Consider the following 115,343-nt stretch of genomic DNA (forward strand, 5'->3'; position numbering starts at 1 on the left):
CTATTTGCTGAGCAGAATCATGTGTACATTGTACCTCTGCGCATCGTTTTTGGAGAGGAATGTTATCGGGAGACAGAAGACATCTCGTCGGAATTGTTCTATGAGAAACTTGAGGGGTCTTCACGTGCAAGCAGTTCACAGCCGCCGATTGGTGAATTTATTGAACTGTATGAGTCGTTGAAAGGCCAGTACGATGAGATCATTACCATTCATTGCTCCACTGCGCTTAGCGGTACGCTGCACACATCAATGCAGGCTGCAGAGATCGCAGGGGTGACGGTTACCGCCATTGATTCCAGAGCAGGCGCGTATCCGCTGCGGGAGATGATTTTGCAAGGACTGGAATGGCAGAAGAAAGGCCATACAGCCGCCGAAATCAAACTTCACATCGAACAGATAATTGATAACATGTCCTTTTACCTCATCCCGGCCAGTCTTCAGCATTTGCACCGCAGTGGGCGGGTGTCGGGGACCCAGCTTATTCTTAGCCAATTGTTGAAAATTCATCTGCTGCTTCGATTCGAAGAGGGCAAAGTGGTTGTGAATGAGAAAATTCGTACGTTTAAACGGGCCAAACAGCGCATGCTGGATGTGCTCAAGGTGGATATGGGGAAAGTGAAGCATGTATGCATCATGCATGCGAACAATCAGGAAGAAGCCGTTACGATCAAACAGCAGATTGCAGATCTGCTTCCCCGCTTGAAGACGGAAATTATGCCTTTTATCCCTGTGGTAGGCATTCATGCAGGGGCGGGAACGATTGGGCTGTGCTGGATACGAAGCGAGACGGTATAAGGTTGTACATGAGACCTGGCAGGAGGTTCACTTTGAAACATGAAGTGGCGATCCTGCCGGGTTTTTCGTATTTCATTGCCAATTGATGCAAACTGTGAGGTAATAAAGGAAACGTTCAAGTTGGAGGGAATATCGTGTCAGGTTATCGCTTGCTGCTTGTTGAAGATGATCGCTCTATTAGTGAAATGGTAGGGCCTTATTTGGAAAAAGAGGGCTATGACGTCTCTTATGCATATGACGGATTAGAGGCGGAACGTCAATTCAGCCAATCACCGTCAGGTTATGACTTGGTCATTCTCGATCTGATGCTGCCACATAAAAATGGGATGGAAGTGCTCCAGACCATCCGTGCCACCAGTCTGGTGCCAGTGCTCATCCTGTCTGCAAAGGACGGAGAGGTGGACAAAGCCCTCGGCCTTGGCTTCGGCGCGGATGATTACTTAAGCAAACCCTTCTCGCTGATCGAGCTGACCGCTCGGATCAAGGCGGCTATTCGTCGTGCCAACTATACCGCACAGCCTGCAGCTTCAACTACTCCGAAGGCACAGCGCATTCACATTGGCGGACTTGTGGTCGATATGGATACGTATGAGGTGGAGCGTGATGGCATATCTGTAAAGCTTACTTCCAAGGAATTTGGCATTCTCAAAATGTTTGTCACCCACCCTGGCAAAGTATTTACCAAGGCTCAAATCTACGCTTCTGTCTGGAATGATCACTATTACGGCGACGAAAATATCATTAATGTTCATATGCGCCGTCTGCGCGAGAAGCTGGAAGTTGACCCGTCCAATCCCCGGTATATCAAAACATTGTGGGGCATCGGTTATAAGCTGGAGGTGGACCCGGCATGACGTTGATCTTGGCCTGTTCTACCGGGATCTTGGCTCTCGTCGTCATTTTGTTGAGCGTAAGGCTGCATAAACGCAGTACCCATCTAACCTACATACATGAGAAATTGACCGCGATTATAGATAAAGGTACGTTTGAGCGGCTGCTTGTCTTCAACAGTGACCCCCAAATCAGCCAGCTCCTTAAGGACATGAATCAGTTACTGGATCATGCACATCGGGCTAAGGCGGGTTATGCCAATCAGGAGAAGGAGATGCGCAACATGCTCTCCAATATCTCACATGATCTGAAGACGCCGCTTACGGTTGTGCTTGGTTATAGTGAAACGCTGCTGCACAGCACTTCCCTAACAGATCAGGAGCGCATGATTATGACTGGCAAAATTCAGGATAAAGCGCAGGAGGTGCTACGTCTGATTCATTCCTTTTTTGATCTGGCAAAGCTGGAGTCGGGGGATATCGAGCTTGTATTGACCAGGGTCAATGTAAGCGAATTGTGTCGCTTGAAGATGATTTCTTTTTATGACATGTTAACGAATCTGGGGCTGCAAGTGGAGCTGTCCATTCCTGAAAGTGATGTCTTCGTGAAAGGCAATGAGGAAGCGCTGGACCGTGTGCTGGATAATCTGATTACTAATGCTATGAAATATGGAGCGGATGGTAAGGTACTTGGCCTTTCACTCGACTATTCAATAGGCGAACAAGTGACTCTTAGCATCTGGGATCGGGGCAAGGGCATTCCTGAACAGGAGCACAGCCGTGTATTTGAACGTATGTATACGCTGGAGGATTCTCGTAATCGTCTCTATCAGGGCAGCGGTCTGGGTCTGACCATTACGAAGCGGCTGGTGGAGCGGATGGGCGGAAGTATTGAGCTGCATAGCGTACCTTTTGTACGAACTGTATTTTCGGTTTCTTTAAAACCTTGTTAGGTGCAATTTGTAACTTTCCCCGTAAGCTTAAGGATTTTGTAAGATTTGATTAATAAAAAAGAAGAATTTTCTCTTTACAATACAGATATAAGAACCCGTCAGGGACGAACGTAAAGGAGAATATCAACATGACCTATATTGCGCGGACGATAGGTGTGACCAAGACGTATGCAGGGACAGAGGTTGTATCAAACGTCAATATGAGTATCAAGCAAGGGGAGATTTACGGGTTTCTTGGTCCGAATGGAGCGGGGAAAACAACAATGATGAAGATGCTCACCAACCTGGTGAAGCCGACTGTAGGCGAGATTGAGTTGTTCGGTGAAAAGCTCACCCCTACTTCTTATGAATTGCTGAAACGAATGGGCAGCATCATTGAATATCCTTTCTTCTACGATAAGTTGTCCGCCAGGGAAAATCTGGAGCTTCATTGTGAATACATGGGATTCTATAACAAAAAGATCATTGATAACATGATGGAGAATGTAGGTCTCAAGGACACAGGCAAGAAGCCAGTTCGCGACTTTTCGCTGGGGATGAAACAGCGTTTAGGCATTGCTCGTGCGCTTATCACAACACCGGAACTGCTTATTCTGGATGAACCGATCAACGGACTCGATCCCTTAGGCATCAAGGAGATGCGTGATTTGTTCAAACGTCTCAGTTCCGAATATCGGATTACCTTGCTAATCTCCAGCCATATCCTTGGGGAAATTGAACAGGTAGCGGACACCGTTGGGGTCATTCGAAATGGGCGTCTGGTTGAAGAAATATCCATGGAGAGCATTCGCGGGAGCCACAGCGAGTATATTGAGCTGCAAACGATGGATTCGCGTAAAGCGACCTATGTAATGGAACATCAGCTGGGGTTGAAAAATTATAAATTGATCGATGACCATACCGTACGCATCTATGATCCAGGCGTTGCTCCATCGGAATTGACAGGCAAGCTGATCGGGCATGGCGTTGAGATTGAATCCATTTTCAAACGGGCACATTCATTGGAAGAACACTTCATGAACCTAATGAAAGGGGATGGGGACGTTGCTTAAACTGATCCAGCTGGAACTGCGCAAACATCGGTTTGCCCGAAATTTCAGAGCGGTAGGAATTGCCAATCTCGTCCTCATCCTGTTTCTCATCATGATTGGATTCACCGATCAGGGGGCAGAAGATTACGCTTTTGCAAATTACGATGTTTCCTTCATGTTAGTAGATACGTTTGCCAGAGCCGTATTCATTATTTTTGGTGGTGCGCTGATAGGGAAACTGATTATCAGTGAGTATCGAAATAAAACAATGAACGTCATGTTTACCTATCCGATCAAGCGCCATAAAATCATTGCAGCCAAACTGATCATCATCTTTGTTTTTACTTTCATGATGATTTTGTTTACCGATGTGCTGATGGGGGCATTGTTAGTTGTGGCAAACCACTTCTATGACTTCATTCCCGACACATTGACGATGCGTGAAGCATTGGTACTGTTGCTGAAGTACACCATTAGTTCCTTGTCCGCTGCGGGCATGGCCCTGATCCCTCTATTCTTTGGGATGCGCAAACATTCGGTCACGGCTACACTGGTATCATCCATTCTGCTTGTTTCTGTAGTATGTTCAGGATTCAACGGGCCAATGTTCTCCATCAATACACTTATTGTGCTTCCGCTGACCCTGGGGGCAATTGGACTGTGGATAGCTTCGCTGTCCATGATTCGTCTGGAGACAAAAGACGTGAACTGATTCCTTTGGAATCCATACTCCGTATGGCTTCACATGGCATTGACATCTGCTCTTACAAGGGATAGGATAATGTCAACTGAAGGACGAAGGAGAATGCAACTACCATGACGATTCCAAAAACATTAACAATCGCTGGTTCGGATACGAGCGGCGGTGCCGGGATTCAAGCAGATTTGAAAACTTTTCAGGAGCTTGGTGTGTATGGCATGACTGTGCTGACCACTGTTGTGGCTATGGAGCCTGACACGTGGGATCACCAGGTCTTTCCTGTGGAATTAAATGTAGTCGAGGCTCAACTGCGCACCGTTCTGGATGGCATCGGTTTTGATGCAATGAAGACGGGGATGCTGGGTTCTGTAGACATCATTGAATTGGTTGCGAAGCACATCCGCCGGAGCGGGCTGCCACAGATCGTTATCGATCCGGTAATGGTCTGCAAAGGTACGGACGAAGTGCTGCAACCTGAAAATACAGAAGCAATGATTGAATTCCTGTTGCCGGGTGCTGATCTGGTTACCCCGAACCTGTTTGAAGCTTCGCAGCTCGCGAAAAGTGGACTGATCCGCTCCAAGGAGCAGATGGAAGCTGCAGCAGCTGTCATTCACGATCATGGGGCGAAACATGTCCTGATCAAGGACAGAGGCGTGATTAACCCGGGCAAAGCGATGGATCTTCTCTATGACGGAACGAACTACGAATGGTTTGAAGCCGATGTTGTTGGCTCCGGATATACACACGGTGCAGGCTGCACCACATCTGCGGCAATTACCGCAGGTTTGGCGCGCGGTCTTACCGTGAAAGAGGCTGTTCGTGAAGGTAAAGCCTTCGTGACCAAAGCGATTGCTGGCGGATTCCCGCTCAACCGCTTTGTTGGCCCGACGTTGCATGTAGCACACCGACTGGAGAACCAACGCTGAGCGGTGCGCACATGTAGTGTGTAATCGCGGAGATATAACGTGGTCTCAGCCGAAAGTAGCTGTCAATGAGCAGGGGATTGCTCGTTGGCGGCTTCTTTTTTGTGCGAAAATGTATGGAATTTAGTAACTTCTGGTATATATTAATCGTATATAAGATGGAGTTCATTCCAGAACATGGCTGGACACACGGACGACACACGGAATCGTTATGTTAACAACAGAAAGCTAAAAGGAGAGTCGGCCATGGTCAGAACAGTGCTTCTGGTGGAAGACGAAAGCCGCATTCGTGAGATTGTGGCCGATTATTTCATAAAAGAACAATGGAACGTCATTGAAGCAGAACATGGGGTGGAGGCACTGGAATTGCTGGAACTGCATGAAGTGGATCTGGTCATTCTGGATGTGCTGATGCCGGAAATGGACGGATGGACCCTCTGTGGGCATATTCGTTCCCAGTCGACCGTACCTATTATAATGCTGACTGCGCGATCGGAAGATGATGACAAGATCCATGGCTTTCAGCTCGGCGTGGATGATTATGTAACGAAGCCATTCAGTCCTCGTGTGCTAGTGGCACGTGCAGAGACATTAATGAAGCGGGTGGAGGGTGCCGTTAGCAAGGAGCAGACCGTGATTCGGTTTGGAGGCGCAACACTCGATCCCTGGGCGCGGCGGCTTGAGAAGGATGGAGTCGAAGTGGAGCTTGCTCCCAAAGAATACGACCTGCTGCTGTATCTAACTCGCAATCAGGGAATTGTGCTGTCCCGCGATGCCATTCTTAACCGGGTGTGGGGATACGACTTTGAGGGCGACTCGCGTGTGGTCGATACCCATATCAAAAAGCTTCGCAGCAAGCTTGGAGATGAAGCCAAGTGTATCCGAACCGTTATCGGTACGGGTTATCGATTCGAGGCCGAGACATGAGACGTAACGGTGTAACGATGAAACTGTTTCTGGTCATGGCTGGATTTCTGCTTCTTCTATATGGAACAACCGTGATTGCCCAACTGGTCTGGTTCCCTGACTTTTACCAGCATCAGAAGATCAGCAGCATTAAGAAGAAATTAACGAAGTTTGAACAACAATACTCCGCTGGACATTGGAATGATGTGCAGTTGGCCAAGGAAACCGGGAAGTTCATGCGGCAGAATCAGTCGCATCTGGTTATCCTGACGAATACAGGCAAGCTGGTTAATGATCCATTTCACATTGTTCTTCTGCAAGAAGATGGCAAGCAGGTAAATATATCGCTGTCGTTGTTTATCAACAGCGAGAACGCAGGATGGCTTGCTTCACACTTGAAGTATGGTCAGCAATTGACCGTTACAGGCTCGGCAAGTGGCATGAATGATCCTATGGTCTATCCGCTCAAGATAAAGGATCAGAGCTCTGTGGTCAGCGGAACAGAAGATTTTCAGGAGTTAACGGAGCCGGTAGAAGAATGGTCAGGTACATTGCAGGACGTTGTTCTTCCCAACCTGGGAACATGGAGCCAGAGACAGGGTTTGCTTGTGCAGGCCTTGGATAGCCGCTTCCCACTATCTACGGAAGACCAGCTCCGTCTCGCCAATGGAAAAATGATTAATGAGGAATGGACCGACAGCTGGAGCGGTGTACGAAATGTGCTTACCATTGCTCCGGTGCACAGCGCCGGCCCCCAGCAGCAGCTCATTTTTTCCCTGACGTCTCTGCAGGAGATGAGGGAGGCGAGTGAAGCTACACAGCTATTTTATGCGTATTTTGGTATTGCAGCATTTGTGCTGATTGTGTTCCTTTCACTGCTTCTGTCCCGAATCGTCACCAAGCCGTTGCTTGCCCTGAACCATGTTGCCAAAAAGATGTCGACCCTTGATTTTACAGTGAAATCGCCCATCCGCCGCAATGACGAGATTGGCAGTCTATCCAACAGTCTCAACGCGCTGTCAACGACACTGGGTCAGACTTTGGAAGAACTAAGGCAGGCGAACAGTCAGATGCGTACCGATATGGAGATGAAGCAGCGAATTGAACAGCGTCAGCGGGAGTTTTTTGCCGATGCATCCCATGAACTCAAGACACCTATCAGCATCATCAAAGGGTACTCCGAAGGGTTGAAAGATGGAGTCAGTGAGAGTAAACGTGAGCGTTACATCGAGATCATTGCCGATGAAGCGGTCAAAATGGAAACGATGGTCGAAGAGATGCTGGATCTGGTACGGCTGGAATCCCAAGCGATTAAGCTGAACACCGATGCGGTGGCTCTTGGAGATATGATTGAAGATATTGCCGGTCGTCTGGGACCACAACTGAAGGAAAAGGAACTGGAGGTTGTACTGGTTTCCACCACAGAGCAGACCGTTGAGGGAGACCGCAGCAAGTTGGAGCAAGTCATCTATAATATGATGATGAATGCTATACGTCATGCTGTTCCTAAGACCGATATTGTGATTGAGATCAGCAGGCCGGAAGGGCAGGTTCGAATCTCCATCGAGAATCAGGGTGAGCAGATTTCGGAAGCGGAGCGCCAGTACATCTGGGAAAGATTCTACCGTGTGGAACGCTCGCGTAATCGCAAAATGGGGGGAACCGGTCTCGGCCTGGCCATCGCGAAGCAGATTCTCGATTTGCATGGATGCAGTTATGGTGTGGAGAACACGCCGGACGGAGTCCGTTTTTATATTATTTTTCCTAATGCTTAGTACGAAGGGGAGTCAAGTTTATGAAATCTTTACCGTCCATTCTAACGTTGGGCAACTTAACTTCAGGCATGCTGGCTGTGATTATGGCTATCCATGGCGAATTTGCACTGGCCGTGACGATGATCTGGGTAGCCATGTTCTTTGATCTGTTTGACGGGTTTGCAGCCCGCAAGCTGCATTGTGAGGGTGAATTCGGGAAGGCGCTGGATTCACTGGCTGACGTTGTGTCCTTCGGGACAGCACCCGTGCTGATCCTGTATTTGAACTCCATGAACGAGGTAAATGCGCTGGGTATGGCACTGACGGCATTATTCCCGGTTTGTGGTGCATTGCGTCTTGCCCGTTACAATTGCCAGAAGACAGCAAGCCATGGCTTTGTGGGCATGCCGATTACGTTTGCAGGTGGTCTTATGTCCTTTTTCGCGCTCTGGAGTCCTTATTTTACTCATGGTGTAGCCTATCTTGTCATTATCGTATTATCCGGTCTAATGGTTAGCCAAATCCGATTCCCGTCTCTAAAACAAGTGCTAGCCCCCCATGAGAAGGATATTGTGGAACCGAAATAAGGAGCGAGTCAGTATGGAATTTGCAAGAGAATTTATTGGTCAATACGGTTATTTCGCAATTTACGGACTGCTGGCTCTTGGCGTGATTGGCATGCCCATTCCGGATGAGGTGATGATGACCTTTGTCGGTTATCTCGCCTCCATCTCGGTGCTGAATTATTCGGTGTCCATCGTTGTCAGTTTTGGTGGAGCGTTTACTGGTGGTCTTCTGAGTTACACCATTGGCAAGAAGGCCGGTCGGCCACTGGTTGAGAAGTATGGTAAATGGGTTGGGGTCAACGCCAAACGGCTGGGCAGGGTGGAGTCCTGGTTTTTGAAATACGGGTACTGGTCTATCATACTGGGCTACTTCATTCCAGGCATTCGTCATCTGATGTGCTGCTTCTCCGGCATCAGCCGCATGGCCATAGGACGATACGTGCTTGTCTCCAGCATTGGCGCGTTTATATGGTGTGTTGTCTTTATATCGATCGGCTTTTACGTAGGTGTGTTAACTTAAAATGGGACAGCCTGTTATGAACAGGCAAGGATAAAGACCTCTTGTATATGGAGCGGTCTTTTTTTGTTTGTGTATTCATTGACTCCATTAAAAACGAAAAGCCCACCGCAATATGCACGGTGAGCTGATTATAAATTTTGTTTACCCGCTTAGATGGGATTCCTCAATCCCTTTTTCAACACGAGTTTCCCCTTTTTTGCGTGCAAAGGTGATTTTGAGCAAAGGTGGCGTAACCAGCGTTGTAACGATAACCATAATGACCACACTGGTGAAATACTCAGCATCGAGCAAGCCGGAAGCAAGTCCGGTAGAAGCGATAATAAGAGCAACCTCCCCCCGGGAGATCATCCCCGAACCAATAGCCAGAGAGGATGTCCGATCGAATCCAGTCAGTCGAGCACCCGCTCCGCCACCCAGAAGCTTGGTTACAATGGCAATGAGACTGATGACGATAATGAACCAGATCTGTGAACCCACGCCGTCAAAAGTTACATTCAAGCCGATGCTTACAAAGAAGACTGGGACAAAAATCCCGTACGCGATCGGCTCAAGCTTGGTTTCGACCTCATGTTTGAAGTTCGTTTGGGAGATGGCGATACCTGCCGCAAAAGCCCCGATAATGCCTGCAACCCCCATCCACTCGGCAAAGTACGAAAAGCCAAAACAAATGATTAATCCGGCCGTAATAACGGTCTCCGTGACCTTCAGCGGTGCCATCCACTTCATGATGCGTGGAACAAGGAACCAGCTGGCAGCGATAATCACTACAAAGAATAGCAGCTTCTTGCCAATAAGCAGCGAGATTGAAGTATCGGTTGCGCCTGTTCCGAGCAAACTCATCATGACTGCGAGGATGACCACAACGAGTACATCATCGACGACAGCTGCTCCAAGAATCGTTGTACCCTCACGAGAGCTGAGCTGATTCATGTCTTTGAGCGTTTGGACCGAGATGCTGACCGAAGTGGCACAGAACAACAGTCCAAAGAATAAAGCGTGTGTCTGCGACATGCCGAAAGCAGCGGCAGCTCCATATCCCCCGATGAATGGTAAAATGATACCACCCACGGCAACAGCAAAGGCTGCCTTCCAATTTTTCTTCAATTGTTCCAGATCCGTTTCGAGTCCGGCAATGAACATAAGCAGCAGTACTCCGATTTCAGCCATGTAATGGATGAAATCACTTTGTTGTACCCAACCGAGCAGAGCGGGGCCAAGAATAACACCAACAATCAATTTGCCCAGAACCGACGGCTGACCAAGTCTTACGGACAAATCACCAGCCAGCTTGGTGAAAATCAAAATAAGTGCAAGAACCAAAATAAATTCCATAGGTGTACTCCTCTCCAGCAGTAGCGTTTATAGGATTACCAGTCCAAGGGCGCATCATTCCAGGCCTCAAGAACAGAAAAAAGGCATAAAACGGCGCTTGTAATAGTGCCGCTTTATGCCTTAAAAAAGACAAGGAGGGCCCTTGGTGACAGGCTCCTCCAGTTCAACGCGTATTTGATTAATTGCATTAATTATACCACAAATACAGGATGGGGTAAACCAGTGAAGGTGTGCTTTTAATGAAATTGGCCTTATGTGGGCATTTTAAGGGTACCTGACGAGGCTTTTTGTTCAGAGTGTTGTCACTTAACAGTCGAGAAATGGCAAGATATAATGAGATAGAACATAGAAGTTAGGATATGAGGAGGATTTTTCATTGGGCAAACAGGACAAAGGGGAACGAAACATTCAATCCAATCAGATTGCCCCGACCAGTAATAAAAATTTTGCAGGTCTTATTATTACCATTTCCATTATCGCCAATGTCATTATTTTATTGTTGTTCTTTGCACCGTCGATCGGATACAAAGGCGATGTGGCCTTTGACATTACCGTGCTGCCGCGGTTTAACGCCGTGTTCAACAGCTTCACCTTCATCTTCCTGCTTGCGGCCTTGATTGCCATTATCAAGCGGAATGTAAAATTGCACAAACGTTTCATTCTTGCTGCATTTTCAACGACCCTGTTATTTCTCGTTACGTATCTGTCGTTCCACTATTTGTCTCCGGAAACGTCCAAATACGGCGGAGAAGGCATCATTCGTTCCATCTATTTCTTCATTCTGATTACACACAGCATACTGGCAGCCATTATTGTTCCGCTTGCTTTGTTCACTCTGGTATGGGGCTGGACGAATCAATTGAAGAAACACCGTAAAATTGCTCGTTGGACGATGCCAATCTGGCTCTACGTGAGTTCAACGGGTGTAGTTGTATATCTGATGATGGCACCTTACTATTGATAATTTCAAAAATCATGGGCATATCCGGCTCGCCTTGCGGGTAATGGTTTCATGGAAGGAGGATTCACGCTTATGTACAGAGTCGTATTGATTCGCCATGGACAGAGTATGTGGAACGTGGAGAACCGTTTTACCGGTTGGACGGATGTGGATCTGACGACCGATGGATACGGAGAAGCGCGTAAAGCGGGAAAAATCCTGAAGGAACAGGGTTTTGATTTTGACTACGCTTATGCTTCGGTACTTAAACGCTCCATTCGAACACTGGATATTGCACTTGATGAGATGGACCGGATGTGGATTCCGATCACGAAGACGTGGAAGCTGAACGAACGTCATTATGGTGCACTGCAAGGACTGAACAAACAGCAGACTGCGCTGAAGTACGGTGAGGAGCAGGTGAAGGAGTGGAGACGCTCCGTTAGCGTATCTCCCCCGGCCCTGGACGAAACAGATGAGCGTTATGTTCAGGATCAAGACAAGTATGAGCGGCTGGGCTGCACCATCCCGCGTACCGAGAATTTGATGGATACATCGAAGCGGGTCCTGGAGTATTGGAATGCAGAGATCAAACCGGTTGTGTCAGCAGGCAAAAGGGTACTGATCTCCGCGCACGGCAATACGCTCCGTTCACTTGTCATGCATCTGGACCAAATGTCAGAAGCAGACGTAATGGCGCTTAATATCCCGACAGGCATTCCGTTGGTCTATGAACTGGATGAAGATCTGCATCCGATCGGGCATTTCTACTTGACTGCCGATGGCTCCACATACAAACATGAGGAAATGACTCACGTCGCACCACCGTCCGATTGATCGGATAATAGTGATCGGAAGATCGTTCTGACCGCGAAGGTTTATACTCGTAACGATTAGTTCAACGTACACAGTATGTTAAGAGATGGCTCCTGAATTCTCATTCTCAGGGGCCATCTTTTTACGCTTTAATAGGCCGTTTTCTAATTTTAGCGTTTAGCGTTCCATCTGACGTTTCGTTTTTCTCCTACAGGGTAATCTCAAGCAAGACACGATGTACATTAATCCTGAAGGAGGAACAACATATGTCTAAAAAAAGTGGAATTATTGTAACAGCTATTGGAGCAGGCGTGACTTACTTGATGAGGAACAAACAAGCAAGGGATAAGCTGTTCAGTACGGTATCAGGACTGATGAAAAATTCAAGTTCATCTTCAAAACCGTCTTATGGAAGCAAAAAAGGTTCACGAGTGATTTAAAATAGATGTTGATATAGGAGTCAATTAGCATGAGAAGCCCGGAGCTGGTATAGTCCCGGGTTTTTGTGTGCGCGCATATGTCATATGCGATTTTTGCCAGCAAGAATGATACAATGGAAACTTGCAGAACGTATGGAAGGGGATGTACAACATATGAAGAAAAATCGTCTGGGTTCATCCGAACTCATGGTTGGTGAAATTGGGTTAGGCTGCATGTCACTTGGAACTGAAGTGAAATCTGCTGTAGCCTTGATTCATGAAGCATTGGATCGTGGCGTTAATCTTCTGGATACCGCTGACCTGTATGATGCAGGATTAAACGAAGAAATCGTGGGCCAGGCCATCCAGGGACGCCGGGATCAGGTCATTGTGGCAACCAAGGTTGGTAATCGTCGCATACCGGGAAAAGAAGGCTGGTCATGGGACCCGTCCAAAGTCTATATCAAACAAGCTGTACGAGACAGCCTGAAACGGCTGCAGACGGATTATATTGATCTATATCAGCTGCATGGCGGCACTCTGGATGATCCAATCGAAGAGACAATTGAAGCTTTTGAGGAACTGAAGCAGGAAGGTCTTATCCGGTATTACGGTATATCCTCCATCCGGCCGAATGTGATTCGTGAATATGTACAAAGGGCTTCCATTGTCAGTGTAATGAATCAATACAGTGTTGCAGATCGCAGGGCCGAAGAGGAAGTATTGCCTTTATTGGAGCAAAAGGGTATTAGTGTTATTGCTCGTGGACCTGTGGCAAGTGGAGTTCTCGCTGATTCTGGTGCTGCCAAGGCAGATAAGGGTTATCTGGATTATTCACCTGAGGAGTTGCACATCATACGCGAAGGCTTGAGCCGTTTGGTTACGAACAATCGCAGCATGGCTCAAACGGCCATTCGTTATGCTTTGGCGCATCCGGCTGTTGCCGCTGTTGTGCCAGGTGCAAGTTCGAGAGAGCAGTTGTTGCATAATATTGCTGCTTCGGAATCCGCATCCCTTACGGCTGCGGAGATTAACGAAATACGGGATCTCAGCCCGGCCAATCTGTACAAGCAGCACCGTTAAACGTTAGCAGCCTATTTTCAATTGTAACTATACGAGGTACAATGAAGGTCAACCATAAAGAAGTGAATAAGGGAGAGAAGAACATATGGAAAGAATTCAAAGTGAACAACAATATCGCGATACAATCAATTCTGACGGCCTGACCGTCATTAAATTTGATACAACCTGGTGTCCGGATTGCAAAAACCTGGATCGCTTTATCGGGGACGTTATCGACCAGCATGCGGATAAAACCTTCTATGCCCTGGATGCAGAAGAGTTCCTGCCGTTTGCTGAAGAGAACGGTGTACGCGGCATTCCAAGCCTGCTCGTATTCCAGAACGGTAAGAAAATTGCACATCTGCACAGCAAATGGGCAAAAACGCCTGCACAAATCTCGGAGTACCTGCAAACTTTGGAGTCCAAGGTATAACCGGAATCAGTTTGTATGAATCGCATTCGTTATACGAAACAAACGCCTCCTATCGGTGATAGGTGGCGTTTTTGCTATTGGGGCAAGGAGAATGCGCTGTTCACAAATGAAATCGAATTGTTGAGAGTTTGTTAAGTACGCCCTCGTATAATGTTCAGGATAAACTAAATATTGGGGTGACAGAGACGGATATGAGCAATACGATTCTTAAAGAAATGCACCAATTAAGCCATGAGGATGAACTGAGATACCTTTTATTGATGAGAGGTGTGAAGCAACTGTTGGAAGAAAGAAAGCGTAATAGAAATCATCTTATCAAAAGAATTGGGCATTTAAAGAAATTAAACAAAATTCAGGCAAGAAAGTGGTCCTGATTTAGTCTAGTACATAAAAATGGCGACCCGTTTCCGAAAGGAACAGGTCGCCATTGGTTTTTTGGTTACATGACTTGAAGATAGGGTTACATCATTAAAATGATAAAGAATACGGCTGCCAGCACGAAGCGATACACTGCAAAGACGGTCAGACTCAGTTTTTTCAAAATGGACAAGAACGTCTTAATTGCAAGCATGGCTACGATAAATGCGGCAATGAATCCAATCGCGAAAATGGGGAAATCGCTGGTATTCAGATGATCGATACTTTTGTATAGATCATATCCAGTGGCTCCAATCATAATCGGCACAGATACCAGGAATGTAAATTCCGCTGCTGCAACCCGGCTTACCCCTGCGAACAGTCCACCGGAGATCGTCGAACCGGAACGGGAGAAGCCTGGCCATAATGCGAGAATCTGAAAAAGACCCACTACAAATGCCTGTTTATACGTAATATCGTCTACATCATGGGTTGTAATGCGCTCGCTGCGGTGGCTCCAACGTTCAGCGACAATCATCAGAATACCACCAATGACAAGACTGTACAGCACCGTTTGTGCTCCAAACAGATGCGCCTTAATCCAGTCCCGGAATACAAGTCCAATGACCACGGCTGGAACCATCGCCAAAAAGATATGTATGAGGTTCAGACGGGAGGTGTAGCTCCTTTTGCCTCCGGTGAAGCGGAACATATCAATGAATTTGTTCCAGTACAGCACAACGACAGCAAGTACAGCTCCGAGTTGCACAACCACCTCAAACGTTTTGACTGACTCGTTGTCCTCCGATAATCCCAGCAAGTGGGCAGTCAGAATCATGTGTCCGGTCGAGGACACGGGCAAAAACTCAGTCAAACCTTCGATGATGCCCATAATAATCGATGATATAAAGTCCAATTCTCTTCCTCCTTGAAATGCAGATGACAGCATACAGGCTGTCCTGCGTGACAATGCCCGCTCATTAGAACAAGGCTATCATCTATTATGATCACAAATGCGCTCAACTTCAACTTATGCTGTAATGAATTGTTTAAAACTATATTGACAAAAACCTAGTTATCCAATAGGATATACATTAACTGACTGACTGATCAATCGGGAGGATGGGCAAATGTCTAAAAACAATCATTTGGAACCCGGAGAAGAACGCCGGGACCAAATTATACGCATAGCGATGGAGCGTTTTGCCACTCAGGGCTACCATCAGACGAAAATTTCCGATATCGTCCGGGAAGCCGGCGTCGCGCAAGGCACTTTTTACTGGCACTTCAAAAGTAAGGAAGCCATTGCCTCGGAGATTGTGGTAACCGGCAGAGAGGAGCTGCTTGAAGCTATCGGGCAAGGCTACCGCAAGGATGCCGGATCGGTTGAGGATATGGTGAGAGCTTCGGAACGGCTGTTTACCGATTTATTCTCCTTTGCAGCGGACAATCGTTATTTTATGGAGTTGCTGCTTAAAGGCATCGTGTCAGAGGATTCGGTACGCCGTCTGGTCGAAGAGACACGGGGTGCGGTTGAGCAGGCGTTTCGCCACAACATGCAACGGGCTATTGAACTGGGAATGCTTCCGGATTCCATGAATGTACCGCTCCGTGCTGCGCTGCTGGTTAGCATGATTGAAGGCATGATTACGCGCTGGCTGTTTGGCTCGGAGGAGCTGCACAGCGAGTTCTCGTCAATGACAGCAACAACGCTGGCTGCGGAGGCGGCAAGCTTTGAGTTTTACGGACTGCTCGGCACATAAAGATGTGCTGGCCCCACAGTTCTATTTTTCAACAACTGGATTAAATATTCACATGATTAAGCCAGCAGCAGGGAATAATGGGTACAACTGCGGTAGAGGAAGACAGGAAACAGAAGTTTCAACAAGACATGACTACATGGATGAGAGGAAGTTAATGACATGAACAAAACATATGGAATGAAATCTCGCAAAGGCTGGACTTTAACGGCTCTGCTGCTAATGACCGTGCTGGTACTCAGCGCTTGTGGCAGTAAAGCTACGGACAATGGAAGCAGCAATGGAGCACAGGCGAACAATGAACTGGAACAGATCAAGTCTGCTGGTACTATGAAAGTCGGAATGATGGGGACCTATCCTCCATACAACTTCCTGAATGACAAGAAAGAAATGGATGGCTTCGATGCCGATATCGCTCGTGAGGTTGCCAAACGCCTTGGGGTTAAGGTTGAATTTGTATCCCAGGAGTTCTCCGGCCTGACACCAAGTCTGCAATCCAAAAAGCTGGATGCCATCGTCAGCCAGATGACGATTACCGATGATCGCAAAAAAGTATTGGATTTCAGTGATCCCTATATTACGAACGACGTGAAAATCATTGTGAAAAAAGATAACAATGACATTACCAAGCTGGAAGATTTCAAAGGAAAAACGATCGGTGTAGGTCTGGGTACGAATGATGAAACGTACTTGCGTAACGAAGTACTGCCTAAAGTCGGCGATTTCACCATCAAGACCTATGACGATGTCATCACATCATTGAAAGATCTGGACGCTGGACGGATCGATGCAACGATCAACAACCTATACGCGCTGAAACCGATTGTAGATGCCAACGGCTTCAACATCAAAGCCGTAGGTGAACCGATTAAGAGTGACCAGGCAGGTATTGCTGTGCGCAAAGACAACCCGGAACTTGTAGCAGCACTGAATGAGGCATTGAAAGGCATGAAGGATGACGGTACGTACAATACCATCTTCAAAAAATGGTTCGGTGAAGAGCCTGCGCAATAATGAACCGGCAGGGCGAAGGGAAGTTTGATCCATGGAACTGGTATTTGAAAATATCCCCTTCTTTCTGAAGGGGGCTTACTATACGCTGTATGTAACTGTGATCTCCATGTTTTTTGCCTTTATCATCGGAGTGCTCGTCGCGATCGCGCGTCTGAAAGGACCGATGTGGCTTAGAATGATCGCAAGGTTTTATGTATCCATCATGCGGGGGACCCCGCTGCTGGTGCAATTATTCGTTATTTATTATGGGCTGGTCGATTATGGCGTAACCTTGGGCTCGCTCACCGCAGCCTGTCTCGGGCTTAGTCTGAATGCTGGTGCATTTCTGTCCGAAACGTTCCGTGGAGCGATCCAGGCAGTACCAAAAGGGCAGACGGAAGCTGCATACGCAACGGGAATGACACCGGCTCAAGCGATGAGACGGATTATCTTCCCCCAAGCGGTGAGAATTGCGATTCCTCCGATGGGCAACACGTTTATCGGGATGCTGAAAGAAACATCACTTGTGGCAGCCCTCGGGGTTACGGAATTGCTTCGCTCGGCACAGCTGCTGGTCGCGCAATATTACGTTAATATGCCGTTTTATCTGGCGATTGGCGTGATCTACTGGATTATGAGTATCGGATTCTCGGCCATTCTGGAACAAGTGGAGCGCCGGCTGGCCCGGGCTTACTGATAGGAGGGGAGAACCGGTGATTACAACAACAGGACTGACGAAGCATTTTGGGAAAAATGAAGTTCTTACAAATATAGATCTGCATGTCGATGAGAAAGATATTGTTGTTCTACTGGGACCCAGTGGATCAGGCAAAAGTACGCTGCTGCGCTGTCTGAACGGTCTGGAAGAGCTCTCTGGCGGCAAGATTGAAGTGAATGGTGTTGTGGTAGACAGTGCCGACTCGCAGCGAATCCAGCGGGCACGGGTACTGGAAATTCGTCGGCAGACCGGTATGGTATTCCAGCAGTTCAATCTGTATCCGCACAAGACGGTGCTCGGCAATGTGATGGAAGGGCTCGTGACTGTGAAAAAAATCAAGCGGGATGAAGCGGCCGAACGCGGCCGGATTCTGCTGGATCGAGTCGGCCTATCGGACAAGCAGGATGCATATCCATCTCGTTTGTCCGGTGGACAGCAGCAGCGCGTAGCGATTGCGCGCGCACTTGCGATGGAGCCTGAAGTGATGCTGTTTGACGAGCCTACCTCAGCCCTTGATCCCGAACTGGTGGGAGAGGTACTTTCTGTTATGAAGGAGCTGGCACAGGAAGGTATGACGATGCTGGTCGTTACGCATGAATTGAAGTTTGCCCGGAATGTGGCGAACAAAATTGTCTTTATGGCGGATGGATCGATTGTGGAAGAAGCAAGTCCACAGGCCTTTTTTGAACACCCGACTCAAGAGCGGACACGTCGTTTCTTGCAGCAAATTACTGAATTCTAAGAAAGAAGGATAAACATCATGAATGTAACAACGGTATGGAAAGGCAAACGCGCATTTACTTCCGAAGGACCTTCTGGCTATGCGGTTGGCATGGATGCCACAGCAGCCTATGGTGGTGACAGCAAGGGTGCTACACCCATGGAATTGTTACTGGCAGGTCTCGGAGGTTGTATGGGGATCGATATCACGATGATTCTGGACGCTTTCCTGGACAAAATTACTGGCATCGAGATTGAAGCACAAGGTACACGCAGTGAAGGTATGCCAAAAGGTTTTACTTCCATTGACCTGATCTTCAAGGTGGACGGCGATATCCCCGATTACCGGATCTGGAAAGCCATTCAAATGGCTGAAGAGAAGTACTGCGCAGTTTCCGCTTCGCTAAGCGCAGATATTCATCCCAAACTGATTCTGAACGGGGTAGACACACCACGTCCATAACGGCACATGGGTAAATGATATATTGAAGAGGCACTTCCAATTAGGGAGTGCCTTTTTTGGCTGTTCTAACATTTCAACCATTAGGAGGTAAGGTCAAGCTGGTTGTTGAGCAAGGTCCCAGATGCCCATGATTTCCGTGATAGCCTGATCAAGCGTTGCATAAGGAACGCCGTCCCGGGCTTGTGTAGAAATACCCTGCATAAAGGTATCAAATACAGTGGTCAGCATCGAGACATTCGTGGAGGCGGGCAGATGCCCGATTTCCACAGCACGCTGGATGCAAGCCTGCAGGCGGTTGCGAGTAAGCTTTCTTTTTTCGGCGGTAATGTCACGGATATGATTGTTTTTGGAAGAACATGTGCTGGCTGACAGCACAATTAAACAACCCGATGGATGCGTGCTGTCTGTTTGCATTTTGGCAGTACTTCTTAGAGTTGTTTCAATCGCTTCTCTTGGAGACAGCGTAAGATCCGAGAAGCTTTCCGTAACGCGTCCAAACGAACCCATATATCGTTCTACCGCTTCTTTATAAAGAGCTTCTTTGGATTCAAAGGCTGCATAGAAGCTGGCTGCTGAAATATCCCCCATAACCGCTCGAAGTTGAAGCAATGAGGTGGCTTCGAATCCTTGTTCCCAAAAGAGCATCATTGCCTGCAACAGGGCTTCATCCCGATCAAAAATGCGTGGACGTCCCGTTCTTGCCATAAGAGATTCCCCCTCGTTTTTCTTAATTATATACTAATCGATCCAAAAGTCGTTGACAAGGTGGGAGAGGGTGGATAATATAAGGAATGATCGATCCATAATTCGGTTATTCGTTATATATTATCTAAAAAGGAGCTGCAACGATGTCCGATAAATCTTCTCAACGTTTCCCATGGTTGGGGCTGCTGGCCTTGGCTATGGCTGGTTTTATAGCTATTATGACTGAAACTCTTCCCGCGGGGTTGCTGCCGCAAATCAAGGAAGGACTGCAGGTCTCTGAGGCAGGGGCAGGGCAGCTTGTTACATTTTATGCAGTAGGTTCTCTGATTGCTGCCATACCTGAGGCTGTGCTGACAAGGGGCTGGCGACGCCGTCCGCTTTTACTTCTGGCGATTATCGGTTTTCTGGTCTTCAACACCATTACTGCCCTCTCTTCAAACTATGTACTTACACTTGTCGCTCGGTTTTTTGCCGGTGTTGCAGCCGGTGTCTCCTGGGGCCTCATTGGTAGTTATGCACTACGGATGGTGCCTGATCATCTCAAGGGCAGGGGCATGGCTGTTGCGATGATCGGTACACCGATTGCCTTATCATTCGGTGTTCCTGCAGGTACGCTGCTGGGTTCCTTTATGGGCTGGCGTTCGGTATTCTGGCTGATGTCGCTGCTGGCGTTTGTACTGATTTTCTGGGTGCTCTGGAAAGTTTCTGATTACCCGGGGCAGTCCGCTGATCAGCGGATTTCTTCGATAAAAGTTCTGCTCACCCCTGGCGTCATTCCCATTCTGGCTGTCGTTCTGGCCTGGATGTTGGCTCATAATATTTTGTACACCTATATCGCCCCTTTCCTCGCCAATGTCGGTCTGGAATCAAAGGTTGGACTTATGTTACTCGTGTTTGGGGTGATGGCATTGGTGGGCATCTGGATTACAGGTATTCTTATTGATCGTTGGTTGCGTATGCTGGTTCTCATCAGTCTTGCGGGCTTTGCTTTGATCTCTCTGGTATTGGGTCTTTGGAGCGAGCATGTTGCCGTTGTCTTTGGTTCAGTTGCGCTGTGGGGTCTGACCTTTGGTGGTGCGGCTACACTGTTGCAGACCGCCCTTGCCCAAGCTGCGGGGGAGCAGGGTGTGGATATCGTTATGCCGATTAATACGACCGTGTGGAATCTCGCTATTGCCATTGGTGGATTGGTGGGAGGTGTGCTTCTGAATCAATGGGGAGCATCGTCCTTTACCTGGGCCATCCTGCTCCTATCACTTGTAGCTCTGATTGTTGCGCTGCGTGCCAAAGGACATGGTTTCCGCTCAGCACGCAGTCGTTAAGCCATCTGTTTTTCTTTTTTCTTGTCAGCAAGTAAAATCTATCTATTTATCTCCTCTCGTCGTTCTCAGGTTCAAGCCTCAGTGCGGCACCAAACCACTGGGATGCGATGGTGAAACAGATCCAGGCACACAGCTCGCTGAGCTGTGCATCAGAAAAATGTTCCCGTAGAACAGGGAAGACGGCAGAGTCCACATTGCCGCCCGTCTGCAAAAATAATTCCGCAAGTCCGGTCGCCATACTAATGGCGGCCTCTTCCGGTTTGGGGTCAGGCTGTCCCTTGGCCCGGCAATACATGCATCCGTTTCGCTGAGCAAGGGTGCGTCTGACTTCTTCTTTCAGCCGAGCTGATAAAAGGCTGTCACCAGCAAGAGCATCGCCTAAAGCATTCCAGTGCTGCATCAGGGAAGGCTGATGGCCGAGCAGACGTTGGAATGGGGTTTTCCCATGAGTTGAAAATGAAATGATGGGCATCGTGGTTTACTCCTTCTGAGGGATATGGAATCTGATACAACCAATTCTATCTAAATCATCCGCTTGACCTCCACTGCAAATGAATTAAATTGTATGCTAATCTAAAACATATGCGCTGAAAAAAGGAGTCTGGGAAGACAAATGAATCTGGATCGAACGGATTATCATATTTTGAGACTGTTACACGACGATGCCCGTCTGTCCATGCGTGAATTGGCCCGGCAGGTAAACCTCTCGCCGTCATCGGTCAGTGAAAGAGTACGCAAGCTGGAAGATACGGGAATAATACGTGGATACCGGGCAGACATTGCTCGCTCCAAGCTGGGCTGTGGGGTTCGATGTATGATCGAGGTGACTTTGCGAAATGGGGAGCATGAACGTTTTGCTAATTATATCCGTCAATTGCCTTGGGCGGAATTTGCTTATCGTGTAGCAGGCAAGGCCTGTTTTATGGTGATGCTGTCAGCACCGGGGATGTCTGAAATCGAATCTTGTATTACCGAGTTGACCCCGTATGCAATGACAGTAACTCATGTTGTTTTTTCACAGGTAGATCTGCCAATGCTTATTTTAGATCCCAATGATCAGCCAGAGATATAGAGCATTTCAGTCCCTTGTCCACTGTTCATATCTGCCCTCTTTTTCCGCGCCCTCTTGCAGGGCTTTTGCTGTTATGTGGTATGATGAATTGGAAGGGCAGGCGTAATATGTACTGACCTTTATATGTAAGCGCTTATAAGCGGGCGGAAGGTGCAGATATGTTTAGAAGGCTCATACGAACATCCAACAATCTTAAATTAAAGCATAAATTGCTCATATCCTATGTACTTGTCGTCATGATTCCGGTACTGATTATTGGACTTGCTGTAACCGGATACTTTCGGAAGCAGGCGCTGGACAATGCCATTGGACAGACGATCAACAACGTGGATAAAGTCAAAAGCCAGACCGCCACACTGCTGCGTGTACCCACAGATATTTCCAACATTCTGATGTTCAACAATGAACTGAAGGAAATTGTGAACAAGCGTTATCAAAGCGTTGTGGAGCTTACCTCAGCTTACCTCGCATACAAAGATTTTCAGGAATATAAGCGTCTGTATCGTGAGGTTGCGGGCATCCGGTTTTACTCGACCAATCCAACGCTGATCAACAATCTGGAGTTCATTCCGGTGGATAAGCAGACCGAGGAGAGCTACTGGTACCAGAAAGCGCTGCAAACGACGAGCATCGGTTGGTTCTACATTCCTGACAAGGGAGATAATCCGGTGCACAAGCTTAGTCTGGTTCGCAAAGTGCCTTTTGCCGAATATCGGACTGAGGGTGTACTGATGATTGAAATCAATCAGGATGAGCTGAATGGATTGTTACGTCAGGAACCGTTCGAGACGTTGATTACGGACGAACAGGGTTATGTGGTTGCTGCCAAGAATACCGAACTTGTGGGCAAGACGCTGAACGAGCTTGATTTTGGTGTAGATCTGCAAAACCAGGCCAAAGGTACACTTGAAGCTGATTTTCAGGGTGAGCCATCCAACATTATCATTGATGAGATCAGTCCTGGATCGAGCATGAATAGGCTGAAAATCATATCCGTTTTTGCCACCAAAAATATCGTCAAGGACGCCAATACCATCAGCATGATCGGTATGCTTTTTATTACGCTTGTGCTGGTTATTGCATTGTTGCTTGTATATATCATTTCATTTCTCACGTCGAACCGATTGTTACGCCTTAGCAAACACCTGAATAAGCTCGCACTGGGTGATCTGAATGTCACCTCCCGCATTGACGGGAATGATGAGATCGGGCAACTGTCGAGGCAGTTCAATTACATGGTGAAGAGCATTAATGAACTGATGACCCAGGTCGTGGAGGCAACGGAACAGAACAATCAATTGGAAATCGCGCAGAAAGAGATTAAACTGAAAATGATGGCCAGCCAGATCAATCCTCATTTTTTGTTTAATGCGCTGGAGTCGATCCGCATGAAAGCCCATATCAAAGGTGAGGCGGAGATTGCCAATATCGTCAGGCTGCTGGGCAAACTGATGCGCAAGAGCCTTGAGATTGGCAGCGGCAAAACGACGTTCAGAGCCGAACTGGAGATGGTACGTTCTTATCTGGAAATCCAGAAATTCCGTTACGGCGACCGACTTGCTTTCCAGATCCATATCGATCCGGAGGTGGAGAAGATGTACATCCCTCCTTTGATCATTCAGCCTCTGGTTGAGAATGCGATTGTGCATGGTTTGGAAAATAAAGAGGGCACAGTCCGTGTGAATATAAATATTCATTTGGTGAAGGATGTTGTCCAGGTGTGTGTGGATGACGATGGGGCAGGCATTACGCCGGAGCGTCTGGCTGAAGTGATGCAGTTCATCTGTGGACCGGAAGAACAGGAGAAGAGCCGGATTGGCATGCGTAACGTACATCAACGTTTAACGTTGACTTACGGCGAGCCATACGGATTACAGATTAAGAGTGTGTATGGGGAAGGAACAGAGGTTTCTTTCACCTTGCCAGCAGGAGGAGACCAGCATGTATAAAGTGTTATTGGTAGATGATGAACCGAGCATACGTGAAGGACTGACAACAATCATTGATTGGGAAAAATACGGCTTTCAGGTGTTTGGTACAGCTGCGAGCGGGCGAGAGGCCATCACCCGCTTCGAAGAACTGGAACCGGACCTGACAATCATCGATATTCGTATGCCCGGCATGACCGGACTGGATGTCATTGAGGAAGTGCGGCAGCACCATCCGGGTTCGCACTTTCTAATTCTGAGCGGGTACGCCGATTTTGATTATGCCAAGAAAGCTATTAGCTTTGGCGTGGATGGGTATCTGCTCAAGCCGGTGGATGAAGAGGAGATTATCAGTGAGCTAGAGCGGATCTCTGTGATGCTGACACGGGAACGGGAGACACTGGCCCGTCATGCTGGTGAGGATACAGCCTACCGGGAGCACCAGATTGAAGCGTTGCTTTTGGATAGCCTGGAAGGTACGGAAACAATGGAAGCAAATGCGCTAGGATTGAATTGGTCGCAGTATCAGGTTGTGCTGCTGGAGATGCATGCCGAACCTGATTTACAGCGTGGCAGTGTGGTGAAACGCAGACTGGCGGAAGCTTTTGACCAGAAAGATCGGGGCATTGTGTTTTCGTTCCATTCCGGACTTGGACTGTTATGTAAAGACCCTATTCTGACTGTACAATCTGCGCAGCGTTTATATGATGAGTTGGAAGGGCTGCTGGGAGAATGGAATATTCATATGTACGCGGCAGCAGGTCAACCTGTAAACTCCACCGCAGACATCGCCCAATCCTATAACCAGGCCAACGGTGTACTGGGCGGACGTTTCCTGTTTGCGGAACAACGTGTGATGTTATGGAACGAAGGCGAAAAGAGCAAAAGTGCTTCAGAACCTGTTATTGCGATGGAGGAAGAAAGTGGTGAACCGGATGAAGCAGAACTGGCGGACAAGCTGTATTATGCGCTCGATATTCGGAGCAGCGAGTCCGTGATGCGTGTGTTGACCGAGATGGAGGAACGCCTGATTCTTCATCATCAGACAGAACAGGCGATTAAAACGGCGTTCTCCCAAGTGTTTTCATTGGCGATTAACAAACTTGCGGCAGCCAATCAGCATATGCAATCCATTATGCAGGAGCATTCCGTTCTCATTACAGAGGTTTATCATCAATTAACGTTGATGGATCTCAAAGTGATGGCCGCTGAACACCTGAACCGGCTTATTCAACGCATGGGTGGAGGCAGCAAGGATACGGTACTGAAACAGATGATTGAATTTATCCGTCGTAATCCGGGCGAAAATCTCAAGCTGGAGGTACTCGCTGAGGTATTTAACTACAATAGCAGTTATCTGGGCAAGCTGTTCAAGAATCATACCGGGGAATATTTCAATGCATTTCTCGATAAGGTTCGAATGGAGAAGGCGAAGGAACTGCTTGATGAAGGCTTAAAGGTACATCAGGTTGCCGCAAGAGTAGGGTATGCCAACGTGGATTACTTCCACGGCAAATTCAAAAAGTATGTAGGGGAATCACCTTCCGCTTACAAACATGCGAGAGAGCTTGCCAGATCACAGTCCAAGGATTCTTCAGGAGAGCCCGAACGGGAGTAGCCCATAGTTCAGAGGGGGTTACTTCATCGTGTGGCATTTCTCCTGTTTTAACATTATTATAAAACGTTTTCGGACTTGTCGTTTATTTAAAGGACCCTTGAGGTCCTTTTTTTAATTTTAGATGAAGTAAACGGTTTCTATAAAACGTTTTCGAAAATTACCATTTTCAAATTAAATTCCCTTTTAATTTCATTAATTAATAATAGACAGCGTCATTATCACTAATTTTATAGATATAATATCGGATTTTATAAGGGTATATCTAATTTTTATATGATTTTCTCTAAAATCCAGATGGTATTTTGAAAACGCTCTATCAGGTATGATTATTTTATAAATCAGAGGAGGGGGAACGGAGATGGAAACGCTAACAGAAAAATCCGCTTCCGCGAAAAAAGGCAGTGACCCCAATCCGTCAACACAAAAACGGCGGAACAGAGTTTGGGACAGTATGAAACAGCAAAAGTATCTCTATCTCATGTCATTGCCATTCGTAGCTTGGGTTTTTGTATTTAACTATCTGCCACTATGGGGATGGACGATGGCTTTTCAAAACTATAAACCGGCCAGATCGTTCGGCGATCAACAGTGGGTTGGTTTTAAACACTTTGCAGAGCTGTTCAGCGATGATCGCTTCTATCTGGTACTTCGAAATACGCTCGCAATGAGCTTGATGGGACTGGTTGTCGGTTTTATCGTGCCGATTTTCTTTGCGATTCTCTTGAATGAGATGAGAGGCATGTTCTTTAAGCGCGCCGTGCAAACGGTATCATATCTGCCTCACTTTGTATCCTGGGTCGTTGTGGCAGGGATTATTACCAAGATGCTCTCCACCGATGGCGGGATTATCAATGATCTTTTGGTAAACCTAAACATTATCGATCAGCCGATCCAGTTCATGGCGAAGGGGAACTTGTTCTGGTACATTGTAACCGCTTCAGATATGTGGAAGGAAACCGGTTGGAATGCGATCATCTATTTGGCGGCCATTACTGGTATTGACCAGGAGCTTTACGAAGCATCCCGTGTAGACGGAGCAAACCGCTGGAGACAGATGTGGCACATTACACTGCCAGGCATACGGACCACGATTTCCGTACTTTTCATCATGTCGATCGGGCATCTGATCAGTATCGGTTTTGAGAAGCAATTTTTGCTGCAAAACAGTCTGGTGCTAGATTACTCTGAAGTCCTTGATCTATACGCGCTCAATTATGGTTTAAATATGGGACGATTCTCGTATGGTACAGCCATAGGCATATTCAACTCCGTTGTCAGTATTATCCTTCTGTTTACAGCGAACGGATTGTTCAAAAAATTCACCAAAGAAAGCATCATGTAGGGAGGGGACGACATTATGGCGAACAAAGCATTCAATGCTACTCGGGGCGATAAGCTGTTCGATATATTCAACATCCTCGCGATGACCCTGGTGCTGATTGTAACACTGTATCCATTCCTGAACGTACTGGCTATCTCACTCAATAACTCGACAGATACCGTACGTGGTGGAATTTACTTGTGGCCTCGTGATTTCACATTGCAGAACTACAAAACGATTTTCCAATACGATGGATTGCTGCAAGGTTTGCAGGTATCCATTCTACGTACCATTGTAGGTACCGTGCTCGGTTTGATCAGTTCCTCAATGATCGCATTTACACTGAGTCGTCCTGACTTTAAGTTGAGAAAGTTTGTTTCTACTGCACTTGCACTCACGATGTATTTCTCCGGTGGTCTGATTCCGGTGTACATCCTGATGCGTGACCTGAACCTGATCGGTACATTCTGGGTGTATGTATTGCCAGGTATGATCAGTGCGTTTAACGTGTTCATTATCCGTTCCTTCATTGATGGCCTGCCGTATGCCTTGCAGGAATCAGCGAAGCTGGATGGTGCGAATGACTTTAAGATCTATTACAAAATCATTTTGCCGCTCTGTAAACCGGTACTTGCAACCATCGCGTTGTTCCTGGCTGTAGGCCAGTGGAATGCCTGGTTCGATACGTACCTGTATAATGGTTCGAAGGCTCATCTGACAACGCTACAGTACGAGCTGATGAAAGTACTGCAAAGTACACAGCAAGGCTCGGGAGCCGGACGTAACGCCAATGACATGGCACAGCAAATGACACAGATTTCACCAGAATCCATCAAAATGGCGATCACGATCGTTGTTACGGTTCCAATCCTGATTGTGTATCCATTCCTGCAAAAGTATTTTGTAGGTGGTATGACACTGGGTGCAGTAAAAGCTTAAGCAAGTTTATACAGGCCGCCACATAGATAGAGCGGCCGTATAATAAAAGAAGCATCAGGATGCCCGAAGCGCAGCCCATTTGGCCTGCGCTTCACCGTATAGGGCTGCGGAGTGGCATTCATGAAGCTATAGACAGGGACAAAAAGTCCCGAATAGACAGACATATGAAACGGGAGGATTACCATTATGGCAAGAAACAAAATGAAGATTGCACTGGCTCCAGTGCTTGCGATGTCTTTGCTCGCAGGTTGCGGTGGAGGAAACAGCGGCGATACGTCGTTTAAGGACACAAGCGGTGATACATCTCCGATTACTTTCGACTTTTTTAGTGTAGATCCAAGTCCGAACTGGAACGGTATGAAGGATGAAGTGGGTAAAGTCCTTACAGAGAAAACAGGAGTAACCCTAAACGGTGAATTTGCCGTCAGTGGTGGTCAGGATAAAGTATCTTTGATGGCAGCAAGCGGAGAGTATCCGGATATCGTGTCACCCAAAGGAGAGCTGAGCAAGCTCGTGGATGCTGGGGCAATGGTCGATCTGACTGATCTGATCGAGCAATATGCTCCCAATCTGAAGAAGCTGTATGGTAATTACATGGACCGGCTGAAATATAGCAACGAAGATCAAGGGATTTATGTACTGCCTACGTATTATGCGGTAGACCAGAAGTATTTTGATGCAGGCGGCGGATTTGGGATTCAGCAGCGTGTATTGAAAGAGCTTGGATACCCTGAAGTGCGTACGCTCCAGGATTACGAAAATGTATTGAAGGCATATAAGGAGAAACATCCAACGATTGACGGACAGCCAACAATTCCGTTATCCCTGGACGCAGATGACTGGAGAATCATGATTACCGTAACGAATCCGGCCTTCTTCGCAACAGGCGCTCCGGATGATGGCGAGTACTATATTGATCCTGAGACCTATGAGGCAAGTCTGCATTACAAACGTCCGGAAGAGAAAGAGTATTTCCGTTGGTTGAACCACATGTATGCGGAAGGACTGCTTGATCAGGATAGCTTCGTACAGAAAACGGATCAATACAAATCCAAAATCGCAAGTGGACGTGTACTGGGCGTCATTGACCAGGATTGGGGTTATTCCGATGCCGAGAATGCATTGAAAGCAGCGGGCAAAGATGAAGCGACCTATTCACACTTCCCGGTAACTCTGTCTAAAGATATCAAGGATCATTCCTTCCAGGACCCTGGTTTTGTATCTGGATGGGGTGTAGGGATTACAACATCGAATCCGGACCCGGTTCGTACCATTAAATTCTTTGATTACCTGGCTTCGGATGAAGGTCAAGTGCTGATGAACTGGGGTATTGAAGGCAAGCAGTACGAAGTGAAAGATGGCAAACGTGTGATTCCTGCTGATGTGCTGGACCAAAAAACGAATAATGCTGCCGTATTCCAGAAAGAAACAGGTATTGGCCTCTATACCAATATGTCTGGTCACTATGGAGATGGTGTTAAAGATTCTACAGATAACTATTACACAACGAATTTCCCTGAACAGATTGTAGCGGCCTATTCCGATGCGGAGAAAGAGACACTCAAAGCATACGGCGCAACAACATGGAAAGATCTGTTCCCAAGTGAAGATGAGTTCCCGGTTAAACCATGGGGAGCAGCGTACAATATGCCGACTCCAGGTGACTCGAATTACAATGTTATTTTCCAAAAAACACAGGATATTATCCGTAAACGGATTCCAGAAGCGATCCTCAGTTCCCCTGAAAAATTTGATTCCATTTATGATGGGATGATTGCCGAGCTGAACAAAGCCGGAGCAGAGGACATGGAAAAACAATACACTGAGCTGGTGCAAAGCCGTGTTCAATTGTGGAGCGGTGAAGAGAGCAAGTAATACGTTTCAGCAGACTATTTTTTCAAAAAAAAGGGCCCGGGAAACTGGGTTCTTTTTTATACCTAAAACGTTTTCCAAAAAACGTTTTCAATTTTGTGAATTCACTATTGACAAGGACTTTTAGAGGGATTATTATTCAAATATGAAAGCACTTTCATTACTGGTTTATCAAGGTATGTACACGAATCTATCCAGTCATAAGGAGTACAGATCTATTGCTCGAAATCTGAGAAGAGAGAGTGTTTTTCACTTCATTTAGAAAACGCTTTTTATGTTATAAAATCAAACGTTTTACAATGAGCCACCCGATCACGGTATGTGCAGGTAAGCCTGTTCTACAATAGATAGCTTCATTTTATCCATAAGGGGGATTACACATGAAGGGCAAAACACCAAAAACATTCGCAATGCTTCTGTTAGCCAGCGCTCTTGCCATTACAGCAGGATGCAGCGGTAGCGGAGGAGGAAATACGGCTTCAGACACTCCAAAGGACACAGGGGATACGACCAGTCCAATCACCTTTACGTTCTTTGGTGCTGACGCAAGTCCAAACTGGAACAACATGAAGGACGCAGTCGGCCAAGAAATTACGAAACAGACAGGTGTTACAATTGAAGCCGAGTATGATGTGAATAATGGTGGCGACCAAAAGATACCTTTGATGGCTGCCAGCGGTGAATACCCTGATATTATCTATCCTAAAGGTAACTTGTCTAAGCTTGTGGATGCAGATGCGATGCTTGACCTGACAGATCTGATTGACAAATACGCACCAAACCTGAAAAAGATCTATGGGGACCAAATGAACCGTCTGAAATATAGTTTGGAAGATCAGTCCATTTACACGATCCCAACGAACATGGGTGTAGATAATGTTGCGTTTGATGCTACAGGCGGATTCGAGATTCAGCAAAAGGTATTGAAAGAACTCGGCTACCCAGAAGTGAAAACACTTGAGGATTACGAGAAAGTTCTGAAAGAATATTATGCTAAACATCCAACCATTGACGGACAGCCAACCATTCCGCTGACGCTGAATGCGGATGACTGGAAGATTATGATTACGGTAACGAATCCAGCCTTCCAGGCAACAGGTGGACCGGATGACGGTGAATATTACATTAACCCTGAAACGTATGAAGCTGTGCTGCACTACAAACGTCCAGAGGAGAAAGAATATTTCCGCTGGTTGAACAAAATGTACAATGAAGGCATTCTGGACAAAGATACTTTTGTGCAGAAGGACGATCAATACAAATCCAAAATCGCAAGCGGTCGGGTACTGGGGCTGATTGACCAGGAATGGAACTATGGTGAAGCTGAGAATGCTTTGAAATCAGTTAACAATGGCGAGAATACGTACGCTCACTTCTCTGTATCCCTCAACAAGGATATTGTGGATCATACGTTCCAACCAACGGGCTTCGATGGATATGGCATCGGAATTTCGAAAACGGCAAAAGACCCTGTACGTATTATCAAATTCATGGATTGGCTCGCTTCGGATGAAGGTCAGGTGCTGAGAAACTGGGGGATTGAAGGCCAACACTACAACGTTGAAAATGGCAAACGTGTCATCCCTGCTGATGTGCAGGACCGCAAAGTCAATGATAACTCGGCGTTTACCAAAGAAACTGGTATCGGAATGTACAACATTTTCAGCGCTAGATATGGCGATGGTGTCAAAGATTCCACAGGTAATTACTACACAACGAACTTCCCTGAGCAGATCCAAGCAGGATATACTGCGGCAGAGAAGGAGACATTGAAAGCCTATGGCATTACAACGTGGAAAGATTTTTATCCTTCTGAAGACGACTTGAAGCTGAAAGATTGGGGCGCAGCATATAACATGCCTGTACCTTCGGATACGGATTATAACGTAACGTTCCAGAAAACACAGGACATTATCCGTAAACGTATTCCTGAAGCCGTCCTTGCCAAACCTGAGAAATTCGACCAAGTGTATGATGGTCTCTTGGCTGAGCTTGATAAAGCAGGTGCTGTAGAGATGGAGAAACAATATACCGTTTGGATCAAGGAACGTGTATCTCTCTGGACAGGTAAAGACGTGAAATAATATTGAAAATAAGGCATGATAAACGATCATTTTCAATGCAAAATAGGTCCCTTGAGAGGGGCCTTTTTTGTTGTTGACGAAAGGGTAAGGATAGCATATAATCTTTAATGTAAGCACTTTCAGTAAGCGTTTTTATATTATTTTACGAAAACGTTTTATGTAAGCTGAGGAAAGTGTTCATGATTTTCGCCTTTGATAAAAAAATAGTACAAATTTAATTTTTGGTAAGCGCATACAGAAATGTGTCTTACAGCGGTATCCTCAGGCCTAAAGCCTGTTATACAGATAAAACCTTCATAATAATAGGGGGACTAGACAATGAGAGGCAAAATGAAAGGCAATACACCCAAGACGTTTGCAATGTTGATGCTCGCAAGTGCAATGCTGGTTACAGCTGGCTGCGGAAATTCGGGAAGCAAAGAAGCCTCGGAGTCCAGTGGAACCGATCCGGTTACTTTTACATTCTTTGGTGCGGATGCGAGTCCAACCTGGAACAAGATGCAGGATGCAGTTGGTAAAGAGATCACCAAGCAAACAGGCGTTACGATTGAAGCTGAGTATGATGTTAACAATGGTGGAGACCAGAAAATTGCACTTATGGCTGCTAGCGGCGAGTTTCCCGATATCGTTTTCCCAAAAGGTAACTTGTCTAAGCTAGTAGATGCAGGGGCAATGCTTGACCTGACGGAACTGATTGAGGAGCATGCTCCAAACCTGAAAAAAATATATGGTGACCAGATGAACCGGCTGAAATACAGTTCGGAGGATCAGGCCATTTATACAATCCCAACGAATATGGGTGTTGATAATGTAGCGTTTGACGCAACAGGCGGATTTGAAATTCAGCAAAAAGTACTGAAAGAGCTCGGATACCCTGAAGTAAAAACACTTGAGGATTACGAGAATGTATTGAAAGAATATGTGAAAAAACACCCAACCATTGACGGACAGCCGACCATTCCATTGACGCTGAATGCAGATGATTGGAAAATTATGATTACCGTAACGAACCCGGCCTTCCAGGCAACTGGAGCACCGGATGATGGAGAATATTATATCGATCCTGAGACCTATGAAGCTACGCTCCATTACAAACGTCCAGAGGAGAAAGAATATTTCCGCTGGTTGAATCATATGTACAATGAAGGACTGCTGGACAAAGATACATTTGTCCAAAAGGATGATCAATATAAATCCAAAATCGCAAGTGGTCGTGTACTTGGTCTGATTGACCAAGAGTGGAATTATCAAGAAGCGGAGAATGCACTCAAATCAGCGGGCAAAGATGACAGCACATATGCTCACTTCTCTGTATCCCTGAACAAGGACATTGTGGACCATACATTCCAGCCAACCGGATTTGACGGATATGGCATCGGGATCACAACTTCTGCCAAAGATCCAGTTCGCATTATCAAATTCATGGACTGGCTCGCTTCGGACGAAGGTCAGGTGCTGAGAAACTGGGGGATTGAGGGCGAACACTACAATGTAGAGGATGGTCAACGGGTGATCCCTGAAGACATCCAGGATCGTAAAACCAATGACAACTCTAACTTCACCAAAGAAACAGGAATCGGTCTGTATAATGTGTTTAGTGCGCGATATGGTGATGGTGTGAAAGATTCCACGGATAACTATTATACAACGAACTTCCCTGAGCAGATCCAGGCTGGTTATACTGCGGCAGAGAAAGAAACGTTGAAAGCATATGGCATTACAACATGGAAAGACTTCTATCCTTCAGAGGATGATTTGAAGCTGAAAGACTGGGGCGCAGCATACAACATGCCAGTACCTTCAGGTACAGATTATGAAGTAACGTTCCGAAAAACACAGGATATCGTGCGCAAACGTATTCCTGAAGCTGTTCTGACTTCAGCTGCGAACTTTGATAAAGTGTACGATGATTTCCTCGCTGAGTTGGACAAAGCCGGCGCAGTTGAGATGGAGAAACAGTACACGGTTTGGGTTAAGGATCGTGTTTCCCTGTGGACAGGTAAGGACGTAAAATAACTTAGTTTTAATGGAATAGGTGGATATACAAAAAAAGGCCCTGAGCAAGGGTCTTTTTTTGCTGACGATGTGATGTTTAACATTGACGCAAATTTCGAAATCAAATATAATTTTCTTACTGTAAGCACTTTCAGATAAACGACGATTTAGCCTTGTGGGGAAGCGATTAGGAACAAGTAAAACAGTATAAGTAGTGGTTATTTAGTTACTTCGAAAACGTTTTAGTAATTATTGAAAATAGCTGATCCAGGAACAGGAGTTATCTATGTCCCCATTTAATGAGAGAACAAAAGAAAACCGTCTGTGGTATCGTCAGCCCGCTAGTCGCTGGGAAGAGGCATTGCCTATCGGTAATGGTCGCCTTGGCGCTATGGTGTACGGCGGAGCAGCGGATGAACAAATCCAGCTAAATGAAGATACATTGTGGTCCGGATTTCCACGTGACACCATCCAGTACAGTAGTCAGCGATACCTGAAGCAGACCCGGGAACTGATCATGTCCGGGCAATACAGCGAAGCTGAACAATTGCTGAATCGCGAAATGCTGGGACGTGATGTGGAAGCTTACCAGCCGATGGGTCACTTTAAGTTGCAGCACACTGAACTGGATGGGATTCCGTACGATGAATTTGAGCGGGAGCTTAATCTCCACACCGGGATTACAACGACGAAGTATTCATATAAAGGGATTCGTTATGTACGTGAGGTGTATGCTAGTGCACCGGATGATCTCATGGTCTGTACCATCACTGCTGATCGTGAGGGATCTGTAAACGTAAGCGTTACGTTGGACAGTCCACATCCTTATAACGTTCAGGCTTCGGGCGATGCACTTACCTTGTTCAGTCGTTGTCCAAGTCATGTTGAATCGAATTATTTCAGGGATCATCCGGAGTCCGTCATTTACGAAGAAGATCGGGGAACGGCTTATGCTGTGCGACTGGCCACAACTGTGACAGGTAAGAATGCCGAAGTATCGGATATGAACGGGAAGCTTCATATTCAGGGAGCAGACCAGGTTATTTTTTATTTGACAGCAGCGACTGCCTTTGAAGGCTATGATGTGACTCCTGTTAAAGATGGTGTGCTTCTGGATCAGGAGTGCAGCGAGGTAATCACTAAAGCGATGGCCCATGGCATGAAGGCTCTTCAAGAGCGGCATGTGATGGATCATGAGGCTTTATTTTCAAGAGTATCTATTCATCTCGGCGTGTCTACCAATGAAGCTTTGCCTACCGATGAACGGCTGCAAGCTTACCAGGCTGGAGCCGATGATCCCGGCCTAGAGGCACTCTATTTTCAGTATGGCAGATATCTGTTAATGGGTAGTTCACGTGAAGGGAGCCAGCCAGCCAATCTGCAGGGAATCTGGAACCATCAGGTGGAGCCGCCCTGGCACAGTGATTACACGATTAACATCAATACCGAGATGAATTACTGGCCGGCAGAAGTATGCAACCTGAGTGAATGCCATGAGCCGCTGTTTGGTTTGTTGAAGGATCTAAGCGATACCGGGAGAAGGACGGCACGCATTTTGTACGGAGCGCGCGGCTGGGCAGCCCATCATAATGTGGATATATGGCGGACATCCACGCCTACAGGCGGAGACGCAAGTTGGGCGTTCTGGCCAATGGGCGGTGTGTGGCTGACTTCACATTTATGGGAGCATTATCTGTTTACCCGTGATCAGCAATTCCTCGCGGAACGTGCGTATCCAATCATGAAGGAAGCGGCACTCTTCTGTCTGGACTGGCTGATGGAGGGACCGGACGGATATTTGGTTACCGCTCCATCAACCTCTCCAGAGAACAAGTTTCTCACCGAGGAAGGTGAAGCTCGCAGCATCTCCATGGCTTCGACGATGGATATGACATTGATTCGTGAGTTGTTCGATCGATGCATTGAGGCAACCAAACAGCTGGATGTGGATCAGCAGCTGGCGAAGGAATGGAGCGAGGCACGCAGCAAGCTCTATCCATTCAAGATCGGAAGCGAAGGGCAGCTGCAGGAATGGTTTAAGGATTTTGCCGAATCCGAACCAGGGCATCGTCACGTCTCCCATCTGTATGGTCTGTATCCGGGGGAGCAGATCAATCGATTGGATACGCCGGAACTTGTGGAAGCAGCACGAGTGTCACTTGAACGTCGCATCACACAAGGTGGCGGGCATACAGGTTGGAGCTGTGCTTGGCTGATCAATCTGTATGCGAGGCTGCTGGATAGCAAGCTGGCACACCAGTTTGTCCGTACGTTGCTGGCTCGATCCACACATCCCAATCTGTTCGATGATCATCCGCCGTTCCAGATCGATGGCAATTTTGGTGGCACTGCCGGTATTGCCGAGATGCTATTACAAAGCCATTTGGGTGAATTACATCTGCTGCCAGCGCTGCCTGAGCACTGGGCCAGTGGCAGTGTAAAGGGACTTCGGGCACGAGGGGCATATACAGTGGCAATCGATTGGACAGACGGTAGACTCACACACGCCGAAATAAAGGCTGATCACGCCGGTTCAATAACCATTCGGAGTGCATGCCCACTCCGTGTGGAAGGAAAAGATCAGGTCAAGGCGCAGCTTACACTTCAGGGTGATTATGTAGTTATTTTAACCATGACCGCAGGACAGATGATCCGCGTGTCATCATGAGACGGAGGAGTAAACGATGACGATTTTTCAATTTCCACAAGATTTCCGCTGGGGAACAGCAACAGCTTCCTATCAGATAGAAGGGGCAGCGCAGGAAGGCGGACGCGGGGTATCCATCTGGGATACGTTTGCCCGCACGCCCGGCAAAGTATTCAATGGAGACAATGGTGATGTGGCTTGTGACAGTTACCACCGTTACGAGGAAGACATCGAGCTGATGAAAAAGCTTGGCATCAACACCTACCGATTCTCGATCGCCTGGCCACGTATTATTCCTGATGGAGATGGCGAGATCAATCGGGAAGGATTGGACTTCTATCATCGATTCGTGGATAAGCTGCTTGAAGCGGGAATCGAACCATTCTGTACGCTGTATCACTGGGACCTGCCTCAGACGTTGGAGGATATCGGAGGTTGGGGCAATCGCAGAACGGTGGATGCATTTGTAAAATATGCTGAAGTCATCTTCAAGGAGTTTTCCGGTAAAATTAACTTTTGGCTGACTTTCAATGAACCATGGTGTATTGCGTTTCTGTCCAACCTGCTTGGTATTCATGCGCCAGGAAATAAGGACCTGCAAACATCCATTAATGTTGCACACGGACTGCTCGTTGCTCACGGTAAAGCTGTTCAATCATTCCGTCGCTTGGGTACAACAGGACAGATTGGTATTGCACCCAATGTATGCTGGGCTGAGCCTTACAGCAAATCTCCTGAAGATCAGGCAGCCTGCGACCGTTCCATTGCACTTAATACCGATTGGTTCCTTGATCCGATCTACAAAGGAGCTTATCCACAATTTATGGTGGACTGGTTCGCAGAAGCTGGCGCGACCGTACCTATTCAGGAAGGCGATATGGAGATCATCTCGCAACCCATTGATTTGCTGGGCATCAACTATTACACCATGGGAATTAATCGTTATAATCCAGAGGCGGGTGTATTGCAATCTGAAGAGGTGGATATGGGACTTACCAAGACTGACATCGGCTGGCCTGTGGAATCACGAGGACTGTATGAGTTCATGCATTATTTGCAAAAATACGGAAATGTGGATGTCTACATCACAGAAAATGGTGCTTGCATCAATGATGATTTGGAAAATGGCAAAATCAATGATGACCGCCGTATTGCCTACTATGAGCAGCATTTGGCTCAAATTCATCGGATTATCAACGACGGCATTAATTTGAAAGGCTACATGGCGTGGTCTTTGATGGATAACTTTGAGTGGGCGGAGGGTTACCGTATGCGCTTTGGTCTTGTGCATGTCGATTACCGTTCGCTGGTCAGAACACCTAAAGAGAGCTTTTATTGGTATCAGAATGTCATCAAAAATAATTGGTTGGAGACACGAATTTAAGGCTGTAATTCAATGTTCAGGGAGAAGTGTCATGTACCTGATCTAAATAAGCAATAACGTTAGTTCAATTGTTAAATGCAGGGACATATATGCTGAATCAGAAAAGACGGTGGCGTCGGAAATCCGATGCCACCATCTTTTTTTGTAATTTAATTTTGGTCAAGACTCACAAGTTCATGAAGGTTTCATAAGGTCTAAGCTGGTTCATGTTATGAGAAGAGCTTTTTTGGGTTATAAGAAGTAAGAAGAAGTGAATTGGTTCTTGTCAACAGTTAAAATATAAATAAAGTGTCCAAATTGCGAAATAAATTTGAACATTTGTTGACTAAAAATCATACTGATGTGGTATATTGGTATAAGGAAAGCACTTACAAAAAGGGAAAAGGAAGTGTTTACTATGGCATCGAAGACAGCAATGGTAAGCCAATTGGAGCGCAAAGATAAAAATATGCGGCGTGCAGTGTTAACGATGACAGTTCTGGCTTGGATTGCCCTCATTACGGGAGTAGTCATGTGCCTGATCAACCTGAATGATTTTAATGATCGCAACCTCGGATTAATGGTGGGTATCGGTTTCTTGGTGGGTAGTGTATTTATTTATGTAATTGCCAAATCGATTGGACTAGTTCATACACGCCGGGAAGACGAAGGCGCCGATTAAATAATCTTGCGTTAATTCGTTCATAATAAGACTGGATGAGCACCCGGAATCCCAGTCAATAAAGCCCTTTGCGGATTCGTTGATCATGTTCAACGGGACTGCAAAGGGTTTTATTTTGTGACTTGAAGTGTAAAGATTACAATGAAGAAATATCAAGTGTGCAAGCGATTTGTGAGAAAAAATTCACACATTTAAGGTGTAAAATCGACAAATTTGTTAACATGAACAAAAAAGTTGCTCATTTCTGATATCTTTAGAAGGAAGAGAGTAGTATACTGTTTTTTCAGTATGAGCGAATTTAAGGAGAGGGGATCAAGATGAACAAGAAACCTAGGTCGCTAATTCGGATAATCATTCCGGTTGTCCTGACGTTGGTTACAATTGCATTGATTGTCTGGCCAATGCTGGCAGGCGGGCAGTACGTTGTTCTGGATCCGAAAGGGCCTATTGGCGCTTCGCAGAGAGATTTGATTGTCATTTCGACAATTCTGTGTGCAGTCGTTATTGTGCCTGTATTGATTTTGTCTGCTGTAATTGTATGGCGTTACCGCGACAAACCGGACAATAAATCTGCATATGAGCCTAACTGGTCTCATAGCACTAAAGCGGAGGCTATCTGGTGGACCGTTCCAATTATCATTATTGGTTTGCTGGCGATTGTAACCATTCGCTACACCTATGATCTGGAACCTTCGAAGCCAATGGCTTCCGAGAAAGCACCGGTGACCATTCAAGTATCTTCACTGGACTGGAAATGGTTGTTTATGTATCCGGAGCAAGGGATTGCAACGGTCAACACGCTGAATATCCCGGCAGACCGGCCCGTAAAATTTGAGCTCACCGCGGATTCACCGATGAACTCGTTCTGGATTCCGCAGCTTGGTGGACAGATTTATACAATGTCGGGTATGGCGATGACCTTGTACTTGCAAGCTGATCATGAAGGTCAATATTGGGGCTCAGGTGCCAACTTTACCGGGGAACACTTCGCCCAAATGCGTTTTGATGTCAATGCTACATCAGAAGAAGATTTCGACAAATGGGTGAATGAAGTGAAGCAACAATCCCAACCGCTGACGCAAGAAATGTATAAAACACTGGCAGAACCGGGAACAAGCAATGTAGCTTATTATTCTTCCTTCCCTGAAGGATTGTTCCAGGACATCGTGACCAAGTATGTTGTTGATGGTCAAAGTGCCCACAGCAAGCACGGTGAAGCTTCAGGTGCCAAAGAAATTACTACGAACGATGTGGACAAGAGTGCTAACTAAAGATTCGAAAGGAGGCCCCCAATGTTAGAGAGACTTAAGGAGTTTGCATCGGAGTTTTTCGTTACCGGTGATCCGCTGATTTATGGTGCGGACGTGGCGATCGGAATTACGATGATTACCATCGTAGCGGTGCTGACTTATTTCAAAAAATGGGGCTGGCTCTGGCGTAACTGGTTAACTACCGTCGATCATAAAAAGATCGGTATTATGTATATTATTGCTTCCATTATCATGCTCTTCCGTGGTGGTGTGGATGCACTGATGATGCGTCTTCAGCTAGCTATGCCTAACATGGATTTCTTACATCCCGAGCATTATAATCAGGTCTTTACGACTCACGGTACGATCATGATTCTATTCATGGCGATGCCATTTATGTTCGGTTTATTTAATGTAATTGTACCGCTTCAAATCGGGGCAAGGGACGTTGCGTTCCCATTCCTGAATGCACTAAGTTTCTGGTTATTTTTCCTGGGAGCAATGCTGTTCAACCTGTCCTTCGTTATCGGTGGTTCACCGGACGCAGGTTGGCTCAGTTATCCGCCTTTATCGGAGCTATCGCATAGCCCGGGGGTGGGACAAAACTTCTATATATGGGGTATTCAGATTTCGGGTATCGGTTCCCTGGCTACCGGGATCAACTTCCTGGTTACCATCATTAAAATGCGTGCGCCAGGCATGAAATGGATGAAAATGCCGATGTTTACATGGTCGGTATTCTCCACTTGTATTATCATTCTGTTTGCATTCCCAATCTTGACTGTGACACTTGCTTTGCTCTTCCTCGACAGGTTTGCGGGGGCGCATTTCTTCACACTTGATCTGGGCGGTAATCCGATGATGTATATCAACTTGATCTGGATGTGGGGTCACCCTGAGGTATATATCGTTGTCTTGCCGGCATTCGGTGTGTTCTCCGAGATTGTAAGTACATTCTCGAAGAAAAAATTGTTTGGTTACAAATCAATGGTATTTGCGATGCTAATCATTAGCTTCCTGTCCTTCTTTACATGGGCGCATCACTTCTTCACGATGGGCTCGGGAGCAGACGTTAATGCATTCTTCGCCGTTACCACGATGTTGATTGCCATACCAACAGGGGTTAAGATATTTAACTGGCTGTTTACAATGTTCCGGGGAAGGATACGCATGGATACCCCGATGCTATGGACAATAGCATTTATACCATGCTTTATCGTCGGGGGGATGACGGGGGTTATGTTGTCCGTTGCACCTGCTGACTTCCAGTTCCACAACAGTTACTTCCTGATTGCCCACTTCCACCAAGTATTGATTGGTGGTGTAGTATTCGGATACTTTGCAGGTCTGTACTACTGGTGGCCTAAAATGTTTGGATTCCAACTGCCTGAAAAACTGGGTAAATGGGCTTTCTGGACTTGGAATATCGGTTTCTATGTCTGCTTCATGCCGCAGTACGCTGTCGGTTTGATGGGTATGACACGTCGTCTGAGCACCTACGGCTGGGATACTGGCTGGTGGGAACTGAACTTTGTATCCACAATCGGGGCATTCCTGATGGGTGTCGGATTCTTGTTCCAGGTTGCACAAATTGCAGACGGCATTCGGAAATACAAAACACTCAAAGCTTCTGGCGACCCTTGGGGTGGTCGTACGCTCGAGTGGTCGATTCCTTCACCTGCTCCTGAATATAACTTCGCCATTACACCGCGCGGAGATGATGTTGATGAGTGGTGGGAAGAGAAAGAACGTCGTGCCAAAGGAATTTATCCACCTGAACAGCCACTTGAGCCGATTCATATGCCTAAGAATTCCGCGATTCCGTTCATCATGTCTATATTCTGGTTCATCGCCGGTTTCGGCTTTGTATTCGGATGGCTGTGGATGGCGATTCTTGGACTCGCTGGCGTAGGAATTTGCATGATCGCTCGTTCATTCTCATACGATACGGATTATTATATTCCGGTTGACGAAATTAAGCGTACCGAAGCGTCGTTAAGGGGGTCGGTATAAATGGCTCAAGCAGCCGCGAAGCACGGTCATGACCATGCACATGATCATGACCATGGTCACCATGACCCGCAAGAATTGAAAATACTCGGATTCTGGTTCTTCCTGATTTCCGACGTTATCCTGTTCTCCGTATTGTTCGCAACCTTTATTGTGTTGCGTGACAATACGGCGGGCGGACCTGTGTTGTCTGAATTGATCAAAATGCCTGGCGTTATTGCCGAAACATTTATCTTGCTCACAAGTTCATTTACAAGTGGACTTGCGGTTCTTGCCATGAATCAGGGCAAGGTGAAGCAATTGATCAGCTGGCTGGCAGTTACTGCTGTTCTGGGTGCGAGCTTTATCGTCCTGGAAGTAACGGAGTTTATTGAGTTGATTCATGAAGGGTTCAGTTATACAACGAGTGCAGCTTCTGGTGCATTCTTCACCCTTGTGGGTACTCACGGACTTCACGTATCGCTCGGTCTGATCTGGATGATCGGATTGATGCTGCAACTGAAAAAACGTGGAATTACCGATGTAACTCGCGGTAAAATCAACGTAATCAGCTTGTACTGGCACTTCTTGGACGTCGTCTGGATTTTCCTCCTGTCGGTCGTCTATCTGATGGGGGTGATGTAGATGGCAGAACATAACTCACATGAATCCCATGGCCACGAGCAGCATGGTTCACTCAAGTCCTATGTCATCGGCTTCATTCTGTCCGTCGTCCTCACAATCATCCCACTTGTGGTGGTTCTGAATGATATGATGGGCAGAACAGCTACACTGGCTGTTGTTTTGGTAACAGCTGCACTTCAGTTCGTGGTTCAGCTCTTCTTCTTCATGCATATCCGTGAATCGGAGAAGCCACGCTGGAATGTAATGGCTCTGATTTTTGGTCTATTGATCATGCTGACCATCGTCATTGGTTCTGTCTGGATCATGTTGAACAATACAGTTGCACATTAAGTTTTATGCGATAGCTTAAGGGATCTCCCGACTTTATTAAAAGGTCGGGAGATCTTTTTTTACCTATTGGATTGCACGGAATGCGGGTAGAATAAGGGAAGGGACAAATGAATTCCAATAAGGCGAGAATATTGTCGAAAAAAGTTCTTGATTTTTTTTCTCGAATCCGTATACTCAGACATATAAGTAATCCGAAACGTTTTGGAGGAAAGCAATTGGCTACAATTAAAGACATATCACAAATGACGGGATTTTCGATAACGACCGTATCCAGAGCTCTGAATGGGTACTCGGACGTCAGCGATAGTACGCGCAAACGGATTAAAGAAGCCGCCGAAACTCTGAATTATAGTCCAAATGGTCTAGCGAGAGGCCTGGTCATGAAGGAAACCAAAACGCTGGGGTTGCTTGTATCAGGCATGACGTACAAAAACATCGATAACAACTTTGTTTTCGAAGTGCTTTGCGGTATTAATGATAGCGCTGCCAATTCGGACTATGATCTGATTTTGTTCAGCACGAATACAGCGAAGCAAAAGATGAAAACGTACACACAGCTGTGCAGGGAACGAAAGGTGGATGGCGTCATTCTACAGGGTGTAAAGACGGATGATCCGTATTTGCAGGAAGTATTGGATAGTGATATTCCTTGTGTATTAATTGATATCCCCATTCACAGTGAGTATGTTGGTTTTGTATCAACGAATCACAAACAAAGTGCACAAACTGCTGTAGAGCACCTTATTGGTTTGGGTCATCAGCAGATCGCCATGGTCAACGGTTACCCGGAGGCTTTTGTTTCCAAGGAGCGCTATGAAGGATATTCCGATGCCATGCGAAATGCAGGATTGAGTTTGAAGCCTGAATGGATCGTAAACGGGAATTTCACGGAAGAAGAAGCACAGCAGCAAGCTTCAGAGTTGTTGAGGGCTTATCCGGAAATTACCGCAATCTTTTGTGCAAGCGACATGATGGCTTTGGGTGTAATGAAAGCTGCGAATGAATTAGGTATTTCTATACCAGATGAATTGTCTGTAGTGGGATTTGACGACATTCCAACAGCCGCTTATTTTCAACCACCACTCACCACCATCGGACAGAACATGTATCAGTTGGGACATGAAGCTGCAAACCTGCTGATGGGCATGCTGAGATCGGAAGACAGCCCCAAATTTATTATTTTGCAAAATGAATTGGTTTTGAGATCCTCGACAGCCCAACCAGGTCGCTGAGTTTAGCTGAGAATACGGTTCACGAGGAATTGCAAAATGAACGAGATGAAGAGAGCACCGAAATGTTTTATGAAATCCGAAACGTTTCGGTATTATTTTCAATCAAATCCAAAACGTTTCGGATACAACATAAGATAGACATAGGGGGAATACACATTGCTGAAATACGATGCAGGACAAGGAGAATGGAGTAACTGGCTGGTAACTGAAACCGGGTTTGATCCGGCTCATCAAGGGAAAGGCGAAGCTGTTCTCTCACTTGGAAACGGCTACATGGGACTTCGCTCTGCAACGGACGAGAATTATGTTGGACAGGTGCGGAACTGGTTCGTAGCTGGAACCTTCAATAAGTTTGATGAACATGAAGTAACAGAACTCCCAAATGCAGCAGATGTGACGGAGCTTTCAATTACCCTGAACGGGGAAAACTTCAGCTTGGAAAAAGGAAGAACGATCAGCTACAGTCGTCAACTGAATCTCAAAAACGGTGAGCTCACCCGTAACGTGGTCTGGCAGAGCCCAACAGGAGAAAGCTTTGAACTTCAATTCCGTCGTTTTGTTTCCTTGAGCAACCGTCATCTGGTTGGTTCATCGGTAAGCATCAAGCCACTGGATGGTCAGGCACGTGTTCACATTGCATCCGGTATTAATGGACAATGGACGAACTCGGGTGCACAGCATTTCACGGAAGGCGAAAAACGGATATTTGAAAAGACTTATATTCAAATGACGTCAACGACGACACAATCGGCTATTGATTTTGTAACCAATACAGTGCATCAATGGCAGCTGAATGGTGAAAAGGTTGAGCCGGAATTGCGTCAAACGATGGGACGCCGCAAGGTTGGCATCGAAGGCACAGTAACCGTGGAAGCCGGACAATCGGTAACACTGGAGAAAATCTCGAATGTGCATACCAGCCGCGATCTGGTGTACAGCAACGGTGGATATTCACTGGAGCAAATTCGTGAATCTGCACTGACAGAACTGAAGCAAGAGTCGCAAAAAGGGTATGATCAGCTATTTCGTGAAAGCGCTAACGCTTGGGCGGATACCTGGTCCACGTACAACATTGAAGTGGACAGCACAAGTGGATATGACCAGCTTGCCATCCGTTTCGCCATCTATCATCTCGTCATTATGACACCTGCGCATGATAATCGCATGGGAATCGGGGCGAAAGGATTAAGTGGTGAAGGGTACAAGGGACATTCCTTTTGGGATACGGAAATCTTCATCCTTCCATTCTTCATCTACAGCAATCCCAAAATCGCAAGATCCTTGCTGGAATATCGATATCAGGGGTTGGATGGAGCTAGAAGCAAGGCCAAGGAGAATGGATTCGAAGGAGCCATGTATCCGTGGGAAGCAGCCTGGATCGAAGATGGCGAAGTTACACCGGTATGGGGAGATGTAGATATCGTAACCGGAGAGCAGACGAAGATCTGGTCCGGCTTTATTGAACAGCATATTACCTCTGACATCGCTTATGCCGTTTGGCATTATGTCCAGTCTACAGGCGATGAGGCGTTCATGGATGAATATGGCTACGAGATCATTTTTGATACAGCAACGTTCTGGGCCAGCCGCTTGGAGTGGGATGAGGCCAAAGGACGTTATCACATCAATGAGGTTGTTGGACCGGATGAGTATAAGGAGCATGTGGACAACAATGCATTCACCAATCATATGGCTCACTTCAATATGGAGCTGGCCATTCAATATTATGAAAAGCTTCAGCAGGAGAAACCTGAATTGCTCAAAGCATTGTCTGCGAAGCTTAACCTGACATCTGCTCGGGAAACGTGGAACAAGCTGGATCAAATGTATCTGCCAGGGCCGAATGAACAAGGACTTATTCCACAAGATGATACTTACTTGCAGAAGAAAGTCATTGATCTTACCCCTTATAAAAATCAGACCAAAGTGGCCAGCATCTTCAATGACTACAACCTGGATCAGGTTGGTGAAATGCAAATTTCGAAGCAGGCTGACATCATGATGCTGTTCTTCCTGCTTGAGAATAAATTCGAACCGGATATCAAACGCGCCAACTACGACTACTATGAGGAGAAAACTTTGCATGATTCCTCATTATCCCTGTCGACGCACAGTATCCTTGCCAGTGACTTCGGAGATCGCCCACTTGCTTATGATCTGTTCCGTCGGGCTTCCGAGATTGATCTGGGACCGCATATGCATTCTTCGGATGCAGGCATCCACTCCGCTTCGCTGGGCGGAATATGGGAATGTGTCGTGATGGGATTTGCCGGAGTTCGCATGTTGGATGGCAAGCTTCATCTCGATCCGAAGCTGCCTGAATCCTGGAGCAGTCTGAAATTCCCGCTCTACTGGCAGAATCAGCTGCTGCATATCACAATCACTTCCGAGGGTATTCTAATCGAGAGTGATGCAGAGGAAGAAATTTCTCTACTTCTGTCCGGTCAGCAAGTTACTTTCAGCAAACGGTTTCAAACCTTGGTTTAATATAAATCCATGTGGGAGGTCATTCAAATGAAAAAAGGGTCCGCAAGTTTGGTCATGATGCTGATTTTGGTATTCGTATTATCCGCGTGTTCTTCAGGTGGAAGCAACAGTGCAGAAGGTGGAAAAGGAGAAAAAGTAAAACTCACCTTCTCCGTATGGGGAGATGTCAACTCCGGTGCGGATGAAGTGAAGCTTGCGGAAGAGTTCAATGCTGCACACCCGGATATCGAAGTGAAGTTTGAGCCTATTCCAAGTGAAGGGTATGGAACTAAACTCACCACATCCCTGGCAGCAGGACAGGCACCAGACGTATTCCTGGTTGGTGAAGGCGACTACTACAAATACGTGGATAAAGGTGTAATTGAGCCACTTGACGATTATTTGAGCAAAGACACTTCGTTTAATCTGGATATTTTCCAAAAGGATCTCATTGAAAATATGAAAATCGAAGGCAAACAATACTACTTGCCTAAAGATTTCAACCCACTTGCGCTGTGGTACAACAAACGCATGTTTGATGAAGCTGGAATCCCTTATCCAACAGATGAATGGACTTGGGATGACATGATTGCAACTGCACAAAAACTGACTAAAAAAGATGGCAATAAATATACTCAATTCGGATTCAACGCAGGTAAATGGGAATATCCGATCTATACGTACCTGTGGGATTACGGTACAGACATCGCGAATGAGGATGGAACCGCTGCAGAAGGCTACATGAACAGTGAAAAAACAATCGCGGCAATGGATAAATACGTCTCTTGGTCCCAAGGAGATAGCCGTGTATCCCCGACGCCACTGGATTCCGAAACGCTTGGCGGAGATTCATCGATGTTCATGACAGACAAGCTCGCTATGATGATTACCGGTCGTTGGATCAAAGGTGATCTCGACAAATCCGATGTTCAATATGGTTCTGCACTGATTCCACAAAATACGGACGGTACTCGTTCAAGCATTATCGCAAGTGCGGGTTGGGCGATCAACGCAGCCGGTAAAAATAAAGAAGCAGCTTACGAACTGGTAAAATGGCTCTCGGGTACAGATGCACAGAAGCTTCGCTCTGCGAACGGTAAAGTATTGCCAGCGACTGTGAAAGAACTGGACGAAGTCAAAGCCAAAGAAGTAGCAGACAAACCGGTCATCGAAATGATGGATTATGCTAAAAAACCGGTAACCATGCGTTCTACAAACGGACCTGTGTTTGTTGAAGAATTCACCAAGGCGCTGGAAAAAGTGCTGCTTGGCAAACAGGATGTCAAAGGCGCTCTGGATGAAGCTGCGAAGAACGTTGACAGCAAAATCAAGTAAAAACCATGCGGGTGAGTCGGCGGCCATGCTGATTCACCCTCTTCATCAAGGAGGCTGCTATGCGTAATTCTAAATCCGAGCGTGCCGGGTATTGGTTCATATTGCCCTGGCTTATAGGCTTGTTGCTCTTTACCATTGGTCCAATGTTGTTTTCCTTGCTGCTGGCTTTTAGCAAATGGGATATTATTACCGGCGTAAAATCGATCGAATGGGTCGGTCTGGATAACTTCAAAACGATGTTTCATGATGAGCTGTTCTATCAATCGTTGAAAGTTACCTTTATTTTCGCTCTGGTATCTGTACCGCTCTATCAAGTGGCATCACTGCTGATTGCCTTGCTGCTGAATATGCGGAATAAAGGGATGAAATTTTTCCGATTGATCTATTTCATGCCATCCATCATTCCAGCTGTAGCAGCGTCGATGATGTGGATTATGATTTTCAATCCGGAATACGGCATTCTGAACCGGGCGCTTGCCTTATTCGGCGTGCAGGGGCCAGCCTGGCTTCAAGACCCGAGCTATGCGCTGGGCGCACTGATTGTCATGGGCTTGTGGGGCGTCGGAAACACAATCATCATTTATTTGTCCGGCTTGCAGGGTGTTCCTGAAGAGCTGTATGAAGCTGCCAATCTGGATGGCGCGGGACCGTTTCAACGGTTTTTCAACATCACATTGCCTATGATTTCCCCGACAGTGTTCTTTAACGTGATTATGGGTATCATCGGCGGATTCCAGTATTTTACACAAGCATTTGTCATGACCAACGGGGGACCGCTTAATTCGACCCTGTTCTATAATTTGTATCTGTACAATAAAGCTTTTACCGATTTTGAAATGGGTTATGCTTCGGCACTCTCCTGGGTATTGTTCATCATCATTCTGGCGTTTACGTTGCTGGTCATCCGCAGTTCTTCGATGTGGGTCTATTACCAGGGCGATAACGAAAAGGATTGAGAGGAGGACAAATGATGAATCAAGCAACGACACGGAAACCGGTATACTCGAAACTATTTTCTATGCTCATTCTTATTGCTGGTGCGGCCGTCGTGCTGATCCCGCTGTTATGGACGTTTGCAACGTCTCTTAAAACACCTGCCGAGGTGTTCAAAGATGATTTTTTCCCGGCTGTATGGATGTGGTCCAACTATAAAAATGCCGTTCTGGCCATCCCGTTTTTTACATTTTTGAAAAATACGCTGATTATTCTGATTCCGGTATTAGTCGGTACCGTATTCTCGTCTGCCCTATGTGCGTATGGTTTCGCCCGGTTTAACTTCCGCGGCAAACGCACACTGTTCCTGGTTCTGCTGGCGACGATGATGCTGCCTTCACAGGTAACGATGATCCCGATGTTCATCATGTTCAAGGAAATCGGCTGGGTTGATACATTTTTACCACTCATTATCCCTGCATTTTTCGGGGGTGGAGCGTTTAACATCTTCCTGATCCGTCAGTTCATGCGCGGTATTCCGCGTGATCTCGATGAGTCCGCTTTCGTCGACGGAGCAAACAAAATGCAGATTTTCATGAGAATCATGCTGCCGCTGTCTATGCCGCCGCTGATTGCTGTTTCCATTTTTACCTTTATGGGCGTATGGAATGACTTCCAGGGACCGCTCATTTATTTGAACTCCAGTGAAAAGTATACGCTGGCTCTCGGATTGTCCATGTTCAAGGGGTTGTATAACGTGGAATGGAACATGTTAATGGCTGCAACAATGCTGATTATGCTTCCACCACTCATTGTATTCTTTGTTGCACAAAAATACTTTATTGAAGGCATTTCCATCTCTTCTGCAATCAAGGGCTAATCGTCCGTATTAATAGAAGAGATAAGCGGTAAGCCAAACCGCAGAGGAGGACTACCATGGCCACATTAACAAGCAGACATCCTTTTAATTTGTATTATAACGCAGGTGAATATGTAAAAATTTGCGGTACCCAGGACGGATACTTTCCCGACTTTGGGCATCATATGGCTAACGAAATGGGCGGGGTATGGCTGCATCCGATCAAGCTGCTGGACGGCTTCTGGCTGAAGGTAACTGATCTGGATCGCAACATTGCCGTATGGGCAAGGGCCGACGGATTCACCAGCGAGTCGTGGGGAGGAAGCCGGTTCGACTATGATCACGGATTGAGCCACATTCCGGTATCTATCGAACGGAGTCAGTTTGCCCCTGATTATGAAAAAGGCATGGTCGTAGAATATGAGATCAGCGCTTACGGCAAAGGAACAACCCGGCTCAAGCTGGAGCTGCTGTCACGTACCGATCTCCGTCCAGTGTGGTATTCCGATGAGATCGGAATTATCCCTGGAGCGGGCGAAAAGGCAGAAGCCATTACTTCGCGTAAAGTCATCGTCAAAGATGATGCCCAAGACTGGTACGCCATGATTGGAAGTGACCTGCCTGGAACGGAAATGACCGTTGGTCCTGAGATTTACGGACCAGAACTGACGGCAGGCAAGGGAATAGGCATTTCTTTTGTCACCGAATGCACGCTGGAGGAGAAGGATGTGTTTCGCTTCCGGTTATTTGTTGCCGGTTCGGAGTCGTCCCGTGAAGCCTGTGAGCAGACTTATGCAACCATCGAACGTGGCCACGTCAGTCTGAAAGAGCAAAAGCAGCAGCTCTACGACAAGTTGGATCAGCGCGCAGTACTGACTATTGAAGGCGAAGATGAGTTGAACGAGCAATTTGCCTGGGTGAAGCGCAATAATCAGTGGCTGGTGCAGCAAGTAGACGGAATCGGTCGCGGATTGACGGCAGGTGGACCCACGTATCCGTGGTGGTTCGGCTGTGACAGTACGTATGCACTTCAGGGTGTGCTTGCTACAGGAGACCATCAATTGGTGCGGGATACGCTTAATCTGTTGCTGGAGAAGTCCAAGGAAGCGAACGGTAATGGACGTTTTGTGCATGAAGTGACCACCATGGGAGCGGTATCTAATCGCGGCAACACGCAGGAAACGGCACACTATATCGCCTTTGTATGGGAAATGTTCCTGTGGACCGGAGACGATGCACTTCTGCGTGAGCATTATGACTACTGTGTCCAGGGAATCGACTGGCTGCTGGGTGAGATGGACCCGGATGGGGACCTGTTCCCTTCCGGTTACGGCATCATTGAGATTGCCGGATTGAATATGGAACTGATTGATAGTGCCGTATATACAGCGAAGGCTCTTCAGGCGCTGGAGCACATGAGTCTCTATTTGGGTGAAACGAAGCGTCACCAGACCTATCAGAAACTGGCCGAACAAGCGGTACGTGCGGTGAATGATGTGTATTGGTCTGAAAAAGACAGTCTCTATGCGGATGCCGTTGCACCTATTTCCGATATTGTACCCAAGGTGGATTACATGGTTTCTCTCGCTGAAAAGCAAGGAATCACAGACTATCGGGAGTACGTGGAAAAATTGCTGGCCGATGCAGGCGAGAATCAGAAAGACCGCGGTTGGCTGCTGAACAAAAACTGGGTCATTGTCACTCCAATGGAAGCAGGAATTGCCGATCAGGACAAAGCACAGCGTGCGCTGGAAGCGATGCGAAATCGCGATTTCATCGGCGAATACGGTACGTATCTTGCTGCCATGTATCAACAGGGCACGATGACAATCTCTACGGGAGCACATGCGGTTGCAGAAGCGGCCTACGGGCATCCGGATCACGCGCTCGATTTACTGCGCCGGATGGGGAAAAGCTTCTCACGTGTACTGCCGGGTTCATTCTCGGAGATGTCTCCGGACTACGGCTGTGTTGTGCAGGCGTGGACTATCTATGCCCTGGCTGTACCTGTGGTACGACATTTCTTCGGCGTTCAACCGGAAGCACAGCATCGCCGTTTAACCGTATCACCTGATATGCCGCAGGCATGGGAAAACAAAACATGCAGTCTGGAGCAACTGATGGTAGGCGATGCAGAGTTCGATATTCATTTTGAATCCCGTGAAGGCAAACGTTATGCGAGCATTTCGAACCCTTCGGGCTGGACGGTTGTTCTGGACTGGAAGGGCGAAAGACGGGAAAGCAACGAGAAACGAATTGAATGGCAACTAGAGCAATAACATGGGGAGGAACGGGAAGATGAAAGGGAACGGAGCACTTCAAGCCGTTATTTTTGATTTGGATGGTGTCATTACCGACACGGCGGAGTACCATTATGTAGCGTGGAAAAAGCTGGGGGAATCGCTGGATATTCCGTTTGATCGGGAGTTCAACGAGCAGTTAAAGGGCATTAGCCGCGGAGAGTCGCTGGCTCGCATTTTACGTCTGGGTGGCAAGGAAGATGCGTTTTCGGCTGAGGAAAAGGAAGAATTCGCACAGCGTAAAAACGAACATTACGTCTCGTTGCTGGACTCGCTGACACCGGAGCATACTTACCCTGGAATTCGGGAATTGCTGCTTGAGCTGCAAGCCTCCGGTATTCCTGCGGTGATCGCCTCGGCCAGCAAAAATGCTCCTCAAATTCTGAAGGCGCTGGAGTTGGACTCCCTGTTCCGCTATGTGGTTCATCCGGATTCCGTACCACACGGCAAACCGGCACCTGATCTGTTCCTGCGTGGCGCGGAAGAAGTGGGTGCTGACGTTAAAGCCTGCATCGGCATCGAGGATGCGCAGGCGGGTATTGAGGCCATCAAATCCGCAGGCATGATCGCTGTGGGTATTGGTGAAGAAGCTGTACTTAAAGGTTCCGGAGCGGACGTGGTGCTGAAGGATACGAAACAGCTCACGCTGTCATTCCTGGAGCGTACGTTGCAGGAGCATAGCCATTAAGCGGAAAAGGGGAGATGCAGCATGAACCGGGCATGGTGGAAAGAAGCCGTGGTATATCAGGTCTACTGGCGGAGCTTCCTGGATGCGAATGGGGACGGCATCGGGGATTTGGAGGGCTTGATGCTCAAGCTCGACTATATCAAAAGTCTGGGGATAGATGTCATCTGGCTTAATCCCATTTATGAATCGCCGGATAAAGATAACGGATATGACATAGCGGATTATTACCGCATTATGGCGAAAGCCGGAACGATGGAGCAGTTCAGGCAGTTGCTGGACAAGGTCCATGCACTGGGCATGAAGCTCATTATGGATCTGGTGGTTAATCATACATCAGAGCAGCATGCATGGTTTGAAGAGTCTCGTTCATCCATCGATAATCCAAAACGCGACTGGTATATATGGAAGCCGGGGAAACAGGATAGCCCGCCGAACAACTGGCGCTCCTATTTTGAACCGTCGACCTGGACCTACGACGAGCGGACGGGAGAATATTATTTTCATTCCTTTGCGAAGGAACAGCCTGATCTGAATTGGGAAAATCCCGAGCTGCGTCAGGAGATATACCGGATGATGCGTTTCTGGCTGGATCAGGGCATTGACGGCTTCCGCATGGATGTTATTAATCTGCTCGCCAAGCTGGAAGGTTTCCCGGATGCGGAGCACCCGGAGAATATTGATTATCTGGGCAATAATCCTGGCATTCATGAATATTTGCAGGAAATGAACCGGGAGGTTCTCCAGCATTATGACATCATGACCGTAGGAGAGATTCCATTTGTGACACCTGAGGATGGTCTCTTGTATGTGGGCGACAACCGTAAAGAGCTGCATACGTTATTCCATTTCCAGGTGGCGGATGACATGCCTACTTGGGATCTGGCACGGTACAAGGAAATTCAGGAGAGCTGGTATGAAGCGTTCCGTAATGAAGGTTGGAACTCCCAGTTCCTGAACAATCACGATCACACAAGGCAGGTTTCGAGGTACGGCAATGATGGACAATACCGCGTGGAATCGGCCAAACAACTGGCGACCATGATTCATACTCTTCCGGGAACACCGTATGTATTCCAGGGAGAGGAGATCGGCATGACGGGTGTCCGGTTCTCTTCCATTGATGAATATCATGATATTGCAATGAAGAACAAATATAAGGAAGAAATCGGTAAAGGCCGTGCGCCAGATGAAGTCCTCCACAGTCTTCAGCCGCTGAGTCGGGATAATTCTCGTACGCCGATGCAGTGGGACAGCAGCGAGCACGCCGGGTTTACCGAAGGGCAGCCGTGGATGCAGGTGAACCCCAACTATGAAGAGATTAATGTGGAGCGGGATTTGGCCGCGCAGGACTCCATATTTGCATATTATCAGCAGCTGATTGCCCTGCGTAAAACGCACGCGGTTATGGTCTATGGAGATTATCGTGACCAATCGGCAGGGGAAGAGCATGTATATGCATATAGCCGCAGTCTGGATGGAGAGACATGGCTTGTCATTCTCAATCATTCGGACCGGGAGCAGTCCTATGCTCTGCCTGCTTTATTCGCTGATCGAGCCACGAATGCCCGCTTGGTTATTGGCAATCTGGATCGGTCAACCTCGGAAGAGGTTAGAAACGGCACCGTTCATTTACTTCCTTATGAGGCGCTCATTTACTCCTTGTAATACATCGCAAGATCACCAGAGCCTGGCGGGGATTTTCCCGTCGGGTTCTTTGATTTATCCCAACAGTGGGGAGTAGTGTTATATTTTTATTTAAGAAAAATGATTTTAGGAGATGCAACAATGAAGACTAAGGTTATACGTTATTATCGCTTCGGTGAGCCGAGCGAAGTGCTGTGCCTAGAGGAGAAGGAGTTAGTGCCCCCTGGCCCCGGTGAATTAGCAGTGAGGATGTGCTCTCGGCCTATTAATCCCTCAGATGTCATTCCTGTTCGAGGCGCATATCCGCATCGGACGGCATTGCCCGCTGTACCTGGGTTCGAGGGAGTTGGGGTAGTGGAGGCGGTAGGGCCGGGAGTATCCAATCAAATGTCGGGGCGGCGCGTCCTGCCGTTGAGAGGCGAGAACACGTGGCAAGAGGTGGTGAAAACGTTAGATCGACATGCGATCATTGTGCCTGATGATATTAATGATCAATCGGCAAGTCAGATCTACATTAACCCGATAACAGCTTGGCTGATATGTACGGATATGCTTAAGCTAACATACGGCGATACCTTGATTGTCAATGCCGGTGGTTCCGCAATCGGGCGAATCTTCGCCCAATTATCGAAAATTCTGGGATTTCGTATGATTGCGCTCACAAGAAATGATCGCCATACGGCTGATTTATATCAACTTGGGGCGTTCTCTGTTGTAAATACGATGGAAGAGTTGCTACAGGAGAGAATTGCAGAGTTAACGGAGGAACGTGGCGCTACTGCGGCCGTCGACTGCATCGGAGGGGCAGATGGAGAGCAACTCGTGAGTTGTATAAGGCCGCATGGCACCGTAATAAGCGTCGGACTGCTCTCGGGTATCTCACCGTTATGGCATGAGGTGACCCGCGGAACGCAAGTTAACGTTAAACTCTTTTGGCTAAAGCATTGGGTAGAGCGATGTTCGCAAGAACGATGGGAACAGGTATTCAATGAAGTGATTCAGTTAGTTCGGGAAGGGCGGCTATGGATGGCAAACATTGGGGCGACGTTTGGGCTGGAAAATGTGAAACAGGCCATTGAAGTCTCTGAATCGAGCATCGAGGGAAAGGTTCTTCTATTAAGTTAATGGTATAAAAAGTTAAAGGGTTGAAGCATAGGACGCTCTTCTTATTATGAGGTTAGCCAATAAATACTGGTTAATCTTTTTTTATTTTTCAAAAAAGGTACACAAAAGATACAAGATGAACTAAAATGAACTTATATGAACATTATCTGACTAACGAAAGGAATGGATTAATGATGCAAAACCGTTATGCTGCACACCCAAATGAAGTGAAAAACTATGATACATCCCGTCTGCGCGAGGAATTCTTGATGGAACAACTGTTTGCAACAGATGAATTGGTGACCGTATACTCTCATGTGGATCGTTATATAGTAGGAACGGCTGTACCTCAAAGCAAGGATATTACACTTGAAGTGAATCTGAAGGATATTGGAACGAACTTTTTCCTGGAGCGTCGTGAAATCGGTATCATTAATGTTGGAGGCCACGGAACAGTGACAGCCGACGGTCAAGGATACGAAATTGGTGCCAAGGAATGCCTGTACATCGGAAGAGGTGTAAAAGAAGTTGTGTTCAAGAGCAGCGGCAAGGATCAGCCGGCTCAGTTTTATTTTGTATCCACACCAGCTCACCACACGTATCCAACAGTAAAAGCAACGCAAGAACAAGCTCAGCCGAACCACCTCGGCAGTATCGAAAGCTCGAACGAACGGACGATCTATCGCTATATCCACCAAGGAGAAGGCGGAATCCAGAGCTGTCAGCTGGTGATGGGTATTACGGAACTCGACAAGGGCAACATGTGGAATACCATGCCTGCACATACCCACAACCGCCGTTCCGAAGTATACTTGTATTTCAACCTGCCGGAAGATGGTGTCGTATTCCATATGATGGGCGAGCCAAACGAAACACGGCATTTGGTTGTGCGTGACCGTCAGGCCATCATCTCTCCTAGCTGGTCCATCCACAGTGGTGTTGGTACGAGCAGCTATACGTTCTGCTGGGCAATGGCTGGTGAAAACCAGACGTTCGAGGATATGGACGGCGTGGCGATGAAGGACCTGAAATAGGCGCGTAAATTCCAAAGAAACAGGAAGTTGATCTGTGATGAATCCATTGAAAAGACATGAAAAAATTATGGAGGCTCTGCTGGAACGGCAGGAAGTCACCGTTAGTGATCTGAGTGAACTGCTGCAGGTGACGGGCAAGACCGTGCGGGAGGATCTCGATAAGCTGGAAGGCATGGGATTGCTCGTACGTGTCCATGGGGGGGCGATGCTGGCTCAGAACGACCAGTATGGCATCCTGACGAGTCGAGGGGCTACGGAAAAGCATCATTCGGAGAAAACGGAGATTGCCGAGCGAGCCCTTGCTTATATCCGGCCAGGAGATATTGTTGCGCTGGACGGCGGAAGCACCACGTTGGAGATGGCGAAGCGTATGGACAATCAGCCCATTACCGTGGTAACCAATGATCTGTTCATTATTGCTGAGCTGACCAAAAAGGAGCAGGTGCGACTGGTTGTGCCCGGCGGAGCAAGAGTCCGCAATATGCTGGTGGGAGACGATACAGCTGCCTTCATTTCCGGTCTCAACATTCACAAAGCGTTTATCTCAACGACGGCACTTCATCCGGAATTTGGACTTTCTATATATACAGGCGATCTGGTGCCGCTAAAAAAAGCAATGATCTCTGCTTCACAGCAGGTCTATGGCGTCGTGGATCATTATAAATTCGGACAATTTGCCCTTCGGACTTTTGCACACTGTTCGGAGTTGGACTGCATCATCAGCGACAGTCGCTTGGATGAGGAGACAGCAGCCCTTTACAGGCAAAATGGTATCGAAGTGGATTATCAGAGCTGATCTTCAGTTTCACAGTGGTTACATGACTGCCGAGGCTGAATGACACGGTTTGCAACTCAATAACCATGCGGAGGAATCATTCATGAACCCATTTGATTTAAGCGGACAAGTTGCACTTGTCACTGGTACATCAGGAGGTCTTGGACAAGGAATGGCGATTGGTCTTGCGGAAGCCGGGGCAGATGTTGTGCTGGTGTCTTACTCCAATCCATCGGAAACAGCACGTGCTATTGAGGCTCTCGGACGCAAAGCGTATGTGATTGAAGCTGATTTGAGCCGTGAGGATGAACTGACCGGGGTGTTTGAAAAGGCATTAGCCTTTCAGGGGAGAATTGATATTCTGGTCAATAATGCGGGAATTATTCGTCGTACACCTGCAGCCGATCACGGTCAGCAGGACTGGCATGATGTCATAGGTCTTAACCTGAATACGGTATTTTTCCTGAGCCAGTTGGCCGGCAGACATATGATTGAACGGGGAAGTGGCAAGATCATTAACATTGCCTCCATGCTGTCTTATCAGGGTGGAATTAATGTACCGGGATACACGGCCAGTAAACATGGGGTAGCCGGTTTAACGAAAGCACTCGCAAATGAATGGGCAGGCAAAGGTGTTCAGATCAACGGGATTGCACCAGGCTACATGGAAACAGACAATACGACTCAGATTCGCGCCGATGAGAATCGGTATCGTGACATCACGGCACGGATTCCGGCTGGACGCTGGGGAACACCTGAGGATCTGAAAGGTCCGGTTGTTTTCCTGGCATCGGCGGCATCGGACTATTTGAATGGTCATGTACTGAATGTGGATGGCGGCTGGATGGCTCGTTAATCCTGTCAGTGATCAATGGCAAAGGAGGCAGTGATATGAAACTTGGTATTCTTGCGCATACGTTTGGTAAACAGCCTACAGCGCAGCTTGCACAGACTATCGCGGATAACGGATTCAATTCGGTACAGTTGGCATTAGCCAAGGCGTTATCGGATGTGGACTCGTCCAATGGCAAGCTGAGCCCTGGACTGGCGAATGAGATCGGAGATCAATTTGCACAGCGCGGAGTCAAGATTGCGGTACTAGGCTGCTATATTAACCCGATTGATCCTGATCCTGTGGCCCGTCGTGCAGACATTGATCGATTCAAGGAGCATCTGCGTTATGCCCGAGATTTCGGTTGCAGCATGGTGGCAACGGAGACGGGGGGCCTGGATACGTATCGCGACTCTCATCCAGACGGATATGAAGAAAAGGCGTGGACGGTGCTGCGGGAGACGGTAGAGGAACTGGTGGAAGAGGCGGAAAAGTGGGGCGTTCATGCGGCGATCGAGCCTGTATCTACCCATACACTTCATACGCGTGAACATATGATTCGTCTGTTTGAAGAAATTCCTTCATCCAATCTGGGCATGCTGTTCGATCCTTGTAATCTGATCAAACAACCGCATGTGGCTGATCAGCCCGCATTCCTGCGTGAAGTGATGGAAACGCTGTATCAGCGCATCATTGTCATTCATGCCAAAGATGTGGCTTTCAATGCACAGGGTGATAAGTTCAATCCGGTGCCGGGTGAGGGCATTCTGGATTACCCGTTATTTTTTGAACTATTGAAGACGTATAAACCACATATCGATATTTCACTAGAAGGGGTAACGGCGGAGGAAGCTGTTCCAGCGGCCAAGCATTTACGTGAGATATGGAGTGGCGTTCGGGTATAAACGGTAAAGAGTCGGCAGCAGCCTGGCAGTTGAATCGTTGCAAAAAGTTCCGGAAAACCTTTGCGGGAGCAAAGGTTTTTTTGGTATAGCGGTCCTCGTAGTACATAATTAATATTTCTTATCGGAAAAATCGGAAATACTTCTTTTCAAAAGCGACATCTTGTGAGAGAATATGGAAAACATACGCCACCATGTCATGACATCTAGGGAATAGCCAAACGTATAAGTTAAGGGAGGAAACAGATTTATGTCAAACGAACGTGAGCTTTCATTTGAAACATTGGCAATTCATGCCGGCCAGGAGATTGATCCGACCACCCATGCACGTGCTGTACCGTTGTACCAAACAACATCCTACGGATTCCGTGATACGGAGCATGCAGCCAATCTGTTTGGATTGAAAGAGTTTGGCAATATCTATACACGTCTGATGAATCCGACCACGGATGTGTTCGAACAACGTATTGCTGCACTTGAGGGAGGTGCGGGCGCACTGGCTACCGCTTCCGGTCAGGCAGCGATTACGTTCTCCCTCTTAAATATCGCAGGTGCGGGAGACGAGATCGTTTCCGCAGCGAGTCTGTATGGGGGAACGTACAATCTGTTCTCCACCACACTACCGAAACTTGGCCTGGATGTAAAGTTTGTAGATTCCAGTGATCCAGAGAATTTCCGGGCGGCGATTACGGATAAAACCAAAGCATTGTACGCTGAAACGATCGGAAATCCGCAAGGCAACGTCCTGGACATTGAAGCTGTGGCAGCGATCGCCCATGAACATGGCATTCCTTTGATTGTAGACAATACATTCCCAAGTCCATATCTGCTTCGTCCAATCGAGCATGGAGCTGATATTGTCGTTCATTCGGCTACCAAATTTATTGGCGGTCACGGTACTTCCATTGGTGGAGTTATTGTGGACAGCGGCAAATTCGACTGGAAAGCAAGTGGCAAGTTCCCGGGACTGACAGAGCCGGATTCCAGCTATCATGGTGTCGTATATACGGAAGCGGTTGGACCGATTGCTTATATTATCAAAGCTCGTGTGCAATTACTGCGCGACTTTGGTGCAACGATCTCACCTTTCAATTCATGGTTGCTCATTCAAGGATTGGAGACACTGCATCTGCGGGTTGAACGCCATAGCAGCAACGCACTGGCTGTGGCGCAATATCTGGAGAAGCATGCAGATGTGGAATGGGTAAGCTACGCAGGTTTGCCGAGTCACCCTTCCTATGAATTGGCACAGAAGTATTTGCCGAAAGGCCAGGGAGCCATTCTGACTTTTGGTATCAAAGGCGGCGTGGATGCAGGACGCAAACTGATTGAAAATGTGAAGCTGTTCTCCCACCTTGCGAACGTAGGTGACTCCAAGTCACTGATCATTCACCCGGCTAGTACGACGCACCAACAGCTGACAGAAGATGAGCAGACTGCAGCAGGCGTTAATCCTGAGCTAATTCGTCTATCTATAGGTACAGAGAATATTCAGGATATCCTCTACGATCTGGAGCAAGCCATTAAGGCTAGCCAGCAATCAAGCGTTAGTGTTTAATTCATAACGTTAATAAATCCATTACCACGAGCCGCTTGTCCTTATGGACGAGTGGCTTTTTTAATTTGCATCGGCTAAGATGAAAAACCTATTTACAAATGCAGAGCACAGGCATATAATGAAGCTAAAGTTGTATTAGGTAAAAAAAATTGCATAAGTACAAAAATGATTATCATTCTCATTCAAAATGAGTTTGAAAATCATTCAATAACCATGCTGCTGCGGGATTCCCGCAGCAGCATGTGTCATTTTTAGGGTATTAACAATGGCTCTCATTCTCAATACGACTTCAAAAAAGGGGACATGGATGCAGCAAAATGCAATCCACAACCCGACAATCAGAAAGGATTGTGATTCATATGCAAGCGATACATCAACCTATTCAAACCAAAGCGAAAGCTGAACAGCGCTCTGCCAACACACCAGGTCCGGGCCGGGGGCGCAAACCAGATTTTCGGTCCATGCTGCGCAACAAGGAAATGCAAGCTGCACTGGGCAGTGGACTTTTGATGCTTATTGCCTGGGTGACGGCATCATGGTCTAATCCGTTATCCGTAGTACTGTATATTGTTGCTTATGCCATAGGTGGATGGACCAAGGCCAAAGAAGGCATAGAGACTTTGGTCAAGGATCGTGATCTCGATGTGAACCTGCTCATGATTGCAGCAGCGTTGGGAGCGGCAGCCATCGGCTACTGGAATGAAGGCGCCATGCTGATCTTTATTTTTGCGTTAAGTGGTGCACTCGAAAGCTATGCAACGGAGCGTAGTCACAAAGATATTTCATCGCTGCTGGCGCTCAAACCGGAAACGGCGCTGCGTATTGAGGACGGGAAAATGAATCTTGTATCCATCGATGATTTGCAGCCGGGGGATCTGTTGCTGGTCAAACCGGGCGAACTGGTTCCGGCAGATGGTGTCGTGTACCGGGGTAGCTCTTTTATCAATCAGGCCTCGATTACAGGCGAATCCTTACCTGTAGACAAAATTGCTGGTGACGAAGTATTTGCAGGTACCGTGAACGGCGAAGGCGCTCTATATGTGGAGGTAACCAAATCCGCTGAAGGATCGTTGTTTGGCAAAATTATTAAACTCGTGGAAGAGGCGCAGACGGAAATGCCGGATTCCCAACGCTTTATTGAACGATTCGAGGGGATATACGCGCGTATTGTTGTCGCCGTAACGGTGCTGGTTATTGTGGCAACACCGTTATTGCTTGGTTGGACATGGAATGATGCGTTTTACAAAGCAATGGTCTTTCTCGTTGTCGCTTCACCTTGTGCCCTGGTTTCTTCCATTATGCCGGTCATGTTATCAGCGATGTCCAGCAGTGCACGTCGCGGTATTCTCTTCAAGGGTGGCGCTCATGTGGAGAACATGGCCCAGACCCAGGTGGTTGCTTTTGATAAAACGGGGACATTGACGATGGGTACACCACAGGTGACCGATATTATAACGGCAGACGGATATGACCGGGCTCAGTTGTTGGGTGCGGTAGCTGCCATTGAGAATCTTTCGATGCACCCACTGGCTCGGGCCATTGTGGAGCAGGCAAGCAAGGAGGACCTCAACCTCCCAATTGCTGAACAGGTTCAGGCGCTGACGGGCTGGGGGATTGAGGGGAAAGTAGACGGTGTGCTCTGGAAAATTGGCAAAACGGATGAGTTAGATACGCATCATATCAGTGAGGTAAATAACGCAAATCATATAGAGAAGCAATTAGGTGCTTGTGATATGAATGATCTTGCTGTGTGGCATGGCATACGTGCCCAACTTGAGGGAGAAGGCAAGACCGTGTCTGCCATAACAGCGAACGGGAAGATGGCCGGACTGATCGCGATGAGGGACACTGTGCGCCCACAAGCGGCCGCAGCGGTAAAAATGCTGGAAGCGATGGGTGTGAAGGTGGCTATGCTGACAGGTGATCGTCCTGAATCGGCAGCAGTAATCGCCCGTGAGACAGGTGTGAGCCTAGTGTACGCAGGTCTGTTGCCCGAAGATAAAGTGAAGCAGGTGCATCTACTTCGCGAACAGTATGGGCAAGTGTTAATGGTTGGGGATGGTGTGAATGATGCGCCTGCACTTGCAGCGGCAACGGTTGGCATGGGGATGGGGGTATCAGGCAGCGGCACGGCACTGGAAGTAGCGGATGTTGTACTGATGAATGACAATATTGAAGAAATCGCCTGGGTGATCAGGCAAGCTCGCCGGGCCCAGCGGACGGTGAAGCAGAATATGTTTTTTGCCATCACGGTAATTCTGGCTCTAATCGCGGGTAACTTCTTACAAGATGTTGCATTGCCATTGGGCGTGGTAGGCCATGAGGGCAGCACGATCCTGGTTATTCTGAATGGACTAAGACTGCTGCGGTAAGTAAATCCATTTGAAAACGACGGCGTTTGAACCTTGGGTCAGCGGGTAATGATTCGAAGAGACGATTCCAGAGGAACGTTCCACACGGAATATGACTTAGGGAACGTTGTTATTACAACATTACCAAGCAGATCGGTAATTTGCCGCTGCAACGATATGACAATCAAGGGAGCTGTGAATAATGGGACGTTACGTACAAGTGGAACCGAATGTGAGTGTATTTGTTGAAGATATTGGTCAAGGAACACCGGTTGTCTTTTTGCACGGCTGGCCAGTTAATTATAAAATGTTCGAATATCAATTAAATGTACTGCCGAATCAAGGCATTCGTGCGATTGCAATAGATTTCAGAGGTTATGGCAAGTCGGACGCTCCGTCCACAGGTTATGACTACGACCGGATGGCGGACGATGTTCGTGCCGTAATCGATGACCTGGAGTTGACCGACGTGGTGCTTGCAGGCTTCTCCATGGGTGGAGCGATTGCCGTGCATTATATGGCCCGCCATGCGGGACATGGTGTATCCAAGCTGGCACTATTGTCTGCGGCGGCACCAGTGTTCACGCAGCGTGAGGGTTATCCATATGGACTTACTCCGGCGCAGCTCACCGAGCAGATTATTGAGCCAATCTTCGCAGATCGTCCGAAGCTGCTGGAGACGTTTGGCGGCATGTTTTTCGCGAAGCAGCACAGCCAGCCGTTTATGGATTGGTTCCATGCACTCGGTATGGAAGCCTCGTCTTACGCTACGATCTCCAGTGCAATTGCACTGCGAGATGAGGATTTGCGAGGTGACCTGAGTTCGATTCAGGTACCTACAGCCATTTTGCACGGGAAGAAGGATGAGATATGTCCGTTTGAATTCGCCGAGGAGATGCACAAAGGCATTGCCGGTTCTCAATTGATTGCTTTTGAGGAGAGCGGTCACGGGGCGTTCTATGATGAATTGGAAAAATTCAATGCCGAACTGATTCGATTTATCAAATCCGGAATCTGATCGTTAATCGACCTTTACAGATCGTTTCAACTATTCATTGAATCTTCATTTGTGAACAAAAAAAGAACCTGGAAGTTCAGCGAGCTGCTGTGCTTTCAGGTTTTTTTGCCGTCCATTCTTGTGTTCATGTGGGGGCTGTTCTTTGTTCTTTCCATTAAAAGAGTTCAGTCAGCCCAATCATCGTGATCAGTCCGAGCAAAAAGGAAACCGTTGCCGCCCGTGCGTTGCCGTCGCCGTGGCTTTCGGGAATCAGTTCCTTGTACACGATGAACATCATCGCACCCGCTGCAAAGGCAAGACCATAAGGAACCAGACCGGACACCAGACTACTGAGTGTGTAACCAATCATGGCTGTAACAATTTCAACTGCGCCAGTCAGCGTGGCGATACCGAGCGCTTTGAAGCGACCGATGTTCTGATTGACGAGGAAGAGGGCGACCAGGAATCCTTCCGGCGCATTCTGCAATCCAATGGAAAAGGCAATCAGATTGCCAAGTCCTGCGTCACTGCTTGCGTAGCTGACACCTACCGATAGCCCTTCGGGCAGGTTATGCATGGTGATGGCTGCAATAATCATGAAGGCTTTGGCTTCAATTTTGAAAGGCATCTTCTCGGGATTTTCCAGATCCACATGGGGAATCTTCATCTCCAGTACAAGCAGAACCATGCTGCCCAGCATGATACCAAGGGCAAGTACGAACAAATTGGATTGCCCGAGTGCTTCCGGTATGAGATTGTACACCGAGGCAGAGGTCATGATGCCTGCTGCGTAGGCAAGCAAAATATCACGCAGACGGTGAGTTACTTTGCGCATAAATAGAATAGGTATGGCCCCAAGGCCGGTAGACATGGCTGAGATAAAGCTGCCAATGAGTGCATCGTTCATGCTTCCATTTTCCCTCCTGATGAAGACTTCTTCATAATCGCTGCCGAGCATTGACACCGTACATAAAAGAGATCATAATGAACAACAGATTAGAATGATTATAAATTAGAATTCCGTTTCTGCATAGGTTAATTGTCATAACGGGCAGTTCATGTGGACATGATGTAGGCTTTCGTTCTAGTGTATGCAAAAGCATTTGCTTTTGATGCCGGAGAGCCTGACCTTTTTGCAGAACCCGGGGGAGGAACTATACATGTATAAATCAATTATTATTGGAACAGGCCCTGCAGGGCTGACAGCAGCAATCTATCTGGCACGTGCCAACTTGAACCCACTCGTTATTGAAGGACCACAACCTGGTGGTCAACTGACAACAACAACAGAAGTGGAGAACTTCCCAGGTTTCCCTGACGGTATTATGGGTCCTGAACTGATGGACAATATGCGCAAACAAGCAGAACGCTTCGGTGCAGAATTCCGTACAGGCTGGGTAAACAACATCGATATGAGCGAGCGTCCATTCAAAATTCAGGTTGAAGGCATGGGTGAACTCGTATCCGAAACCTTGATCCTGTCTACGGGCGCATCTGCTAAATACCTTGGTATTCCTGGAGAAGAAACGAATGTGGGCCGTGGTGTCAGCACTTGTGCGACATGTGACGGATTCTTCTTCCGCAACAAAGAAATCATCGTTATTGGCGGTGGCGACTCCGCGCTGGAGGAAGCGAGCTTCCTGTCCCGTTTCGGTTCCAAAGTAACCCTGGTACACCGTCGTGAAGAACTGCGTGGCTCCAAAATCATGCAGGATCGTGCACGCAGCAATGAGAAAGTGGAAATGGCATTGAACCGTACCCCTCTGGAAGTGTTGGCTGGCGACAACGGCGTAACAGGATTGAAAGTACTGAACAACGAAACAGGTGAAGAAGAAATCATTCCTGCTAGTGGTGTATTCGTAGCGATTGGTCACACACCAAACACTGGATTCCTGGGCGGACAGATCACAACCGACGAACACGGTTATATTCTGACTACACCGGGAACATCCGAAACCAATATCCCAGGCGTATTCGCTTGTGGTGATGTACAGGATACCCGTTACAAACAAGCGATCACAGCAGCAGGTAGCGGATGTATGGCTGCGATGGATACAGAGAAATATATTGAGAGCTTGGAGCATAGCGCAGTAGTCCTGTAAGGGAAGAGCTGTTTTGAGCAATAGATCAGTCTATAAAATAACAATATGAGGTGAATCAACATGGAAAACGTAATTGTATACACATCGACCAACTGCCCAAACTGCAAATCGGTAAAAAGCTTCCTGGCTGACAAAGGCATCTCTTATGAAGAGCGCAACATCGAGACAAGCGATGAGTTCGCACAACAAGTATGGGACATGGGCGTACGTGCCGTACCTCTGACTATCATTGGTGAACACCGCATTCTGGGTATGAACAAAACTCAATTTGCTAAAGCGCTTGACGCTTAATTTACCCTCTATAGGGTAAGTTCAAGTCACATGCAGCTATTCCGGTTCGCGCGAGCCGTTTGAATATATATTGGAGAAGCCTTGGTCCGAATCAGGACTGAGGCTTCTTTTATCTTCAACATGAAAAATCCCCTTTCACAGCTACAATAGAGCACATGTTTCATGAACTCTTTTGTGGATGTAAAAAGGGATTTGACGGTAAAATGAAACATATTTTATCTAGAAAAAGATACTCATAAAGGTCTGAAATACTACATACACCAGTACGCCTGACAGCATGTACATGAAACCAGCCTTCTTTTTGCTCTGAAACAATCGAAGTATGCCAAGGCTGAACAGCGGCGCAAGCACGATCAGGAACAGGAGTACGGTGACAAACATTTGCGCCGAGATATCTGAAGTATCCACGTAGGTCACGAATTTTCACTCCGTTTCGTCATCGGAATTAACACAGCGACATTCATGCCGCCATGACAAAAATCACATAACCCTATTATACCTCTGGATTTCTTTAACAAAAAGGGAGGAAATGGGGCAAAATGATGTCAATTTTCAGCGGTTATTAGACGGAAACTCTTATTTTACCTAGAAATTGGGAAATTGCTGAGTAAGCGGCACCAACACGTGTGGACCGACTGCCCAGAGCAGCCCATTCTATCTGCAAACTGCGGCGGTGATAGGGCAACGTACGCTCCTCCACCACTTGTTTCAGCGCCGTTTCAATCCAGGGTCCTGCTTCAGAGAGAGGGCCGCCGATAATAATGCGCTCAGGATTGAAACTGTTAACGATATTGGTGATGCCAACTCCCAGTTTGCGGCCAATTTCCTGGTATAGCTTCAATACATCTTCATGGCCTTGCTGTGCATAATCAATCAATTCCCGTGTCGTATGTGCCGGCAAAAGCAACTGATGATCCGGGTGCTCATAAGCTTTCTCCGAAGCATATAACTCCCAGCAGCCACGATTGCCACAGGAGCAAGGTCTGCCCTCTGCTTCAATGGACATATGGCCTGTTTCTCCTGCATATCCCCAGGCTCCTTTGTACAGCTCGCCATCCACCATAATGCCTGAACCGATCCCGATGCCTGCACTAATGTAAATCAGATGACGTACACCGATGCCTGCACCAAAATTCAATTCTCCATGCGCACCTGCATTCGCTTCATTGTCGATCGTGACAGGTAACTCGAATACTTCTTCCAGCATGGCACGCAGGGGAACCTTCTCCCACCCCAAGTTGGGTGCAAACAGCACCGTTCCTTCCTCGTCCACCATGCCCGGTACCCCGATCCCAATACCAATTACCCCGTGAGGGGAGGGAGGGGCTGCCTGAATCAGATGTTCTGCTGCAAGTTTCAACTGTTCAAATACAGAGGACACATCATGATGTTCCAACTTAACGGCATATTCTGTGATGATGTGACCTTCCAGATCGGTAAGCACACCTTTTAAGTGGGTCACGCTAAGTTCCAAGCCTACGGCATATCCCGATGTACCGCGAAATAGCAGCATGAGAGGTTTGCGTCCACCGCTGGATTCCCCAGGGCCAATTTCCTGCAAAAGCTCATCATTGATCAGATCGGCAACCAGATTGGATACCGTTGCTTTATTCAGCCCTGTAATCTCGGATACCCGTGCACGGGAGAGGGGGGCATGACGCCGTATCGTATCCAGGACGATCGACTTGTTTATTTTTTTGACCAGCATCTGGTCTCCGGTAATTTTCATATCCATATGGCACTCCTATTCTTCTAAAAAAGGGTTCAGACCCGCAATCCGTAAACAAGCTATTCGACTATTATAGCGTAAACAAACGAGCAAAAAAAATTTTATTTTTACTTTGTTTAACCAATAGACAAAGTATAACTGATGTGTTAGGATAACGTTGTAAACGATTACTTTCAAAACTATTGAGGAGGCATTTACCATGGCCTATTTTGAATCCGTTAATAAAATTTCATTCGAAGGTAAAGATTCCACGAATCCATTTTCTTTTAAACATTATAATCCGGAAGAAGTTGTAGCTGGCAAATCGATGGAAGAGCACTTCCGTTTCGGCATGGCTTATTGGCATACATTAACAGCGGGCGGTAGTGACCCGTTTGGTGCAGAAACTGCTGTTCGTTCTTGGGATAAATACTCCGGTCTGGACCTCGCGAAAGTCCGCGTGGAAGCGGCATTTGAATTTTTGGAAAAAATGAATCTCCCGTTCTTCTGTTTCCACGATGTGGACATCGCACCAGAAGGCAACAGCCTGCGTGAGTTCTACAGCAACATTGATACGATTGTTGACCTGATTGAAGATCACATGAAATCCAGCGGCAAAAAATTGCTCTGGAATACAGCGAACATGTTCTCCAACCCACGCTTCATGTTTGGTGCAGCTTCCACTTGCAACGCAGATGTGTACGCTCACGCTGCAGCGCAAATCAAGAAAGGTCTGGAAGTGGGTAAACGTCTGGGCGCAGAAAACTATGTGTTCTGGGGCGGTCGTGAAGGTTATGACACATTGCTCAACACAGACATGCAGCTGGAGCAAGACAACATTGCTCGCATGTTCCACATGGCAGTAGACTACGCGAAGGAAATTGGCTTTGATGCACAATTCCTGATTGAGCCTAAACCGAAAGAGCCAACGAAACACCAATACGACTATGATGCAGCAACTTCCATTGCCTTCCTGCAAAAATACGGTTTGGACAAACACTTCAAACTGAACCTGGAAGCTAACCATGCAACACTGGCTGGTCACACATTTGATCACGAGATCCGCGTTGCCCGTACAAACGGTATGCTCGGTTCCCTCGATGCCAACCAAGGCGATATGCTGATCGGCTGGGATACGGATGAGTTCCCGGTTGATATGTACGATGCTACATTGACAATGTACGAAGTATTGAAAAACGGCGGTATCGGCCGTGGTGGTGTGAACTTCGACGCCAAAGTACGTCGTGGTTCCTTCGAAGCAGACGATCTGTTCCTCGCACACATCGCTGGTATGGATACGTATGCTAAAGGTTTGAAAGTAGCAGCGAAATTGATTGAAGATCGCGTATTCGATGACTTCATCGAAAAACGCTACAGCAGCTTCAGCGAAGGTATCGGTGCTGATGTGGTTGCAGGTAAAGCAACACTGGCTTCCCTTGCAGAATACGCGCTGAACAACGAAAGCCCACGCAAAAATCAATCCGGACGTCAGGAATTGCTGAGAGCAAAACTCAACCAATACATCCTGGCTGACTAATACCGGTTAAGCTTTGGGTATGGAAGATTGTGAACCAACGAATACGTTTTGCCTGTAGTGACGCTTGTGCAGGAGTATAACAAAGTGTGCACGCCAGCATAGCCTAAGCTTGTACCACGGAACGCCTGAACAAGCATGACATTCGGACCGTCCCCGACTTTCCCCTGGGAAGGCGGGGACGGTTTTTTGATACCTAAGCCAATGATACATGAGTGACCTACAGGCGTATCAAGGTTTCATTTATAACCAATGACGAATCAAGGTCATTGGATCAATCTTTCCGCTATAAGAACGAGTACGTTTTTACTGTTTTGATATAAATGTTTGTCTAAGATGGTGCATGCAGAACGGAGTGAGCAGAAAGGACCCGGAGGAAGCAAAGCGGTCGCATTTATCCCCGGATTTCTCCCTTGCTAAAGGGTATAAAGGAAATCCGGGGGTAACGGCGATCCGAGGGTTTTCTGATCACGGAGTGCCCACATGAGCATCAAAGTTTCATTTATACAATCCTGTTACAAACGAGAGGAGTTAACTCATGAGTTACGTAATTGGTGTCGATCTGGGAACCAGCGCAGTGAAAACGGTGCTGGTTAACCGTGAAGGAAAAGTGGCATTTGAAGCGTCCGAGGCTTATCCGCTGTACCAGCCCAAAGCTGGATACAGTGAGCAGAACCCCGAGGATTGGGTAGAGCAGACAATTGTTTCACTGCGCAAATTGCTGGAGGTGTCCGGCGTGCATCCTTCGGAAATCGAAGGGCTGAGTTTCTCCGGACAGATGCATGGATTGGTGCTGGTGGATGCCGAGGGTAAACCGCTGCGCAATGCCATCCTGTGGAACGATACACGGACAACGGCTCAGTGCCGTCGCATTGAGAAAGTACTGGACGGGAAATTGTTAAGTATTGCCCGTAACCGTGCGCTCGAAGGTTTTACTCTGCCCAAAATCCTGTGGGTACAGGAGAACGAGCCGGAATTGCTGCAACAGGCCGCTCTGTTCCTGTTACCGAAGGACTATGTGCGGTATCGCCTGACAGGTGATTATGCCATGGATTATTCGGATGCAGCGGGCACTTTGCTGCTGGATGTTGCAGGCAAGCAGTGGAGCAAGGAAATCGCGGAAGCTTTTGAACTGCCGTTATCCTTGTGCCCACGACTTGTGGAGTCATTTGAGGAAGTAGGCACATTGCTGCCTGAGATTGCGGATCAAACCGGACTTGCAGCCGCTACGAAAGTATATGCAGGCGGTGCGGACAATGCATGCGGAGCCATCGGTGCAGGCATTCTGAGTGAAGGACAGACGATGTGCAGCATCGGAACGTCCGGGGTAGTGCTTTCCTATGAAGAGCGTAAAGATCTCGATTTTGAAGGCAAAGTGCACTTTTTTAACCATGGCGAGAAAGATGCCTTCTATATTATGGGAGTAACGCTTGCGGCAGGATACAGCCTGTCCTGGTTCAAGGATACGTTTGCAGCGGACAAATCATTTGATGTGCTTTTGCAGGGCATTGATGCGATTCCAGCGGGAAGCAACGGGTTGTTGTTCACGCCTTATATCGTTGGCGAGCGTACACCGCACCCGGATGCAAACATTCGTGGCAGCTTTATCGGTATGGATGCCGGTCATAAGCTGGAGCATTTTGGACGTGCAGTGATGGAGGGCATTACGTTCTCTCTGCGGGAGTCCATCGATATTCTGCGTAACGCTGGCAAAACGGTCAACGAAGTGATCTCCATTGGTGGTGGTGCCAAAAATGAAGCTTGGCTGCAAATGCAGGCCGATGTCTTCAATGCAACCATTGTGAAATTGGAAAGTGAGCAGGGCCCAGCAATGGGCGCAGCCATGTTGGCAGCTTATGGCTGTGGGTGGTTCCCATCTTTGCAGGACTGTGCAGCAGCATTCATTCGTCCTGCCAAATCCTATACGCCTAACCCGGAAGTGGTTAAGGTATATGATGAACTGTTCGCGCTGTATCAGGATGTGTACGGGCAAACACGCAGCCTGAATGACCGTTTGGCCGAGTACCGTTAATTCAATGTTTTCGGGTAGGGTAATGACTTAAGGTCATTCAATATGAATTCAGTTAAATATTAAACCAATGAAATATTACATTAAGGAGGCACCTGCGAAAGCGGGTGCCTTTTTTGTCGTTGTCCGGAGAAAAGAAGGACATTTCGTTTTTGAAGGTTCCTAAACGTCATGAAAGGTTTCCCTGCCAGACATAACCCTGTTCCAGACGCGCATAGATTAAATATTGAGGTTAGTAGAGGTTCAGCCAATTAATTATCCATAACACATCAGTTATTACGTGTGACAGACTCAGCCTGGAGGTGTGGAGTTGGAAGATCGTGAAGAAACCACAAGGCCGCATGTCACCTTGTCCATGATTGTCCGCAATGAAGAGCACAGGTATCTCAGACAGGCGCTCGAAACTCACCGACCGTGGATTGATCGTGCAGTGATTATTGACGACGGCAGTACGGACCATACCGTCGCTTTATGCCAGGAAATGCTGGAGGGAATTCCGCTTACGTTGATTGTGAACCCGGGCTCCCTGTTTGCAGACGAGGTAAGTTTACGCAAGCAGCAGTGGGAGACGACGGTGGCTACCGGACCGGAATGGATTTTAAACCTGGATGCGGATGAAATTCTGACAACCGATTTTGGTGCTGTTCGGAATCAACTGTTGAGTGGAACGGAGGACGCCATTTATTTCAGGTTGTTTGATATGTGGAGCGATACACATTACCGGGAAGACCCATATTGGCAGGCTCATGCGTATTATCGGCCATTTCTGGTCAGATACCGCCCGGAATGGACCTATGAATGGAAGGAAACTCCGCAGCACTGCGGCCGTTTTCCGCTAACGATTCAGCATTTTGCCTATGGATGTCATTCCCCTCGGGTGAAGCATTATGGCTGGGCGCGTGCAGAGGACCGGATTCGTAAATATGAGCGCTATCAGGAACTTGACCCGGATGCGAGATATGGCTGGAAGGAACAGTACGAGTCCATTTTGGATGCAGAGCCAAGACTTCTGCAATGGTCGGAATAAGGGAAGGAGGACATTAGATTTGAAGAAGGAAAAAGAAAAAGGCAAAGAAGAGCCAAAGGAAAAGATTCTTATCGCCAGCCCTGTTCGGCAGACGGCAGCGGTACTCCATGAATTTCTCCAGTCCCTGGAATCGCTTGAGCGAACGGCGGTAACAACCGACTATCTGTTTGTGGACGATAATGAAGAAGAAGCGGCATCCAATATGCTCCATGAGTTTGTACTGCGGCACGAAGGCAACCTTATGGATGCGAATGTAGATAAAGCAGATCTTAATCAGGGAAAAGGAACATACAACAAGGACGAGGGCGGGCACTATTGGCGCGACGAACAGATCTGGCGGGTAGCGGGTCTGAAAAATCGGATATTGGCATATGCCCGTGACCAGAAGTACGATGCCGTATTCCTGATTGATTCCGATCTCGTCCTGCATCCACGCACATTGGAACAGCTTGCATCGAACAAAAAGGAGATCATCTCTAACATCTTCTGGACACGATGGCAGCCGGGCACAAGGGAAATGCCACAAGTCTGGTTGCAGGATGAGTACGCCCTGTTTCGCAAGGGAGGCAAACGAAATACAGGGGAGGAAGCAGAAGACGAGGGTAGACAAACGGATGCATTCCTGAGGCAATTGCGTACCCCGGGTTGTTATGAAGTGGGAGGCCTGGGGGCCTGCACCCTTATTCGCAGCAATGTATTGGAGTCCGGGATTTCCTATAACCAGATTCCGAATGTATCTTTCTGGGGAGAAGATCGCCATTTTTGCATCCGTGCTCAGGCGTTGGGGTTCCGTTTATATGTGGATACACATTATCCGGCCTATCACATCTACCGACTATCGGAATTGCCTGGAGTAGCGGCTTATAATCGCAGAGCCAAACGCGGAGAGGAATCGATCCGTATTTCGCTGTGTATGATTGTGAAAAATGAAGAGGCTTCCCTCGCCAGATGTCTGGACTCGGTTAACGGGATCGCTGACGAGATTGTGATTGTAGATACGGGTTCGACGGACCAGACGCGTCAGATCGCAGCTCGTTATACGGACCGCATCATCGATTTTGAATGGGTGGATGATTTTGCGGCAGCAAGGAACTTTGCTTTTGAACAAGCAACAAGTGAATATATATTATGGCTGGATGCAGATGATGTGTTTGAACCGGATGATCGTGTGAAGCTCATTGAATTGAAGCGTTCCCTGGACCCTGCTGTGGATAGTGTCACGATGGATTATCATCTGTCCTTTACGGCGGAGGGAAAGGTCTCATATAGTCTCAGGCGAAATCGGCTGGTGCGGCGGGATCGGAATTATCGCTGGATTGGTGCAGTGCATGAATATCTGGAAGTCGCCGGTCATCTGCTGCATAGCGATGTGGCAGTCACGCATAAGAAAGATAAGGAATACACGGATCGCAATCTAAAGATTTATCGCAAACGCGAACAGGCAGGGGAGGAATTCTCTCCGCGTGATTTATATTATTTTGGCAATGAATTGAAAGACCACGGGCATCTTGAAGATGCGGTGCAGTACTATGGAAAATTTCTGGACACCGGGCTGGGATGGGTGGAGGATCAGATTGCGGCATGCCAGAAGATAGCTGATTGCGAAGCAGCGCTTGAACGTTCGGAAAAGGAAATCTCGGCATTGCTGAGATCCTTTGCCTTTGATTTGCCGAGGGCCGAGATTTGCTGCCGATTGGGTGGATATTTTGCCGATCGTGCCGATTACCGCAAAGCCATATACTGGTATGAACAGGCGACCCGCGCCGTACGCCCGACCGATCCAATGGTAGTATTGAATGAGGCTGCCTGGACATGGATGCCGCATTTACAATTGTGTGTGTGTTATGACCGGATGGGTAATCGGGCGAAAGCCAAAGAGCACAATGACATTGCTTTGATGTACCATCCGACACATCCCAGCATGTTGTATAACGATCGGTATTTTAAGGATCTTGAGAAAGATAATAGTGTGCTGGAAAAAGCCTAAAGCAAACCTCTCTTTTGGAATAAAGAGGATGGATAATCCCTTTTCCATGGAGAGGTTTTTGTGTTTCTATTTAACTGTCTGCTGGAAACTTGGATGCACACTCTCTCACAAGAAATTGGATCAAATGATTACATCCAGGGGACGATATGCTTTACAATAGTGACTAACGGAAAAGCGGTGATAACGAATACTTGTCTTCGGCTGCCGAATCTATGAAACAAGGGGAAGTTGGCATGAATCTGACGGAAGTATTATTGGAATCGAGATTGGTAGCTATTGTACGTGGTATTAGCCGGGAATCTGCTCAGGCAGCAGGGCAGGGGATGACTGATGGGGGAATCCGTCTGATGGAAGTGACGCTGAACACACCTGGGGCACACGATATTATTGCAGACTGGCGTGCAAGGCATGAGGGTAAGGCTTATATCGGAGCGGGCACGGTACTCAATGTGCAGATGGCCAAAGAAGCCGTTGCAGCGGGCGCTCAATTTCTCGTGTCTCCTAATGTCGATCTGTCCGTTATTGAATATGCTGTAGAACATGGCGTGGAGATCTGGCCCGGAGCGATGACTCCAACGGAGATTGTGGCTGCCTATGAAGCAGGAGCAAGAGTGGTGAAGCTGTTCCCCATGGCGAGTCTGGGCATTCCGTATTTACGTGAAATCAAGGCACCACTAAATCATATTCCACTGCTTGCAACAGGCGGAGCAACACTGGATAACATTACGGATTATTATGCTGCGGGTGCGGCGGCAGTGGGGCTTGGAAGTGCACTTTTGCCACGAGAAGCACTTGCAGCAGGGAATGATGAGCATATTGCTACTTGCACTCGTGCTTTTGTGGAAATAGCGAAAATCAAGGATTGAACCTTGAAGCCAACGCAAGTGGATTACACTCATCAGGTTATATATTAAGAAGTGCTTCTGAACCAAATAGATAATATAAGAAGTGATGTGGATTAACGTCCTGTTAACCTTGCTGTCGTATGATGGAGTCAGGCCAGAAAACGGAGAGGAGTGACACCAGTGAAAGCTAAAACGATGATTGGCGGGATGATTGCGGTTGCCGCGGTAACTGCGGGTGGTTTATGGAAGGCAGCGGTGAAGAGTCAGACCCCCAAAAAGATTCCGATTACGCTCACACCGCCCATGCCATTTGAAGATATAACCTTCGAGAGTGGAGGCGGGCGAGTCCATGGCTGGTTCATTCCGGCTGGAGCTCATGTCCCGAAGCCTTGGCCTTTGATTATTATTGCACATGGATGGGGCTCCAATCGATCACGTGTCCTCCGTTATGCTCGTCCCATTTGGGAAGCAGGTTATGCGCTCTTTATGTACGATGTTCGAAGCCATGGAGCCAGTGATCCAGTTAAAGCAGCTTCAGCTTACCTATTCCGCGATGATCTGCTGTCAGCATTGCAATATACATCCTCACGGCCGGAAATTGATCCAGCAGCAATCGGTGTGCTTGGGCACTCCTTGGGCGGACTAGGCACGATCCTCGCTGTGACGGAGGGTATTCCTGTATCTGCGGTGATCACGGACTCCATGCCATCCCAATTCGAGGTTATCGTCAGTTCGGAGCTGAGGCGCCGGCGTCTGCCTCTGTTCCCCCTGGCCCAGCTGATTCCACGAATCTGGTTCTGGCGGCTTGGTGAATCTCTGAAAACATATCGCCAGCGTGATCCAGTCATGCTGCTGAATGAACGGCGGAAAGGCATGCAGCTGCCGATGCTTATGGTACATTCCAAAGGTGATAACTTTATTCCACCGAGCGAACTTGAATATTTTATGTCCAAAGCGGACCCGCCCGTGGAGCATCTGTGGGTCAATAGCGGTGGCCATAGCTGTTCAGAGGAGGATCCTGCGTTCTGGAATACGGTGATTCCCTTCTTGAAAACTCATGTACAGGTGCAGGCTCAGTCCAATGAATCTGTTATACCGAACGTCAATATAGAGAAAATTCAGCCCACTTGATGCTCAGGCTGATCCTCGAAACGCCAACCCGGTTGGCGTTTTTTTGCTGTTTCTATACAATATGCAGAAATTCACATTTGTAAAATTGTTGGGAAAATGACGATTAAAAAGGAAGCTTATGGTATCATAGAATAGACTGGCAATATTCATGCGAGGTTATTTTGCATGCATCCTTGTATGAAATTGAAGGGAGAGGTCCAGATTTGAGTTTTGATTGGAATTTTAATGTGCGATTCAAAATGTTTACAGCCAAAGCGGCTACAGCAGCCATGGCAACTTTGCTTCTGGCATCACAGACACCAGGGTTTGCAGGCAGTGCGTCGGCAGCGACAGCGGAACAGGTAACAGAATCGGCAGCGGGGGAAACGGAACAACCACTTGGATTAACAGACAACGAGGTGCCTGAAGGAGCCAAAATCTCCTCCAAGCAAGCCAGCGAGAATATACTGAAATTATTTCCATTGTTGAAAAAGGCGACGATTGCATCCGTACGATTCGATTCACCGAACTCTTATCCACCGCCGGATTACAAGGCGTGGGAGATTGGCTTTCAAATTGTCGAAGGAAATCATACGATGGGATTCAGCGCAACGGTTCATGCGGGCACGGGGGAAGTACTAAGCGTACATTTGCCTTCTGAATTACTGGATAAGCAGTCTACTGATTCTGATGTCAAATTGACTAAAGACGAGGCTGAGGTGTATGCAGAGGCATTACTGTTCAAAGCTATTCCCGGATTGAAAGAAAATGAGTTTGCTTCTCTTGGAGATGTGTATCAATCTACTGCACAGCAATCTTTGTTTGGCAGAACGGAATATCGATATGGCTACCAGCTCAAGCATGAAGGTTTGTTGTCTGAGGCAGAGACGATCTACATAAGTGTGGATGAAAGTGGCTTGGTGACAGGATATTCAAGAAGTACAACCGGAGCTGAATATCCTTCATCGAAGTCGGCAGTATCGGAAGAGAAGGCCAGTCAACGATTTGAGGAGCAATTTGATGTACAGCTCGCTTATATCTCGACTGATCGTCTATCTTCGCCCAAAGGACAAAAGTATTATCTTGGTTATATGCCGAAGAATTCCAGCATGGTTCCGCTGGATGCTAGTACACTGGAGCCGATTAACGAGATGACTGGAAAAGCTATTGGTGATGAAGATTCTTTACAGCAGAATAAACCTTTAAAAGGAAGTGTAGCTCCTTTTGTCGCAGCGAACGGTCAGAAATTAAATGCACAACAAGCCGAGAACATAATTAAAAAGAACTTTGATATTCCGAAAGGTTACAAGTTGGAGCATAGTCAGTTAAGCAAAGGTGAGTATGCAAGTCCTAACAATCAAGTATGGAGCCTGAGCTGGAGCAATCGAAATGCGAATGTATCCTACATGTTCATGAGAGATATTTCAGCACAGGTAGATGCGCTTACTGGACAGATTTACAGTTACAGCTTGTATCAGCGGGTGGAGCCGGGTGCTGCGCAGGAGAAACCAGCGGATGAGAATGAGACTAAGTCCGTAACCCGGACACAAGCCGAGAAACTTGCAATCAATAAGGTGATTGCATTGGTTCCGAGTGCATCAGAACAATTCCGGTTGTCCAGTGTGCTTGAATTTGAAGGTGCACGTACATTTATGTTCCAGCGCTATATGAACGGAATTGCGGTTATGGATGATACAGTGCAAGTACAAGTCCTGAAGGATGGAGCCATCAACGAATTTTATACAAGGATTGCTGCAACGCCTGAACAGTTGCCTGGAAACACCAAACCAGCCATCAGTTATGAAAAGGCAAAGGCAACCTATCTGGAAGCATTCAAGTTAACACTGGCTTACTCCCGCTACGGTGGTTATGCCATGAGTACCGGTCAGGTCGTTCCCTCGGCTGTAAACCTGGTTTACCAGCCTACACGAGATGGAAATTCGATTTCCGCCAGTTATGAAGTACTTGATGCTAATACTGGAGAATGGAAGTTTTTATATGGTAGCGGAAGTGCCACTGCGAATGTTGAACCTAGTGATATTTCAGGTCATGTGGCGGAGGCTGCACTTCGGAATATGACTCAACATGCCGTAATTCTTGCAGATGAGCAGGGTCGTGTATTCCCAGACCGGGTCATCACAAAGGGTGATTGGTTTACCTATCTGGCAAGAGCGGTCAACCCGAATATGGATATGTATTACAGTGGAAACGGGAGCGAGAAGCTATATGCTGACATTACCCCAGAGAGCTCTTATTACCAAGCTGTGCGGACATTGATCGATCAGCGCTGGTTAGCGGGTGCCGACTCTGAAACGAAGCTAAATCCAGAAGAGGAGATGACTCGTGAAGAGCTGGCGGTATTGCTCGTGCGCATTTTGCGCTATGAGAAATTAGCCGGATTCTACACATTGCCATCGGATCTTCCCAATCTGGCAGATGCCAGTGCGGTCAACAACAAGGGAGCTGTCTCCCTCAGTATCAAGCTGGGATTGTTGCCGTCGATCGAAGGACGCTTCATGCCTGCACGCAAAGTGACGGTTGCCGAAGCGGCTCAGGTCTTGGAACGTCTGGCCAAGCTTCAGGGCAAGACGGATACCTTTATGAGCGGAAATCGTTTATATTGATTGGAGTTTGTTGCATAATTGCCCGGAAGAGTCATATGATGAGGATAACGGGGTAGGTTAGGTTTGTTTTACTGAAGACAGAGGGGCCTTCTGCGGAGGGTCTCTTTTGATGCTTTTCGACAAAACTAGAAGCCTGCCGTCAATCCCTTTTGTGATACAATGAGGCATGAGAACTTTGCAAAGAGAGGTGGTATCCTTTCATGGGCAAGCACGGAAAACGAGTGATAACCCTGCTACTGGCTGGCTGTCTCGTCGCTGTGGCACTGCCACATGCAGTCGATCTGGATCAGCTGTATGCGGCGTCGGGAACATCAGACATATCCACGAATACGGATCTGCGCGAGACGTTGCTTACCGCGATGTCCCAGCGAACGGAGGAACTTGTTTTTACATACAAAGGCAATGTGAAAGGCCTCAAAAAACAGTTGCAGAGCTCCATTGACGAAGCAATGACCAGTGATCCCTATATTCAATATACCGTTAAAAGTTACGCATTTAATTATAAAGGCTCCAATGTATCCGCAGAGGTACATGTAAAGCTGGCCTATCGGGAAACGAAGGAGCAGACCGATTATGTGAACCGTAAGGTGACCAACGTGCTGAAAGAGATTATCGTGCCCGGTATGACGAATCATGAGAAAGTTAAAGCCATTCATGACTGGATTGTACTTAACCTTTCCTACGATACATCCTTGCAGAAATATACTGCATACGATGGACTTGTTACCGGCAGTACTGTATGTCAGGGCTATTCATTGCTGGCTTATCGCATGCTGGAGCAGGTGGGTATAGAAAACCGGATTGTGGAAGGAACGGCTGGTGAGCAATTACACGCCTGGAATCTCGTCAAGCTGGATGGCAAGTGGTACCATATGGATACGACGTGGGACGATCCTACTCCTGACCGTAAGGGTAAGGTAAGTCATAATTATTATTTGCTCAGTGATGATGAGATGGCACGTGACCATGTCTGGACAGCTAAAGGCAAGTATCCTGCTGCATCTGCTCCCTATCGTGAAGCTTTGCAAACTTTGGTGAAGGCGGGAGGAAGCAAGGCAACCGCGTACCAGAAGCTGTATCATACACTGGAATACTCGCTCTACGACGAAAGTGATGCGATTAGTGGTCATGCCGCGCTGAAAACTAAAGTTCAGAGTGTGCTCAAGGATGGCGGAACCTCGCTGACTTTCAGATACAAGGGTACTGAAACGGGGCTAGTGGAGGATTTGCAGGATTTGTATCAGCTTGGCATGAAGTCGATATCGTATTACGTGTCCAACATGGAGGATACTGTCGATCTGCGTGTGAAAATTACCTGGACCATGTAATATGTAGCTTGGACTATTCCAATCGTAAATTGATGTTGTTATTTTACAGGGACGCTTCCGAAGAGGAGCGTTCTTTTTTTGCTGTGAGCATGTTGCATTACTCTATTCCACCGGCTATTGGCGAGGGGAAGTCACTTATCGCCTAGATTCAAAATGATATTATGGTGTACATTCACATGCATGTGTGTTGTATATTTTTTGTATAGGTTGCTTTGTTATTCTGATCTTTGGCGTATGCCGACACTACGCACGAGGAGGAATAAGCAACAAATGAAGAAAAAATTGAGCATTGTGGCCATTGTTTTGCTGTTGATCACGCAATTGATGCAAGGCTGGTTATTTTCACCAAACATATATGCACAAGATACGATGACAGAACATACGACGGTGGAATCATTATTGGAACACGACACGGTTGAACCTGCAGAGCTTGATCTCGATCAAGATGATGCTGCGAATGAAGCTGCTATGGCGGCAGCCAGTGCTGCTCCACAAGAGATCACGGATCAATTAATTACAAGTGTTCAAATGTATAATCAAAAACCGATAGAGGATGGCAATGGCACGGTTCGGCCTCAAGGGGACGAAATTGAGACAGTCAGACCAAGTATCAAGGATGAGGTGGCTGTCTTCTTTACATGGGCACTGCCAAACGATTCTCATGGGTATGAGGCAGGTTCCACGTATACGTTTAACCTGCCTGACAAATTCAAGATCGAGTCACAGTTAAAAGGAACATTGGATGGTGATGTTGGGGAGTACGTGGTTCATCCAGACGGCAAAGTTGTATTTACCTTCAACGAGCAGATCGTTGGTTCCAAATTAGAAGGAAACTTCTACGTCTGGATCAAGTTCGACGAGAGCAAAATGGATGGTGGCTTGAAGCAGCCGATCGTATTTGATTTCATTCGTGATGGTGCTGTTACATTAAATGTACACTTTGCGAATACAGCCAAGGATGAACTTACGAAATCGGGATTCGCGAATAATAACGGCTTTAACTCGGATGAAATTACCTGGACTGTTGATTTTAACCAAGGGGAGAAACAAATCCAAAATGCGGTGCTGACGGATACACTTCCGGCAAATTTGGAGCTCAAGGGGAACATTGAGATTCGTGAATTGCAGGTTCAATTAGATGGATCTGTCAAATTAGGAAATCTGTTTAGTACCGAATCTCAATTTCCGATTAACCTGGGTGATATTGATAAAGCGTACCGGGTGACGTACAAAACAAGTATTAAAGCGCCAACAACTGCCCCTTTTACAAACATTGAGTATGAGAACAAGGTGGAGCTTACAGGGGATCAGAGCGAGCATAACGAAACGGATATCGGTCGAGTGACAGTGAGTTTCAATGAACCACTGAACAAGTCAGGGCAAGAGAGTGCCTACAACCCGGTGACCCAAACGATCACATGGAAAGTGCAATACAATTACAATCAACAAGAGATCGCTCAGGCGAATGCATGGATAGAAGATCGTTTTGATACTGCAAAACAACAATTGGTTGCTGGCTCGGTCAAAGTATACCAGGTGGACATCGATACTAGCGGAAAACCAGCAGGGAAGACTCAAGTAGATTCCAATGAATATACACTCACCGGGGTCGGCACAGGCTTCGATGAAGGCTTCAAGTTACATTTTAACGAGGGGATCAAGAAGGCCTACGAGATCGAATATGAAACCCAGTCGATTGATCGTGTGTATGCGAATGGTACGGTAAAGAATAAAGTGACCATGCACGATGGAACAACCAAAGAAGGCACGAGGAATATTGAGGAAGTCATTTTTGCGAAAAGTGTAAAACGTGAAAACTTCAATACGAAAGAAATCGAGTGGCAGATTGTGCTGAACCGTGATTTGAAGGAAATGACGGACATCGTCATTACAGACAACTACGCAGGAAGAAATATGAAGTTGATTCCGGGCAGTCTGCAAATTAGTGGTGATCAGCAAGATCAGTTTGAAACGGAGCCCGTAGCTGACCCAAGTGATGATGTGAACTTTGAAAAAGGTTTCTCCATTCGATTGAAGGCTGGCGGGTTGATCAACAAAGAGCATGTAATCACGTATAAGACCAGCTTTGATCCGACGGCAGGTATGCCAACCGACAATGTATATCGGAATGAGGCTACATTGAATTGGAAAGAAGCGAATGTAGCACAAGCTTCAATCACCAAATCTGCCGAAGTTAGACCGCTTGATTACACGATACAGAACGGTAATAAAAAGGGAGAATATAGCGCCAAGGACAAAACGATCACTTGGACAATTGATGTGAATTATAATTTGTACGACATTCAGAACGCTATTCTCAAGGATGCGTACACGGGGGATCAATCTTTTGTAGATGGTTCTTTGAAAGTGAATAAGCTCTTGTTACAGGGAAGCAATAATGTCACTGCGATTGGTGACGAGGTTACTCTGACACCAGACCAATTCCAATTGAACCCGGATGGTAAAGGCTTCGCTTTAGACCTTGGCAACATCGGAAAAGCAGCCTACCGGATCGTGTATAAAACGAGTTTGGACGGGGAATTTGATGTTGAGGGCACGTACGCCAATCATGCGATCCTGACAGATGGTGAGGGTGGCACAGTTCGATTTGACAAAGAAGCGAAAGTCACACCAGCACACGGTGGTATATATGTACACAAAACAGGGCAGCAAATCGGTTCAAGTGATAAAGCTTCCTGGACGGTAAATATCAACCCAAGCCAATCATATATTGCAGCAGGCTCAGTATTAACGGATAAGTTATCAGATAATCAGATTTTGCTCGCAGATACGTTAAAGCTGTATGCAACCGATCTGCCTGCGAACAACTCAGGCAATGTATCAACCAAGGCAGGTTTGGTGGATGCCGATGAGTATGAGCTAGTGGTGGAAGGCAACACCTTTACATTCACCTTTAAGAATGAGATGAAAAGTGCTTTAATTTTGGAATATCAATCCTTTATTAATGCCGATAGTGGTGCGAGAATCGAAAATAAAGTTCAATTTGCGGGTCAATCGTCATCAGTGACGGGTTCAGATCAGCAGAGTGGTATTCGCGTTTACATGGCTGGAGCTGGCGGTGGAGCATCCACAGGTGTGGGTAAAATCAAAATTCACAAAGTCGATGACGCAGGCCTTCCGCTGGAAGGAGCGGTATTCGCGATCTATAATGCATCGGGAACGACGCTGCTGGAAACGTTGAAACCGACAGATGCGAAAGGTGAGGCAGTTACCTCCCGGAATTATCGATTACATCAAACCGATGGTGTAGCCTACAGGCTGAAGGAAGTATCAGCACCAGCAGGTTACCTTGTTAATGCAGAATATAGTGCTGCCACAGGGAAAACAATTCAGTTTAAGGATGCAGATGAATCGTTTGAAGTTGTCAACGAGAAAATTCGTCAAGGTTTCCAATTAACCAAGGTAGATGCTGCTGACAGCAACAAAAAGCTAAAAGGCGCAACGTTCGAGTTGTACTTGAAAAATGCTCAAACCAGAGAGTTGATCGACACGTTAACAACGGGTGAGGATGGAACGATTGCCAAAGGTGATCTGGCGCCAGGGAATTACGAGTTAGTCGAAGTAACAGCGCCTGAATTCTACCAACTGGATGAAACGCCCATACCGTTCACGATTGTAGCGGATCAAACACAGATTGTAACCCTCATCCAGACCAATGGGCAGGGCATGAATGCCAAGCTGGTGGTTACCAAAGTAAATGCCAAGGACAAGTCGGTGTTAAGCGGAATCGAATTTGAACTGCGTGACGATCGTACAGATACCGTAATCGCTACGAAGGTTACGGACATGAGCGGCATGATACAATTTGACAGCTTGCCTTATGGGCCATACACCTTGGTTGAGACCAAGGCAGAAGGTTTTGTAATCGAACAGCCGGAAACGCAAGTCAACATTACGAAGCCGGAAACGCAATTGACCATTGAGAACAAAGCAAACGATCGTTCCGTGAAACTGATTAAATTCAATGCAAACAAAACACAGCATCTACAAGGAGCTGTATTTGAATTGCGTGCTCAAACGGCCCTGCTGGATGCGGAAGGAAACTGGAGATTCGATGTGGTAACAGGGGTAGATGAAGCAAATCTGACTACCAATTCCAATGGTGAAATCGTTCTGAAGGATTTGGAACCCAATAAGTATCAACTGGTTGAAATAAAAGCACCTGCAGGTTATAAATTGGACAAAACGTCGGTTGAATTCGAGATTACGGATAAACAGACGGAAACCGTAGTGGTGGAAAAGACGAATATCGCCATTCCCGTACCTGGCGGGCCAAGTGAGCCCTATAATCCGGGAACGCCAAGTACAGGAACACCGAATCCTGGGACATCCACGCCAGATCCATCAACTCCAGGCACAGTGGTAACGCCTGAAACTTCAGAACCAGAGGATGAAACCGACCAAGGAACGGATCCGGATAGGGGAGAATCCCCTTCCAAACCGGGAGATTCGACTGTTGTTGACGAAGAGAAGCCTTCAGCTGTTGCTAATGCTGGCGATGCTACTAGCCCAGGAGGGGATCATACATCCTCCCCTGCAGATACGAATGTTGCAGGAGCAGAGGAAGGGGAGGATGGCTCTTTCCTGGGCATGCTGCCTAAAACAGGAGAAGAGAGCACATGGGGATACACTCTTGTAGGGACTCTTTTGATTATTCTCGGCAGTATGGGAACCTTGTATCTCCGTCGAAGAAAACAGATGAACCCGTAGACGGGAACATGTAACCTCGGATATTTCTTTACATCTACAACAAAACACCCCCAGCATAAGCGCTTCCGAGATTCAGAATCACCGCGCGCATGCCAGGGGTGTTTTTAGTTTGTACAGCATGGTTAAGGCAGGTCACGCTGAGCAACCTCTGAAGTCACTTGGACGGCTCTTATAATCAGCCGATGTGTTGGATTGACTAATGGATCACACGTAATCAAGGTAAGCACCTGTCCCAGATGCGGGTCCTCAAGTACGGACAAGTCCGTAGGCTCCACAACGGATATCTGATCCACTTTGTATTGGATATGGGTCTGATCTGCCAGAGTGACTTTAATCCAATCACCAATCTCCAATTCTCCCATTCGGTTGAACAGGCGTCCTTTTTTGTGAGCACGATGAGCGGCAATCGCTGCATTTCCTTCAGTCCCGATGCGGGCCGTCTCCACAAGATGCGTTGCTGCAACCTTCATATTGCTTTCAGTTGCATCCTCCAGAATGGGCAGTTGCACATCAATCTCATCAATTGTAATAACCCCCAGTGCATGAGGATAACTTTCCTGTTCTTTGTCTTCGGTATCATCATCGATTGAGGCAGGATCCTGTCTGGCTTGTTCAAAAGATTCATTGATTTTAGTTAGGTCGAGTTGTAGCTGTTTCAGCTCATCCATAACTTTGGCTTGCTGCCAGTCAAAATACTTTTCCTGCAGAAGAGGCAAGAAAAGAAGTAAGATCCCCAGAACAACAAGCATGGAAAAAAATAATTTCATCGTACATGGACCCCTTTTGTCAAAATAGATTAACTGTTCTATTGTAAACATAGGGACATATACAAAACCTGGACAAATCAAACAGGCAGCTTTTTCTTTCATAGAAAGAAAAAGCTGCCTGTTTATATACATGGAGTAACCCAATGTTGATCGATATCATTATTTGGGGATAATCATTCTGATGATGTGGTAAAATCACAATCCTGTAGTGGTACGACTTTTGTTTTCTTGATGAATTTATAACCCAACCATAAGATCAGAAACAGTGGAACGCTCAAGTAAGCGACAAGGGCTCCACTCCAATCGATCTGATCGCCCGTAAACGCCTGATAGTTCTGTCCAATAATGACGATGATACATAACACAAAAGCGAAGATTGGACCGAATGGGAACCAGCGTGCACGGTAGGGCAGATCGTTTAAATCCCGGCCTTGGGCCACATACGCACGGCGGAAGCGATAATGGCTGATGGCAATACCGAGCCAGGTGATAAAGCCACACATACCGGACGCATTCAGCAGCCAGGTATATACAATACCATCACCGAAAAGGGAGGCTAGAAAAGCCAGCATACCCACCGCTGTAGTCAAGAGCAGGGCATTCATTGGAATGCCCTTTTTGTTCAGCCGACCGAGGAAGCGAGGCGCTTTGCCATCGCGGGCGAGAGCATACAGAACGCGACTTGAAGCATACATGCCCGAATTCCCGGCAGACAGTACAGAGGTCAGAATAACGGCATTCATGACGGAAGCAGCAATGGCCAGACCCGCTTTTTCAAAGACAAGCGTAAACGGACTGACTCCGATATTTTTCAGATCCCCTTTGAGCAGATTCGGATGTGTGTAAGGAATAATCAGACTGATGACTGTAATCGCCAGAATGTAAAAAATCAGAATGCGCCAGAACACTTGCCGAATAGCACGAGGGACATTTTCACGCGGATTTTCGCTCTCACCGGCTGCGACACCAATGAGCTCCGTTCCCTGGAAAGAGAACCCTGCAGCCATAAATACACCGAGAACCGCAAAGAATCCGCCATGGAATGGTGCGTCTCCCACGGTAAAGTTGCTGAATCCAACCGCTTCTCCGCCGATAATGCCGAAGATCATGAGCACACCAACGGTAAGGAAGATGATTACTGTAGCGACTTTGATAATGGCGAACCAGTATTCCGACTCTCCATAGCCTTTAACGGACAACACATTCAGGGCAAAGATTAATACGAGAAATAACAGACTCCACAACATGGACGAACTGTCAGGGAACCAGTATTTGATGAGTACGGTTGCGGCGGCGAGCTCTGCCGCAATGGTGACCGCCCAGTTGTACCAGAAGTTCCAGCCCATGGCGAACCCAAGGGCCGGATCGACAAAGCGGGCCGCATACGTATTGAATGAACCGGAGTCGGGCATGAAGGTAGCCAGTTCTCCGAGACTGGTCATAAGAAAGAAGACCATGATGCCAACGGCAGCGTAAGCAATCAATGCACCGCCGGGGCCTGCATTGGAAATCGCGGTGCCGCTTGCGAGGAACAGCCCTGTACCAATGGATCCGCCGAGTGCAATCATGGTCATATGCCGTGCGCGTAATCCTTTTTTCAGGGTAGGTCCTGTTGTAGTTTGGTTGTTGCGGTCTTGCATGGAAACACTCCTTCTTTCAGCGTACTAATGGGATCCGAACAATGGAACATAACATAAAAGACCGCAGGCATTAGCCTGCGGTCTTTATTATCAATCGTCCGCACCTCGTCCCAAATGTTTAAGATAGCTCAACACAGAAGAAATCATACCCTCCGGGGAAGGCATCATACATCTGTGACAGTTCTGCACCTTTCGGCAACAGCCCCAGCCGCACTGGACAACGTAAGGAACCGTCCTGTGGGCTTCGGCGGGTGCACCTTTCGGCTGAATTCATAAGCGGCTCCTTAGCGCCTCCTTCAGCGTACTGATCGCACCCGCGACCTCTACCTCATCATCATGGATGAGGTGTATCTATTGTCTATGAAATTATAAATCACAGAACGTAACACTTCGTGTTCTGTTTAGCAAACAGACAACCAGTATAACCCCCATGGTATTCCAGTGCAATAACAATTGTTGGATATGAATCGAAAGGACTATTCCGACGTCTTGTTACGCCCGGCCATCTGTTGCCATACAGTTCCGGCTGCCTGTTCGCCGGATTCAATCCGTTCCAGTGCCATTTTGGCTTGCAGGCTGACTTCAAACTCAGGGTCATTGGCTGCCTTTCGCAGAGCTTGCTCTGCTTCTTCGGTTCCCACTTCATACAGGAAGCGGGCCGCACGCCAGCGTACAAGCTTGCTTTTGTCGGATAACGTAGCTGTCATGGCTGCCGTTGCTGCTGGATCACCGATATCCGAGAGGGTGTCTCCCGCAGTCCGACGTACAGCAGGCGAACTGTCTTGCAGAGCTTCGTATAGCAGTTCCATCGCTTCAGGTGTACGAATATCACCGAGATATACAACAGCCAGCCGGCGTATCTGCATTTTACTGTCATGAAGTGCATGGGCTACGAGTGGCAGTCGTTCTGCTGTAGGCTCCATACCATCAAATGCAGCGTATCGAACATTCCAGTCCTCATGATGCAGAGCTTCTTCAAGCTCGGTACCATCCAGCTGACGGCGACGTTCCACGAACTCTTCGGCATTGGTGCCGTGCTCAATGGCTTGTTGAATTACGCGTTCCAGACGCTCTGGCGGATAGGCTGCTTCCAGCTCCTGTTCAATTTCCCGTGCAATATCAGGCAATTCCCCGTAGCGGACGCCATAATCACTCAGTTTCCGTTCCTTGATCAGCGTTGCACTGGCGACTTCAGTAACGGCTTTGACGAACCGATCCGAGAGCGAGATACGCTCTTCCTTGGCACCGGCTTTGACCCGAATTTGCATCGGCACACCTCTGAAGAATTGAACGAATACCTGTGCTTCACCGAAGTGTTCACCAGAGGCATCTTCAGATTCAATCCAGTCCAGATCAATTCCCTGTTGGCCCAGACGGCTTTGAACTTCGCCAAGAATGACGGACCAATCCGCATTTCCCTTACGGTCAAGCGCTACGAAGTCGGTTGTGTGGAATACACTTTTTACTCCGGGAATATGAAGCATCTGGCGAATAAACGCCGGAGCAGATCGTTCGTTATCCAGTGTATATGTTCTGCGGATCCCGTCTTCCAGACGTTCATCCAGATGCAGCATCATCGTATTGGGACTGGGTGTTGGTTCAATGGAAACAATATTCATCGGTTCATAACCTCCTGTACCGGATTCATTCTTAAAGTTCCCGCAATGAGCACGGGCATATCCCTATTTTACATGAATTGCAGCAAACTGCGAACTGGCTAATGAACCTTACACAGTTTGTGAAGAAGTACGAAGATAGTTAACACTTCTTTTATGTTCACACACGAACATTTTTAAATGAAGATTGGCACAATAAGAAGAGAGAATGAACTGGAGGTTATTGCTATGGAACCCATTACCGTACTTTCGGACGGAAGTCGTGGTATTGATTATGACAATATGATTGAATTGTTGAATGAGTGGATAACAGATGAGCAGAGGGAGTCCGTAGTGAAGAAAGAAAAGAACACGGAAAGCAAGGAGGAGGCGGAATGGGGCAAAGCTCACTGTTGTATTGTGGACTATCAGGACGCCGCGCAAGCCGTATCAGCAGCCAATGCCATTCGGGCATTTATGCCTCAGATTCCTTTACTGGTGATTACGGATTTCCAATCGTTGATTCGCAAGCGCCATTTGCAGCTTATTACGGGTACGGGTCTGATAAAGATGATCCTCTGGCAAGAGGAAGAACCAGAGCGGTTGATCATGGAAATCCAGCGGTGGCTGCATTCTTTTGCATACAGAACAAAAACAGCTCAGCCCTCAACCCAGTCGATCAGACGATGACAGAGAGAGGACATGAGCCATTATTTCATTTCGGCTTGTACTAAATGACGTATTTATATCCCGTTCCCCAAACCGTCTTGATATACCGTGGATTTTTGGGGTCGGGTTCAATTTTTTTACGCAGACTGGAGATGTGCACATCGATTGTACGGTCCAAATAGGCCCTTTCTGAGCCTTTAATTCGATCCATAAGTTCATTGCGGGTGAACACTTTGCCGGGATTCCGGTACAACTCCTTCATAATTTCAAACTCAATATGAGTGACCTCAATTTCAATGCCATCCACAAACAAGGTTCTTCTGTACTCATTGACACTGACATGTCCGACAACTTCAGCAGGTTTGTCCTCTTTTATGGGCTTGTCCGGGTAGGAGATAGCTGATCTGCGCAATAATGCCTTAATCCGCGCATCAAGCTCTTTCAGACTAAAGGGTTTACATAGAAAATCATCCGCACCATTATGTAACGCTCGGAGCCGATCATTCAGCATGGTGCTGGCCGAGATCATCAATATGGGTACAGTTGAGTGCTGGCGAAACGCATCAACCAGATCATTACCGTCTGTTTCAGGCAGCATCAAGTCAGTCACTACAATATCGGGCAGGAATCGTGGGAAAAGATGAAGTGCTTCGCGTGCATGATGAACCCGTTCAGTTATGTAACCCTCCTCCTCAAGAAAGAAAGCAATCATGTCGGCCAGATTTTTCTCATCCTCTATAAGAAGAACTTTGATAGACATTGAGGTCACACTCCTGATGAAATGAATTTGTTAAGAAACTTCTAAAAAAAATGTCGTAATTTGTGTGGAAATGCTGCAAAATTTTTAATGTTTGTATTCCAGAATATAGGATGCATATGTAGAAAGTTCTATAGAGTTGAAGCCAAACTTCAGTATTTTACCATGAATGCAGCTCATTTGCCGATCATTCAAAATTTCCCAAAGCTACATCGAGTAGTTATTACAGTATAATGTATCAGAACGGTTTGAGGGAAATAAAGTAGATCTTGCGAGCTTTAATCCATAGGAGGTACCAACGTTGTTGTTGAATGCAAACACAGTAATCAGTCACAAGGGCAGCTACCTATGAACTACATAAAGGTAAATAAGGTGTTGGAGTGGATGGTAATTAAACTCCGTATTCCGTGGCTGGGTACGGCCATACTTATTATCCTGGGTACGCTGGGAACGATATTTCCGTTGACTCTTTTTTACGGGGTACAGCTATTGTTCGGTACAGCGGCAGCTTTTATTGCTTTGCGTTTACACGGAGCCATATACGGATTCACCACCCTAATAGCGATCTGTGCCTTGGGGATATTATTTGAAGGTCTGGTCCCTAGCAGTTTTTTTATGATTGGCGCTCATTTCATTGAATTAATCTGGATGCTGGGATGGCAGATACGCTGGAAAAATGGAAGCATCATGAAGGCGAATGCTGCATTCTGGGTTGTGATGTTATTGCCAGTTACCTTTTACGGATATTTCATAATGGGCATGGATCTAGAAGAATTGAAGTATGGATATATGCATGTCGCTGTGACCAGCATGGTTAATGCGCTGATTGCAGGTATTGTCGTGGATTTCTGGATTACCACTGGCGAGGTGAAGTCAAAACGAACTGGAACCATTCCGCTCAGACGAATTGCTTTTAAATACGTCGTAGCTTTTGTAGTCGTTGTCTCTCTTGTTCTGTTATCGGCCGATAGCCGCAGACAGCTAGGTCAGATCAATGACACCATCCTATCTAATCTAAAACATGCTGCGAATGCTGTGATCAAGGATTTAAATGATCAATATCTATCCCAAGAGAACATGCATCAAAGTATGCAGCGTTATTATCATCTACTGGATGTGAATGTCATCATTCTTGACCCCGATGATAAGGTCATTGCTTCTGGGCTGGATACGTTCCAAGTGGGAGAATACCTGGATATCGACAAATATCGTTTTCTCAAGCCGGGGGAGAACAGCATACTGTTCCATTCTGGGGATGCTTATTATAGCGATGTGCTTACTTACTGGAAACAGGCATCGTTCATGTACGAAGCAGATATGACCACAAGTACGCCTTATCGAGTATTTGTTGAGACCAACTCAGCCCATTATTACACTCGGATTGAGGCGATCTATCTGACTACACTTCAATCTCTGTTCGCTATTTTTGTGGTTTCCATGATTGTGGCCGCTCCTCTCAGCCGGAAAGTGGTAAGTCCATTGAAGCGTCTTACACGTATGACTGGCTCTCTTCCGAGGCTGTTATTTCGTAATGGGGAGATGGAATGGCCAACCAGCCATGTAACAGAAGTACAGATACTGATTGGCAATTTGCGCAAGATGGCTGATGTGCTCCTGGGACAATTCGAACAGATTCGTCAGGACAAGCTCACCCTGGAGGACAGGGTCAGAGAGCGGACCAAGGAGCTGAAGAATAGTGAGGAGATCAAACGCGCCATTATTGATTCTTCTATTGATGCCATTATTGCTGTGGATTCAAACGGGCTGATTATCGAGTTTAATCCCGAAGCCGAAAGAATGTTTGGACTGGAACGGGCAGAAGTGGTATTCGAGAAGGATGCTCCGTCCCTTTTTCAGGGTGCGAGCTGTATGGAAATCAAGGAAATGCTGAACCAATGTGAGTATATTCGGGGGAAACGACATGTCATCGTCGAAGAGATTTCAGGTATTCGCCGGGACGGTTCCGTTTTTCCGATTGAATACAAGATCGTAGAAATCCAATTGGGCAATAACGAATCGCTTTATAACTTGTTTATTAAGGATATTACGGAGCGCACAAGGGCTGAAGAAGAACGCGTACGTCATGCGCTGGCTCTGGAAAAGCTGAATGCGGAGCTATTTCATGAAAAAGTCGCCATTCAGGAACAGCGGGATATTAGCCAGCATTTCATTGAATCTGCACGGGAAGGACTGGTCATGTCTGATCGTTCGGGCACCATCACGATAGTGAACAGAAGGATTGAAGAAATGTTTGGTCTCCGAGATTTTTCGGGCAGATCCATTGAAGACTTGGCTCAGGCCATTGATACGCGGATATTAACCTCTGAATTCAATCTGGTGGAGCAGACGCGCGCATTTTTGAACGGTGAACGGGCCTTTGTTGAGACTGAATTTATATTTAATGATGTGGATAAGAGTGTATTTTCCCTGTACATGAAGCAAATGGATGTTCCGGGCAAAAATCATGGATTTCTTCTGGTGTTCCGCGATCGTACGGAGGAAGAACGCCTGAATCGGATGAAAAACGAACTGATCAGCGTGGTCTCACATGAGCTTCGAACCCCTGTTGCGACCATTATGGGCTATGTGGAACTGATGATGATGTATGATCTCCCCGCTTCGCAGCGTCAGGAGTTCATGGAAACCATCTCTTCGGAAGGCGCACGACTGAGCAGTCTGCTGGATGATGTACTTGATATTCAACGTCTGGATAACGAAGGTATGACCTACCACATGACGTATGTGCCGCTGCTTGAGGTGGTTGAAGGTGTAGCTGAGCAATGGAACATGACATCCATTCAGCGTATCCATGTGCATGCGTTTAATGGAGACTTTTTTGCTTATGCGGACCAGAACCGGATGATTCAGGTGTTACATAACCTGATTGGTAATGCGGTCAAGTACTCACCTGGAGCAGATCGAATCGATATTACGTTGTGGGAAGAAGAAGAATGGTTATGCATCGACGTGCGTGATTATGGAATAGGTATTCCCGAGAATGTGCAGGACATGTTGTTTACGAAGTTTTACCGTGTGGACAATTCGGATCATCGTCAGATTGGCGGGACTGGACTGGGGCTTTACATTTCGCGCAAAATTGTAGAGGACCACCAGGGAACGCTTACCTTTATATCCGCGTCGCACAAAGGAAGTACGTTCAAGGTTCGATTGCCCAAGCAGGACGAACTCTTGTAAAACAAGTGAAGCCTTTATCTAGTAGGATGCTTTCATCCTTAATTAGATAAAGGCTTTTTTTGTTTTTCAAAATTTCCCGGATAAAAAAACAACTTCTTTTGCAAACTGTCTATAGAGCCATAATTTGCATGCCATGCAAAAGGAGGACGGCAGGTCTATGTTCCGTAAACAAGAGAAAACCCTTATTATCGTCTGCCTGGTCGCAGCCGTGATCGTGCTGTATGCCGTTGTCAAAAGTATTATCCGGATCATGAGTTATTGAGGCGTATCGTCACACAGGCGGTATGAAGTCGTACATACGATTATGTGAAAGAGGAGTGTAACCCCATGTCATCCCTGGACCCTGTTCTGCTCAGCCGGATGCTGACCGGTCTTACCCTGTTTGTGCACATCATTTTTGCTTCCATCGGTGTAGGCGTCCCACTCATGATCGCCTTGGCTGAATGGCGCGGATTGCGCACGAATGATATCCATTACACCTTGCTCGCGCGCAGATGGGCGCGGGGGTTCGTCATTACCGTTGCCGTTGGTGTGGTTACCGGCACCTCAATCGGTTTACAGCTCAGCCTGCTGTGGCCAATGTTTATGCGAGTAGCGGGGCAGGCCATTGCCTTGCCGCTGTTTATGGAGACGTTCGCCTTTTTTGTGGAGGCGATCTTTCTTGGAATCTACCTTTATACATGGGACCGATTCAAAAAGAAATATACGCACATGCTGCTGCTGATTCCGGTGGCACTGGGTTCCTCTGCCTCTGCGATATTCATTACAACGGTGAATTCCTTTATGAATCAGCCTCAGGGGTTTACCCTGATTAACGGCATCATGAAGGACATCCACCCGATTGCTGCGATGCTGAATCCGGCTACCCCGACCAAGGTATCTCACGTGCTCGCCTCGTCATACACATTGAGTGCGGGGATATTGGCAGGCATCGCCGCATTCAGCTTGCTTCGGGGTCGGGATCATGTGTATTACAAAAAGGCACTTAAGCTCACAACGGTATGTGCGCTCGTATTTGCGGTCAGCACCGTCATGATCGGAGATTCTTCCGGTAAATTTCTGGCGAAATACCAGCCGGAGAAGCTCGCCGCCGCAGAGTGGCATTTCAAAACGATGACGAAAGCGCCGCTGGTTTATGGGGGTATTCTTGATGAGAACAATGAAGTGAAATATGCCATTGAGATTCCCTATGCACTTAGCATATTGGCAGGAAACAGACCCGACACAGAAGTGAAAGGGCTCGAAGAATTTCCGGCCGATCTGAGGCCGCCGTTGTCCATTCATTATATGTTTGACCTGAAAGTAACGACAGGCGTGATCATTCTGCTAATCCCGGTGCTTTATGTGTTCCGCCGCTGGCTGCCGGGGCGCAAGCCTTATCCAAAGTGGCTCTTGTTAGGCATCGTCCTGCTTGGGCCGCTGGCCATGATTGCCATCGAGCTGGGCTGGATGTTCGCCGAGGTCGGCAGACAGCCATGGATTTTGCGCGGGTACATGAAGGTGTCGGAAGCAGCAACAACATCATCCTCCGTAGGCTGGATGCTCGTTCTGTTTATTCTGCTGTACCTGATCCTTTGCTTTTCAGCGATACGGGTACTCAGCAAGCTGTTCCGTAACAAGGAAGCAGAGAAGGAACTGGAGTCTCTCGGTCTGGAAGGAGGGATCGTGCATTGAGCTTTGAAATTGCAGGCATCGCGATCTTGTGGACGTTTCTGTTTGGATATCTGATCGTGGCTTCGATTGATTTTGGGGCCGGATTTTTCAGCTTTTACAGCATATTAACCGGACACGAGAACAAAATCCATAACATTATTCAGCGCTATCTCTCACCCGTGTGGGAAGTGACGAATGTGTTTCTGATCTTTTTTGTGGTTGGTCTGGTCGGATTTTATCCGGATAGTGCTTTTTATTACGGGACAGCCTTGCTTGTTCCAGGTTCATTGGCGATTGTACTGCTTGCGATTCGGGGCGTGTACTACGCCTATAATACCTATGGGAACCATGGGCAGAACAGCCGGATCTATATGGCGTTGTACGGAGCGACGGGATTGCTGATCCCGGCGGTGTTTTCCACCATTTTGGCGATATCCGAAGGTGGAATTATTGAGCAGGTGGGTGATCAGGTGTTTTTCCGCTGGCGTGAGTTTTTGACGAATCCGTATACCTGGTCTGTTGTATTGCTTGCGCTGGTAAGTGTGCTGTATATCTCAGCGATGTTTCTTTCCTATTATGCCAAGCGGGCGGAGGATGAGACTGCGTTTGAAGTCCTTCGCGAATATGCGCTCCTATGGAGTCTGCCTACGATCTTTGCCAGCTTTCTGGCATTTTTGCAAATTAACAAACAGAATCCCGCACACTTTGAGCAGATGTTGAATATCTCATGGATGTTTATCGCATCTTTTATCTGTTTTGTGATCGCCGTCTCACTGGTATGGAAACGTAAATATTTGGGCTGGTGCTTTATCGCCGTCATGCTGCAGTTTGCCTTTGCTTGGTACGGCTATGGGCGCTCACATCTTCCTTACATTCTGTATCCGTACATTAATATTTACGACAGCTTTACGAACAAGACGATGGGTATTGCGCTCATTACGGCGTTCAGCCTGGGATTGCTAGTGCTTATTCCTTCACTCGTGCTCATTATGAAGCTGTTTCTGTTTGATGCCAATTATGTGCGAGGTAATGCTGGCAAAAAGAAAGGATGAGTCCGTTCATGCTTCCCAACATACAGTTCATCATGCTTCCACAGTTTCTTCTCAGCTCTGACGCGGGAGTGACGGGGATTCCCGGGATAACGGGATTAAGTTTTTTTGAGACCTTTACCATTATGTACGCCCCACCACTGATCATCGTGGCTGCAATTGCGTTTTTGTTCGTCTACTTGGCGAAATGCAAAAATCCAAAGGATTGATTCGTTGGTACGTACTTTCCAATTCGGGGTAATCTTTTGTTAAGATACGAGGAGGGGAGGAGGGCCCTTTCATGCCGAAAATCCGTTATAACAACATTGATAATGTAAGTACGGACAAAACGCTGAAGGAATTCAAGCAGTGGAGGGAGCAGCGGCGCAGCAAAGTGAAGGATTATTCCTACACCGTGCCCAAGCACCCACCTGAACTGGATTATCTGCACGCCAACCGGGCTGAAACCACGATTACCTGGATTGGTCATTCCACATTTTTCATTCAATATCATGGACTAAACATCGTGACAGACCCGGTCTGGGCCGAGAAAATGGGATTTCAGCGCAGACTCGGTGCTCCTGGCATACCAATTCAGGATATTCCACCTTTGGATGTCATTCTGATCTCGCATTCACACTATGATCATTTGCATCTCGCATCGCTGCGGAAATTGGTGACGGCCAAGACACTGCTCATCGTTCCTGATGGTCTCAAGCGCAAAATGGTGCGCAAAGGATTCCACCGGTGTCATGAGATGAAATGGTGGGAACATATTACGCTAGGCGGAGTCAAAATAACCTTTGTACCTGCACAGCACTGGACGCGCCGAACCCTATTTGATACTAATACGTCCCATTGGGGCGGTTATGTATTGGAACAGAATCACCCGGCAGTTGTTCCGTCTAAAGAGAGTGCTGCGACGAGCGAAGGCCATGGTTATGAAAATTCCCGAGCAGCAGGTACGGTTGATCCAATAGAGACATCGGCTGATCATTCTCCTGGCGGTCCGCCAGTCATTTATTTTGTAGGGGATACAGGATACTTCCAGGGATTCAAAACGATCGGTGAACGCTTCGACATTGGTGTCACCCTGATGCCAATCGGTGCGTACGAGCCGGAATGGTTCATGACCTCCCAGCATGTGACGCCGGAAGAAGCGCTGCAGGGATTTGTAGAAACGGGTTCCCAGCTTATGGTTCCCATGCATTATGGGACATTTAAGCTGGCGGATGACACACCCAAGGAAGCGCTCGATCGAATGGAAGTGGAACGAGAACGGCTGGGGATCAGCGCAGAACGTATTCGGGTACTGGGACATGGTGAGACGCTCCGTATCCGGCACGAAGAAAGTAAACAAGACTAACAAAAATGGTCTAGATATGCTAATGTAAGGGTATACCCGCATGAACGGTACATTTACCAAATCTTTAACGATTAAAAAGCGGCCAATTTTCGAATTTGCCGCTTTTTTGTGTTATAATATGGTGCCAGAATAGGCTTCGGGATATTGAATCCATGATTGAATTAGTTGCTATTCATGCAGTATGCAGAATATTAAATAAAAGGATGGTATGCTTAATGATTAGTACAAGCGGCATCACGCTCCGCTACGGAAAACGTGCACTTTTTGAAGATGTGAATATCAAGTTCACGCCAGGCAACTGTTACGGTCTGATCGGCGCCAACGGAGCCGGCAAATCAACATTTCTGAAAATTTTGTCCGGTGAAATTGAAGCAAACTCGGGAGAGGTGCACATCACCCCGGGCGAACGCATGGCCGTTTTGAAGCAAAACCACTTTGAATATGATGAGTATCCGGTTCTCGAAACCGTAATTATGGGCCACAGCCGTCTTTATTCCATCATGAAAGAGAAGGACGCATTGTATGCCAAAGCGGACTTTACGGAAGAAGATGGTTTGCGCGCAGGTGAGCTTGAAGGTGAGTTTGCTGAACTGAATGGTTGGGATGCTGAGCCGGATGCAGCGGCACTCCTGATCGGCCTCGGTATCGAACGTGACATGCATGAGAAGAAAATGGTTGATCTGAGCGGTAACGAAAAAGTTCGTGTCCTGCTTGCACAAGCCTTGTTTGGTCGTCCAAACAACCTGTTGCTCGATGAGCCTACCAACCACTTGGACCTCGAATCCATTCAATGGCTGGAAAACTTCCTCATGGACTATGAAGGTACCGTTATTGTAGTATCCCATGACCGTCACTTCCTGAACAAAGTATGTACACACATTGCAGATATCGATTTCGGTAAAATTCAGCTGTACGTAGGTAACTACGATTTCTGGTATGAATCCAGCCAATTGGCACTTGCTTTGCAACGTGATGCTAATAAGAAAAAAGAAGAGAAAATTAAAGAGCTGCAAGCCTTTATTCAACGTTTCTCTGCGAATGCTTCCAAATCGAAGCAAGCGACTTCACGTAAGAAACAGCTCGACAAAATCACGTTGGATGATCTTCGTCCATCAAACCGGAAATATCCGTTCATCAACTTCAAACCTGAGCGTGAAGCGGGTAAACAATTGTTGACCGTTGACCGTATCAACAAAACAATTGATGGTGTGAACATGCTGAATGATCTCAGCTTTGTGGTGAATAAAGGGGATAAAATTGCCTTTGTTGGCCCGAACGGTAATGCCAAATCATTGTTGTTTGATATCCTTATGGGTGAAACGGAAGCGGATAGTGGCGAATACACTTGGGGTATTACCACAACACAGGCTTATTTCCCGAAAGACAACTCCAAATATTTTGACGGTGTAGATATGAGTCTCGTGGATTGGCTTCGTCAATATTCCAAAGATCAGGATGAAACGTACCTGCGTGGATTCTTGGGTCGTATGCTGTTCTCAGGCGAGGAATCTCTGAAAAAAGCAAGTGTACTCTCCGGGGGCGAGAAAGTTCGCTGTATGCTGGCGAAAATGATGCAAACAGGCGCTAACGCCCTGATTCTGGATGAGCCAACGAACCACTTGGATCTGGAGTCCATTACCGCACTGAACAACGGTATGATTGACTTTGACGGCACCATGCTGTTTACATCGCATGACCATCAGTTCATTCAAACCATCGCTAACCGGATTATTGAAATCACGCCAAACGGCATTATTGATCGCCAAATGAGCTATGATGAGTATCTGGAAAGTGACGAAATTAAAGAATTGCGCAACAAAATGTACCCAGTAGAGGCTTAAGATAAGCTAATCGGTGTAGATTGAGAAGTGTTACCATGGCTAACTCTACGTTTACGTTTTTATAGAGGATCAAAAAAGAACCGCAAGCTCTCCAGAGGAGGCTTGCGGTTCTTTTTTTGGTCATACAAGGTGATCCTGTAACCATAGAGACATCTCATACAGGAGCTGCTTGCGGTCTAGGACCCGCCAGTACGGCGGCGCTGATTGTTAGGCTTTTTGTTGTTTTGACTCTTCATCGCTTTGGGGCCGCCTTCAAAATAGGCACTGGACTGGTTACCTGTGTTTGCCTGTTCTTTCTTCTGCGCCAGTTTCTGGCGTATGGCATCCTGCAAACTGATCTTTTTCGGTTCAGTATTATCGCTCATCGTTATTCCCTCCCGGTCTTACAGTAAGCCGTCCAAATTGAACGGGATGTACTCATTTTATACGTTTTACAAATGCCCCACAAGGGCAACCTGATAAAATGATGAATTCCTTCACTATTTTGACTGGGCCAACATTTTTTCTCTTCACCTACAGCCCTGCGGTCTGGCAACTTTGTTTCGGCTTCCCTACAGCAATGCAGCTTGGCAACACTGTTTCTATAGACCCACACGGTACGCATTTGGTACCATGGAACAACCGTAATACGAAACGTTAAAGGAGTGTCGCCGGGTTGAACGCCTATGAAGAAATACGCAAAGGAGAGCGTGGGGCTTGGGTCAGTATCGTGGCCTATCTGGTCTTGTCTGCTTTTAAATTGATCTGCGGATATTTGTTTGCTTCCAGCGCTTTACTGGCGGATGGTTTTAATAACCTTACAGATATTGTTGCATCTGTTGCGGTATTGATTGGACTTCGCATATCCCAGAAGCCACCTGATTCCGATCATGCCTATGGTCACTTTAGAGCGGAAACCGTTGCTGCCCTAATTGCTTCATTTATTATGGCTATGGTTGGCCTGCAGGTATTGGTTGAAGCGGTTCGTTCCTGGTATGAAGGAAACTTTGTCGCACCAAACCTGTGGTCAGCAGCAGTTGCGGTTGTCTGTGCGCTGGTCATGCTGGGCGTATATCGTTACAATCATCGTCTTGCCAAACAAATTAACAGTCAGGCCCTGATGGCTGCGGCCAAAGATAATCGTTCCGATGCCTGGGTCAGCATAGGGGCTGCGGTCGGAATTATCGGTGCCCAATTTGGACTTCCTTGGTTGGACAAAGTAGCTGCAATAGCTGTAGGTCTGCTGATTTGTAAGACTGCTTGGGAGATTTTCCGTGATTCAACACATCGTCTGACAGACGGATTTGATCAGAAAGAACTGACAGACCTAAGATCATCTGTGGCTCGGGTTCCTGGTGTAGAAATGATCAAGGACGTAAAGGCGCGTGTGCACGGCAGTCATGTACTGGTGGACGTGGTTATTGAAGTGGATGGAAGACTGAGCCTGATCGAAGGTCATCAGATCTGTGACCGGGTTGAAGAGCGCTTGAAACGTTCACATAATATTATGCATGTACATGTGCATGTGGAGCCGAAGATGGAAGAAGGCACAACGGGAAGTCCTTGAAACCAGGAGGGACCTACCGGAAATAAGCGCATATAAAATGAAAAAGAGGACGGCCGCTGCCTGCGAGCTGTCCTCTTTACTTATCGTTAGAACGATTATACGATACTATTGGATAGCAACGTGGATCCAGGCTTTACCTTTCCACGTATACACTTGTACCCATTGACCGCCATCGAATCCATCTACAACTTCACCTGTCGTATCGATGACTTGGGACCCGAGTGCACCGATTGGCTTCCCATTAGGTGCATCATAGAACCATGTGCGCTCCAACAGGTTGAGCAGCATCGTAGGAACCAGAACCTCATCTCCTGCTTTTACAACAGGCTCATCAAAGATTTTGTCATTCGTTGTTGACGTTGTTGTTTCAGTAGTCGTTGAAGTACCTTCTGTACCTGTTGTGTCTACTGTTGTGCCAGTTACAGTCTCAGCTGTGCCTTCTACAGTGTCTACAGCAGGTTTGTTCACTTCAACAGCAGGGGTTGTTGTGGTTGTCTGTGTTCCCGTTTCTGGAGCTACCGTTCCGGTAACCGCTTCCTCAGCACCTGCGGCAGCAGCCATGGAACCCATCAAAGTCAGAGCAGCGGCAAAACTTACAATTTTTTTCATTTGTTTTTCCTCCTCGGTTAGGTATGTAGTTTGTTGTCCTGTGTTAAAAGTAACCAAGCAAGCTTACTTATGAATCACAAATTATAACAATATTTTCTTGGATTCTCCAGTGTCAACTGGAGCATATGTGGGTATAAGGAGAGCCTGTAAATATCATACTTCGGTGGGAGAAAACCGGGTTGGCTATGTCATAATGGTCCTGTTTTTATGATGTAATCGGGGTGAAGCGATGGAATAGACCAGAAGGGAGCGTAATACATAATAGAGATAAGCCGCAATTTGCTTGGGGGAAAATTGTTGCCAAAAAGTGATGATGGACGCACAAAAGCCTACCGGCTTTTGCAAGCGCGATAGGCTTTTGTATGTATCGAGTTCATATTTGGGAAGCCCCATTTATCGCATTCGGCTGCGTCCCGTAATCAGGGAGATGACGAACAGTACAACAAAGATGAAGAAGAGTACTTTGGCAATCGAAGCTGCTGCCTCAACAATACCGAAGAATCCAAAAATACCTGCAACAAGAGCAATAATTAGAAATAGTACCGACCATTTCAACATGGGTATCATCCTTTCGTTTATAGAACTTGGTAGCGAGAAGTGTTCGTCTCACTGCCGTGTGTAGTTGTTCTTTAACCGAGGTCTTTCGGGTTGAAACATTGCGATATTTTACCAGGTGGGGTTGTTTTTACAGTTCATATCCTATTTGTTTCGCCTCGGAATGGGTCGGGTAACTAAGCAATAACAAAACCGATTTATACTGGAAAGTGAGGTTCTTTTATGATCTATCAAATTAGTGTGGCTTTAATTGCAATTGCATTTGCAGTACTTGTATTCTTTTTAATTCGTACCTTGAAGTCCGCTCAAGGTTCACTCGACAATGTGTCACAGACACTGCAGGAAGTTCAGAAGACCATTGATGAGCTTAGTTATGAAGTCAAACAGACAGTAAGGCATGCCAATGATATTACAGTGGATGTGCAGCACAAAATGAAACAAATTGATCCCGTTATGGAATCTGTACAGAATCTGGGTGAAGTGCTGAACGAAGTGACGGAAGCAGCGAAACAGGTGTCATCCACATTGATGGCTAAGTTTCAGACGAAACGAAGCAGCACTGAGCAGAGCAAACGTTCAGAAGTAGCAAATGTGGTACAGACGCCGCCTGCTACACCGACAGATCGGACACTGCAATCCTATGATGCTACATATCATGATGATGCTAAAGGCGGCAAAAACTGGCTGAAATATGTGGATGTAGCCGCTAATGTATGGCAACGTATGCGGAAATAACATGACCGTTTATGAATAGAAGTCTTCAGAGCGGTGATGAACCTGATGAAAGGGTGAGAATCATGATGAAACTACTGCTTGTTATGTTTAGCGTAATTTCTCCCTTTTCCGTTCAACCGGCAGCGGTACCTGCTGCTCATGATACGCAATGGACGGTAGTGGAAGAGGAGACACCAGAGATTATTCTGGCTGCTGATCGATCCGGACCTGTCCAGCACTTTCGGACTCTGAATGACATTTCTCTGGATGATAGCATGAATGACATGTTAGCCAATAAAGGCCAGCCGGTTCATAAGGAACTTGATCCATATCTGGGTTGCCCTGAGTATCAATTCAAAGATGTAACGGTTGGGTTCTGTGAAGATACAGGAGTCGTCAATTACGTGCATATTGATGCTTCCGAGAAACGTCTGAAGCTTAATCAGGAATGGATTGATATGAATATTGAAGCCATTCGAGATGTTTTGGGCAAGCCGTATGATGTTGCAGAGGATGGAGAAGTATTTCTGCGGGGAAGTCAGGCGCTGAAGGTATATATGAAGCCAGGCTCCAATCATATTGAAGGAATAGACCTCTTTGATGAATCGGCTTCCTAGGATTGGTTATTCCAGAAGCGTTTCAACCCGATATCGTATGGTTATATACTAAGTAGCTCGATAAAGAAGATCAAATCAGAGGAGAGTGGAAACGATGAATTCAACCAATGCGCAAGCTTATGCAAAAGTGGTAGAAAACGGAGTCCAAGCGGTAGAAGCGGTGAAAGAATTGCAGATTACCGGATACCTTGCTGATCATATCTTCGTTCTAGCCCATGAAAAGGATCGTACAGATCGGATTGCTGATACGGCAGATGCCAAAGAGATTGGCATCAAGGAAGAAGGCGTATTTGATTCCTTGGCGAATCTGTTCCGCTCCCGCGGTGATGAACTTCGGGCCAAAATTGTTTCGATGGGCTTCACCGAAGCTGAGGCAGATTTTTATGAGAGTGAACTCGATAAAGGCAAAGTACTTGTGATTGCCAAAAAGAAAGAATAGCTTTGCCGATACACACACGTAAGCTGGAGCCTTCTAAATAGGGACAAGCTTCAGAAGAGAGTATCTTGCATCAATCAAAAGAGCTTTCTAGTTGATGACGCAAAATGCTTAACCAAAAACATAGATAAGGAATGGGGATATCCCCATTCCTTATCTATGTTTTTGCAAGTTTGGAAGCGGGATCAGAACGCAGCAAAAACAGGGTAGCGAGCGGGTGAATTCTCCTGCGATGGTGCCATTTACTGATAGAAGTTTTCTGATGATACGATTATAGTTATACTAGGAATTATTATGTCTACCGCTGTGTTGTATGCGAAATTTGTATAATTAAGGTTGTTAGCTGACCTGATAAGAATCGACAAACCCGGACGCCACAGATAAGGAGATAGAAATGAGAATACTTATTGTTGACGACAATCCGACGAATGTCATTATCATTCGAGAAATTCTGAAAAAAGAAAACTATCGTGACATTGTAACGGCAAGTTCTGCTATGGAGATGTTTGAGATCCTAGGGATTGGTGAGGAAAACAATGAACTTCGTCCCAAGCCGTCGGATATTGACCTGATTTTGCTAGATATGATGATGCCGGAGATGGATGGAATCGAAGCATGCAGTATTGTGCAGAAATTCGAAAATCTCAAGGATATACCTATTATTATGGTAACCGCGATCGGAGATTCCAAGAAATTGGCCGAGGCGCTCGATGCAGGGGCATCCGATTATGTGACCAAACCGATTAACAAAGTCGAACTGATGGCCAGAATCCGTCTTGCGCTTCGTCTGAAGCAGGAGAAGGACTGGCATAAAGAGCGTGATCAGCGGATTCAGGATGAGCTGAAGCTTGCGGCGATGGTACAGAATGCTGTGTTAAGTCCCGCTATTGAAGACCCGTTGTTTCACGTTAATGCCATTTATAAGCCTTCCTTTGAGCTGGCGGGTGATCTGTATTCATGGTACCCGCTTGGCGAAGGCAGATATGGGGTACTACTGCTGGATATGATGGGGCATGGGATATCTTCATCCCTATTTACCATGTTTATTGCTTCCGTGTTGAAAGACACGGTTACAACGTATGTGGACCCGGAAAAGGTTATTCAGGAGCTGAATCGTCGCTTTAATCAGTTGCATCTGGAAAAACAGCTGGTACAGTACTATTTTACAGCGATATATCTGGTCGTAGATACACGCATGAAGCGGATTGATTATGTTAACGCAGGCCATCCGCCAGCACTCTTTTTCCGTCACGACGGAAGTGTGACAACGTTTGACAGCGTCTGCTGTCCTGTAGGACTGTTCGACAAAATGGATATTGAACCACAGACGATTCACTATGAGGGTGATGGTCACATTGCACTTTATACAGATGGGCTGACTGAAGCTGTTCAAGGTGATCAGGAAATGCAGCAGGCATTTCTGAAGGAACATCTGGCGGGTTCCCACCAGTGGGATGAAGCGGCCATGCAGGCGTTGTTCTTCGATGATGAAATTCTGCAGGAGCGGGATGATGATAAATGTTTGGTGTGGATTACCTTAAATAAAGGGGTCGAAGCTGAATGAAAATCAGAAATAAACTGCTGATTGGCTTTACCGCTCTGATGGCTATCATGATCGTGCTTACGTTTGTGAGTTACGAACGGCTGAACAGCAGCAATAAACAGCTCGATCAGATGTATCAGGAGCGATACCTTAAAGTCAGATATACTTCTGCTGCACGTGGAGAGGTTAATGATATAGCCAAAGTGCTGGCTAACTTGTTGCTGAATCCCAACAATTCAATTAGTGCCGCAGACAGTGATTTGAAGGCCATGCAGGAAAAGGGCAAAGGCTACCTTGAGGAAGTGCGGGACCGGGCAGACAGTGCACCAGAGCACCAACTGGTAGATCGTGTGAATACGGCCTGGGAAGCTTACAATGCTTATGCCGCGAGACAGGTCAGCTTAATGTCCCAGAATCGGGTGGAAGATGCCAATAACTACCGGAATTCAACCGGCTTGGCGGTGCAGAAGGAAGCTGTAGATAGCTTGAATGCCTTGTCCCGTTTTCAGGACCAGGAGATAGATACCGAGATTAAAGATGCGAATGCAGCCTATATGCGCGCGGTTCAGATTACCGTAGCCATCATGATTGCCGGATTGTTACTTGCATTGGGTGTCATTATGTGGGTGCTGCCAAGTATTACACGGGGGCTGAATACCGTGTCCATGATGATCACCAGCTTTGGAAAAGGCCGTTATCGGACCATTCGCCGCATACAGGTGAAGTCTACCGACGAAATTGGTCAGATTGCCAGTGTGTTCAAGGATGTCTCCAATGATTTGGAAGAAAAACTGGAAGTTGAGAAAGCTTATCTACAAGCGCAGCAGGATCAGAACTGGATGAGTTCCAACATAGCCAGAGTTCCGGAATTATTGCGGGGTATAGGATCGATTCGCCAGATCTCACAGATGTTTATCAGTGAATTCACACCTGTGCTTGGAGCTCAACTGGGTGTCGTATACCTGATCGATGAAGAGAAACATCCGGACGAATTGAGACGGTATGGTGCCTACGCGTTTGAAGAGAATAAAGATGTTGGCAAAGAGGTTTACCGTATTGGCGAGGGATTGATTGGTCAAGCCGCATTGGATATGGCGCCAATTATTCTGGATAAAACGCCAGAGGATTATGTGGACATCGGATCAGCAACGGGATCATCGCGTGCTTCTGGTGTGATGATCTATCCTGTCGTATTTGAGGATGAACTGATTGGTGTTGTCGAACTGGCTTCATTTGAAGGGTTCACCAATTTGCATACACAGTTGTTCTCACAGCTGATTATGAATCTGGGCGTCATTCTCAACAACGTTCGTCGTCGTTTGCGAGTGGAAGAACTGCTGCGTGAATCCCAGGCGCTCACAGAGGAATTGCAGGTGCAGTCTGAAGAGCTTCAGACACAGCAAGAGGAATTGCGCCGTTCTAATGAAAATCTGGAAGAACAGACGGGAGCTCTCAAACGTTCTGAAGAGCTGTTACAGCGTCAACAGGAAGAATTAGAGCACTTTAATACCGAACTGATTGCCAAGACTCGCGCACTGGAAGAACAGGTTCGTGAAGTGGAAGAGAAGAACGACGAGATTGAGAAAACCAAAACCCAGTTGGAACAGCAAGCGATGCAATTGTCGATGACAAGCAAGTACAAGTCGGAATTTTTGGCAAACATGTCGCATGAACTGCGTACACCCCTTAACAGTCTTCTGATCCTGTCCCAATTGTTATCGGAGAACAAGGATGGAAACCTGAGTGTTAAACAGCAGGAGTATGCTCAGACGATCTATATGTCCGGTGCGGACTTGCTGAAAATGATTGATGAAATTTTGGATCTGTCCAAAGTGGATGCAGGCAAAATGGATATCAATTATGAAACGATGCGGATGGAAGAACTGACCAGCTTTGTTCAACAGAATTTTGGCCCGATGGCGAATAAAAAAGAACTCAGCCTGAACATTGAGTTCGACAATAATTTGCCGGAATGGGTATATACCGACAGCCATCGCGTTAAACAGATTTTGCGGAATCTGTTGTCGAACGCGTTCAAGTTTACCAACCGGGGATCTGTAAGCCTGATTGGACGGAAGATGAAGAAAGAAGATCTTCCTGGGTATCTGAATACGAACCAGGAATATGTAGGCTTCACCGTGAAGGATACCGGGATTGGAATTCCTTCCGACAAGACGGATCTGATCTTTGAAGCATTCCAGCAGGTGGACGGTACAACCAGCCGTAAATATGGTGGAACGGGTCTGGGTTTGTCCATAAGTCGCGAACTTGCCCGTCTGCTTGGGGGAGCTATTCAGGTAGAGTCTTCCGAAGGTGTGGGCAGCAGCTTTACCTTGTTCCTGCCGGATAATCACGAAGAGGAAGTTCAGGTGGACGACGCGGCAAGAGAAGCTGCTGCTTCTTCTGAGATTGATAAGTCAGTAAGAGACTCACGGACGATGCGTTCGGGCAGACAGACCGTACTGACACCTGACCCGGAAAGCATTTCAATTATGGAGCTGCCTCCATCCGACTCACCTGTACCTGTAATATTGGAGGATGATCAGGAAAACCTCTTGGAAGGTGACAAAATTATACTCATCATTGAGGACGATGTGAATTTTGCGCACATTTTAATGGATATGGCGAGAGGCAGAGGATTTAAGGCTATTGTGGCGCTTCAGGGAGACAAAGGACTCGAAATGGCCCGTCAATATTTGCCGGATGCGATCATCCTCGATATTCAGTTGCCTGTGATGGATGGCTGGACGATTCTGGGTGAGCTGAAAAGCAGCTCGGCGACACGTCATATCCCGGTACATGTTATTTCGGTAATTGATGATATGAAGCAAGGGTTGATGATGGGTGCCATTGCTTATTTGAAAAAACCTTCCAGTAAAGATTCGCTGGATAAAGCTTTCTCGCATATCGAATCCTATACAGAAAATCAACTGAAACGTCTATTGATTGTGGAAGATGATGAAATACAGCGGAAAGCCATCATTGAACTGATCGGCCACGATGATGTCGCTATTACAGCAGTGTCCACTGGCAGTGAAGCCTTGAATGAATTGCACAGCCAACGCTATGACTGCATGGTTCTGGACTTGATGCTGACAGATATGACCGGATTCGAGCTGCTTGACCAGATTCGGGACGATCAGTATCTGAATGATCTGCCAATCATTATTTATACAGGTAAAGAGCTGGACAGCAAAGAAGAGATGAAGCTTCGCAAATACGCAGAGTCCATTATCATCAAGGACGTGAAATCACCTGAACGTCTGCTCGATGAGACGACCTTGTTCTTGCACCGGGTAGAAGCTAACCTGCCGGAAGACAAACGTCGAATTCTGCAGAAGCTGCATAACAAGGAAACCTTGTTTGAAGGAAAGAAAATATTGTTAGTGGATGACGACATCCGTAATGTATTTGCCCTTTCAAGCGTGCTTGAAGGTTATCGCATGGATGTCACATTTGCGGAGAACGGTCGTGAAGCTTTGGAGATTCTGGATAAAAACCCGGAAATCGATCTGGTATTAATGGACATGATGATGCCGGAAATGGACGGTTATGAGGCGATGACACGGATCAGACAGATACCGAAATTCGAAAAACTGCCAATTATCGCCTTAACCGCAAAAGCGATGAAAGAGGATCGAGGCAAGTGTATTGAGGCTGGAGCATCCGATTATGTAAAAAAACCGATCCAAACGGATCAATTGTTATCCCTGATGCGGGTATGGCTGTATTCGTAACCCGATAGTTTGGGTAATGAAGGACAATACATCTATTACGCAAGTAACAAATGAAGAAGTGGAGAGAAAATATGACACCGTGGGAACCTACCGAGGCGGAGGCAGAATCGATCCGCATGCCGCAAGATGAAGAGCGTGAACTGATCGAGATCGAGTTGCTATTGGAAGGTATGCACCGTTTATATGGATATGATTTCAGGAACTACGCATTACCGTCGTTAAGACGCAGAATCTGGCATTACGTACATGCCGAAGGATTGAAGACCATTTCTGGTTTACAGGAAAGGGTGCTGCATGACCGTTCTGTATTTGATCGTTTTGTACAGAATTTGTCCATCCCTGTAACGGAAATGTTTCGTGATCCATCTTTGTTTCGATTCTTCAGGGAACAGATTATTCCTATACTGAGGACTTATCCATACATCCGGATATGGCATGCTGGCTGTTCTACAGGGGAAGAAGTCTATTCCATGGCGATTATGCTGCATGAGGAAGGACTGTACGACAAGGCAAGAATATACGCAACCGATATGAACGATCGCTCATTGCAGCAGGCCAAGGAAGGCGTATATGGCATTGAGAAAATGAAATTATATACTACAAATTATCTGGAAGCCGGGGGCACCCGTGCATTCTCGGAGTATTACACCGCGAAATATAATTCCGTTATATTTCATCCTTATCTACGGAAAAATATTATTTTTGCCGAACATAATTTGGCAACAGACCGGTCATTTAACGAGTTTAATGTAATCTTCTGCCGCAATGTCATGATTTATTTCAATGATGAATTGCGAAACCATGTGCACGGACTTTTTCATGAAAGTTTGAGCCACTTCGGCATCCTAGTTCTGGGGTCTAAAGAATCGATACATTTTACGGAATTCAGCGATGCCTACGAGCCGTTAGACCGGACGGAAAAAATATACCGGAAGATTAAATAGGGGGTTAGGCTTAGTCATGGGGCTCAATGAACCAATCCACATATTATTGGTAGATGACCGCCCCGAGAACCTGCTCGCTCTCGAAGCGGTTCTGGAATCGGAACAGTACAAGCTCGTCAAGGCAACCTCCGGGGAAGAGGCACTTCGCTGTTTGCTGAAAGACGAATTTGCGGTCATTGTGCTGGATGTGCAGATGCCTGGGATGGACGGAATTGAGACAGCAAAGTTAATTAAGGCGCGTGACAAGTCCAAGGACGTGCCGATTATTTTCATCTCTGCAAATAGCAGAGAGGCAGAGCATTTATTTGCAGGTTATTCCGCAGGGGCCATTGATTATATGGTCAAGCCATTTATCCCTCAGATTTTGAAATCCAAAATCGAGGGCTTTGTAGAAATGTTTATCACGAATAAACGTTTGAAAACACAGACGATGCTGCTGCATCAAAAGACGCAGGAACTGGAGAAAATGAATCAGCAGCTCATTCAGGCCAAAGAGGAAGCGGAAATCGCGGCAAACGCGAAGACCGAGTTCCTTGCCATGATGAGTCATGAGATTCGCACGCCGATGAATGGTGTTATCGGTATGGTTGATCTGTTGATGGAAACGGATCTGAAGGAAGATCAGAAGGAATACGCGGACATTGTTCGTCGCAGTGCCGATGCACTCGTTACGGTGATTAACGATATTCTTGATTTCACCAAGATGGAATCCGGCAAAATGGAGCTTGAAGAGCATCCGTTCGAACTTGTTTCCTGTATTCGTGAAGTGCTGAGACTGTTCACGGTAGAAGCTGGCAAAAAGAATATTGAGCTGGAATATTTCCTGGAAGATTCGGTACCCGAGCTGATCTATGGAGATATGGCTAGGCTGCGCCAGGTCTTGTTGAATCTGATTGCCAATGCGATCAAGTTCACGGACCATGGCGGCGTGTATCTGATCGTATCCGTTAATGAGGAAAAAGACGGGCGAATGACGCTGGAGTTTGCTGTAAAAGATACAGGAATAGGTATAGCACCAGATAAAGTAAACCGTCTGTTTCAGCCGTTTTCCCAACTGGATACATCCATGACGCGCAAGTATGGTGGAACCGGTCTGGGGCTCGCTATATGCAAAACGCTCGTCGAAATGATGGGTGGTCAGATATATCTGGATACATCGGAACTGCGTGGTGCAACGTTTGTATTTACCATTCAGGCGCAGCGGTATGTCGAGAAGGAGCTGACGACAGGTATGGGGGAAGATCAGCTTACGGACATTAAAAAAAATGATGAAATGCATCCAAGCGTATTAATTGTCGATGATCACCCTATTAATCAGAAGCTGATGTCCATTATGCTGGGCAAGCTTGGACTCATCGCAGATATCGCTGAAGATGGCAAGAAAGCGCTGGAGATGGTTCTGGCGAACCGCAATTATGACTATATATTTATGGACTTACAAATGCCCGTGATGGATGGATTGGAGTGTACTCGCAGAATTCGTGAGAGCCTTCCTCAAGACCAGCAGCCGGTTATTGTAGCAATGACCGCCAATGTCATGGATGGTATTCAACAGCGCTGTTCCACTGTAGGTATGGACGATTACATCAGCAAACCTGTGAAAATGGGCAATGTGAAACAGAAGTTGTCCCGATTTCAGGAAGAAAGGCAATTGTTCAAATCCAATAGATCGGCCATAAATCAGGCTAATTGAAATATTTGCTAATTCGATTACTGTTTCATATGGGCTGTAGATGGGTTATTAGGTAAAGAAACCATTGATCAGGAGAGAGATGTCTAATGAATACAAATAAAAATGAAAAATTCAATGCAAGAACAGAAACACATGACGGCGTATGCACGGTGTATCTGACTGGCGAACTGGATTTGTCGGTTGCTCCTGAATTCCGTTTGGTAATGGAGCCCTTAGTGGACAACAAGGAACAAGATTTGATCATTAACATGCAAGATTTGAAGTACATTGATAGTACAGGAATTGGTATCCTGTTATCTGTTCTGAAAGCACGGCATGGAATGGAAGCTCGCTTTGAAGTACAGGAAGTTCCTGCGCAAATTCAGAAACTTTTTGATATGACGGGTATTGCCAAATTCTTTGTCTCACAGAAGAATTCCCAATAGGAAAGGATCGAAAAAGGAATGAATGCAGAAGTTCAAAGAGTCACCCTTAATTTACCGGCGACAGCTGATTACGTTGATATTGTAAGGCTCAATTTATATGGTGTTGCGTCCAAAATGGGATTTTCTTATGAGGACATTGAGGATATGAAGGTTGCTGTATCCGAGGCTTGTAACAACTCTGTACTGTATGCTTACTCACACGAAGGCGGCATGGTTGAGGTTGTGTTCGAAGTGGATAGTGACACGCTGGCTATCACCGTCAAAGATGAAGGAGCCAGCTTCGAGAACATTAACCCGGCGGTATCCCGTTCAGGCCTTCACGACAAAGAGCTGACAGATGCCCAAATCGGTGGACTTGGATTTTACCTGATGCAAGCTCTGATGGACGATGTCAGTGTGGAAAGTGAGACGGGCAAAGGTACGAAAGTAGTACTCGTAAAACGTCTTGCAAGAAGTGAGGAGAAAGTATGAATGAAAAAGTGACTCCCCCAGAGTCCATGTCTGAAGCTATAGGTTTGATCTGGGAATACCAGCAAACCCAGGATAACGAAATTGCAACAGTTCTTATCCGCAAATATGAACCGATGGTGAAGATGGCAGCAGGTAAAATTGCGCGGAATCGACCCGATCTGTATGAGGATTTGTATCAGACCGGGCAGATGGCTCTGATTCGTTTGCTGAAGCAATACGATATCAATCTCGGTATTCCGTTTGAACCTTATGCCATGAAGAGTATGATCGGTCATATGAAAAATTATTTGAGGGACAAGTCCTGGTATATTCAGGTGCCCCGCAGAATTAAGGAAAAGGGAGCACTTGTCCAGCATGCCATTGATGAATTGACAGTGAAGCTGGAGCGTTCACCAGGTGTGAACGAGATTGCTGAATACCTTGATTTAACCCCTGAGGAAACCATCGAAGTCTTGGCTGGTCGGGAATGTTACCACTATGTGTCACTGGATTCTCCGCTATCACAGGATGAGAGTGCAGCTACTTTGGGTGAACTGATCAGTTCTGATGTGAATGACTTCGATTCGGTTGAGAAGCGGATGGACTTGCAGCAGGCATTGGGACAGTTGAAGGAACAGGAACAAAAGGTGCTTATTTTGGCATTTCAGGATGGTCAGTCGCAGCGGGCAATTGCTCAGAAACTGGGAGTATCCCAAATGAGTGTATCCCGTATCCAGAAGCGAGCCACTGAGAAATTAAAACAGATTATGTCGAACGCTTCATTATTATGAGATGCAGATCAGTGATGATATTGAGCACGGCATAAAGAAGGACACGTGATTCCAATGGAATGCATACGTGTCCTTTTTTGGGATCAATGATTTCTTAAATGAACAGTATGAATGCAGGAGTGGATGTTTGTGATGGTGGATCAAGTCAAGCTGGAAGCGCGTCGGGACAAGGCTACCTACTCAGACCATTGGGAATGGTGGGATTGGGTGGCACCGGATCAGGAGAGCATGGCTGACGCCCTGGAGGAACTAACGAACGCATTTCCAGAGATGCAGTACTGGCTTCGCAAAATACCGGAGGTAGAGTCCAACTACCTGTCCGTCCGCTTCATGAACGGCACGGAGCCCGTGATATTCGGGTCATTATTATATGCAGTTAAGAATGAAAGAAACGATCAACGTAAAGATAATCAGATGTTTTTCTATGTGGATCAAGAAAGACTGGTTACCTTGAACGTAGATGACAATACCAGAGGCATTATGAACACAGGTGAACGTGCCGCCATGTTACAACAGTGCAGTGAAGCCCGGGACGGCATGTTTGTGCTCTTTCGTGCGATATTGCATTATTACCATGTGGGTATGGATCATTTTGAAATGAATCTGAGGGAATTGGAGCGGACGATGGAATCCCGCAATGCTCGCACGTTGATGGATCAGATACTTGCGGCCAGATTTGAGCTCCTGTATTGGAGCAACCTGTTCATTCCGTATTCTGAGCTGATGGCCGCCGCCAGGGAAGCCTACCTGGATGAATTGAAAGAGAATCGTTTTTTTCAGCAGCTTCAGCACCGGATCGAACGGATGGAACGTTTGTTCAAACATTATGAAACAGAGATTGATACACTGATCTCCATTGATAATGCCATTTCAGGAGTGCGGGGCAATGAGATTATGAAGACGCTGACCCTTGTGACCTCGGTATTCACGCCCGCAACGGCTGCAGGAGCCATATGGGGAATGAACTTCGAGAATTTACCTTGGATCGACAAAACATGGGGTGTGGTACTCGTCCTTGCACTCATAATCATTAGCATGATCGGCATGTATGTATGGATGATGATGAAGGGCTGGACAGGGGATTTGCTTAAAGTGAAGGCCTCTCAGCCGTCGGCCAAAGAAACAGAGAAGCGTGCCAATGGCAAACGAAGGCGATGACTTTGCAAGCCTCACCCTGTACCTTTTATTTTTTATAATCTTCAATGTATCCCAGTAAGTCAGCGATATATTGTCCCACAATCGGCATGTTCACGAATTGACTGAGAATAAAAGCGAGCAGACCAAGAACGACGAAGGTCCCTACCGTCAAACCCAAACCACGTGCCATACCAGCGGTAAAGTTGGTAATGATGCGTTTTTTGGGACTGCTGTAGTTTTCGATAATATCCTTGATTTGAGATTTTTCCAGACTGTCTGCAATCTGATCCAGCCGTGTGTTCAGACGTTTGACCTCATGACGCAATTCAAAAGGGTGTTCGCTGGTATCATACTGTTGTGCGGGTTTTGCTCCGGTAATAGGCGTATTGCCATTCATTGTGACTTTACTCATGTTCTTCCTCCTTTAATCTCGCAGTGGATAAAAAATAGCCAGCTGGAATACAGCTGGCTATTGGTTACTCGATCCAAAGCCTTACAGGCTGGTCGAGTTTATTTCTTTACGTACATCTTCCTTGGCTTCTACGGAAGCAGT

The 115,343-nt window shown here is 46.9% G+C and carries 98 protein-coding genes, 1 pseudogene and 1 riboswitch (2 of these 100 running past the window's edge); of the genes and pseudogenes, 83 read left to right on the forward strand and 16 right to left on the reverse strand.

Annotated features, from left to right (window positions below):
• From HW560_RS09960 to HW560_RS10005, 10 genes are all read left to right on the forward strand, one after another.
• A protein-coding gene (locus tag HW560_RS09960) for a DegV family protein (protein WP_090904653.1) crosses the window boundary here: on the forward strand, nucleotides 1-795 show its 3' portion. The gene continues 48 nt to the left of window position 1, outside the view; only the last 795 of its 843 coding nucleotides appear in the window; its start codon lies beyond the left edge, outside the window; its stop codon occupies nucleotides 793-795.
• A gap of 134 nt (nucleotides 796-929) precedes the next feature.
• Nucleotides 930-1,649, forward strand: coding sequence for a response regulator transcription factor (locus HW560_RS09965; protein ID WP_090904654.1), 720 nt, complete (start codon nucleotides 930-932; stop codon nucleotides 1,647-1,649).
• Entirely contained in the window at nucleotides 1,646-2,578 is a 933-nt protein-coding gene (locus HW560_RS09970) for a sensor histidine kinase (protein WP_179262942.1), read from the forward strand. Before HW560_RS09965 ends, HW560_RS09970 begins: the two co-directional genes overlap by 4 nt.
• Before the next feature lie 128 nt (nucleotides 2,579-2,706).
• On the forward strand, nucleotides 2,707-3,630 hold the full coding sequence (locus tag HW560_RS09975; RefSeq protein ID WP_090904656.1) for an ABC transporter ATP-binding protein: 924 nt from the start codon (nucleotides 2,707-2,709) through the stop codon (nucleotides 3,628-3,630).
• Nucleotides 3,623-4,321 (forward strand): ABC transporter permease, encoded by a 699-nt coding sequence (locus HW560_RS09980; RefSeq protein ID WP_179262945.1) that lies wholly within the window; start codon nucleotides 3,623-3,625, stop codon nucleotides 4,319-4,321. The genes HW560_RS09975 and HW560_RS09980 overlap by 8 nt, the downstream gene beginning before the upstream one ends.
• Nucleotides 4,322-4,425: 104 nt before the next feature.
• Nucleotides 4,426-5,238 (forward strand): bifunctional hydroxymethylpyrimidine kinase/phosphomethylpyrimidine kinase, encoded by an 813-nt coding sequence (gene thiD / locus HW560_RS09985; RefSeq protein WP_063567104.1) that lies wholly within the window; start codon nucleotides 4,426-4,428, stop codon nucleotides 5,236-5,238.
• A gap of 243 nt (nucleotides 5,239-5,481) precedes the next feature.
• Nucleotides 5,482-6,162: a response regulator transcription factor gene (locus HW560_RS09990; protein ID WP_090904658.1), complete on the forward strand. Its 681-nt coding sequence runs from the start codon at nucleotides 5,482-5,484 to the stop codon at nucleotides 6,160-6,162.
• On the forward strand, nucleotides 6,159-7,916 hold the full coding sequence (locus HW560_RS09995) for a sensor histidine kinase (protein ID WP_179262947.1): 1,758 nt from the start codon (nucleotides 6,159-6,161) through the stop codon (nucleotides 7,914-7,916). The genes HW560_RS09990 and HW560_RS09995 overlap by 4 nt, the downstream gene beginning before the upstream one ends.
• Before the next feature lie 20 nt (nucleotides 7,917-7,936).
• The gene (pssA, locus tag HW560_RS10000) at nucleotides 7,937-8,482 is read left to right on the forward strand and encodes a CDP-diacylglycerol--serine O-phosphatidyltransferase (protein ID WP_090904660.1); all 546 of its coding nucleotides are present in this window, start codon (nucleotides 7,937-7,939) and stop codon (nucleotides 8,480-8,482) included.
• 13 nt (nucleotides 8,483-8,495) lie between these two features.
• Complete coding sequence (locus HW560_RS10005; RefSeq protein WP_053780148.1) at nucleotides 8,496-8,981, forward strand: DedA family protein; 486 nt, start codon at nucleotides 8,496-8,498, stop codon at nucleotides 8,979-8,981.
• Nucleotides 8,982-9,122: 141 nt separating this feature from the next.
• Here the strand turns inward: HW560_RS10005 and HW560_RS10010 are convergent, their stop codons facing one another.
• Entirely contained in the window at nucleotides 9,123-10,313 is a 1,191-nt protein-coding gene (locus tag HW560_RS10010) for a cation:proton antiporter (protein WP_179262949.1), read from the reverse strand.
• A 376-nt stretch (nucleotides 10,314-10,689) separates the two neighbouring features.
• Here HW560_RS10010 and HW560_RS10015 point away from each other — a divergent pair, with 376 nt between their 5' ends.
• The 5 genes from HW560_RS10015 to HW560_RS10035 all read left to right on the forward strand — a co-directional run bounded on the left by HW560_RS10015 (nucleotide 10,690) and on the right by HW560_RS10035 (nucleotide 13,983).
• The gene (locus tag HW560_RS10015; RefSeq protein ID WP_177185907.1) at nucleotides 10,690-11,274 is read left to right on the forward strand and encodes a DUF420 domain-containing protein; all 585 of its coding nucleotides are present in this window, start codon (nucleotides 10,690-10,692) and stop codon (nucleotides 11,272-11,274) included.
• A 72-nt stretch (nucleotides 11,275-11,346) separates the two neighbouring features.
• The gene (gene gpmA / locus HW560_RS10020) at nucleotides 11,347-12,090 is read left to right on the forward strand and encodes a 2,3-diphosphoglycerate-dependent phosphoglycerate mutase (RefSeq protein ID WP_179262951.1); all 744 of its coding nucleotides are present in this window, start codon (nucleotides 11,347-11,349) and stop codon (nucleotides 12,088-12,090) included.
• Between the two features lie 245 nt (nucleotides 12,091-12,335).
• Complete coding sequence (locus HW560_RS10025; RefSeq protein WP_167434840.1) at nucleotides 12,336-12,509, forward strand: hypothetical protein; 174 nt, start codon at nucleotides 12,336-12,338, stop codon at nucleotides 12,507-12,509.
• A 153-nt stretch (nucleotides 12,510-12,662) separates the two neighbouring features.
• A complete protein-coding gene (locus tag HW560_RS10030) occupies nucleotides 12,663-13,571 on the forward strand; it encodes an aldo/keto reductase (RefSeq protein WP_179262953.1) in 909 nt (302 codons plus the stop codon).
• An 85-nt stretch (nucleotides 13,572-13,656) separates the two neighbouring features.
• Nucleotides 13,657-13,983, forward strand: a complete 327-nt coding sequence (locus HW560_RS10035) for a thioredoxin family protein (protein ID WP_024631432.1) — start codon at nucleotides 13,657-13,659, stop codon at nucleotides 13,981-13,983.
• 460 nt (nucleotides 13,984-14,443) lie between these two features.
• Here HW560_RS10035 and HW560_RS10040 read toward each other — a convergent pair whose 3' ends face one another.
• Nucleotides 14,444-15,232, reverse strand: a complete 789-nt coding sequence (locus HW560_RS10040; RefSeq protein ID WP_064641143.1) for an undecaprenyl-diphosphate phosphatase — start codon at nucleotides 15,230-15,232, stop codon at nucleotides 14,444-14,446.
• 238 nt (nucleotides 15,233-15,470) lie between these two features.
• Here HW560_RS10040 and HW560_RS10045 point away from each other — a divergent pair, with 238 nt between their 5' ends.
• The 5 genes from HW560_RS10045 to HW560_RS10065 all read left to right on the forward strand — a co-directional run bounded on the left by HW560_RS10045 (nucleotide 15,471) and on the right by HW560_RS10065 (nucleotide 18,994).
• Nucleotides 15,471-16,103 carry a TetR/AcrR family transcriptional regulator gene (locus tag HW560_RS10045; protein ID WP_090904665.1) on the forward strand — a complete coding sequence of 211 codons (633 nt, stop codon included), beginning with the start codon at nucleotides 15,471-15,473 and terminating at the stop codon, nucleotides 16,101-16,103.
• A gap of 177 nt (nucleotides 16,104-16,280) precedes the next feature.
• Complete coding sequence (locus HW560_RS10050) at nucleotides 16,281-17,114, forward strand: substrate-binding periplasmic protein (protein ID WP_090904757.1); 834 nt, start codon at nucleotides 16,281-16,283, stop codon at nucleotides 17,112-17,114.
• Between the two features lie 31 nt (nucleotides 17,115-17,145).
• Complete coding sequence (locus HW560_RS10055; protein ID WP_090904666.1) at nucleotides 17,146-17,790, forward strand: amino acid ABC transporter permease; 645 nt, start codon at nucleotides 17,146-17,148, stop codon at nucleotides 17,788-17,790.
• A gap of 16 nt (nucleotides 17,791-17,806) precedes the next feature.
• On the forward strand, nucleotides 17,807-18,553 hold the full coding sequence (locus HW560_RS10060; RefSeq protein ID WP_090904667.1) for an amino acid ABC transporter ATP-binding protein: 747 nt from the start codon (nucleotides 17,807-17,809) through the stop codon (nucleotides 18,551-18,553).
• 18 nt (nucleotides 18,554-18,571) lie between these two features.
• Entirely contained in the window at nucleotides 18,572-18,994 is a 423-nt protein-coding gene (locus tag HW560_RS10065) for an OsmC family protein (protein WP_024631426.1), read from the forward strand.
• A 93-nt stretch (nucleotides 18,995-19,087) separates the two neighbouring features.
• Here HW560_RS10065 and HW560_RS10070 read toward each other — a convergent pair whose 3' ends face one another.
• A complete protein-coding gene (locus tag HW560_RS10070) occupies nucleotides 19,088-19,699 on the reverse strand; it encodes a TetR/AcrR family transcriptional regulator (RefSeq protein WP_090904668.1) in 612 nt (203 codons plus the stop codon).
• A gap of 143 nt (nucleotides 19,700-19,842) precedes the next feature.
• On the opposite strand from HW560_RS10070, the gene HW560_RS10075 reads away from it, so the two are divergent.
• Nucleotides 19,843-21,021 (forward strand): MFS transporter, encoded by a 1,179-nt coding sequence (locus HW560_RS10075; RefSeq protein ID WP_179262955.1) that lies wholly within the window; start codon nucleotides 19,843-19,845, stop codon nucleotides 21,019-21,021.
• A gap of 46 nt (nucleotides 21,022-21,067) precedes the next feature.
• Here HW560_RS10075 and HW560_RS10080 read toward each other — a convergent pair whose 3' ends face one another.
• A complete protein-coding gene (locus tag HW560_RS10080; RefSeq protein ID WP_090904670.1) occupies nucleotides 21,068-21,493 on the reverse strand; it encodes a carboxymuconolactone decarboxylase family protein in 426 nt (141 codons plus the stop codon).
• Between the two features lie 141 nt (nucleotides 21,494-21,634).
• Between HW560_RS10080 and HW560_RS10085 the strand changes: the two genes are divergently transcribed.
• The 31 genes from HW560_RS10085 to HW560_RS10235 all read left to right on the forward strand — a co-directional run bounded on the left by HW560_RS10085 (nucleotide 21,635) and on the right by HW560_RS10235 (nucleotide 63,787).
• A complete protein-coding gene (locus HW560_RS10085) occupies nucleotides 21,635-22,093 on the forward strand; it encodes an Lrp/AsnC family transcriptional regulator (protein WP_090904671.1) in 459 nt (152 codons plus the stop codon).
• 158 nt (nucleotides 22,094-22,251) lie between these two features.
• Entirely contained in the window at nucleotides 22,252-24,042 is a 1,791-nt protein-coding gene (locus HW560_RS10090) for a sensor histidine kinase (protein WP_179262957.1), read from the forward strand.
• Nucleotides 24,035-25,639: a response regulator transcription factor gene (locus HW560_RS10095; protein WP_179262959.1), complete on the forward strand. Its 1,605-nt coding sequence runs from the start codon at nucleotides 24,035-24,037 to the stop codon at nucleotides 25,637-25,639. The genes HW560_RS10090 and HW560_RS10095 overlap by 8 nt, the downstream gene beginning before the upstream one ends.
• A gap of 358 nt (nucleotides 25,640-25,997) precedes the next feature.
• Nucleotides 25,998-26,981: an ABC transporter permease gene (locus tag HW560_RS10100; RefSeq protein WP_179262961.1), complete on the forward strand. Its 984-nt coding sequence runs from the start codon at nucleotides 25,998-26,000 to the stop codon at nucleotides 26,979-26,981.
• A 15-nt stretch (nucleotides 26,982-26,996) separates the two neighbouring features.
• Nucleotides 26,997-27,899, forward strand: coding sequence for a carbohydrate ABC transporter permease (locus tag HW560_RS10105; RefSeq protein WP_063566553.1), 903 nt, complete (start codon nucleotides 26,997-26,999; stop codon nucleotides 27,897-27,899).
• Between the two features lie 186 nt (nucleotides 27,900-28,085).
• Entirely contained in the window at nucleotides 28,086-29,774 is a 1,689-nt protein-coding gene (locus tag HW560_RS10110) for an ABC transporter substrate-binding protein (RefSeq protein WP_090904676.1), read from the forward strand.
• Between the two features lie 377 nt (nucleotides 29,775-30,151).
• A complete protein-coding gene (locus tag HW560_RS10115; RefSeq protein WP_179262963.1) occupies nucleotides 30,152-31,855 on the forward strand; it encodes an ABC transporter substrate-binding protein in 1,704 nt (567 codons plus the stop codon).
• Between the two features lie 318 nt (nucleotides 31,856-32,173).
• Nucleotides 32,174-33,871, forward strand: coding sequence for an ABC transporter substrate-binding protein (locus HW560_RS10120; RefSeq protein ID WP_373564980.1), 1,698 nt, complete (start codon nucleotides 32,174-32,176; stop codon nucleotides 33,869-33,871).
• A 265-nt stretch (nucleotides 33,872-34,136) separates the two neighbouring features.
• Entirely contained in the window at nucleotides 34,137-36,518 is a 2,382-nt protein-coding gene (locus HW560_RS10125; RefSeq protein WP_179262965.1) for a glycoside hydrolase family 95 protein, read from the forward strand.
• Nucleotides 36,519-36,534: 16 nt separating this feature from the next.
• Entirely contained in the window at nucleotides 36,535-37,881 is a 1,347-nt protein-coding gene (locus tag HW560_RS10130) for a GH1 family beta-glucosidase (RefSeq protein ID WP_179262967.1), read from the forward strand.
• 397 nt (nucleotides 37,882-38,278) lie between these two features.
• Entirely contained in the window at nucleotides 38,279-38,542 is a 264-nt protein-coding gene (locus tag HW560_RS10135; protein ID WP_024631414.1) for a hypothetical protein, read from the forward strand.
• Nucleotides 38,543-38,859: 317 nt separating this feature from the next.
• Entirely contained in the window at nucleotides 38,860-39,813 is a 954-nt protein-coding gene (gene cyoA, locus HW560_RS10140) for a ubiquinol oxidase subunit II (RefSeq protein WP_110001590.1), read from the forward strand.
• A 21-nt stretch (nucleotides 39,814-39,834) separates the two neighbouring features.
• Nucleotides 39,835-41,805, forward strand: coding sequence for a cbb3-type cytochrome c oxidase subunit I (locus HW560_RS10145; protein WP_111620640.1), 1,971 nt, complete (start codon nucleotides 39,835-39,837; stop codon nucleotides 41,803-41,805).
• Nucleotides 41,806-42,426: a cytochrome o ubiquinol oxidase subunit III gene (cyoC, locus tag HW560_RS10150; RefSeq protein WP_090904682.1), complete on the forward strand. Its 621-nt coding sequence runs from the start codon at nucleotides 41,806-41,808 to the stop codon at nucleotides 42,424-42,426. It abuts the gene before it with no gap.
• Nucleotides 42,427-42,756: a cytochrome o ubiquinol oxidase subunit IV gene (cyoD, locus tag HW560_RS10155; protein WP_090904683.1), complete on the forward strand. Its 330-nt coding sequence runs from the start codon at nucleotides 42,427-42,429 to the stop codon at nucleotides 42,754-42,756. It abuts the gene before it with no gap.
• Nucleotides 42,757-42,971: 215 nt separating this feature from the next.
• Entirely contained in the window at nucleotides 42,972-43,988 is a 1,017-nt protein-coding gene (locus tag HW560_RS10160; protein WP_179262969.1) for a LacI family DNA-binding transcriptional regulator, read from the forward strand.
• Nucleotides 43,989-44,144: 156 nt separating this feature from the next.
• Nucleotides 44,145-46,475 carry a glycoside hydrolase family 65 protein gene (locus HW560_RS10165; RefSeq protein ID WP_179262971.1) on the forward strand — a complete coding sequence of 777 codons (2,331 nt, stop codon included), beginning with the start codon at nucleotides 44,145-44,147 and terminating at the stop codon, nucleotides 46,473-46,475.
• Between the two features lie 27 nt (nucleotides 46,476-46,502).
• The gene (locus tag HW560_RS10170; protein WP_090904686.1) at nucleotides 46,503-47,789 is read left to right on the forward strand and encodes an ABC transporter substrate-binding protein; all 1,287 of its coding nucleotides are present in this window, start codon (nucleotides 46,503-46,505) and stop codon (nucleotides 47,787-47,789) included.
• A 59-nt stretch (nucleotides 47,790-47,848) separates the two neighbouring features.
• Nucleotides 47,849-48,745, forward strand: a complete 897-nt coding sequence (locus tag HW560_RS10175; protein WP_179262973.1) for a carbohydrate ABC transporter permease — start codon at nucleotides 47,849-47,851, stop codon at nucleotides 48,743-48,745.
• A gap of 11 nt (nucleotides 48,746-48,756) precedes the next feature.
• On the forward strand, nucleotides 48,757-49,602 hold the full coding sequence (locus HW560_RS10180) for a carbohydrate ABC transporter permease (RefSeq protein WP_373564981.1): 846 nt from the start codon (nucleotides 48,757-48,759) through the stop codon (nucleotides 49,600-49,602).
• A 56-nt stretch (nucleotides 49,603-49,658) separates the two neighbouring features.
• Entirely contained in the window at nucleotides 49,659-51,860 is a 2,202-nt protein-coding gene (locus tag HW560_RS10185; protein WP_179262975.1) for an alpha-L-rhamnosidase-related protein, read from the forward strand.
• A gap of 19 nt (nucleotides 51,861-51,879) precedes the next feature.
• Entirely contained in the window at nucleotides 51,880-52,569 is a 690-nt protein-coding gene (gene pgmB, locus HW560_RS10190; RefSeq protein WP_090904690.1) for a beta-phosphoglucomutase, read from the forward strand.
• A 21-nt stretch (nucleotides 52,570-52,590) separates the two neighbouring features.
• Nucleotides 52,591-54,234 carry a glycoside hydrolase family 13 protein gene (locus HW560_RS10195; protein ID WP_179262977.1) on the forward strand — a complete coding sequence of 548 codons (1,644 nt, stop codon included), beginning with the start codon at nucleotides 52,591-52,593 and terminating at the stop codon, nucleotides 54,232-54,234.
• A 120-nt stretch (nucleotides 54,235-54,354) separates the two neighbouring features.
• Nucleotides 54,355-55,338: a zinc-dependent alcohol dehydrogenase family protein gene (locus tag HW560_RS10200; protein WP_179262979.1), complete on the forward strand. Its 984-nt coding sequence runs from the start codon at nucleotides 54,355-54,357 to the stop codon at nucleotides 55,336-55,338.
• 173 nt (nucleotides 55,339-55,511) lie between these two features.
• A complete protein-coding gene (gene kduI / locus HW560_RS10205; RefSeq protein WP_110001599.1) occupies nucleotides 55,512-56,351 on the forward strand; it encodes a 5-dehydro-4-deoxy-D-glucuronate isomerase in 840 nt (279 codons plus the stop codon).
• Nucleotides 56,352-56,388: 37 nt separating this feature from the next.
• The gene (locus HW560_RS10210) at nucleotides 56,389-57,147 is read left to right on the forward strand and encodes a DeoR/GlpR family DNA-binding transcription regulator (protein WP_167434846.1); all 759 of its coding nucleotides are present in this window, start codon (nucleotides 56,389-56,391) and stop codon (nucleotides 57,145-57,147) included.
• 82 nt (nucleotides 57,148-57,229) lie between these two features.
• Nucleotides 57,230-57,982: a 2-dehydro-3-deoxy-D-gluconate 5-dehydrogenase KduD gene (gene kduD / locus HW560_RS10215; protein ID WP_053779016.1), complete on the forward strand. Its 753-nt coding sequence runs from the start codon at nucleotides 57,230-57,232 to the stop codon at nucleotides 57,980-57,982.
• Between the two features lie 35 nt (nucleotides 57,983-58,017).
• Nucleotides 58,018-58,863 carry a sugar phosphate isomerase/epimerase family protein gene (locus HW560_RS10220; protein ID WP_090904694.1) on the forward strand — a complete coding sequence of 282 codons (846 nt, stop codon included), beginning with the start codon at nucleotides 58,018-58,020 and terminating at the stop codon, nucleotides 58,861-58,863.
• A 247-nt stretch (nucleotides 58,864-59,110) separates the two neighbouring features.
• Entirely contained in the window at nucleotides 59,111-60,418 is a 1,308-nt protein-coding gene (locus HW560_RS10225) for a homocysteine synthase (protein WP_179262981.1), read from the forward strand.
• A gap of 359 nt (nucleotides 60,419-60,777) precedes the next feature.
• Complete coding sequence (locus HW560_RS10230; RefSeq protein ID WP_179262983.1) at nucleotides 60,778-62,790, forward strand: heavy metal translocating P-type ATPase; 2,013 nt, start codon at nucleotides 60,778-60,780, stop codon at nucleotides 62,788-62,790.
• 181 nt (nucleotides 62,791-62,971) lie between these two features.
• Complete coding sequence (locus tag HW560_RS10235; RefSeq protein WP_179262985.1) at nucleotides 62,972-63,787, forward strand: alpha/beta fold hydrolase; 816 nt, start codon at nucleotides 62,972-62,974, stop codon at nucleotides 63,785-63,787.
• Nucleotides 63,788-63,941: 154 nt separating this feature from the next.
• Here the strand turns inward: HW560_RS10235 and HW560_RS10240 are convergent, their stop codons facing one another.
• Nucleotides 63,942-64,673, reverse strand: a complete 732-nt coding sequence (locus HW560_RS10240) for a ZIP family metal transporter (RefSeq protein WP_053779008.1) — start codon at nucleotides 64,671-64,673, stop codon at nucleotides 63,942-63,944.
• Between the two features lie 253 nt (nucleotides 64,674-64,926).
• Between HW560_RS10240 and trxB the strand changes: the two genes are divergently transcribed.
• Nucleotides 64,927-65,868 carry a thioredoxin-disulfide reductase gene (gene trxB / locus HW560_RS10245; protein WP_076291238.1) on the forward strand — a complete coding sequence of 314 codons (942 nt, stop codon included), beginning with the start codon at nucleotides 64,927-64,929 and terminating at the stop codon, nucleotides 65,866-65,868.
• A 60-nt stretch (nucleotides 65,869-65,928) separates the two neighbouring features.
• On the forward strand, nucleotides 65,929-66,159 hold the full coding sequence (locus HW560_RS10250) for a glutaredoxin family protein (protein WP_090904697.1): 231 nt from the start codon (nucleotides 65,929-65,931) through the stop codon (nucleotides 66,157-66,159).
• A 219-nt stretch (nucleotides 66,160-66,378) separates the two neighbouring features.
• Here the strand turns inward: HW560_RS10250 and HW560_RS10255 are convergent, their stop codons facing one another.
• Both HW560_RS10255 and HW560_RS10260 read right to left on the reverse strand, forming a co-directional pair.
• Nucleotides 66,379-66,576, reverse strand: coding sequence for a hypothetical protein (locus HW560_RS10255; RefSeq protein WP_053779005.1), 198 nt, complete (start codon nucleotides 66,574-66,576; stop codon nucleotides 66,379-66,381).
• A 145-nt stretch (nucleotides 66,577-66,721) separates the two neighbouring features.
• Nucleotides 66,722-67,888, reverse strand: coding sequence for an ROK family transcriptional regulator (locus HW560_RS10260; protein ID WP_090904760.1), 1,167 nt, complete (start codon nucleotides 67,886-67,888; stop codon nucleotides 66,722-66,724).
• 199 nt (nucleotides 67,889-68,087) lie between these two features.
• On the opposite strand from HW560_RS10260, the gene xylA reads away from it, so the two are divergent.
• The 10 genes and pseudogenes from xylA (at nucleotide 68,088) to HW560_RS10305 (ending at nucleotide 85,082) form a co-directional block, all read left to right on the forward strand.
• A complete protein-coding gene (xylA, locus tag HW560_RS10265; RefSeq protein WP_090904698.1) occupies nucleotides 68,088-69,404 on the forward strand; it encodes a xylose isomerase in 1,317 nt (438 codons plus the stop codon).
• 535 nt (nucleotides 69,405-69,939) lie between these two features.
• Nucleotides 69,940-71,433: a xylulokinase gene (gene xylB / locus HW560_RS10270; RefSeq protein WP_090904699.1), complete on the forward strand. Its 1,494-nt coding sequence runs from the start codon at nucleotides 69,940-69,942 to the stop codon at nucleotides 71,431-71,433.
• Between the two features lie 307 nt (nucleotides 71,434-71,740).
• The gene (locus HW560_RS10275) at nucleotides 71,741-72,457 is read left to right on the forward strand and encodes a glycosyltransferase family 2 protein (protein ID WP_373564982.1); all 717 of its coding nucleotides are present in this window, start codon (nucleotides 71,741-71,743) and stop codon (nucleotides 72,455-72,457) included.
• Nucleotides 72,423-72,941 (forward strand): annotated as a pseudogene (locus HW560_RS34395) (hypothetical protein); the annotation flags it as partial. The gene HW560_RS10275 and the pseudogene HW560_RS34395, both read left to right, overlap by 35 nt.
• A gap of 429 nt (nucleotides 72,942-73,370) precedes the next feature.
• The gene (locus HW560_RS34400) at nucleotides 73,371-74,444 is read left to right on the forward strand and encodes a glycosyltransferase (protein WP_373564995.1); all 1,074 of its coding nucleotides are present in this window, start codon (nucleotides 73,371-73,373) and stop codon (nucleotides 74,442-74,444) included.
• A 233-nt stretch (nucleotides 74,445-74,677) separates the two neighbouring features.
• Nucleotides 74,678-75,310, forward strand: a complete 633-nt coding sequence (locus tag HW560_RS10285) for a bifunctional 4-hydroxy-2-oxoglutarate aldolase/2-dehydro-3-deoxy-phosphogluconate aldolase (RefSeq protein ID WP_090904701.1) — start codon at nucleotides 74,678-74,680, stop codon at nucleotides 75,308-75,310.
• Nucleotides 75,311-75,469: 159 nt separating this feature from the next.
• Entirely contained in the window at nucleotides 75,470-76,420 is a 951-nt protein-coding gene (locus tag HW560_RS10290) for an alpha/beta hydrolase (protein WP_256222506.1), read from the forward strand.
• 203 nt (nucleotides 76,421-76,623) lie between these two features.
• On the forward strand, nucleotides 76,624-79,023 hold the full coding sequence (locus HW560_RS10295) for a YcdB/YcdC domain-containing protein (protein ID WP_179262989.1): 2,400 nt from the start codon (nucleotides 76,624-76,626) through the stop codon (nucleotides 79,021-79,023).
• A gap of 200 nt (nucleotides 79,024-79,223) precedes the next feature.
• Entirely contained in the window at nucleotides 79,224-80,351 is a 1,128-nt protein-coding gene (locus HW560_RS10300) for a transglutaminase domain-containing protein (protein ID WP_090904703.1), read from the forward strand.
• Nucleotides 80,352-80,621: 270 nt separating this feature from the next.
• The gene (locus tag HW560_RS10305; protein WP_179262991.1) at nucleotides 80,622-85,082 is read left to right on the forward strand and encodes an LPXTG cell wall anchor domain-containing protein; all 4,461 of its coding nucleotides are present in this window, start codon (nucleotides 80,622-80,624) and stop codon (nucleotides 85,080-85,082) included.
• Nucleotides 85,083-85,204: 122 nt separating this feature from the next.
• Here HW560_RS10305 and HW560_RS10310 read toward each other — a convergent pair whose 3' ends face one another.
• From HW560_RS10310 to HW560_RS10320, 3 genes are all read right to left on the reverse strand, one after another.
• Entirely contained in the window at nucleotides 85,205-85,849 is a 645-nt protein-coding gene (locus tag HW560_RS10310) for a class D sortase (RefSeq protein ID WP_177185910.1), read from the reverse strand.
• Between the two features lie 173 nt (nucleotides 85,850-86,022).
• Complete coding sequence (locus HW560_RS10315; RefSeq protein ID WP_090904706.1) at nucleotides 86,023-87,489, reverse strand: amino acid permease; 1,467 nt, start codon at nucleotides 87,487-87,489, stop codon at nucleotides 86,023-86,025.
• Between the two features lie 116 nt (nucleotides 87,490-87,605).
• Nucleotides 87,606-87,823: riboswitch (Lysine riboswitch) on the reverse strand.
• Between the two features lie 142 nt (nucleotides 87,824-87,965).
• Nucleotides 87,966-89,108 carry a virulence factor gene (locus HW560_RS10320; protein WP_179262993.1) on the reverse strand — a complete coding sequence of 381 codons (1,143 nt, stop codon included), beginning with the start codon at nucleotides 89,106-89,108 and terminating at the stop codon, nucleotides 87,966-87,968.
• Between the two features lie 225 nt (nucleotides 89,109-89,333).
• Between HW560_RS10320 and HW560_RS10325 the strand changes: the two genes are divergently transcribed.
• Nucleotides 89,334-89,774, forward strand: coding sequence for a hypothetical protein (locus HW560_RS10325; RefSeq protein WP_090904708.1), 441 nt, complete (start codon nucleotides 89,334-89,336; stop codon nucleotides 89,772-89,774).
• Between the two features lie 40 nt (nucleotides 89,775-89,814).
• On the opposite strand, the gene HW560_RS10330 is transcribed toward HW560_RS10325, so the two are convergent.
• Nucleotides 89,815-90,513 carry a response regulator transcription factor gene (locus HW560_RS10330; protein ID WP_090904709.1) on the reverse strand — a complete coding sequence of 233 codons (699 nt, stop codon included), beginning with the start codon at nucleotides 90,511-90,513 and terminating at the stop codon, nucleotides 89,815-89,817.
• Between the two features lie 381 nt (nucleotides 90,514-90,894).
• Here HW560_RS10330 and HW560_RS10335 point away from each other — a divergent pair, with 381 nt between their 5' ends.
• The 6 genes from HW560_RS10335 (at nucleotide 90,895) to HW560_RS10355 (ending at nucleotide 99,593) form a co-directional block, all read left to right on the forward strand.
• Nucleotides 90,895-93,705 carry an ATP-binding protein gene (locus HW560_RS10335; RefSeq protein ID WP_177185911.1) on the forward strand — a complete coding sequence of 937 codons (2,811 nt, stop codon included), beginning with the start codon at nucleotides 90,895-90,897 and terminating at the stop codon, nucleotides 93,703-93,705.
• 327 nt (nucleotides 93,706-94,032) lie between these two features.
• Complete coding sequence (locus tag HW560_RS10340; RefSeq protein WP_076291251.1) at nucleotides 94,033-95,379, forward strand: cytochrome ubiquinol oxidase subunit I; 1,347 nt, start codon at nucleotides 94,033-94,035, stop codon at nucleotides 95,377-95,379.
• The gene (locus HW560_RS10345; RefSeq protein WP_076291252.1) at nucleotides 95,376-96,410 is read left to right on the forward strand and encodes a cytochrome d ubiquinol oxidase subunit II; all 1,035 of its coding nucleotides are present in this window, start codon (nucleotides 95,376-95,378) and stop codon (nucleotides 96,408-96,410) included. The genes HW560_RS10340 and HW560_RS10345 overlap by 4 nt, the downstream gene beginning before the upstream one ends.
• Before the next feature lie 32 nt (nucleotides 96,411-96,442).
• The gene (locus HW560_RS34405) at nucleotides 96,443-96,616 is read left to right on the forward strand and encodes a cytochrome bd oxidase small subunit CydS family protein (RefSeq protein ID WP_373564996.1); all 174 of its coding nucleotides are present in this window, start codon (nucleotides 96,443-96,445) and stop codon (nucleotides 96,614-96,616) included.
• A 71-nt stretch (nucleotides 96,617-96,687) separates the two neighbouring features.
• Nucleotides 96,688-97,752 (forward strand): MBL fold metallo-hydrolase, encoded by a 1,065-nt coding sequence (locus HW560_RS10350; protein ID WP_090904712.1) that lies wholly within the window; start codon nucleotides 96,688-96,690, stop codon nucleotides 97,750-97,752.
• Nucleotides 97,753-97,967: 215 nt separating this feature from the next.
• Nucleotides 97,968-99,593 carry an ABC-F family ATP-binding cassette domain-containing protein gene (locus tag HW560_RS10355; RefSeq protein WP_090904713.1) on the forward strand — a complete coding sequence of 542 codons (1,626 nt, stop codon included), beginning with the start codon at nucleotides 97,968-97,970 and terminating at the stop codon, nucleotides 99,591-99,593.
• A gap of 176 nt (nucleotides 99,594-99,769) precedes the next feature.
• On the opposite strand, the gene HW560_RS10360 is transcribed toward HW560_RS10355, so the two are convergent.
• Nucleotides 99,770-99,958 carry a hypothetical protein gene (locus tag HW560_RS10360; protein WP_062325854.1) on the reverse strand — a complete coding sequence of 63 codons (189 nt, stop codon included), beginning with the start codon at nucleotides 99,956-99,958 and terminating at the stop codon, nucleotides 99,770-99,772.
• A 290-nt stretch (nucleotides 99,959-100,248) separates the two neighbouring features.
• Between HW560_RS10360 and HW560_RS10365 the strand changes: the two genes are divergently transcribed.
• Nucleotides 100,249-101,139, forward strand: a complete 891-nt coding sequence (locus tag HW560_RS10365) for a cation diffusion facilitator family transporter (protein WP_090904714.1) — start codon at nucleotides 100,249-100,251, stop codon at nucleotides 101,137-101,139.
• A 105-nt stretch (nucleotides 101,140-101,244) separates the two neighbouring features.
• Here HW560_RS10365 and HW560_RS10370 read toward each other — a convergent pair whose 3' ends face one another.
• A complete protein-coding gene (locus HW560_RS10370; protein ID WP_090904715.1) occupies nucleotides 101,245-101,748 on the reverse strand; it encodes a hypothetical protein in 504 nt (167 codons plus the stop codon).
• 393 nt (nucleotides 101,749-102,141) lie between these two features.
• On the reverse strand, nucleotides 102,142-102,306 hold the full coding sequence (locus HW560_RS10375) for a DUF1328 domain-containing protein (RefSeq protein WP_017692264.1): 165 nt from the start codon (nucleotides 102,304-102,306) through the stop codon (nucleotides 102,142-102,144).
• 219 nt (nucleotides 102,307-102,525) lie between these two features.
• Here HW560_RS10375 and HW560_RS10380 point away from each other — a divergent pair, with 219 nt between their 5' ends.
• The 11 genes from HW560_RS10380 to HW560_RS10430 all read left to right on the forward strand — a co-directional run bounded on the left by HW560_RS10380 (nucleotide 102,526) and on the right by HW560_RS10430 (nucleotide 114,811).
• A complete protein-coding gene (locus HW560_RS10380; RefSeq protein WP_090904716.1) occupies nucleotides 102,526-103,038 on the forward strand; it encodes a DUF948 domain-containing protein in 513 nt (170 codons plus the stop codon).
• Nucleotides 103,039-103,100: 62 nt separating this feature from the next.
• Nucleotides 103,101-103,634, forward strand: coding sequence for a hypothetical protein (locus tag HW560_RS10385; RefSeq protein WP_111620659.1), 534 nt, complete (start codon nucleotides 103,101-103,103; stop codon nucleotides 103,632-103,634).
• A gap of 94 nt (nucleotides 103,635-103,728) precedes the next feature.
• Nucleotides 103,729-104,073: a YflT domain-containing protein gene (locus HW560_RS10390; RefSeq protein WP_064640589.1), complete on the forward strand. Its 345-nt coding sequence runs from the start codon at nucleotides 103,729-103,731 to the stop codon at nucleotides 104,071-104,073.
• A 391-nt stretch (nucleotides 104,074-104,464) separates the two neighbouring features.
• Nucleotides 104,465-105,634, forward strand: a complete 1,170-nt coding sequence (locus HW560_RS10395) for a PP2C family protein-serine/threonine phosphatase (protein ID WP_111620660.1) — start codon at nucleotides 104,465-104,467, stop codon at nucleotides 105,632-105,634.
• Nucleotides 105,631-109,350 (forward strand): response regulator, encoded by a 3,720-nt coding sequence (locus HW560_RS10400; protein ID WP_179262995.1) that lies wholly within the window; start codon nucleotides 105,631-105,633, stop codon nucleotides 109,348-109,350. Before HW560_RS10395 ends, HW560_RS10400 begins: the two co-directional genes overlap by 4 nt.
• A gap of 71 nt (nucleotides 109,351-109,421) precedes the next feature.
• Complete coding sequence (locus HW560_RS10405; protein ID WP_177185912.1) at nucleotides 109,422-110,294, forward strand: CheR family methyltransferase; 873 nt, start codon at nucleotides 109,422-109,424, stop codon at nucleotides 110,292-110,294.
• 16 nt (nucleotides 110,295-110,310) lie between these two features.
• Complete coding sequence (locus tag HW560_RS10410; RefSeq protein ID WP_090904719.1) at nucleotides 110,311-111,987, forward strand: response regulator; 1,677 nt, start codon at nucleotides 110,311-110,313, stop codon at nucleotides 111,985-111,987.
• Nucleotides 111,988-112,073: 86 nt separating this feature from the next.
• Nucleotides 112,074-112,412 (forward strand): STAS domain-containing protein, encoded by a 339-nt coding sequence (locus tag HW560_RS10415; RefSeq protein ID WP_053778980.1) that lies wholly within the window; start codon nucleotides 112,074-112,076, stop codon nucleotides 112,410-112,412.
• Nucleotides 112,413-112,430: 18 nt separating this feature from the next.
• On the forward strand, nucleotides 112,431-112,883 hold the full coding sequence (gene rsbW, locus HW560_RS10420) for an anti-sigma B factor RsbW (RefSeq protein WP_090904720.1): 453 nt from the start codon (nucleotides 112,431-112,433) through the stop codon (nucleotides 112,881-112,883).
• The gene (locus HW560_RS10425; protein WP_024631358.1) at nucleotides 112,880-113,653 is read left to right on the forward strand and encodes a sigma-70 family RNA polymerase sigma factor; all 774 of its coding nucleotides are present in this window, start codon (nucleotides 112,880-112,882) and stop codon (nucleotides 113,651-113,653) included. Before rsbW ends, HW560_RS10425 begins: the two co-directional genes overlap by 4 nt.
• Before the next feature lie 132 nt (nucleotides 113,654-113,785).
• Nucleotides 113,786-114,811, forward strand: a complete 1,026-nt coding sequence (locus tag HW560_RS10430; RefSeq protein WP_256222514.1) for a magnesium transporter CorA family protein — start codon at nucleotides 113,786-113,788, stop codon at nucleotides 114,809-114,811.
• A 25-nt stretch (nucleotides 114,812-114,836) separates the two neighbouring features.
• On the opposite strand, the gene HW560_RS10435 is transcribed toward HW560_RS10430, so the two are convergent.
• Entirely contained in the window at nucleotides 114,837-115,202 is a 366-nt protein-coding gene (locus HW560_RS10435) for a DUF5665 domain-containing protein (RefSeq protein WP_090904721.1), read from the reverse strand.
• A gap of 81 nt (nucleotides 115,203-115,283) precedes the next feature.
• On the reverse strand, nucleotides 115,284-115,343 hold the 3' end of the coding sequence (locus HW560_RS10440; protein ID WP_090904722.1) for a YtxH domain-containing protein. It continues 348 nt past the right edge of the window; only the last 60 of its 408 coding nucleotides appear in the window; its start codon lies beyond the right edge, outside the window; it ends in the stop codon at nucleotides 115,284-115,286.

Origin of the sequence: Paenibacillus sp. E222, assembly GCF_013401555.1 — a bacterium.
In the GTDB taxonomy this organism is placed as follows: Bacteria; Bacillota; Bacilli; order Paenibacillales; family Paenibacillaceae; genus Paenibacillus.

Excerpts from the sequence above, each read along its gene's own strand:
- HW560_RS10300 (WP_090904703.1), top strand. The coding sequence starts at position 79,224 with ATGGGCAAGCACGGAAAACGAGTGATAACCCTGCTACTGGCTGGCTGT.
- HW560_RS10405 (WP_177185912.1), top strand. The coding sequence starts at position 109,422 with ATGACACCGTGGGAACCTACCGAGGCGGAGGCAGAATCGATCCGCATG.
- HW560_RS10045 (WP_090904665.1), top strand. The coding sequence starts at position 15,471 with ATGTCTAAAAACAATCATTTGGAACCCGGAGAAGAACGCCGGGACCAA.
- HW560_RS10090 (WP_179262957.1), top strand. The coding sequence starts at position 22,252 with ATGTTTAGAAGGCTCATACGAACATCCAACAATCTTAAATTAAAGCAT.
- HW560_RS10415 (WP_053778980.1), top strand. The coding sequence starts at position 112,074 with ATGAATACAAATAAAAATGAAAAATTCAATGCAAGAACAGAAACACAT.
- HW560_RS34400 (WP_373564995.1), top strand. The coding sequence starts at position 73,371 with ATGATTGTGAAAAATGAAGAGGCTTCCCTCGCCAGATGTCTGGACTCG.
- HW560_RS10305 (WP_179262991.1), top strand. The coding sequence starts at position 80,622 with ATGAAGAAAAAATTGAGCATTGTGGCCATTGTTTTGCTGTTGATCACG.
- HW560_RS10105 (WP_063566553.1), top strand. The coding sequence starts at position 26,997 with ATGGCGAACAAAGCATTCAATGCTACTCGGGGCGATAAGCTGTTCGAT.
- xylB (WP_090904699.1), top strand. The coding sequence starts at position 69,940 with ATGAGTTACGTAATTGGTGTCGATCTGGGAACCAGCGCAGTGAAAACG.
- HW560_RS10100 (WP_179262961.1), top strand. The coding sequence starts at position 25,998 with ATGGAAACGCTAACAGAAAAATCCGCTTCCGCGAAAAAAGGCAGTGAC.
- HW560_RS10400 (WP_179262995.1), top strand. The coding sequence starts at position 105,631 with ATGAAAATCAGAAATAAACTGCTGATTGGCTTTACCGCTCTGATGGCT.
- HW560_RS10025 (WP_167434840.1), top strand. The coding sequence starts at position 12,336 with ATGTCTAAAAAAAGTGGAATTATTGTAACAGCTATTGGAGCAGGCGTG.
- rsbW (WP_090904720.1), top strand. The coding sequence starts at position 112,431 with ATGAATGCAGAAGTTCAAAGAGTCACCCTTAATTTACCGGCGACAGCT.
- HW560_RS10330 (WP_090904709.1), bottom strand. The coding sequence starts at position 90,513 with ATGTCTATCAAAGTTCTTCTTATAGAGGATGAGAAAAATCTGGCCGAC.
- gpmA (WP_179262951.1), top strand. The coding sequence starts at position 11,347 with ATGTACAGAGTCGTATTGATTCGCCATGGACAGAGTATGTGGAACGTG.
- xylA (WP_090904698.1), top strand. The coding sequence starts at position 68,088 with ATGGCCTATTTTGAATCCGTTAATAAAATTTCATTCGAAGGTAAAGAT.
- HW560_RS10250 (WP_090904697.1), top strand. The coding sequence starts at position 65,929 with ATGGAAAACGTAATTGTATACACATCGACCAACTGCCCAAACTGCAAA.
- HW560_RS10180 (WP_373564981.1), top strand. The coding sequence starts at position 48,757 with ATGATGAATCAAGCAACGACACGGAAACCGGTATACTCGAAACTATTT.
- HW560_RS10310 (WP_177185910.1), bottom strand. The coding sequence starts at position 85,849 with ATGAAATTATTTTTTTCCATGCTTGTTGTTCTGGGGATCTTACTTCTT.
- HW560_RS10065 (WP_024631426.1), top strand. The coding sequence starts at position 18,572 with ATGAATGTAACAACGGTATGGAAAGGCAAACGCGCATTTACTTCCGAA.
- cyoD (WP_090904683.1), top strand. The coding sequence starts at position 42,427 with ATGGCAGAACATAACTCACATGAATCCCATGGCCACGAGCAGCATGGT.
- HW560_RS10135 (WP_024631414.1), top strand. The coding sequence starts at position 38,279 with ATGGCATCGAAGACAGCAATGGTAAGCCAATTGGAGCGCAAAGATAAA.
- HW560_RS09990 (WP_090904658.1), top strand. The coding sequence starts at position 5,482 with ATGGTCAGAACAGTGCTTCTGGTGGAAGACGAAAGCCGCATTCGTGAG.
- kduD (WP_053779016.1), top strand. The coding sequence starts at position 57,230 with ATGAACCCATTTGATTTAAGCGGACAAGTTGCACTTGTCACTGGTACA.
- HW560_RS10335 (WP_177185911.1), top strand. The coding sequence starts at position 90,895 with ATGGTAATTAAACTCCGTATTCCGTGGCTGGGTACGGCCATACTTATT.
- HW560_RS10185 (WP_179262975.1), top strand. The coding sequence starts at position 49,659 with ATGGCCACATTAACAAGCAGACATCCTTTTAATTTGTATTATAACGCA.
- HW560_RS10425 (WP_024631358.1), top strand. The coding sequence starts at position 112,880 with ATGAATGAAAAAGTGACTCCCCCAGAGTCCATGTCTGAAGCTATAGGT.
- HW560_RS10200 (WP_179262979.1), top strand. The coding sequence starts at position 54,355 with ATGAAGACTAAGGTTATACGTTATTATCGCTTCGGTGAGCCGAGCGAA.
- HW560_RS10390 (WP_064640589.1), top strand. The coding sequence starts at position 103,729 with ATGAATTCAACCAATGCGCAAGCTTATGCAAAAGTGGTAGAAAACGGA.
- HW560_RS10130 (WP_179262967.1), top strand. The coding sequence starts at position 36,535 with ATGACGATTTTTCAATTTCCACAAGATTTCCGCTGGGGAACAGCAACA.
- HW560_RS10125 (WP_179262965.1), top strand. The coding sequence starts at position 34,137 with ATGTCCCCATTTAATGAGAGAACAAAAGAAAACCGTCTGTGGTATCGT.
- HW560_RS10235 (WP_179262985.1), top strand. The coding sequence starts at position 62,972 with ATGGGACGTTACGTACAAGTGGAACCGAATGTGAGTGTATTTGTTGAA.
- HW560_RS10095 (WP_179262959.1), top strand. The coding sequence starts at position 24,035 with ATGTATAAAGTGTTATTGGTAGATGATGAACCGAGCATACGTGAAGGA.
- HW560_RS10370 (WP_090904715.1), bottom strand. The coding sequence starts at position 101,748 with ATGAAAAAAATTGTAAGTTTTGCCGCTGCTCTGACTTTGATGGGTTCC.
- HW560_RS09975 (WP_090904656.1), top strand. The coding sequence starts at position 2,707 with ATGACCTATATTGCGCGGACGATAGGTGTGACCAAGACGTATGCAGGG.
- HW560_RS10285 (WP_090904701.1), top strand. The coding sequence starts at position 74,678 with ATGAATCTGACGGAAGTATTATTGGAATCGAGATTGGTAGCTATTGTA.
- trxB (WP_076291238.1), top strand. The coding sequence starts at position 64,927 with ATGTATAAATCAATTATTATTGGAACAGGCCCTGCAGGGCTGACAGCA.
- HW560_RS10430 (WP_256222514.1), top strand. The coding sequence starts at position 113,786 with ATGGTGGATCAAGTCAAGCTGGAAGCGCGTCGGGACAAGGCTACCTAC.
- HW560_RS10055 (WP_090904666.1), top strand. The coding sequence starts at position 17,146 with ATGGAACTGGTATTTGAAAATATCCCCTTCTTTCTGAAGGGGGCTTAC.
- thiD (WP_063567104.1), top strand. The coding sequence starts at position 4,426 with ATGACGATTCCAAAAACATTAACAATCGCTGGTTCGGATACGAGCGGC.
- HW560_RS10435 (WP_090904721.1), bottom strand. The coding sequence starts at position 115,202 with ATGAGTAAAGTCACAATGAATGGCAATACGCCTATTACCGGAGCAAAA.
- pgmB (WP_090904690.1), top strand. The coding sequence starts at position 51,880 with ATGAAAGGGAACGGAGCACTTCAAGCCGTTATTTTTGATTTGGATGGT.
- HW560_RS10070 (WP_090904668.1), bottom strand. The coding sequence starts at position 19,699 with ATGGCAAGAACGGGACGTCCACGCATTTTTGATCGGGATGAAGCCCTG.
- HW560_RS10080 (WP_090904670.1), bottom strand. The coding sequence starts at position 21,493 with ATGCCCATCATTTCATTTTCAACTCATGGGAAAACCCCATTCCAACGT.
- cyoA (WP_110001590.1), top strand. The coding sequence starts at position 38,860 with ATGAACAAGAAACCTAGGTCGCTAATTCGGATAATCATTCCGGTTGTC.
- HW560_RS10230 (WP_179262983.1), top strand. The coding sequence starts at position 60,778 with ATGCAAGCGATACATCAACCTATTCAAACCAAAGCGAAAGCTGAACAG.
- HW560_RS10030 (WP_179262953.1), top strand. The coding sequence starts at position 12,663 with ATGAAGAAAAATCGTCTGGGTTCATCCGAACTCATGGTTGGTGAAATT.
- HW560_RS10395 (WP_111620660.1), top strand. The coding sequence starts at position 104,465 with ATGAGAATACTTATTGTTGACGACAATCCGACGAATGTCATTATCATT.
- pssA (WP_090904660.1), top strand. The coding sequence starts at position 7,937 with ATGAAATCTTTACCGTCCATTCTAACGTTGGGCAACTTAACTTCAGGC.
- HW560_RS10010 (WP_179262949.1), bottom strand. The coding sequence starts at position 10,313 with ATGGAATTTATTTTGGTTCTTGCACTTATTTTGATTTTCACCAAGCTG.
- HW560_RS10120 (WP_373564980.1), top strand. The coding sequence starts at position 32,174 with ATGAGAGGCAAAATGAAAGGCAATACACCCAAGACGTTTGCAATGTTG.
- HW560_RS10035 (WP_024631432.1), top strand. The coding sequence starts at position 13,657 with ATGGAAAGAATTCAAAGTGAACAACAATATCGCGATACAATCAATTCT.
- HW560_RS10040 (WP_064641143.1), bottom strand. The coding sequence starts at position 15,232 with ATGGGCATCATCGAAGGTTTGACTGAGTTTTTGCCCGTGTCCTCGACC.
- HW560_RS10085 (WP_090904671.1), top strand. The coding sequence starts at position 21,635 with ATGAATCTGGATCGAACGGATTATCATATTTTGAGACTGTTACACGAC.
- HW560_RS10385 (WP_111620659.1), top strand. The coding sequence starts at position 103,101 with ATGATGAAACTACTGCTTGTTATGTTTAGCGTAATTTCTCCCTTTTCC.
- HW560_RS10170 (WP_090904686.1), top strand. The coding sequence starts at position 46,503 with ATGAAAAAAGGGTCCGCAAGTTTGGTCATGATGCTGATTTTGGTATTC.
- HW560_RS10110 (WP_090904676.1), top strand. The coding sequence starts at position 28,086 with ATGGCAAGAAACAAAATGAAGATTGCACTGGCTCCAGTGCTTGCGATG.
- HW560_RS34405 (WP_373564996.1), top strand. The coding sequence starts at position 96,443 with ATGCTTCCACAGTTTCTTCTCAGCTCTGACGCGGGAGTGACGGGGATT.
- HW560_RS10225 (WP_179262981.1), top strand. The coding sequence starts at position 59,111 with ATGTCAAACGAACGTGAGCTTTCATTTGAAACATTGGCAATTCATGCC.
- HW560_RS10360 (WP_062325854.1), bottom strand. The coding sequence starts at position 99,958 with ATGAGCGATAATACTGAACCGAAAAAGATCAGTTTGCAGGATGCCATA.
- HW560_RS10050 (WP_090904757.1), top strand. The coding sequence starts at position 16,281 with ATGAAATCTCGCAAAGGCTGGACTTTAACGGCTCTGCTGCTAATGACC.
- HW560_RS10380 (WP_090904716.1), top strand. The coding sequence starts at position 102,526 with ATGATCTATCAAATTAGTGTGGCTTTAATTGCAATTGCATTTGCAGTA.
- HW560_RS10075 (WP_179262955.1), top strand. The coding sequence starts at position 19,843 with ATGTCCGATAAATCTTCTCAACGTTTCCCATGGTTGGGGCTGCTGGCC.
- HW560_RS10145 (WP_111620640.1), top strand. The coding sequence starts at position 39,835 with ATGTTAGAGAGACTTAAGGAGTTTGCATCGGAGTTTTTCGTTACCGGT.
- HW560_RS10410 (WP_090904719.1), top strand. The coding sequence starts at position 110,311 with ATGGGGCTCAATGAACCAATCCACATATTATTGGTAGATGACCGCCCC.
- HW560_RS10340 (WP_076291251.1), top strand. The coding sequence starts at position 94,033 with ATGTCATCCCTGGACCCTGTTCTGCTCAGCCGGATGCTGACCGGTCTT.
- HW560_RS09970 (WP_179262942.1), top strand. The coding sequence starts at position 1,646 with ATGACGTTGATCTTGGCCTGTTCTACCGGGATCTTGGCTCTCGTCGTC.
- HW560_RS10220 (WP_090904694.1), top strand. The coding sequence starts at position 58,018 with ATGAAACTTGGTATTCTTGCGCATACGTTTGGTAAACAGCCTACAGCG.
- HW560_RS10210 (WP_167434846.1), top strand. The coding sequence starts at position 56,389 with ATGAATCCATTGAAAAGACATGAAAAAATTATGGAGGCTCTGCTGGAA.
- HW560_RS10195 (WP_179262977.1), top strand. The coding sequence starts at position 52,591 with ATGAACCGGGCATGGTGGAAAGAAGCCGTGGTATATCAGGTCTACTGG.
- HW560_RS10320 (WP_179262993.1), bottom strand. The coding sequence starts at position 89,108 with ATGAATATTGTTTCCATTGAACCAACACCCAGTCCCAATACGATGATG.
- HW560_RS10355 (WP_090904713.1), top strand. The coding sequence starts at position 97,968 with ATGATTAGTACAAGCGGCATCACGCTCCGCTACGGAAAACGTGCACTT.
- HW560_RS10005 (WP_053780148.1), top strand. The coding sequence starts at position 8,496 with ATGGAATTTGCAAGAGAATTTATTGGTCAATACGGTTATTTCGCAATT.
- HW560_RS10325 (WP_090904708.1), top strand. The coding sequence starts at position 89,334 with ATGGAACCCATTACCGTACTTTCGGACGGAAGTCGTGGTATTGATTAT.
- kduI (WP_110001599.1), top strand. The coding sequence starts at position 55,512 with ATGCAAAACCGTTATGCTGCACACCCAAATGAAGTGAAAAACTATGAT.
- HW560_RS10115 (WP_179262963.1), top strand. The coding sequence starts at position 30,152 with ATGAAGGGCAAAACACCAAAAACATTCGCAATGCTTCTGTTAGCCAGC.
- HW560_RS10260 (WP_090904760.1), bottom strand. The coding sequence starts at position 67,888 with ATGAAAATTACCGGAGACCAGATGCTGGTCAAAAAAATAAACAAGTCG.
- HW560_RS10375 (WP_017692264.1), bottom strand. The coding sequence starts at position 102,306 with ATGTTGAAATGGTCGGTACTATTTCTAATTATTGCTCTTGTTGCAGGT.
- cyoC (WP_090904682.1), top strand. The coding sequence starts at position 41,806 with ATGGCTCAAGCAGCCGCGAAGCACGGTCATGACCATGCACATGATCAT.
- HW560_RS09995 (WP_179262947.1), top strand. The coding sequence starts at position 6,159 with ATGAGACGTAACGGTGTAACGATGAAACTGTTTCTGGTCATGGCTGGA.
- HW560_RS10240 (WP_053779008.1), bottom strand. The coding sequence starts at position 64,673 with ATGAACGATGCACTCATTGGCAGCTTTATCTCAGCCATGTCTACCGGC.
- HW560_RS10315 (WP_090904706.1), bottom strand. The coding sequence starts at position 87,489 with ATGCAAGACCGCAACAACCAAACTACAACAGGACCTACCCTGAAAAAA.
- HW560_RS10175 (WP_179262973.1), top strand. The coding sequence starts at position 47,849 with ATGCGTAATTCTAAATCCGAGCGTGCCGGGTATTGGTTCATATTGCCC.
- HW560_RS10350 (WP_090904712.1), top strand. The coding sequence starts at position 96,688 with ATGCCGAAAATCCGTTATAACAACATTGATAATGTAAGTACGGACAAA.